The sequence below is a fragment of the Hyphomicrobium sp. genome (assembly GCF_035548195.1).
Taxonomy (GTDB): Bacteria; Pseudomonadota; Alphaproteobacteria; order Rhizobiales; family Hyphomicrobiaceae; genus Hyphomicrobium_B.
In genome coordinates, this window is record NZ_DASZTY010000017.1 from 57,064 (window position 1) to 172,406 (window position 115,343).

General features: G+C 56.4%; 104 protein-coding genes, 2 tRNA genes and 2 pseudogenes (2 of these 108 only partly in view). 57 read left to right on the forward strand and 51 right to left on the reverse strand.

What is annotated here, in order from left to right; all coding sequences use genetic code 11:
* Nucleotides 1–78: the 5' portion of a hypothetical protein gene (locus tag VHB22_RS04820; RefSeq protein WP_325455828.1), read on the reverse strand. Its footprint begins 1,026 nt before the window's first position; only the first 78 of its 1,104 coding nucleotides appear in the window; it begins with the start codon at nucleotides 76–78; its stop codon lies off the left edge, out of view.
* Nucleotides 79–572: 494 nt separating this feature from the next.
* Here VHB22_RS04820 and VHB22_RS04825 point away from each other — a divergent pair, with 494 nt between their 5' ends.
* The 12 genes from VHB22_RS04825 to VHB22_RS04880 all read left to right on the forward strand — a co-directional run bounded on the left by VHB22_RS04825 (nucleotide 573) and on the right by VHB22_RS04880 (nucleotide 12,850).
* On the forward strand, nucleotides 573–842 hold the full coding sequence (locus VHB22_RS04825; RefSeq protein WP_325455829.1) for a hypothetical protein: 270 nt from the start codon (nucleotides 573–575) through the stop codon (nucleotides 840–842).
* A 161-nt stretch (nucleotides 843–1,003) separates the two neighbouring features.
* On the forward strand, nucleotides 1,004–1,897 hold the full coding sequence (locus VHB22_RS04830) for a glutamine amidotransferase family protein (RefSeq protein ID WP_325455830.1): 894 nt from the start codon (nucleotides 1,004–1,006) through the stop codon (nucleotides 1,895–1,897).
* Between the two features lie 21 nt (nucleotides 1,898–1,918).
* The gene (locus VHB22_RS04835) at nucleotides 1,919–2,605 is read left to right on the forward strand and encodes a GXGXG domain-containing protein (RefSeq protein WP_325455831.1); all 687 of its coding nucleotides are present in this window, start codon (nucleotides 1,919–1,921) and stop codon (nucleotides 2,603–2,605) included.
* Nucleotides 2,605–3,942, forward strand: a complete 1,338-nt coding sequence (locus VHB22_RS04840; protein ID WP_325455832.1) for an FMN-binding glutamate synthase family protein — start codon at nucleotides 2,605–2,607, stop codon at nucleotides 3,940–3,942. The genes VHB22_RS04835 and VHB22_RS04840 overlap by 1 nt, the downstream gene beginning before the upstream one ends.
* 45 nt (nucleotides 3,943–3,987) lie before the next feature.
* Entirely contained in the window at nucleotides 3,988–5,322 is a 1,335-nt protein-coding gene (glnT, locus tag VHB22_RS04845; RefSeq protein WP_325455833.1) for a type III glutamate--ammonia ligase, read from the forward strand.
* A gap of 191 nt (nucleotides 5,323–5,513) precedes the next feature.
* Nucleotides 5,514–6,239 (forward strand): type 1 glutamine amidotransferase, encoded by a 726-nt coding sequence (locus tag VHB22_RS04850; RefSeq protein ID WP_325455834.1) that lies wholly within the window; start codon nucleotides 5,514–5,516, stop codon nucleotides 6,237–6,239.
* A 320-nt stretch (nucleotides 6,240–6,559) separates the two neighbouring features.
* Nucleotides 6,560–9,166, forward strand: coding sequence for a TonB-dependent receptor (locus tag VHB22_RS04855; protein ID WP_325455835.1), 2,607 nt, complete (start codon nucleotides 6,560–6,562; stop codon nucleotides 9,164–9,166).
* A 255-nt stretch (nucleotides 9,167–9,421) separates the two neighbouring features.
* Nucleotides 9,422–9,829 (forward strand): EF-hand domain-containing protein, encoded by a 408-nt coding sequence (locus tag VHB22_RS04860; protein ID WP_325455836.1) that lies wholly within the window; start codon nucleotides 9,422–9,424, stop codon nucleotides 9,827–9,829.
* A gap of 181 nt (nucleotides 9,830–10,010) precedes the next feature.
* Nucleotides 10,011–10,394: a hypothetical protein gene (locus VHB22_RS04865; RefSeq protein WP_325455837.1), complete on the forward strand. Its 384-nt coding sequence runs from the start codon at nucleotides 10,011–10,013 to the stop codon at nucleotides 10,392–10,394.
* A 188-nt stretch (nucleotides 10,395–10,582) separates the two neighbouring features.
* Nucleotides 10,583–10,888, forward strand: coding sequence for a hypothetical protein (locus VHB22_RS04870; protein WP_325455838.1), 306 nt, complete (start codon nucleotides 10,583–10,585; stop codon nucleotides 10,886–10,888).
* A 192-nt stretch (nucleotides 10,889–11,080) separates the two neighbouring features.
* On the forward strand, nucleotides 11,081–11,671 hold the full coding sequence (locus tag VHB22_RS04875; protein WP_325455839.1) for an NADPH-dependent FMN reductase: 591 nt from the start codon (nucleotides 11,081–11,083) through the stop codon (nucleotides 11,669–11,671).
* A gap of 81 nt (nucleotides 11,672–11,752) precedes the next feature.
* Nucleotides 11,753–12,850 (forward strand): glycoside hydrolase family 3 N-terminal domain-containing protein, encoded by a 1,098-nt coding sequence (locus tag VHB22_RS04880; protein WP_325455840.1) that lies wholly within the window; start codon nucleotides 11,753–11,755, stop codon nucleotides 12,848–12,850.
* Nucleotides 12,851–12,866: 16 nt separating this feature from the next.
* Here VHB22_RS04880 and VHB22_RS04885 read toward each other — a convergent pair whose 3' ends face one another.
* On the reverse strand, nucleotides 12,867–13,358 hold the full coding sequence (locus VHB22_RS04885) for an NUDIX domain-containing protein (protein WP_325455841.1): 492 nt from the start codon (nucleotides 13,356–13,358) through the stop codon (nucleotides 12,867–12,869).
* A gap of 200 nt (nucleotides 13,359–13,558) precedes the next feature.
* On the opposite strand from VHB22_RS04885, the gene VHB22_RS04890 reads away from it, so the two are divergent.
* The 5 genes from VHB22_RS04890 (at nucleotide 13,559) to VHB22_RS04910 (ending at nucleotide 19,297) form a co-directional block, all read left to right on the forward strand.
* Complete coding sequence (locus tag VHB22_RS04890; RefSeq protein WP_325455842.1) at nucleotides 13,559–13,966, forward strand: Hsp20/alpha crystallin family protein; 408 nt, start codon at nucleotides 13,559–13,561, stop codon at nucleotides 13,964–13,966.
* An 11-nt stretch (nucleotides 13,967–13,977) separates the two neighbouring features.
* Nucleotides 13,978–16,374, forward strand: a complete 2,397-nt coding sequence (lon, locus tag VHB22_RS04895) for an endopeptidase La (RefSeq protein ID WP_325455843.1) — start codon at nucleotides 13,978–13,980, stop codon at nucleotides 16,372–16,374.
* 147 nt (nucleotides 16,375–16,521) lie between these two features.
* Nucleotides 16,522–17,265: a HugZ family protein gene (locus tag VHB22_RS04900; RefSeq protein ID WP_325455844.1), complete on the forward strand. Its 744-nt coding sequence runs from the start codon at nucleotides 16,522–16,524 to the stop codon at nucleotides 17,263–17,265.
* Nucleotides 17,266–17,431: 166 nt separating this feature from the next.
* Nucleotides 17,432–17,650, forward strand: a complete 219-nt coding sequence (locus tag VHB22_RS04905; protein ID WP_325455845.1) for a hypothetical protein — start codon at nucleotides 17,432–17,434, stop codon at nucleotides 17,648–17,650.
* A 279-nt stretch (nucleotides 17,651–17,929) separates the two neighbouring features.
* Nucleotides 17,930–19,297, forward strand: coding sequence for an Nramp family divalent metal transporter (locus VHB22_RS04910; protein WP_325455846.1), 1,368 nt, complete (start codon nucleotides 17,930–17,932; stop codon nucleotides 19,295–19,297).
* Between the two features lie 62 nt (nucleotides 19,298–19,359).
* Here the strand turns inward: VHB22_RS04910 and VHB22_RS04915 are convergent, their stop codons facing one another.
* Nucleotides 19,360–20,676 carry a GGDEF domain-containing protein gene (locus tag VHB22_RS04915; protein ID WP_325455847.1) on the reverse strand — a complete coding sequence of 439 codons (1,317 nt, stop codon included), beginning with the start codon at nucleotides 20,674–20,676 and terminating at the stop codon, nucleotides 19,360–19,362.
* Nucleotides 20,677–20,935: 259 nt separating this feature from the next.
* Here VHB22_RS04915 and VHB22_RS04920 point away from each other — a divergent pair, with 259 nt between their 5' ends.
* On the forward strand, nucleotides 20,936–21,220 hold the full coding sequence (locus VHB22_RS04920; protein WP_325455848.1) for a hypothetical protein: 285 nt from the start codon (nucleotides 20,936–20,938) through the stop codon (nucleotides 21,218–21,220).
* A 23-nt stretch (nucleotides 21,221–21,243) separates the two neighbouring features.
* Here VHB22_RS04920 and VHB22_RS04925 read toward each other — a convergent pair whose 3' ends face one another.
* Nucleotides 21,244–23,211, reverse strand: a complete 1,968-nt coding sequence (locus tag VHB22_RS04925) for a hypothetical protein (RefSeq protein ID WP_414652703.1) — start codon at nucleotides 23,209–23,211, stop codon at nucleotides 21,244–21,246.
* A gap of 137 nt (nucleotides 23,212–23,348) precedes the next feature.
* Entirely contained in the window at nucleotides 23,349–24,461 is a 1,113-nt protein-coding gene (locus VHB22_RS04930) for a DUF2778 domain-containing protein (RefSeq protein WP_325455849.1), read from the reverse strand.
* A 702-nt stretch (nucleotides 24,462–25,163) separates the two neighbouring features.
* Here VHB22_RS04930 and hmpA point away from each other — a divergent pair.
* The 6 genes from hmpA (at nucleotide 25,164) to rfbA (ending at nucleotide 31,751) form a co-directional block, all read left to right on the forward strand.
* Nucleotides 25,164–26,390 carry an NO-inducible flavohemoprotein gene (hmpA, locus tag VHB22_RS04935; protein WP_325455850.1) on the forward strand — a complete coding sequence of 409 codons (1,227 nt, stop codon included), beginning with the start codon at nucleotides 25,164–25,166 and terminating at the stop codon, nucleotides 26,388–26,390.
* 266 nt (nucleotides 26,391–26,656) lie between these two features.
* Complete coding sequence (gene ilvA / locus VHB22_RS04940; RefSeq protein WP_325456141.1) at nucleotides 26,657–28,171, forward strand: threonine ammonia-lyase, biosynthetic; 1,515 nt, start codon at nucleotides 26,657–26,659, stop codon at nucleotides 28,169–28,171.
* A 107-nt stretch (nucleotides 28,172–28,278) separates the two neighbouring features.
* Nucleotides 28,279–28,830 (forward strand): dTDP-4-dehydrorhamnose 3,5-epimerase, encoded by a 552-nt coding sequence (gene rfbC, locus VHB22_RS04945; protein ID WP_325455851.1) that lies wholly within the window; start codon nucleotides 28,279–28,281, stop codon nucleotides 28,828–28,830.
* A gap of 22 nt (nucleotides 28,831–28,852) precedes the next feature.
* Nucleotides 28,853–29,941: a dTDP-glucose 4,6-dehydratase gene (gene rfbB / locus VHB22_RS04950; RefSeq protein ID WP_325455852.1), complete on the forward strand. Its 1,089-nt coding sequence runs from the start codon at nucleotides 28,853–28,855 to the stop codon at nucleotides 29,939–29,941.
* Nucleotides 29,941–30,879, forward strand: coding sequence for a dTDP-4-dehydrorhamnose reductase (gene rfbD / locus VHB22_RS04955; protein ID WP_325455853.1), 939 nt, complete (start codon nucleotides 29,941–29,943; stop codon nucleotides 30,877–30,879). The genes rfbB and rfbD overlap by 1 nt, the downstream gene beginning before the upstream one ends.
* Nucleotides 30,876–31,751 carry a glucose-1-phosphate thymidylyltransferase RfbA gene (rfbA, locus tag VHB22_RS04960; protein ID WP_325455854.1) on the forward strand — a complete coding sequence of 292 codons (876 nt, stop codon included), beginning with the start codon at nucleotides 30,876–30,878 and terminating at the stop codon, nucleotides 31,749–31,751. Before rfbD ends, rfbA begins: the two co-directional genes overlap by 4 nt.
* A 94-nt stretch (nucleotides 31,752–31,845) precedes the next feature.
* Here rfbA and VHB22_RS04965 read toward each other — a convergent pair whose 3' ends face one another.
* Nucleotides 31,846–33,345, reverse strand: coding sequence for an amidohydrolase family protein (locus tag VHB22_RS04965; RefSeq protein WP_325455855.1), 1,500 nt, complete (start codon nucleotides 33,343–33,345; stop codon nucleotides 31,846–31,848).
* Between the two features lie 350 nt (nucleotides 33,346–33,695).
* Between VHB22_RS04965 and VHB22_RS04970 the strand changes: the two genes are divergently transcribed.
* From VHB22_RS04970 to VHB22_RS04980, 3 genes are all read left to right on the forward strand, one after another.
* The gene (locus VHB22_RS04970) at nucleotides 33,696–33,992 is read left to right on the forward strand and encodes a hypothetical protein (RefSeq protein WP_325455856.1); all 297 of its coding nucleotides are present in this window, start codon (nucleotides 33,696–33,698) and stop codon (nucleotides 33,990–33,992) included.
* A gap of 158 nt (nucleotides 33,993–34,150) precedes the next feature.
* Nucleotides 34,151–34,531: an SHOCT domain-containing protein gene (locus VHB22_RS04975; protein ID WP_325455857.1), complete on the forward strand. Its 381-nt coding sequence runs from the start codon at nucleotides 34,151–34,153 to the stop codon at nucleotides 34,529–34,531.
* A gap of 128 nt (nucleotides 34,532–34,659) precedes the next feature.
* Nucleotides 34,660–35,682 (forward strand): AI-2E family transporter, encoded by a 1,023-nt coding sequence (locus VHB22_RS04980; protein ID WP_325455858.1) that lies wholly within the window; start codon nucleotides 34,660–34,662, stop codon nucleotides 35,680–35,682.
* A gap of 23 nt (nucleotides 35,683–35,705) precedes the next feature.
* Here VHB22_RS04980 and VHB22_RS04985 read toward each other — a convergent pair whose 3' ends face one another.
* From VHB22_RS04985 to VHB22_RS05000, 4 genes are read right to left on the reverse strand one after another with little or no spacing between them, the layout of a single operon-like run.
* Entirely contained in the window at nucleotides 35,706–37,448 is a 1,743-nt protein-coding gene (locus VHB22_RS04985) for a metallophosphoesterase family protein (protein ID WP_325455859.1), read from the reverse strand.
* 43 nt (nucleotides 37,449–37,491) lie between these two features.
* A complete protein-coding gene (locus VHB22_RS04990; RefSeq protein WP_325455860.1) occupies nucleotides 37,492–38,943 on the reverse strand; it encodes a GntP family permease in 1,452 nt (483 codons plus the stop codon).
* A 4-nt stretch (nucleotides 38,944–38,947) separates the two neighbouring features.
* On the reverse strand, nucleotides 38,948–40,000 hold the full coding sequence (locus VHB22_RS04995; protein WP_325455861.1) for a patatin-like phospholipase family protein: 1,053 nt from the start codon (nucleotides 39,998–40,000) through the stop codon (nucleotides 38,948–38,950).
* Nucleotides 40,001–40,030: 30 nt separating this feature from the next.
* Nucleotides 40,031–40,597, reverse strand: a complete 567-nt coding sequence (locus tag VHB22_RS05000) for an HdeD family acid-resistance protein (protein ID WP_325455862.1) — start codon at nucleotides 40,595–40,597, stop codon at nucleotides 40,031–40,033.
* 892 nt (nucleotides 40,598–41,489) lie between these two features.
* Here VHB22_RS05000 and VHB22_RS05005 point away from each other — a divergent pair.
* The 13 genes from VHB22_RS05005 (at nucleotide 41,490) to VHB22_RS05065 (ending at nucleotide 53,835) form a co-directional block, all read left to right on the forward strand.
* A complete protein-coding gene (locus tag VHB22_RS05005) occupies nucleotides 41,490–43,604 on the forward strand; it encodes a TonB-dependent siderophore receptor (protein ID WP_325455863.1) in 2,115 nt (704 codons plus the stop codon).
* A gap of 120 nt (nucleotides 43,605–43,724) precedes the next feature.
* Complete coding sequence (locus VHB22_RS05010; protein ID WP_325455864.1) at nucleotides 43,725–44,255, forward strand: hypothetical protein; 531 nt, start codon at nucleotides 43,725–43,727, stop codon at nucleotides 44,253–44,255.
* A gap of 2 nt (nucleotides 44,256–44,257) precedes the next feature.
* Complete coding sequence (locus tag VHB22_RS05015) at nucleotides 44,258–45,814, forward strand: PepSY-associated TM helix domain-containing protein (RefSeq protein WP_325455865.1); 1,557 nt, start codon at nucleotides 44,258–44,260, stop codon at nucleotides 45,812–45,814.
* 152 nt (nucleotides 45,815–45,966) lie between these two features.
* The gene (locus VHB22_RS05020; RefSeq protein WP_325455866.1) at nucleotides 45,967–46,632 is read left to right on the forward strand and encodes a Crp/Fnr family transcriptional regulator; all 666 of its coding nucleotides are present in this window, start codon (nucleotides 45,967–45,969) and stop codon (nucleotides 46,630–46,632) included.
* A 79-nt stretch (nucleotides 46,633–46,711) separates the two neighbouring features.
* Nucleotides 46,712–46,903, forward strand: a complete 192-nt coding sequence (locus VHB22_RS05025) for a DUF2892 domain-containing protein (RefSeq protein WP_325455867.1) — start codon at nucleotides 46,712–46,714, stop codon at nucleotides 46,901–46,903.
* A 14-nt stretch (nucleotides 46,904–46,917) separates the two neighbouring features.
* Entirely contained in the window at nucleotides 46,918–47,076 is a 159-nt protein-coding gene (locus tag VHB22_RS05030) for a hypothetical protein (protein ID WP_325455868.1), read from the forward strand.
* A gap of 11 nt (nucleotides 47,077–47,087) precedes the next feature.
* Nucleotides 47,088–47,513, forward strand: a complete 426-nt coding sequence (locus tag VHB22_RS05035; RefSeq protein ID WP_325455869.1) for a YeeE/YedE family protein — start codon at nucleotides 47,088–47,090, stop codon at nucleotides 47,511–47,513.
* A gap of 1 nt (nucleotide 47,514) precedes the next feature.
* Nucleotides 47,515–47,961, forward strand: coding sequence for a DUF6691 family protein (locus VHB22_RS05040; protein WP_325455870.1), 447 nt, complete (start codon nucleotides 47,515–47,517; stop codon nucleotides 47,959–47,961).
* A gap of 12 nt (nucleotides 47,962–47,973) precedes the next feature.
* Nucleotides 47,974–48,867, forward strand: coding sequence for an MBL fold metallo-hydrolase (locus VHB22_RS05045; protein WP_325455871.1), 894 nt, complete (start codon nucleotides 47,974–47,976; stop codon nucleotides 48,865–48,867).
* A 31-nt stretch (nucleotides 48,868–48,898) separates the two neighbouring features.
* Nucleotides 48,899–50,566, forward strand: a complete 1,668-nt coding sequence (locus tag VHB22_RS05050; protein ID WP_325455872.1) for a TIGR01244 family sulfur transferase — start codon at nucleotides 48,899–48,901, stop codon at nucleotides 50,564–50,566.
* Entirely contained in the window at nucleotides 50,566–51,357 is a 792-nt protein-coding gene (locus VHB22_RS05055; protein ID WP_325456142.1) for a sulfite exporter TauE/SafE family protein, read from the forward strand. Before VHB22_RS05050 ends, VHB22_RS05055 begins: the two co-directional genes overlap by 1 nt.
* 338 nt (nucleotides 51,358–51,695) lie before the next feature.
* Nucleotides 51,696–52,418, forward strand: a complete 723-nt coding sequence (locus VHB22_RS05060; protein ID WP_325455873.1) for a TetR/AcrR family transcriptional regulator — start codon at nucleotides 51,696–51,698, stop codon at nucleotides 52,416–52,418.
* A gap of 373 nt (nucleotides 52,419–52,791) precedes the next feature.
* On the forward strand, nucleotides 52,792–53,835 hold the full coding sequence (locus VHB22_RS05065; RefSeq protein WP_414652704.1) for a calcium:proton antiporter: 1,044 nt from the start codon (nucleotides 52,792–52,794) through the stop codon (nucleotides 53,833–53,835).
* Nucleotides 53,836–53,977: 142 nt separating this feature from the next.
* On the opposite strand, the gene VHB22_RS05070 is transcribed toward VHB22_RS05065, so the two are convergent.
* The 10 genes and pseudogenes from VHB22_RS05070 to VHB22_RS05115 all read right to left on the reverse strand — a co-directional run bounded on the left by VHB22_RS05070 (nucleotide 53,978) and on the right by VHB22_RS05115 (nucleotide 64,800).
* A complete protein-coding gene (locus tag VHB22_RS05070; RefSeq protein WP_325455875.1) occupies nucleotides 53,978–55,021 on the reverse strand; it encodes a hypothetical protein in 1,044 nt (347 codons plus the stop codon).
* Nucleotides 55,022–55,032: 11 nt separating this feature from the next.
* Nucleotides 55,033–55,797 carry a creatininase family protein gene (locus VHB22_RS05075; RefSeq protein WP_325455876.1) on the reverse strand — a complete coding sequence of 255 codons (765 nt, stop codon included), beginning with the start codon at nucleotides 55,795–55,797 and terminating at the stop codon, nucleotides 55,033–55,035.
* Nucleotides 55,798–55,807: 10 nt separating this feature from the next.
* A complete protein-coding gene (gene glnT / locus VHB22_RS05080; RefSeq protein WP_325455877.1) occupies nucleotides 55,808–57,169 on the reverse strand; it encodes a type III glutamate--ammonia ligase in 1,362 nt (453 codons plus the stop codon).
* Between the two features lie 91 nt (nucleotides 57,170–57,260).
* Entirely contained in the window at nucleotides 57,261–58,238 is a 978-nt protein-coding gene (locus VHB22_RS05085; protein WP_325455878.1) for an ABC transporter substrate-binding protein, read from the reverse strand.
* A 68-nt stretch (nucleotides 58,239–58,306) separates the two neighbouring features.
* Nucleotides 58,307–59,137 carry an ABC transporter ATP-binding protein gene (locus VHB22_RS05090; RefSeq protein ID WP_325455879.1) on the reverse strand — a complete coding sequence of 277 codons (831 nt, stop codon included), beginning with the start codon at nucleotides 59,135–59,137 and terminating at the stop codon, nucleotides 58,307–58,309.
* Nucleotides 59,138–59,140: 3 nt separating this feature from the next.
* On the reverse strand, nucleotides 59,141–59,995 hold the full coding sequence (locus VHB22_RS05095) for an ABC transporter permease (protein ID WP_325455880.1): 855 nt from the start codon (nucleotides 59,993–59,995) through the stop codon (nucleotides 59,141–59,143).
* Nucleotides 59,996–60,462: 467 nt separating this feature from the next.
* The gene (locus VHB22_RS05100) at nucleotides 60,463–61,071 is read right to left on the reverse strand and encodes a TetR/AcrR family transcriptional regulator (protein WP_325455881.1); all 609 of its coding nucleotides are present in this window, start codon (nucleotides 61,069–61,071) and stop codon (nucleotides 60,463–60,465) included.
* Nucleotides 61,072–61,576: 505 nt separating this feature from the next.
* Nucleotides 61,577–62,081 (reverse strand): annotated as a pseudogene (locus tag VHB22_RS05105) (amino acid permease); the annotation flags it as partial.
* Nucleotides 62,082–62,120: 39 nt separating this feature from the next.
* Nucleotides 62,121–63,352: pseudogene (locus tag VHB22_RS05110) on the reverse strand (arginine deiminase).
* A gap of 23 nt (nucleotides 63,353–63,375) precedes the next feature.
* A complete protein-coding gene (locus tag VHB22_RS05115) occupies nucleotides 63,376–64,800 on the reverse strand; it encodes a basic amino acid/polyamine antiporter (RefSeq protein ID WP_325455882.1) in 1,425 nt (474 codons plus the stop codon).
* A 654-nt stretch (nucleotides 64,801–65,454) separates the two neighbouring features.
* Between VHB22_RS05115 and VHB22_RS05120 the strand changes: the two genes are divergently transcribed.
* The 6 genes from VHB22_RS05120 to arsH all read left to right on the forward strand — a co-directional run bounded on the left by VHB22_RS05120 (nucleotide 65,455) and on the right by arsH (nucleotide 68,944).
* Nucleotides 65,455–65,757 carry a hypothetical protein gene (locus VHB22_RS05120; protein WP_325455883.1) on the forward strand — a complete coding sequence of 101 codons (303 nt, stop codon included), beginning with the start codon at nucleotides 65,455–65,457 and terminating at the stop codon, nucleotides 65,755–65,757.
* A 462-nt stretch (nucleotides 65,758–66,219) separates the two neighbouring features.
* Nucleotides 66,220–66,567, forward strand: a complete 348-nt coding sequence (locus VHB22_RS05125) for a metalloregulator ArsR/SmtB family transcription factor (RefSeq protein WP_325455884.1) — start codon at nucleotides 66,220–66,222, stop codon at nucleotides 66,565–66,567.
* On the forward strand, nucleotides 66,564–67,088 hold the full coding sequence (locus VHB22_RS05130) for an arsenate reductase ArsC (RefSeq protein ID WP_325455885.1): 525 nt from the start codon (nucleotides 66,564–66,566) through the stop codon (nucleotides 67,086–67,088). Before VHB22_RS05125 ends, VHB22_RS05130 begins: the two co-directional genes overlap by 4 nt.
* A gap of 3 nt (nucleotides 67,089–67,091) precedes the next feature.
* Entirely contained in the window at nucleotides 67,092–67,790 is a 699-nt protein-coding gene (locus tag VHB22_RS05135) for an MIP/aquaporin family protein (RefSeq protein WP_325455886.1), read from the forward strand.
* A gap of 3 nt (nucleotides 67,791–67,793) precedes the next feature.
* A complete protein-coding gene (gene arsC / locus VHB22_RS05140) occupies nucleotides 67,794–68,207 on the forward strand; it encodes an arsenate reductase (glutaredoxin) (RefSeq protein WP_325455887.1) in 414 nt (137 codons plus the stop codon).
* Nucleotides 68,207–68,944, forward strand: a complete 738-nt coding sequence (gene arsH, locus VHB22_RS05145) for an arsenical resistance protein ArsH (protein WP_325455888.1) — start codon at nucleotides 68,207–68,209, stop codon at nucleotides 68,942–68,944. Before arsC ends, arsH begins: the two co-directional genes overlap by 1 nt.
* A 142-nt stretch (nucleotides 68,945–69,086) precedes the next feature.
* Here the strand turns inward: arsH and VHB22_RS05150 are convergent, their stop codons facing one another.
* Nucleotides 69,087–69,281: a hypothetical protein gene (locus VHB22_RS05150; RefSeq protein ID WP_325455889.1), complete on the reverse strand. Its 195-nt coding sequence runs from the start codon at nucleotides 69,279–69,281 to the stop codon at nucleotides 69,087–69,089.
* A gap of 237 nt (nucleotides 69,282–69,518) precedes the next feature.
* On the opposite strand from VHB22_RS05150, the gene VHB22_RS05155 reads away from it, so the two are divergent.
* A complete protein-coding gene (locus tag VHB22_RS05155; protein WP_325455890.1) occupies nucleotides 69,519–69,788 on the forward strand; it encodes a hypothetical protein in 270 nt (89 codons plus the stop codon).
* On the opposite strand, the gene VHB22_RS05160 is transcribed toward VHB22_RS05155, so the two are convergent.
* From VHB22_RS05160 to VHB22_RS05180, 5 genes are all read right to left on the reverse strand, one after another.
* Nucleotides 69,763–70,077, reverse strand: a complete 315-nt coding sequence (locus VHB22_RS05160; protein WP_325455891.1) for a copper-binding protein — start codon at nucleotides 70,075–70,077, stop codon at nucleotides 69,763–69,765. The genes VHB22_RS05155 and VHB22_RS05160 overlap by 26 nt on opposite strands.
* 52 nt (nucleotides 70,078–70,129) lie before the next feature.
* Nucleotides 70,130–70,627, reverse strand: a complete 498-nt coding sequence (locus VHB22_RS05165) for a cupredoxin family protein (protein ID WP_325455892.1) — start codon at nucleotides 70,625–70,627, stop codon at nucleotides 70,130–70,132.
* Nucleotides 70,628–70,654: 27 nt separating this feature from the next.
* On the reverse strand, nucleotides 70,655–72,043 hold the full coding sequence (locus VHB22_RS05170; protein WP_325455893.1) for a copper oxidase: 1,389 nt from the start codon (nucleotides 72,041–72,043) through the stop codon (nucleotides 70,655–70,657).
* A gap of 17 nt (nucleotides 72,044–72,060) precedes the next feature.
* Nucleotides 72,061–73,383: a TolC family protein gene (locus tag VHB22_RS05175; RefSeq protein WP_325455894.1), complete on the reverse strand. Its 1,323-nt coding sequence runs from the start codon at nucleotides 73,381–73,383 to the stop codon at nucleotides 72,061–72,063.
* 150 nt (nucleotides 73,384–73,533) lie between these two features.
* Nucleotides 73,534–73,788, reverse strand: a complete 255-nt coding sequence (locus tag VHB22_RS05180) for a hypothetical protein (RefSeq protein WP_325455895.1) — start codon at nucleotides 73,786–73,788, stop codon at nucleotides 73,534–73,536.
* 750 nt (nucleotides 73,789–74,538) lie between these two features.
* Here VHB22_RS05180 and VHB22_RS05185 point away from each other — a divergent pair.
* Nucleotides 74,539–75,273 (forward strand): glutaredoxin, encoded by a 735-nt coding sequence (locus VHB22_RS05185; protein ID WP_325455896.1) that lies wholly within the window; start codon nucleotides 74,539–74,541, stop codon nucleotides 75,271–75,273.
* Between the two features lie 12 nt (nucleotides 75,274–75,285).
* A complete protein-coding gene (locus VHB22_RS05190) occupies nucleotides 75,286–75,780 on the forward strand; it encodes a DUF305 domain-containing protein (protein ID WP_325455897.1) in 495 nt (164 codons plus the stop codon).
* Between the two features lie 191 nt (nucleotides 75,781–75,971).
* Here the strand turns inward: VHB22_RS05190 and VHB22_RS05195 are convergent, their stop codons facing one another.
* Nucleotides 75,972–76,223, reverse strand: coding sequence for a hypothetical protein (locus VHB22_RS05195; protein WP_325455898.1), 252 nt, complete (start codon nucleotides 76,221–76,223; stop codon nucleotides 75,972–75,974).
* Between the two features lie 282 nt (nucleotides 76,224–76,505).
* Between VHB22_RS05195 and VHB22_RS05200 the strand changes: the two genes are divergently transcribed.
* Nucleotides 76,506–77,069: a cytochrome c gene (locus VHB22_RS05200; protein WP_325455899.1), complete on the forward strand. Its 564-nt coding sequence runs from the start codon at nucleotides 76,506–76,508 to the stop codon at nucleotides 77,067–77,069.
* Between the two features lie 348 nt (nucleotides 77,070–77,417).
* On the opposite strand, the gene VHB22_RS05205 is transcribed toward VHB22_RS05200, so the two are convergent.
* From VHB22_RS05205 to VHB22_RS05220, 4 genes are all read right to left on the reverse strand, one after another.
* Nucleotides 77,418–78,131 carry a GNAT family N-acetyltransferase gene (locus VHB22_RS05205; protein ID WP_325455900.1) on the reverse strand — a complete coding sequence of 238 codons (714 nt, stop codon included), beginning with the start codon at nucleotides 78,129–78,131 and terminating at the stop codon, nucleotides 77,418–77,420.
* A 187-nt stretch (nucleotides 78,132–78,318) separates the two neighbouring features.
* Nucleotides 78,319–81,504, reverse strand: coding sequence for a primase-helicase family protein (locus VHB22_RS05210; RefSeq protein ID WP_325455901.1), 3,186 nt, complete (start codon nucleotides 81,502–81,504; stop codon nucleotides 78,319–78,321).
* 496 nt (nucleotides 81,505–82,000) lie between these two features.
* Nucleotides 82,001–82,435: a transposase gene (locus VHB22_RS05215; RefSeq protein ID WP_325456143.1), complete on the reverse strand. Its 435-nt coding sequence runs from the start codon at nucleotides 82,433–82,435 to the stop codon at nucleotides 82,001–82,003.
* A 113-nt stretch (nucleotides 82,436–82,548) separates the two neighbouring features.
* Nucleotides 82,549–83,544 carry a site-specific integrase gene (locus VHB22_RS05220; RefSeq protein WP_325455902.1) on the reverse strand — a complete coding sequence of 332 codons (996 nt, stop codon included), beginning with the start codon at nucleotides 83,542–83,544 and terminating at the stop codon, nucleotides 82,549–82,551.
* Nucleotides 83,545–84,371: 827 nt separating this feature from the next.
* Here VHB22_RS05220 and VHB22_RS05225 point away from each other — a divergent pair.
* Nucleotides 84,372–86,033, forward strand: a complete 1,662-nt coding sequence (locus tag VHB22_RS05225) for a DUF262 domain-containing HNH endonuclease family protein (RefSeq protein ID WP_325455903.1) — start codon at nucleotides 84,372–84,374, stop codon at nucleotides 86,031–86,033.
* An 80-nt stretch (nucleotides 86,034–86,113) separates the two neighbouring features.
* On the opposite strand, the gene VHB22_RS05230 is transcribed toward VHB22_RS05225, so the two are convergent.
* The 5 genes from VHB22_RS05230 to VHB22_RS05250 form a co-directional block, all read right to left on the reverse strand.
* Complete coding sequence (locus tag VHB22_RS05230; RefSeq protein WP_325455904.1) at nucleotides 86,114–86,986, reverse strand: hypothetical protein; 873 nt, start codon at nucleotides 86,984–86,986, stop codon at nucleotides 86,114–86,116.
* On the reverse strand, nucleotides 86,983–87,648 hold the full coding sequence (locus VHB22_RS05235; RefSeq protein WP_325455905.1) for an OmpA family protein: 666 nt from the start codon (nucleotides 87,646–87,648) through the stop codon (nucleotides 86,983–86,985). Before VHB22_RS05235 ends, VHB22_RS05230 begins: the two co-directional genes overlap by 4 nt.
* Before the next feature lie 99 nt (nucleotides 87,649–87,747).
* On the reverse strand, nucleotides 87,748–88,953 hold the full coding sequence (locus tag VHB22_RS05240) for a hypothetical protein (protein WP_325455906.1): 1,206 nt from the start codon (nucleotides 88,951–88,953) through the stop codon (nucleotides 87,748–87,750).
* A gap of 191 nt (nucleotides 88,954–89,144) precedes the next feature.
* Nucleotides 89,145–89,251, reverse strand: a tRNA-OTHER gene (locus VHB22_RS05245).
* 5 nt (nucleotides 89,252–89,256) lie between these two features.
* Nucleotides 89,257–89,640 (reverse strand): helix-turn-helix domain-containing protein, encoded by a 384-nt coding sequence (locus VHB22_RS05250; protein WP_325455907.1) that lies wholly within the window; start codon nucleotides 89,638–89,640, stop codon nucleotides 89,257–89,259.
* Between the two features lie 245 nt (nucleotides 89,641–89,885).
* On the opposite strand from VHB22_RS05250, the gene VHB22_RS05255 reads away from it, so the two are divergent.
* The gene (locus VHB22_RS05255) at nucleotides 89,886–90,905 is read left to right on the forward strand and encodes a hypothetical protein (RefSeq protein ID WP_325455908.1); all 1,020 of its coding nucleotides are present in this window, start codon (nucleotides 89,886–89,888) and stop codon (nucleotides 90,903–90,905) included.
* Nucleotides 90,906–91,043: 138 nt separating this feature from the next.
* On the opposite strand, the gene VHB22_RS05260 is transcribed toward VHB22_RS05255, so the two are convergent.
* From VHB22_RS05260 to VHB22_RS05285, 6 genes are all read right to left on the reverse strand, one after another.
* The gene (locus VHB22_RS05260; protein ID WP_325455909.1) at nucleotides 91,044–92,645 is read right to left on the reverse strand and encodes a hypothetical protein; all 1,602 of its coding nucleotides are present in this window, start codon (nucleotides 92,643–92,645) and stop codon (nucleotides 91,044–91,046) included.
* 102 nt (nucleotides 92,646–92,747) lie between these two features.
* Complete coding sequence (locus VHB22_RS05265; protein WP_325455910.1) at nucleotides 92,748–94,169, reverse strand: HEPN domain-containing protein; 1,422 nt, start codon at nucleotides 94,167–94,169, stop codon at nucleotides 92,748–92,750.
* Nucleotides 94,170–94,421: 252 nt separating this feature from the next.
* Complete coding sequence (gene mauJ, locus VHB22_RS05270) at nucleotides 94,422–95,738, reverse strand: methylamine utilization protein MauJ (protein WP_325455911.1); 1,317 nt, start codon at nucleotides 95,736–95,738, stop codon at nucleotides 94,422–94,424.
* Nucleotides 95,739–96,024: 286 nt separating this feature from the next.
* Entirely contained in the window at nucleotides 96,025–97,944 is a 1,920-nt protein-coding gene (locus VHB22_RS05275) for a site-specific integrase (protein ID WP_325455912.1), read from the reverse strand.
* Nucleotides 97,945–98,034: 90 nt separating this feature from the next.
* Nucleotides 98,035–98,110, reverse strand: a tRNA-Glu gene (locus VHB22_RS05280).
* Between the two features lie 143 nt (nucleotides 98,111–98,253).
* Complete coding sequence (locus VHB22_RS05285; protein WP_325455913.1) at nucleotides 98,254–98,634, reverse strand: hypothetical protein; 381 nt, start codon at nucleotides 98,632–98,634, stop codon at nucleotides 98,254–98,256.
* 24 nt (nucleotides 98,635–98,658) lie between these two features.
* Here VHB22_RS05285 and VHB22_RS05290 point away from each other — a divergent pair, with 24 nt between their 5' ends.
* The 3 genes from VHB22_RS05290 to VHB22_RS05300 all read left to right on the forward strand — a co-directional run bounded on the left by VHB22_RS05290 (nucleotide 98,659) and on the right by VHB22_RS05300 (nucleotide 101,838).
* Entirely contained in the window at nucleotides 98,659–99,708 is a 1,050-nt protein-coding gene (locus VHB22_RS05290; protein WP_414652712.1) for an RluA family pseudouridine synthase, read from the forward strand.
* A 188-nt stretch (nucleotides 99,709–99,896) separates the two neighbouring features.
* Nucleotides 99,897–100,784: an RNA polymerase sigma factor RpoH gene (gene rpoH / locus VHB22_RS05295; RefSeq protein WP_325455915.1), complete on the forward strand. Its 888-nt coding sequence runs from the start codon at nucleotides 99,897–99,899 to the stop codon at nucleotides 100,782–100,784.
* A 124-nt stretch (nucleotides 100,785–100,908) separates the two neighbouring features.
* Nucleotides 100,909–101,838 (forward strand): diacylglycerol/lipid kinase family protein, encoded by a 930-nt coding sequence (locus tag VHB22_RS05300; protein ID WP_325455916.1) that lies wholly within the window; start codon nucleotides 100,909–100,911, stop codon nucleotides 101,836–101,838.
* 619 nt (nucleotides 101,839–102,457) lie between these two features.
* Here VHB22_RS05300 and VHB22_RS05305 read toward each other — a convergent pair.
* The 6 genes from VHB22_RS05305 to uvrC all read right to left on the reverse strand — a co-directional run bounded on the left by VHB22_RS05305 (nucleotide 102,458) and on the right by uvrC (nucleotide 110,196).
* Nucleotides 102,458–103,753, reverse strand: coding sequence for an N-acetylmuramoyl-L-alanine amidase (locus VHB22_RS05305; protein ID WP_325455917.1), 1,296 nt, complete (start codon nucleotides 103,751–103,753; stop codon nucleotides 102,458–102,460).
* A 162-nt stretch (nucleotides 103,754–103,915) separates the two neighbouring features.
* Complete coding sequence (locus tag VHB22_RS05310; protein ID WP_325455918.1) at nucleotides 103,916–104,386, reverse strand: molybdenum cofactor biosynthesis protein MoaE; 471 nt, start codon at nucleotides 104,384–104,386, stop codon at nucleotides 103,916–103,918.
* Between the two features lie 4 nt (nucleotides 104,387–104,390).
* Complete coding sequence (gene moaD / locus VHB22_RS05315; protein ID WP_325455919.1) at nucleotides 104,391–104,669, reverse strand: molybdopterin converting factor subunit 1; 279 nt, start codon at nucleotides 104,667–104,669, stop codon at nucleotides 104,391–104,393.
* A 4-nt stretch (nucleotides 104,670–104,673) separates the two neighbouring features.
* The gene (gene pgsA / locus VHB22_RS05320; protein ID WP_325455920.1) at nucleotides 104,674–105,261 is read right to left on the reverse strand and encodes a CDP-diacylglycerol--glycerol-3-phosphate 3-phosphatidyltransferase; all 588 of its coding nucleotides are present in this window, start codon (nucleotides 105,259–105,261) and stop codon (nucleotides 104,674–104,676) included.
* Nucleotides 105,262–105,328: 67 nt separating this feature from the next.
* Nucleotides 105,329–108,070 (reverse strand): DUF3772 domain-containing protein, encoded by a 2,742-nt coding sequence (locus VHB22_RS05325; protein ID WP_325455921.1) that lies wholly within the window; start codon nucleotides 108,068–108,070, stop codon nucleotides 105,329–105,331.
* Nucleotides 108,071–108,189: 119 nt separating this feature from the next.
* A complete protein-coding gene (gene uvrC / locus VHB22_RS05330; RefSeq protein WP_325455922.1) occupies nucleotides 108,190–110,196 on the reverse strand; it encodes an excinuclease ABC subunit UvrC in 2,007 nt (668 codons plus the stop codon).
* Nucleotides 110,197–110,328: 132 nt separating this feature from the next.
* Here uvrC and VHB22_RS05335 point away from each other — a divergent pair, with 132 nt between their 5' ends.
* Nucleotides 110,329–111,297, forward strand: coding sequence for a hypothetical protein (locus VHB22_RS05335; RefSeq protein ID WP_325455923.1), 969 nt, complete (start codon nucleotides 110,329–110,331; stop codon nucleotides 111,295–111,297).
* A gap of 15 nt (nucleotides 111,298–111,312) precedes the next feature.
* Here the strand turns inward: VHB22_RS05335 and VHB22_RS05340 are convergent, their stop codons facing one another.
* From VHB22_RS05340 to VHB22_RS05350, 3 genes are all read right to left on the reverse strand, one after another.
* Entirely contained in the window at nucleotides 111,313–112,092 is a 780-nt protein-coding gene (locus VHB22_RS05340; RefSeq protein ID WP_325455924.1) for a glucosaminidase domain-containing protein, read from the reverse strand.
* Nucleotides 112,093–112,122: 30 nt separating this feature from the next.
* Nucleotides 112,123–113,304 carry a glucosaminidase domain-containing protein gene (locus tag VHB22_RS05345; protein WP_325455925.1) on the reverse strand — a complete coding sequence of 394 codons (1,182 nt, stop codon included), beginning with the start codon at nucleotides 113,302–113,304 and terminating at the stop codon, nucleotides 112,123–112,125.
* Nucleotides 113,305–113,677: 373 nt separating this feature from the next.
* A complete protein-coding gene (locus VHB22_RS05350; protein WP_325455926.1) occupies nucleotides 113,678–114,418 on the reverse strand; it encodes an SDR family oxidoreductase in 741 nt (246 codons plus the stop codon).
* A gap of 361 nt (nucleotides 114,419–114,779) precedes the next feature.
* On the opposite strand from VHB22_RS05350, the gene VHB22_RS05355 reads away from it, so the two are divergent.
* On the forward strand, nucleotides 114,780–115,343 hold the 5' portion of the coding sequence (locus VHB22_RS05355; RefSeq protein WP_325455927.1) for a TorF family putative porin. Its footprint extends 204 nt past the window's final position; 564 of the gene's 768 nt are visible here — the first part of the coding sequence; it begins with the start codon at nucleotides 114,780–114,782; its stop codon lies beyond the right edge, outside the window.

Here is a 115,343-nt window from a genome sequence, read left to right on the forward strand (position 1 = left end):
GTCGGAAAGCTTTGTGCGGTAGATCGCTATTTTGTTTTGGGCATCTCTGTCGTTGCCATTCGCTGCCCCTGCCGACATCGCCGAAAGCATCGCGAAGCCCAGAAATGAGGCTCGCCAAGCGACGTTTGTTGACCTGCTCGTCAAAGACATCAAAGCCAAACGGAGTTCCCAAAAATATGTGGAGACATCGATACCGCACTTATGAGCTTCCGATTTCGTTTTTCAAATGGCGGCGCAAGCGAGGTCGCATTTGCGCGCCTCGCCGCTTGGCGCTGGCGACGCTGCGGGACACACGCCGGCACCACTCTGAGTCCGGCAAGTGGACATGCCGTTCTCAGTTTTCGAATTCGAATTGTGGTTGAGACGTTTTCCCGCCCGGCTCAATCCGGACTTTAGAATTCGATGGTTTACAATCTGTCAACGGATGAATTTTGTGATTTTGTCGGGTCTCAGTTGGCGCGCCCTTTGCTTCCGAGTGTTGCGTCAGATGATTTTGGCGTCGACGACTTCTTGCGGTTTGAACGCATCGTCACGTCATTTCACCATTTCCCGTCTGGATCAGGAGCACAGCGATGAGCGACGATCAGCAAGTTATCGCGCAAGCCGACGCCATTCGTGAGATTGCGCGCGATTTGGGCGTTACTTCAGTGGACGTGACGATCTCTTTCATTTCACACCGGACGCTCAGCATTCAATTCCGAGACAATCAGGGGCGCCGTCAGGAACTTTTTGTGCCGCTTCGGGAGCACACGTCCCGTATTCGGAAGACGATGCGCCTCATTGTGGGACCGAAGATGGAGCCAGAGGTGGTGTCTCGACCACATCTGGTCGCGGCTGAATAGACTGGCAAATTTCACGCCTTATAGATAAAGGCTCCTAGTCTCGCTGCCGCGAGTTCGCGGCAAGCTGATTACTCAGAAGAAAAAAACATTCTTATTAGTTGACGAGCGTGCGGCAATCTGGTTACGTCTGGGGCGAACCTCAGAAGTAAAGGCAGGCCGTCATGTGCGGAATTGTTGGTCTTTTCATCAAGAACCCGGCTCTTGAACCCGAACTCGGGAGTCTGGTTTCAAAGATGCTCGGGACAATGTGCGAGCGCGGGCCGGACTCGGCGGGTTTCGCCGTTTACGGAACGCCGAGTAAGGGCAAGGGCAAGATCACCCTGCAGTCGGCTGACCCGGCTGCATTCAAAGGCCTTGCCGAGCGAGTTAAGAAAGAAATTGGCGTTGCGGCTGATCTGAACGTCAAATCCAGCCACGCCGTTCTTACTGTCGCCTCGGATAAACTCGACACTGTTCTCGACTGGCTTCGGACGAATGTTCCGGGGATCCGGATCATGGGGTCGGGCGAAGCGATCGAAATCTACAAAGAAGTCGGATACCCGACGGACGTCGCGAACCGTTTCGAATTGGCTAAGATGTCGGGAAGCCATGCGATTGGCCATACCCGCATGGCGACAGAATCGGCGGTCACGACCCTCGGCGCGCATCCGTTTTCGACAGGCCCCGATCAATGCCTTGTGCATAATGGCTCGCTCTCAAATCACAACAGTCTCCGTCGTGAGCTTGTCCGTGACGGCATCCGTTTCGAGACGGAGAACGATACGGAAGTCGCCGCGGCCTACATCACCTGGAGAATGAAGCAGGGTCTCAACCTCGGAGACGCGCTCCGCGGGACGATCGACGATCTTGACGGCTTCTTCAACTTCGTCGTCGGAACGAAAAACGGGTTCGGTGTCGTTCGCGATCCGATTGCTTGCAAGCCGGCTGTGATGGCGGAAACCGACGACTACGTTGCGTTCGGTTCGGAGTATCGCGCGCTTGTCAATCTGCCCGACATCGAGAAGGCCCACGTTTGGGAGCCCGAACCAGCGACTGTCTATTTCTGGGAGCGCTAAAGCGTTATCGAGGAAACACCAATGAGAACAATTGATCTCTCCAAGAGTTCGTTACGCGAACTCAATGAAGACCTGCATCGTCAAAACTCGGGCGCAAACGAGTCATCTTGGGAAATCTTAAATCCGCGGGGTGCGCATGCTGTCGCGGTCGGCGTAGACGCTCCGATCTCAATCGATGTGAAGGGCAGTGTTGGCTATTATTGCGCCGGCATGAATAAGCAAGCCGCCGTTACCGTGCACGGTTCGGCGGGCCCCGGTGTCGCGGAAAACATGATGTCGGGCAAAGTCGTCATCAAAGGCGATGCCAGTCAATACGCGGGAGCGACCGGGCGCGGCGGCCTTCTGGTGATTGAAGGGAACGCATCATCGCGTTGCGGCATATCGATGAAAGGCATCGACATCGTGGTGAAGGGTAACATCGGCCACATGTCTGCTTTCATGGCGCAGTCCGGACATCTGGTCGTCTGCGGCGATGCGGGCGATGCGCTGGGCGATTCAATCTACGAGGCGAAGCTTTTCGTTCGCGGCAGTGTGAAGAGCCTCGGCGCTGACTGTCTCGAAAAGGAAATGCGGCCCGAACATCACGAAGCGCTCACGAAGCTCTTGAGCGATGCGGGATTGAAAAACGTCAAGTCGAGCGAGTTCAAGCGCTATGGTTCGGCGCGCAAGCTCTACAACTTCAACATCGACAACGCGGATGCATACTGATGACATATCATAACCCATCGACGACTCCGCGGAAGTCGTGGACCTTCGACGACTATACATTGTCCGAAATTCGCCGAGCGGCTGCGACCGGCATCTATGACATTCGCGGCGGTGGATCGAAACGGCATGTGCCGCACTTCGACGATTTGCTATTCCTCGGCGCTTCAATCTCACGTTATCCGCTCGAAGGCTATCGGGAAAAGTGCTCGACGTCCGTTACGCTCGGCACGCGCTTTGCGAAAAAGCCGATTGAACTCAAGATTCCGATCACGATTGCGGGCATGAGTTTCGGCGCGCTTTCCGCCAACGCCAAGGAAGCATTGGGTCGCGGCGCGAGCATTGCTGGGACTTCGACCACCACGGGTGATGGTGGCATGACGCCGGAAGAGCGTGGTCAGTCGAAGACGCTTGTTTATCAATATTTGCCGTCGCGCTACGGCATGAACCCCGACGACCTGCGCAAGGCCGATGCCATCGAAGTTGTGGTCGGTCAGGGTGCAAAGCCCGGCGGCGGCGGTATGCTGCTGGGACAAAAGATTTCGGATCGCGTCGCCGAGATGCGTAATCTGCCTAAGGGCATCGATCAGCGGTCGGCGTGCCGTCATCCTGACTGGACCGGCCCGGACGATCTCGAAATCAAAATACTGGAGCTTCGCGAGATCACGGATTGGCAAAAGCCGATTTACGTAAAGGTCGGCGGTACGCGTCCTTATTACGACACTGCGCTTGCAGTGAAGGCTGGCGCCGATGTCGTCGTTATCGATGGCATGCAGGGCGGCACCGCCGCGACGCAGGAAGTCTTTATTGAGAATGTCGGCTTGCCGACGCTTGCGTGCATCCGCCCTGCAGTGCAGGCGCTGCAGGATCTCGGGATGCACAGGAAGGTGCAGCTCATCATTTCCGGTGGCATCCGGAACGGTGCAGATGCGGCAAAGGCTTTGGCCTTGGGTGCGGATGCTGTCGCGATAGGTACGGCGGCGCTTGCCGCGCTTGGCGACAATGATCCGGCTCTCAATGCCGAATACGCAAAGCTCGGCACAGAAGCGGGCTGCTATGACGATTGGCATGAAGGCCGCGATCCGGCGGGTATTACGACGCAGGATCCGGAGCTTTCAAAGCGTCTCGATCCGGTACGCGCCGGGCGTCGCCTTGCCAATTACCTCAAGGTCATGACGCTCGAAATTCAGACGGTGGCTCGCGCTGCTGGTCACAATAACATTCACAATCTCGAACCCGAGGATCTCTGCGCGCTCACGTTGGAGGCTGCAGCTATGGCGCGGGTGCCGCTTGCAGGAACGAGCTGGATACCGGGAGTCAACGGATCGGGCGGCTTTTAAGCCGCCCTCTCTCTTTCAAAAACAATAAGTTCAGGGAAACGCCCAATGCCTTACGATTCAAACCCCCTCGCGCAAGAGCGCGATCTGGCTGCTGTCGCAAAAGAGCGCGGCATCCGGTACTTCATGATTTCCTACACGGATCTTTTCGGATATCAGCGTGCCAAGCTTGTTCCTGCAGCGGCGATAGCCGACATGCAGAAAGACGGCGCAGGCTTCGCGGGTTTCGCGACTTGGCTCGATCTAACGCCGGCGCATCCGGATCTCTTCGCTGTACCGGATCCCGCGTCGTTTGTTCAGCTTCCTTGGAATCGGGAAGTGGGCTGGGTCGCTGCGGATCTGGTGATGGACGAAAAACCTGTCGACCAGGCGCCGCGCGTGGTCCTGAAGAAGCTCAGGAAGCAAGCTGCCGACAAAGGTCTCTATGTCAAAACCGGCGTCGAGTGCGAGTTTTTTCTTACAAAGCCTTGCGGCACACTGATTTCTGACGACGCCGATCGCGCGGCTAAATCCTGTTACGATCAGCAGGCTCTGATGCGCCGTTATGATGTGATCTCGGAAATTTGCGATCACATGTTGGACCTGGGTTGGGGTCCCTATCAAAACGATCATGAGGATGCCAACGGCCAGTTTGAAATGAACTGGGGCTTCGATGACAGTCTCGTGACGGCGGATCGGCATGCGTTCTTCAAATTCATGGCGCGATCGGTTGCCGAAAAGCACGGTCTGCGCGCGACCTTTATGCCGAAGCCGTTTCTCGGTCTTACGGGTTCAGGATGTCATGCGCACATCTCGGTTTGGGACGAGACGGGCACGTCGAACAAGTTTCACGATCCTCATGATGAGATGGGGCTGTCGAAGGAGGGATATCACTTCCTCGGCGGCATCATGCGTCATGCAGAGGCGCTTTCGGCGATCACGAATCCGACCGTCAATTCATATAAGCGCATCAACGCACCTCGCACCGTTTCGGGCGCAACGTGGGCGCCGAATACCGTTACGTGGACCGGAAACAACCGCACGCACATGGTGCGCGTTCCAGGCAAGGGCCGTTTTGAGCTGAGGCTTCCGGATGGTGCGGCCAATCCTTACCTTCTTCAAGCCGTCATCATCGCGGCGGGACTCAACGGCATCAACAAGTCGGCCGATCCGGGTAAGCGTCTCGATATCGACATGTACCAGCTCGGTCACACGGTCACCGATGCTCCGAAGCTGCCGCTCAACCTTCTCGATGCGCTCAGGAACTTCGATAAGGACCAGGAGCTGAAAGAGATGCTAGGCACTGAATTTGCGGATGCCTACGTCAAGCTGAAAACGAGCGAGTGGAATTCCTACGCATCGCATCTCACACAGTGGGAACGGGATAATACGCTCGACATTTGACGATTTATCAAAAATGACTTGTGCGCAACGATCTCATGCCGGTCGTTGCGGACGCCCCTGGGGCAATGCCTATGGTCTTCTGTTGCTACGGTGCAGTTTCCCATCGTGCCAGCATGAGAGTCGCGTCGGCAATGCCTCGGGGCTTTTGCGCCTGATGGTAGCCTGTTAGTTTTGAGCATGGTGATCGGGTGATGAAGATACTCGTTTTGCAGCACGTCGATGTCGAGCATCCCGGCATTTTTCGGGATTTCTTGAGAGCCGATGGATTGACCTGGGATACCGTCGAAGTCGACGCGGGCGAGCCCATACCAGACGTGACGCGCTATGATCTGATGATCGTCATGGGCGGACCGCAGGACGTGTGGCAGGAGAAAGAGTACCCCTGGCTCGTCGCCGAAAAGGCTGCAATTCGCAAATTTGCCGTCGATCTCGGCCGGCCCTATCTCGGTATTTGTCTCGGACATCAGCTCTTGGCGGCGTCCGTCGGCGGTGAGGTCGCGCCGGGAAAGCCCGAGGTAGGTGTGTTGGAAGTTCGCAAGACAAAAGCGGGTGTTTCCGATCCGATCTTCAACGGTATTAATGATCCCATCAGTGTGCTTCAGTGGCACGGGGCCGAAGTCGTCTCGGTGCCGGCAGGTGCGACGGTCCTTGCGGAATCGGATGCCTGCAAGATTCAGGCTTTTCGATATGGCGAGCGCGCTTACGGCTTCCAGTTTCATGTCGAAATAACTGACCAGACGGTGGCTGACTGGGCAGCCATTCCGGCCTATGCGCGCGCTCTCGAAAAAGCGCTGGGTGACGGCGCCGTGGAGCGTCTCAAGGTCGACGCCGCCGACCAGCTTCCCGCGTACAACCGGAATGCCAAGATTATCTATGACAACTTCAAAACTGCGGTATTCGCACGCGACGTGCGATAGCGGGGACTTGACCATTCCTGAGTCGCGCCTGCGTCGGCTCGTGAAAGCTGCGGTCGCTTACGGCTCTCGGGAATAATTCCTGATATGTCTATGCATTTATTCCTTTCATTTCGGGATTTGTGACTTCGTAGCCACTCAGGCTCGCCGAAATGCTGCGATGGGAAATAATCGGGTCTGGCCGTGGATTGACCCCCTCCCGAAAAGATCATTTTCCTGAGGCGGGGAGCGATTGGAGTCGCGATCGCTAAGAAGTGCTCGATTTCTGAATTTTGTTCAGAGAACAAAGCGCAGCAACGGGCCAAATGGGGGAATGTCGGGAAATGAAGCGTCACCTTCTTGCTTCGGCGGCTGCTGGGGCATTGCTGGCCGTATTCGGCGGATCCGGATTGGTTTTGGCGCAGGATGCAGGGGGCACGGCGCAGCAGGCCAATCCGTCGGGGGCGTCGCAGGGTCAAAGCTTGCCCGAGGTTCAAGTTATTCAGCAACAGAAAAAGGCGAAGCCGAAGCCCGTCAAACAGGCGAAGAAAAAGCCGAAGACGACTCCGCCTGCCGTGGCCGCCGCACCCGCGCCTGTCGCTCCGGCAGCTGTCGAAGAAGACACAGCTGCTAACGGCGGGCCGCTCAATCCTGAAAATTTCGCGCAGCCGCCAGAGCCGAACTTGGTGAAGATGTCGCCGATCGGCAGCGAAATTCCGGTCGAGAAAGTTCCCGGAAGCGTTACGCAGATGACCTCGTCGGACATTAAAAGAGACGGTTCGGTCATCGTTCAGGATGCGCTGCAGTCGCGGGTTCCTGGCTTGATCATCAGCGACCTGCAGGGCAACCAGTTCCAGACGGATATTCAATATCGCGGTTTTGAAGTTTCGCCGGTGAACGGCGTTGCTCAAGGTATGGCCGTTTATCAGAACGGCGTGCGCATCAACGAAGCCTTCGGCGACATCGTCAACTGGGACTTCCTGCCTTCGAACGCGATCAACAACGTTACGGTTATGACCGGAAATCCGGTTTTCGGTCTTAACGCACTCGGCGGCTCGATCTCCATCGACATGAAGGATGGTTTCAATTTCCACGGCGCAGACATCGATACGCGCTTCGGATCATTCGGACGCGCACAGGTTAGCGCCGAGGCCGGTCTGCAAAGCGGCAACTGGGCTGCTTACGGCGCATTCGAAGCAATCAGCGACGGCGGGTTCAGAGATTTTTCCGAGGCTGAAGCTCGTCGCGGCTATTTGGATTTGGGCGTGAAGGGTGACAACGCCGAGTTCCATTTCAACTTCAGCGGCGCTGATAATAACGTCGGCGTCACGGCGGCTGCGCCGGAAGAGCTGCTGGATATGGGCCGCAACCTGACATTCACGTCGCCGCAGACGACGGAAAACATCATGCAGATGTACTCCGTCAACGGTAAGGTTCGGGCGACCGAAGACATCACGCTGTCGGGCGTTGCTTATTACCGGCACTTCAAGCAGAGCCACATCGACGGCAATCTGTTCGACGATCCAGGCCCGTGCGACGATGATCCGGCGACTTTGTGCTCCGGTGACGATACGGTTCGAAATGCTGCAACCGGCGGCACTGTTCCATTTAATCCCACTGCTGTTTACGGGTCGATCGACGCGACGTCTCAGAATGCCGATAGCGAAGGTTTCACGTTCCAGGCTGTCGATAAGGCTCGGCTGTTCGGACACAGGAACCAATTCACTGTCGGGGTCAGCTACGACCACGGGCGCGTGACCTATACAGCCGATAGCGAACTCGGATTTATGCAGCCGAAGTTTGTCGTGGCGGGCCAAGGAACGATCCTTAGCGGCACGGACGATTTCAGTCCGCGCGCGTTGACGGCGACCAACGATTACGCCGGCGTCTACTTTTCCGACACGCTGGATCTAACCGATCAGTTGGCATTGACGGTCGGAGGCCGTTACAATTATGCGGCGATCCAGCTTCGCGATGCGATGGGCAATCATCCGGAACTCGATGGTACGAACCAGTACAACCGATTCAATCCATCGGTCGGTTTGACTTATGCGTTCTCGCCGGGGCTGAACTGGTATGGCGGCTATTCGGAGGCAAACCGGGCGCCGACCCCTGCGGAGCTTGAATGCGCAGATCCCGAAAATCCGTGCCTCATCGAAAGCTTCCTAACGGCCGATCCGCACTTAAAGCAGGTCGTTTCGCACACCTGGGAAACGGGCCTGCGAGGAACGATCAAGAACTGGACGGGTGAGCAGTGGGATTGGAGCGCTGGGCTTTTCCGCACTCTCAATACCGACGATATTCTCGACGCCGCGTCCACCGATATTGGACATGGCTACTTCCAGAATTTTGGCGACACCTTGCGCCAGGGCGTGGAAGCGAGCCTCTCGTATCGTTCGCAGCGCTTGTTTGCCTACGCCAACTACACTTACACGAATGCGACGTTTAACACGGCTGGCATTTTCCCGTCGCCGAACCATCCGGGTGCCGCTACCGCGGAATGCGGCGATGACGATGGAGGCGGAGACGATGATGACGACGGCAAGTGCTATGCCGTTCATCGCGGTGACCGCCTACCGGGGGTACCTGCCCACACGTTCAAGGCCGGTTTCGATTATTGGATGACTTCCAAGTGGAAGATCGGTGCTGACGTTATCGCAGCAAGCAATCAGATCCTCTATGGGGACGAAGCCAATCTCGATCGGCCTCTGCCAGGATATGCCAAAGTCAATCTGCACACGTCGTATGATCTGACCGATCATATTCAGATCTATGGCTTGTTCGAAAACCTTCTGGATAATCAGTATTCTCTGTACGGAACATATTTCAGCGTCGACGATGCGAACGATTTGTCTGACGTGACCCACGTGACGTTCAACGAAGACAATCCGCGAACTGTGGTTCCGGCCATTCCGTTCGCGGCGTATGGCGGCATCAAGGTGAGATTCTAGCGTTTATCACGACACCTCGTCCCGGAAACTTTGAAGCGGCGGAAACCCATCCGCCGCTTTTTTTCTGTTTCGGCTCAATTTTGTCCCGGGAAAAAGTCCTGATTTTATTTCCTAAATCTCACCTTAAGGCGGGAACTTATCGTGATGTATCGTCCGTTTAGTCAACGGATGTGAGGGAATTAATCCCTATATCCTAGAGGCATGATTAGCAAGGATCGCTAGTGCGGCGATCCCAAAATGCGGAGTTTGATGGATATGAAATTCAAATTGCTTGGTGCAGTGGCTGCGGCGACGGTTATCGGATTTGCTTCTTTCGCGCACGTCGGAGCGGTGAAGGCTGCTTCAGCTTCGCTTACGGCGCTCGATCCAGACAATGACGGAACGGTCGATATTCCTGAGGCCAAGGCCGCCGCAGGTAAGCTCTTCATCAAGCTCGATCCGGATAAGGACGGCACGCTCGATGCGAAGGAATTGTCGGGTCGTGTTGACGAAGCGGGCCTGAAGGAGGCTGATCCCGACAACGACGGTACGTTGGACCAAAAGGAATATGACGCCCTGGTCGAAAAGCGCTTCAAGGCCGCTGACCCGGACAACGACGGCACGCTCGACGATAAGGAGCTAGCTTCTGACGCCGGGAAGTCTTTCCTTCTTCTCGTCGAATAAGCACTGAACTGCGCTGCCGGGGACACAGTTGGATTTAAGAGCCACGCGTCCGATTGTGCATCCGGCGGCGCAGCCATTGAAGTGTGGCGATTCTCCCGGCACACTTTCCAAAAATCGTATTTTTTTCGGGAAGGACGTTCAAGCAGCGGCTCGGTTTTTATAGCCAAACAGGAGGCGATCCGTGCAACGGTCAGTTCTTCCTCTCGCATTATGCGCCGCGCTCGCTGCGGTCGTCGGCGGTTCAAACCAAGCAAAGTCGACTGCACCGGAACGCGTTGCCGGGTATTTCTGCGGTGCCAAGGCCGAGCAGATCGCGTATCTCCAAAGGTTGGCTGCGGGTGACAATGAGGAGATTGCAGCGAACGTCGTAAACAAATCGGTCGGCAGACAAACCTGCGCTTACTTCCTTCCGGCGGATGCCATACCCGTAAAGGATCAAACGGTCTTCAATGACGGGCTCGTTTTCAAGGTACAGAGTTTTATTTTTTTGCCGGAGAAGGTCGAGCGCTGGACCGGCACATATTTCGGGTCGCTGGAAAACAAATCCAGCTTTCACGAACTCTGATTTTCGCGTTGCTGTTCTCGTGCGCGGGAACCCGTTCGACTAATCGCATATCAGTGTCCAACGGCGGTTCGACTGTTCGAAGGCCGATCGTTCATTGCCTGTGACAAATCACGCGGAGCGCTGGGAAAACGGCCCATTGCAATGCAGTAGCTGGTCCTTTTCTGTCGAGCAAAAGGGATACGCTCGACATGAAGTTCAAATTTTCTGCGATATTTCCCGCCGCTCTGGCGCTCAACCGACTCGCCCTTCCGGCGGCAGCCGATACGCCGCCGCCAGCGTGGCAGATTCCAACGATCTGCCAGAACGCGAAATCGGACGAAGAGTGTTCGCGGCTCGAGTCATCAAGCCGCAATAGCGTTCTGGACCGTTGGTCGAAGGCGCCGGAAGCGGATCGCACGGCTTGCCTTGCCCACGTTCAGAAAAACGGTGGGCCGAGTTACTGGCGGCTGCTCGATTGTCTCGGGAACCGGGCTTTGCAGACGATGGAGCATTAGCACGCTCCACTTTTACTGCGGAGGCCGCTATTCGGGCGCCGTCGCGGACCTTTCATCGGACAGGCTTTCAGGAACGGCGCATTTTGGGATGCTCCGACACGTGCCATAGTCTGGTTGCGGCGGCGGTTTCCTCGACCGGCCGCTCGTATGCTAGGCTCACTTCCGTAGCGCGAGGTTACGGAACGGCCGAATATGGCTCACAGCATTCTTGTTTTTTACGGATCTTATCGAAGGGACCGCAAGGGCATTCGCCTCGCGAACTTCGTCGTTACGCAATTGAGAGCGCGTGAAGATGAAGCAGAGTTGATCGATGCGCAGGCGATTGGTCTGCCTATGCTCGACCGGATGTATAAGGAGTATGCATCGGGTGCGGCTCCGGCGGTGATGGAAAGCCTGGCAGGAAAGATCCGCGATGCCGACGCATTCGTTTTCGTGACCGGCGAATACAATTGGGGCGTGCAGCCGGGGCTCAAGAACCTGACCGATCATTTTCTTGAAGAATGGTTTTGGCGTCCGGCCGGAGTCGTCAGCTATTCGGCTGGCCGTATTGGTGGTGTCCGATCGGGGTTGGCGTGGCGGGACACGCTTTCAGAAATGGGCATGGTGGTCATTTCGAGCACGTTAGCTGTCGGCCCGATCGAGCAGACGCTCGACGAAAGAGGGGAGCCGATCGGGGAACTCGGCAACGGATTGATGAAGGCATTTCCGCGTTTCGCAGATGATCTGGCGTGGTGGACGGAAGCCGCGAAGGCGCAACGTCAGCATAAAGCTCCGCCTTACTGACTTGAACCATGTTGCAACCGCAGCGCGCGTCGCATAAGGCCAGTGCAGTTGATGGCTGATCGGTTGACAGAGAGACATATGATGTCCGACGCGGACCTCGCGAGTGTGGGTGATCATTTCATTGTCGGCTTACGTCCCACGACGACACTCCATCCCCTGGACCGTGACCTACTCCGCGACCTCAGGCCTGCGGGCGTTATTCTCTATAAAAGCAACTTCCGTCATGATCTGCGCTATGATGATTGGCTCGCGAGCCAGGCCGAGCTTATCGCCGACATTCGCGGCGTAATTGGCCGGGAGCGAATTTTTATCGGGATCGATCACGAAGGCGGCCGCGTGTGCCGGACACCGCCTCCGATAACGCGTTATGGTTACGCGCGCTCGTGGGGCAACGATGCGGGTGCGGTTGGTGCCGCGATGGGTGTCGAACTCGCTTCGCTGGGGGTGAACCTGAGCTTCGCTCCTGTTCTCGATATCGACAGCAACCCGAAAAATCCCGTCATCGGCGCGCGGGCTTTCGATTCGACGCCCAGTGGCGTCAGCACTATGGCGCTCCAATTCGCAAAACAATTGGAGGCTAACGGCGTTCGGGCCTGCGGCAAACACTTTCCTGGACACGGCGATACGCACGTCGACTCGCACTACGAGTTGCCGGTGATCGGGGCGACACTTGACGATTTGCGCCACCGGGAATTGCAGCCATTCGCTGCTGCGGTGGCTGCGGGTTTCGGCATGATCATGACGTCGCATATTCTCTTCCGGGCCATCGACCCCGTGTATCCGGCGACGTTGTCGCGGCAGATTACGCACGGTTTGCTCCGCGAGGACCTTGGCTTCGAGGGCGTCATCGTATCGGATGACATCAGCATGCGTGCCGTCAGCAAATTATTCGACAACGCGGATGCGGCCATTCAGTTCATGGCTGCCGGCAACGATCTGATGATGATTTGTGCGCACTGGGCGGATACCGAACGCGCCCGGCCGCTCGCGCGACGTATTATCGAGGCACGCCGCGCAGGAGACCTCGAATCTCGCGAGCTCGACCGCTCGAAAGAACGGATCGCGGAGATGCTGGAACGTACGCCTCAAAATTCCGTTCGGCGTCTCAGCCAAGATGTGTTCGCGCGTCATGCGCAGGTCGGAGCGCTTTACTCCGACACGACCGCGGAAGTCATTTGAACCGTTTTCCGGTTCGCTATCCTGGCAATCCTGTGCCGCCGCTGTCGCGCCCCGAGAGCACCTTTTCAAGCCGATCAATAAACTGAGCTTGGCTTTTTAGAATTTTCCGCCGCGCGGCTTCGAGCCCGAACCATGTAGCCGCATCGACCTCCGGGAAGGTTTCGGTGCGCCCCGACTTCGGAGGCCATTCCATCTCGAAGGTATTGCTAACCAAGCGTTGAGGATCCCAGTCGTCTTCGACTGCCCAAGCATGCACGAGCTTTCCTCCAGCCTGTCGGAGCGAGCCGAGAGATAAGGCCGTTCCCTGCGGCTCATGACCCGTTTCTTCGAAGAATTCGCGGCGTGCGGTGGCGAGTAGATCTTCGCCATCTTGCACTTCGCCTTTTGGCAGCATCCACGCGCCATCGTCCTTACGCTGCCAGAATGGGCCGCCGGGATGAACAAGAAGAACTTCCACCACTTCTCGGCGATGGAACAGGAGCAGCCCGGCGCTGGTTTTATTTTTCAATCGTTTTCCTTAGCCAACTGGAGTGCGCAAGATATGCGGGCAAATAACAAGCCTGACGTCAACTCTGACGTGCGCCGAGGCTTTTGTTCGGGCCTTGCCTATTGACGGCTGGGACGGCGATGATGACATCATGCCTTGCCAGATCGGCAATTCGTCGTTCTCGCGCCTGTGTTCCAAAATCCTGCTTGCAAGGGAAGACTATGCCGGATCGAAATTCCATGGGTTGGATGCTCTCGGAAGCGATCGAGACGCTGGCTCGCGCGGAACGTATGCACCGTCAATTTTTTCAATTGCGGTCGCTGGGCGTTGCTGGCGAGCCCTCATGGGAACCGCCGATCGATGTGCTGGAGACCGAGCGCGAAGTTCTGGTTCTGGTCGCTTTGCCGGGTGTCGACCCAAGCCAGGTCGATGCCGTGATCGATGATGGAAGTCTTGTCGTGTCGGGAAATCGTATTCTTCCACCCGAATTACGCAATGCTGTCATTCACCGACTGGAGTTGCCCCAGGGCCGCTTCGAGCGCCGTGTGCCGTTGCCGGCCGGTCGATATGCGGTGCGCCAGTTTGCGGCCAATGGATGTCTCGTCTTCAATCTGACGAAGCTGGCGTGAGGTGAGAGATCATGGTGCCCTCAGACGATTCCAGCAGCGTCGCGGCGAACGGCTCAGCTACCGCGAATGGCAACGGACCGGTTGCGAGCCTTCCGTCAGATGCGCTTATTCTTCTTCCCGCGCGACAGCTCGTTCTTTTTCCCGGCCTTGTTATGCCGATTACGATCGGACGGCCGAAGTCGATCGCCGCGATTCAGCAGGCCGTGCGTGAACAGCGCCAGATCGGCATCGTTCTGCAGCGGGAGCCGGGCATCGACGATCCGGGTCCAGATGATCTCTACCGCATCGGGACGCTCGCAAACGTTGTCCGCTATATCACAGCGCCCGACGGCACCCATCACGTAATCGTTCAGGGCGTGCAGCGCATACGCATCTTGGACGTTCTGCCAGGAACCCCTTTTCCGACCGCAAGGGTTGCTCACATTCCCGAACCGGACACGCGTTCGTCCGAGATCGAAGCGCGGTTTCGCAATCTTCAAAATCAGGCGCTTGAGGCGATGGAGTTATTGCCGCAAGCTCCGCAGGAGCTCATCGCGGCGATCCAAGGGGCGACATCGCCTGCCGCGCTGGCCGACCTTGCCGCCGGATACATGGATGTTCCGGTAGCGGAAAAACAGCAGATCCTAGAAACGGTCGATCTGACAGCGCGCATCGAGCGCGTTTCGCAGCTTCTTGCGGAGCGTATCGAAGTGATGCGCCTTACACAGGAGATCGGACGGCAGACAAAAGTCGCATTGGACGAGCGTCAGAAAGAAGCGGTTTTGCGCGAGCAGATGGCTGCCATCCAGCGTCAGCTCGGCGAGAGCGACGGCAAATCAGAGGAAGTCGCGGAACTCACCGAAGCCATTGCAAAAGCTCACATGCCTGCGGAGGTCGAAGCTCAGGCACGGAAGGAGCTCAATCGCTATCAGCGCATGCCCGAGGCTGCGGCCGAGTCCGGAATGATCCGCACGTATCTCGATTGGCTTATCGAGCTTCCTTGGGGGTTGCCAGAAGAAAAGCCGATCGATATCGCGGCTGCGCGAAAAATTCTCGATGAAGATCACTTTGGTCTCGAAAAGATCAAGAACCGGATCGTCGAATATCTTGCGGTTCGGAAGCTCGCACCCAATGGCAAGGCGCCGATTCTTTGTTTTGTCGGTCCGCCGGGCGTCGGCAAGACATCGCTCGGTCAATCCATCGCACGGGCCATGGATCGGCCGTTTGTCCGTGTCAGCTTGGGCGGTGTTCACGACGAAGCAGAGATTCGCGGTCATCGTCGCACGTATGTCGGCGCGTTGCCCGGAAACATCATTCAGGCGATCCGAAAAGCCGGCACGCGCAATTGCGTGATGATGTTCGACGAGATCGACAAGATGGGACGAGGCATTCAGGGCGATCCGTCGGCGGCGATGCTTGAAGTGCTTGATCCAGAACAGAACAATAGCTTTCGTGATAACTACCTTGGTGTGCCATTCGATTTAAGTCGTGTCGTGTTTATCGCGACAGCCAATATGCTGGACACCATTCCCGGGCCCCTCCGGGATCGCATGGAAGTCATCAGTCTCAGCGGTTACACGGAAAGCGATAAGCTCGAAATCGCCCGTCGTTATCTTGTTCGACGTCAACTCGAAGCCAACGGTCTGACGGCTCAGCAGGTTGAGATAGATGACGATACGTTGCGGGCCATCATTCGCGGCTACACGCGCGAAGCGGGCGTGCGAAATCTTGAACGCGAGATCGGGCAGGTGTTTCGGCATGTCGCAGTATCGATCGCGGACGGTAGCGCCACTCACGTCGTAATTTCCGCCGATGACCTTCCGAATGTCCTCGGAGCACCGCGCTTTGAAAACGAAGTTGCGATGCGGACCAGTATTCCCGGCGTTGCGACGGGGCTCGCGTGGACGCCCGTCGGCGGCGATATACTTTTCATCGAAGCGACGCGCGCGCCCGGCAAAGGCGGACTGATCCTCACGGGGCAATTGGGGGAAGTCATGCGTGAAAGCGCGCAGGCCGCAATGACGCTCGTGAAGAACAAAGCTGCTTCTCTTGGTATCGATCCGAAGCTTTTCGAAACGAGTGACATTCACATCCACGTTCCGGCGGGCGCTACGCCGAAGGACGGACCGAGTGCGGGCGTTGCCATGTTCACCGCTTTGGCTTCGCTTCTCACGAACCGCACAGTGAGAAGCGATACGGCGATGACGGGGGAAATTTCGCTCAGGGGGCTTGTGTTGCCCGTCGGCGGCATCAAAGAAAAAGTCGTCGCGGCTGCGGCGGCCGGGATCACCCAGGTTATCCTGCCGGCACGCAACCGACGGGATTTCGAAGACATTCCGAAAGATGCGCGCGATCGATTGAAGTTCGTTTGGGCCGATCGGGTCGATGACGCTATCGATGCCGCGCTAGAAATGGCTGAGACAACGTAGAGCGGCCATCTCCGCACAAAAGTTTACTCAATTCGTAGACAAGTTGGTCGCCGGTACGGTAGATCGCTTGGCGAGCTAAGGGTGGAGATAAGCTTATCCGGCGGCGCAAAAGCGAACCGGACGGAGTTTCTCCTGAAAGGATGTGTCATGGCCAACGACAAAAAGGATGTTCTGCAGCAGGTCGACGATTCGGTGCGGAGGCAAGGCAAAACGCTTATCCGCTCGGCGCGCTATGGATCGTTGGGCACACTCGATCCGGCCGACGGGTCACCTTTCGTCACGCGGGTTAGTCTTGCGACAAGCATGGACGGATCTCCCGTGTTTCTGATTTCCCGGCTTTCGGGGCATTTCAGGAATCTTGAAGCCGATACGCGCTGCTCACTCCTGGTGGGTGAGCCAGGGAAGGGCGATCCGTTGGCGCATCCGCGCCTGACGATCGTCGGAACAGCAGAGTGCATTTCATCGGATGTGGCGCGCGAGCATGTCAAACAGCGCTATCTCAGACGTCATCCGAAAGCGGAACTCTACGCGGATTTTCCGGATTTCGCGTTTTGGAAATTCAAGATCACGCGCGCATCTCTGAACGGCGGGTTCGGCAAAGCCTACGCATTTAAGAGTAGTGACCTTGTTACGTCGCTGGAGGGAGTCGAAAGCCTTGCGGACGCCGAGGCCGGCGCCGTCGCTCATATGAACTCCGATCATTCCGATGCCGTCGATCGCTATGCGGCGAAGGTGGGCGCGAAGCTGAACGGATGGTCCCTTTCGACGCTCGATCCTGAAGGGCTCGATCTTACGCACGGAGATCAGATCGCCCGGTTATGGTTTGATGCACCGCTTGCATCGGCTCAGGATTTGCGTCCCGTTCTCGTGGCGCTTGCGAAAACAGATTGAATGTCTCGCCGCTTGAAAGGCGGTAGGGTATTGGACCGATTTTGCACAGTGGTTAGCGCTTCTTTAGTCAGTCGTGACTTCTAAATGACGCAATGCGCGCTTGCTTCGGATTTGCCACAAACTCTCCATAGTGACGATCGTCACGTCCGACGGGGGAGTAGCACGCATGCCATTCGATGCGCCCACACAAGCTGTGATGAAGAGGGCTTACGAGGAAGCGGTCGATCAGTTATCGGGACAGAGCGTCAGGCTCGATGAAACGACACGTCGCGCGATGGCGAGGGCTATTCTCTGCATGACTCGCTTGGGAGAACGCGACCCCGAGACACTTATGCGGTACGCTGCATTCAAAGCGCGAACGATGCTTATGGGTCTGGATGAGTGACGCCGTGCGTCACCGTTCGCGAGGCAGCCAAAACCAGCATCCCGGTTATATCGCGCGGGCGTCTGTACGGTTCGGCGCTTTTGGTTATCTCATTTAAAGCATTTCTTATCGTCACCACCCTGCGTGGTCGGTGATTGCCGCTGCGCGCATTTTGTAACGGATAGACAAGGCGTGCTTGCCAGGGGCAAATGGATGACATGTCCATCTTGCAATTGCAAATCATTTGCAACTAGGATACCCTGCCTTCTGCCGGACGAAAGTACAGATACGATGAGGCCTATGGATAGCTCAACACGAACATCCAAAGCTGCAAGCGAAGGAGGCTGGCGGTTTTCACGCGTTCGCGAGGCCGAGCCGAGCTTGCCGGAGGTTCATGGCTCCATTCCCGTTACTCGGCGCGGCTCTTGGTTGAGGCAGCTGCTAGCGTTTACCGGCCCGGGCTACATGATATCGGTCGGGTACATGGATCCCGGCAATTGGGCGACCGATATCGCGGGCGGGGCCAGGTTTGGCTACACGCTCCTGTCGGTCATCATGATTTCCAATCTGATGGCAATTCTGCTGCAGGCGCTGTCGGCACGGCTTGGCATCGTCACCGGTCGCGATTTGGCCCAGGCGTGCCGTGCCGCCTATTCTAAACCGGTGAGCATTGCCCTCTGGATTGCCTGCGAGCTGGCTATCATTGCTTGCGATCTTGCCGAAGTCATCGGCACCGCAATCGCGCTAAAACTTCTCTTCGGAATTCCTTTGATTGCCGGAGCGCTGATTGCCGCTCTCGACGCGTTTCTGCTGTTGTTCCTAATGAACAAGGGGTTCCGTTTCCTCGAAGCGTTCATCATCATGTTGCTTGTGGTGATCGGGGTCTGTTTTGCGACGGAGATTGTCCTGTCGGCGCCACCGGTTGCGGCCGTTTTCGGTGGGTTTGTTCCATCCAAGGAGATCGTCAGCAATCCGGAGATGCTTTATCTCGCCATCGGCATCATCGGAGCGACGGTGATGCCGCATAATCTCTACCTGCATTCGTCTATCGTTCAGACGCGCGATTTCGAACAAACAGAGGCAGGAAAGCGTCACGCTATTCGCTGGGCAACCGTTGATAGTACGATCGCGCTGATGCTGGCTCTGTTTGTCAATGCCGCGATTCTCATCGTTGCGGCGGCTGTGTTTCATGCCAATGGCCAGACCGACGTTGCGGAAATAGAGCAGGCGTATGCGTTACTTTCCCCGCTACTCGGCGTCGGAGTTGCTTCGGTGCTGTTTGCGGTCGCCTTGCTGGCATCAGGATTGAATTCGACGGTAACTGCAACGCTTGCCGGACAAATCGTTATGGAAGGGTTTGTTCGGCTGCGGCTTCCGCATTGGGCAAGGCGGCTTGTGACGCGGGCGCTTGCAATCGTTCCGGTGATATTCGTGATGGCGTTTTATGGCGAGGGGGGAACCTCCAGGCTTCTAATATTGAGCCAGGTTATCCTGTCGATGCAATTGCCCTTTGCGGTTATTCCGCTCGTTCAGTTCGTGTCGGACAAAGGCAAGATGGGAACTTTCGCCATCTCGCGCCCGGTCGCTATGCTATCTTGGGCTGTCGCTTCAATTATTGTCGTCCTCAACGTCAAGCTCCTGTTCGATACAATGTTCGGCACAGGCTGACAGGCGTCACCGGATTATTTTTTAGATGCGCTTACGAACGTGACCTACCAGCAGGCGTTAGATCATGCGCGGCGCATCAATCGGCCGCGGCGGGGAAGACGCCTCTCAGGTACAATTCGGTGTTCGACAGCGACGCTGTACAGGTCTGCGCGCTTCGATGCTGCGGTGGTTTCGGATTCTACGGAGATGTCTGCGAACGAGGATGGTGCAATTTGCCTGTTGGGGTAGAGCACCGCGCGGTTCCGTCCTGCTTTTTTTGCCGCGTACAATGCTGTGTCGGCACGACGCATCACTGTCGGCAATTCCGAGTAATCCATTAAATGCGCTATTCCCGCGCTTACGGTGCAGTGAAAACGGCCCGCTCGTGAAACGAAGGCTTGTTCGGCGAACCTTCGCAGGACGGATTCGGCAACGATCGCGGCAATTCTCTCTGGAGCGAATGGGAGCAGAATCGCAAACTCCTCGCCTCCTAGCCGCGCGGCCGAATCTCCATGACAGACGGATTCTTTCAGTATGGTCGCGAATTTTTGCAGCACGGCGTCGCCCATCTCGTGACCGTGCAGGTCGTTCACTTGTTTGAAATAATCGATGTCAAAAACAATTATGCATGCTGATGCGGGAAGCTGCTTTGCCCGGTTGAAAAGCGCTCGTCGGTTGAACAACCCCGTCAATGAATCGGTTTCGGCATCGCGTTGATGGCGCCGTGCGACACGGGTCTGGTTCAGTCCGAGCGACAATGCACCGATGCCTGCGATGGCCGTCAAACAGACAATCAGATTGACGTTTTCCGCCCAGTCCTGGGGCGCGTGATTCATGACCCAGCTACGGTCTGCGACTATTACCGCGGCGCAAAGCAGGAAAGAGACACCAGTCGCCGCGTAGAGGAAGGAAAGCGTGCTTATCAAAAGCGCGGCTTCCGACCGCCAGCGCCAATATTCGTGTGCGGTAGCAAATAAGATGAGGGCCGCAGCGACGTTGAAGGCGATGTAGGACACGCCGTCGTATCCCAAAAACATGGGGACGGCCATGGTCACGGCTCCCGTCAATGTGGCAGCAACCATTTTGAGAAACGGGAGGGCGCCGGTGCGGAACTGGTGCGCGGCACCAAGGAAAAAGACCAATCCCAGTTCGAGCGCAGCGAACGAAGTTGCTCCAGCAATCGGTGAGAAGCGCCTGACGAACTCCTCATAACCGAAGATGCTGAAGACGAGGAAACAGGCGCCGATGGCCCATGTCATCAGCACTTTATCGGCGCGTGAAACGAGCCAGCTGACGAAGAAGGTCAGTGCGAGTCCGGCACTGCAAAAGCTGAGCGCCATCAGAAGGGAATTATAGTCGAGAAGAATCATGCGCGCACAATAGCAAGAAATTCTCGGCACTGATGACCACGAGCTCTTAACGCGAGCTTTAAAATGGCGCTCTGCAGACAGGAGGAGGGGCCAAGCAACGTCGGGGTTCTACGGACCGTGCAATTCCCGAGGTTTTCGGTGCGGATCCACCGATTGGAGTGGTGCGCCAATCGAGACATATCGTGACTTTACGGAGGCATTTATCCGCAAGTGAGCGGACACTGCGTACATGCCACAATTCGGGCGGTCTGGATGCGGTTGTCTCGCCTTTCACTCGGGAAATGTTACGGTGTCAAAATTCGTTTTTTCTATTGTTTTAGGCCTTCAATTATTTTCCACGGCCGCCTTTGCAGACAGCGTGACATGCAACGGTGATTTTCAACGGTTTGGTCATCGATGGGAGGCGACGAAGCTCTGCCAGCGGCGCGCCGTCGTCGCAGCCGCCGCTGCCGATGGCGTAAAAATTGCCCGGAAAAGCGGTTCCGGCGGCGAAACGATAGAAGAATACTGCCGCGAAATCGGTCACGATCGCATGGAGACTGCGGCATACTGTGCGGCGTACAGCCCGGATTGAATATGTGGACAGGGTCGGCTGACCTATCCCCGTGGGGGACGCCGCCGCTCGTGGAACCACGTTCTATACTCGGCCATTTTTCCGCGCTGGACGGTGGGTGCGTGGCGTTTGCACGTTGCGGCTTCGTCACTTTTCGGCGGAGCCCCCCATCGAAGTTCGACGCAATCGTTGACGTTATAGGCCATCTCAAGCTCGGGGGTTCGCTCGACGATGTCCTTTAGTGCCAAGGGCCATTGCGAGCCATCACTGCGCGTATATGAAAATCTACGCGCCTCCAGCTCGGAGCTAAGAAGGCTTTCGAGGGCGGCCTTTACTTCGGCGGGACTTTTTCCCGCCGGCATCGCGTAACGTTCAGGACGACGCGCGACGCGATCGGGGAATTTGCGGACGACATCGATCGCGATGAGGAGACGCAGATCGCGAGACGGCGTGGCGAAATCTTCCCAGGCGCCGGTTGTCTCAAAGATCGATGCACCATTCGGCATCGATACAATCCCGCCCCCGCCGTTCTGATACTTACGCCCATTCTCGACGGACGTGACACGAGTTTTGACTTGTTCTTCCAGTGCCGTGATCGCTTCCTTCATCGCTCGCTCCGGATCGAGCGGCGCGGGCGACATCACGTCGTCCATGCGATCGTAAAAATCGTCGACGCTCAGATGTGATTGCTCGAGCGAGAAGTCGCCGTATTGGGTATTTTTGGAAATCTCGGCATTGGTCAACCGGCGCAGGCTGCCGTTCTTGGCTGCGACAATTGGACGAAAGTGCTTGAAGCCCGGGCCGCCGAGTGCCGGGTTTTGAGCAAAAAGAAAATTACCGCGCCAGAAGCGCTTGCGTGCAACCGTTCCGTCTGGCTGGCCATCGACAGCCAAGAGGACGCCCGCTGCATCCGCAGTCTGAGCAATGCGCTTCACAAGAACCAGGACATGGCCGTAGGGATCAGCGTAGATCGTACCGGGGCGCAATGTGTCTTGCGTGAGCGGCACCGGATAATAATCCGTGTTGTCGTCGTTGCCGGCCGTTCGGCCGGAGCCCGAGTGGACGGCATTCGCGACGGTTGTGCGCAGATAATATCCGAAGCCTTGGACGAGTCCCTTCGACTGAGGGAGAACTCTCACTGCGGAGGCGGGAGCTGCGGGCTTAGTAAATGTCTCCAGGAAGAATCCCGATCCGGCTTTTGCGGCCTTCTGCGCGGGCGGCGCCGGAGGCGTCTCTTGCTTTTCGATGCTCCACCATGACGGACATCTTGGCGCCTTGCCGCCACCGCCGCGCGTGCACTTCGAATAGCCGAACGGTAGTCCCATCTTAAACGCGAAGTAGGCGCGCAAAAAATATGGGAGGTCGGCACAATCGGGCCGGTAGACCAAGCCCTTCTCGTCCTCGCGAAGGCCCAGATGGTTGAAAAGGACATTGCGGGATTTGTCGCGCAGAACTTCGTGCAGGGCAGGCCAAGAAAGTTCTTCATCGAGCGGAGCGTCGAAAAGCTTTTCTATCCATGCCGAATAGAGATCTTCGGTTTTGCGGTTCCACGAATTGCGGATGGGCCAGACGCTTCTTCCCGTTGCGCGGGGAGGAGGTGAGGCGACGGTGTGGACGGCGATTTCTTGCGTTATCGGGTCACAGTTCGTCGATGTGCCGGCGGGCGTGAGCTTGGCATGCCACGTTCCAACTGCGGGTGAGGCGACCTCAGCGAACCAGAAATACGGGGGGCCACCGTGACGTTCATTGGATTTGATCGCAACGGAACCGTCGGGGCCGGTCAGCGTAAGCGCGGCGTCGAGAGGCTTTTCGGCGGTTATCACGACGCGCAGGGGGGCTGCTTTCGACGGCGAGAACGGCGAAGAGAGAATTGCAATATTGGCAGAGTCCGCGCATTCCTTGGCACTGCTTTTCGCATACGCGTCCGTCAGCCAGCCGAAGCTCGCGACTAGAACGCCCAGGATCGGCAATAGCGCCGCGACGCCCGGTGTAGATTGGCGTTGAGGAAACAACCGAAGCTCCCCGTGCTCCCCTCGATGGTCTCAGTTCATGTGAAAGCTTTGTTCAAATCATGGAGAGCGAGGGGATTTCTGGAGCTTGTCGCCGCGCATCTTTCAAGTATCGGAATTGATTGCGAAATTTTTAAAAGTCATTTGAAAAGCGACGTGAGGGAGAACGTCGAAGCGACGACAATCGGCGGGTTTTCGGCGACCTTCGGGTAGGGCTCGTCGATATAAACGTTCACGCCCGTTATGCGGCCTTCCTTTATGAGTGAGGCGACGTAGGCCCAGCCCTTGGGCTCCAGGCCTAAACATGCTTCCGACATTTCGCCCTTCAACCGCTCATGAATGGCGATGTTTCCGCGCGAGAGGATTGCCGCGGTCTGGCGCGGAGTAAATCTGTCCCGGTCCCAAAGTTTTGTCAGATATATTCCGACGACGTTGCGCTTGATCGTAGGGCCCCAGGTAATCCGCTGTCCCTTCGACGTGAATGTATATTCCCCTGGCGGCAACGGGCCGACCGCTCGCGTTGCCAGGCAATCCGGATCGGGGTTGTTCCTGCATACTTCCCTGCCAGAGATCGCCCATGCGATCGTCTGGCCATGCGCTCGTGGATCGGCGGTGATCACAAACAGGCGTCCCGTCGTTATCGTGTAGCCAAGGCGGAAGCTCGGCACGCTCGGAGGCACCTCGTGGACCACGTCTTCGAACGGATTGCAGATCTCGCCGCCGGTCAGCTTTCTCGGAAAGCCTTTATGCTGGATTGTGACATAGTCGACGCCGGGAGCACAGTCCCATTGAGGCAGCACCTTCTTGTTTGCGATGCTGATCGGCGGCGACGCCTTTTGCGGAGTAGCCTTGGGAAGTGCGGCAATCTGCGGCTTCTTCGCAGGCGGATGAGGTTGCGCAGTAGGCGCCGATGGAATTGATTTGGGCAGTTGTCTGATCTGTTCGCACCGCTGTGACAGCTTTGGCGGATGAATCTGCTGCACGGCGAGACGCCGTGCGACGATACTGCTGGCGCCTTTTGCAATGTAAGCTTGAATCAGCGCCTGCTGGACTTCGATCTGCTCCGGCGACAATTCGAAAATGCAGTCTTCGTAGATTTCGTCACCGACCTTGCTGAAGAAATCCGCGATTTGACCTGCAGCTGCGGCCGGATCCTGGCCGGCCTGCTGTGGTTGCACTTGTCCTGCAGCGGGCAGGATCAGAAAACACAGTCCGCATACGCCCCAAGCGGTTCGCAACAGAACGCGGCTCATCGTGGCGGCGGTCCAATCTGCGCCACGGCCGAGCAAAGTCCGGTTCCGATCACTAGCCCTGGAATGGTTCATCTGGGCTACATAAGACATGAGTCTTGGCAAGACCGAGGCTATAGGGCCCATCCCGTTCAATTTGCTTTCACCGCATTCGCTCTTATTTTCAAATACGAGTAAATACGTGCGACTCGGCAACGCGTCATCTTCCATTCTTGTCGGTCAACGCGGGTGCCGGAGTCTGCATCTCTCTGATCGTACCTTGTTCCCGGCGGTGAGAAGCATGCCGGTTCGATCGTTCGGCGGAGGGACATTATGGGTGCCCTATGCAATAGGGGCGTGGAGATTTCCAGGTTGGTATTTGGCAAGTGTTCCGTGCGGCGACTTGCCTTGTCGCATAAGATGTATAATTCCAGCATCTTTATATTCGTACAGCGTCCTACGGACTGAGAAGGTGCCTTATGACCTTTGTTGCTGCGATCAACGAAAACGCGTCGCTCAGAATTTCGGAGAGGCCGTATCGAGGTGTTCGCGTTGCTTTCTGGCACAAGCTTGCTTCGCCAAGGGCGTCGTCGCCGTCTTCACGTCGCTGATGAACTGCCCGTATCCGGCACTCGCGAAATTTCCGGATTCAACTCCGGATCATTGGCGAGTTCCGATTAGGACAGCATCTCTCGACTAACATCTCCGAACGAAAGGAACCGGACAATGCAAAAGCCGCTCTCCGCGGAAGCGATCGCGCGCGTCAAGGCTACCATCCCCGCGTTGGCTGTTCACGGCCCGACCATCACGAAGGTGATGTACGAGCGCATGTTCCGAGATGAACACATCAAGATCCTCTTCAACCAGGCCAATCAAGGCGAGGGCGGCAAGCAGGTGCATGCACTCGCGGGCGCAATCCTGGCGTATGCACAAAATATCGATAATCTCGGTGTGTTGACTCCGGTTGTGGAACGTATCGCACAGAAGCATATCGGTTATGATATTCTTCCGGAGCATTATCCGTTCGTCGCAAAGGCGTTGCTCGGGGCGATTGGGGAAGTCCTGGGGGAAGCTGCGACAGAGGACATTCTCAATGCGTGGGGCGAAGCCTACTGGTATCTTGCCGACATTCTGATAGCGCGTGAAAAGGCTATTCGCGACGAGATCAATCAGCTCGATGGCGGCTGGACGGGTTGGCGAAAGTTTGTCGTTGCGAAGAAGGTTCGTGAAAGCTCCATCATAACGTCGTTTATTCTAAAACCGGCGGATGGTCGCGCCGTAATGCGCCACAAGCCCGGACAATATCTGACGTTCCGATTCACGGCGGCGGAGGGACTTCAGATGAAGCGCAACTATTCGATATCTTCAGCCGCAAACGGTGAATATTATCGAATCTCGGTGAAGCGTGAAGCTAACGGCCAAGGCGGCTCTCGTTACTTGCATGATGTCGTCAACGTCGGTAGCGAGCTTGATGCGACACCGCCGACCGGGGATTTCTTTTTGCCGGACGCGCCAGAGCGGCCCGTTGTCCTTCTCTCGGGTGGCGTGGGTTTGACGCCAATGGTGAGCATGGCCGAGACGATCGTTGCGCGCCATCCAAAACTCGAGACGTATTTTGTGCATGGCACGATGAACAGCCAAACGCATGCCATGGCCGATCACATCAAGACTCTGGCAGAAGCGCATGGGCGGACGTCCATCGCAACCTTTTATAGCGAACCTGGCCGCGGGGATGCACCCGGGAAAACGCATGACGCCGACGGCTTCATTACGATCGATTGGCTTCAGAGAAACACGCCGCTCGATCGTGCCGATCTTTATCTTTGCGGGCCGACGCCGTTTCTCAGAGCCTTCGTAAATGGCCTTGGACGTAAGGGTGTGCCGTCCGAGCGTATCCACTATGAATTCTTTGGTCCGGCTGACGATTTGCAGACACCCGACGAACAAGGATGAATCCCGGTGCGCCGGCTCCCTGAGGGAACGGCAGGCGTTGCCAGGGTGAATTCTCCAAAAAGTTACGCGGATTTCATTGTGATGGGCGCAGTATGGCGCCCATCATTGTCTGCGACATTGTCAGAACTATTTTCTATCCGGCGCAACGCAAATAATGGCGACTGGGCTTGCTCGACGCCCTCGGTCGTGCTGGATCACCGAATGCGGCGCTCGAATCGCTGCGTCGATATCCGGCTCAACCGCTTCCGAACGCCGTCAGGTGCCCTGTGATCGATTACGTTCGTAGAATTCTCGATGCCCGCGTCTATGACGTTGCGGAGCGGACGCCGCTCGATCCGATGGTGCGGCTTAGCAAACGGATTGGCGCTTCCGTCTATCTGAAGCGCGAGGATCTGCAACCTGTTTTCTCTTTCAAAATCCGCGGCGCTTACAATCGCATCGTACAGCTTTCGAACGAGGCGAAGGTCGCTGGCATCATTTGCGCTTCGGCCGGCAATCATGCGCAGGGAGTCGCGCTTTCCGCTCATAAGCTTGGGATCGTCGCGACCATCGTCATGCCGGTGACGACTCCGACCATCAAGATCGAGGCGGTTCGGTATTGGGGCGGTAAGGTCGTCCTGCATGGCGATACCTTCGACGAAGCGTATGAGCATGCGTTGCGAATGGCGCAACGGCAGGGGTTGACGTTCGTTCATCCTTACGACGACCGCGATGTGATCGCGGGACAAGGCACCGTTGGCGTCGAGATTTTGCATCAACACCCCGATCCCATCGAGGCAATCTTCGTTCCGATCGGCGGCGGCGGCCTCGCCGCAGGCATTGCCGCGTATGTCAAATTTCTTCGTCCCGAAACCAAGATCATCGGCGTCGAGCCTGCGGATGCGGCCTGCATGAAAGCTGCGATTTCCGCCGGTCATCGCGTGGTGCTTGATCGTGTCGGGCTATTTGCCGATGGCGTCGCCGTGCGTCAGGCGGGTGAAGAGACATTTCGCCTTTGTCGCGAACTCCTCGACGATGTGCTGGTGGCTGATACGGATGCCATGTGCGCGGCGATCAAAGATATTTTTGAGGACGTGCGTGTCCTTTCGGAGCCTGCCGGTGCTCTGTCGCTCGTGGGGTTGAAGTCCTATGCTTTCGCCAATCCGCATCGCTCCGGTTCGCTCATTGCTATCAACAGCGGCGCAAATTTGAACTTCGATCGTCTGCGCCATGTAGCGGAGCGTGCCGAGGTCGGTGAAGCGCGCGAAATTCTTCTTGCCGTCACCATTCCCGAAGAGCCCGGCAGCTACCGGCGGTTTGTTCAGGTGTTGGGAAACCATATCGTTACGGAATTCAATTACCGCTATGCGGAAGGCAGCCAAGCCCATGTTTTTGTCGGCCTGAAGCTGGCGGATGCCAAGCGCGAGAAGCCGGAGATCATTGCCGAACTTAAAGCGCTGGGTTACGAGGTGATCGATATCAGCCTCGACGAAACCGCCAAGCTTCACATCCGATATATGGTCGGAGGACGGGCGCAGGGGCTCAGCGACGAGCTGATCCTACGGTGTGAGTTCCCGGAAAGACCGGGTGCTTTGCTGAAATTTCTTGATGGCGTCGGCACGGATTGGAACATCACGTTGTTTCACTATCGCAATCACGGCGCGGATTACGGCCGGGTTTTGGTCGGCATGCAGGTACCCGTCAGCGATCGGTCACGTTTCTTCAAGAGGATGGCGTCTCTCGGTTATCCATATGAAGACGAGACGGCGAATGACGCTTATCGGCTGTTCCTCAGAAGCTGAGAAGCGTCTGGCCGCAAATATCAGACGGCATCCGGAAATGACAATTTGCGCGAACAGTGATCTCATGGTCTTGAACGTCCGTGAGCATCGCATGGGGGTCCGTCAGTGTGAAAATTACACAATTCTCCCTACCAGGTGTCGTGCTTGTGGTACCTCGGCGTTACGAAGATTCCCGAGGCTATTTTGCCGAGCTCTATAGTCAGGAGCGGTTTCGCGAGGCCGGTATTCCCGACGTCTTCGTGCAGGATAATTTCTCTTTATCCGAAAAGCCCGGGACCATACGCGGGCTTCATTTTCAGCTGCCTCCCCACGAACAATCGAAATTGGTGAGGGTAAGCCGCGGGCGGATCTTCGACGTCGTGGTCGATCTCAGGCCTTTTTCGCCGACCTACAAGGCTCACGTAAGCGCCGAGCTTTCTAAAGAGAATGAGACTCAGATCTATGTGCCGGCCGGGTTCGCTCACGGTTTCTGTACGCTCGAGCCCGACACGGAAGTCGTCTACAAAGTTTCCGCCGCTTATGCCCCGCAATCCGAAGCGGGCATTTTATGGTCGGATCCGGAGTTGAACATTGCGTGGCCCTTCGCTCCGGATGCGGTGACGATTTCGGAGAAGGATAGGAATTTGCCGCTGCTGAAAGAGGTGGGGCCGGTTTTCTGAGCGCTTGAGGGGAGGGCTCGCGATGCGCGCACTGGTCACGGGAGGTGCCGGTTTTATCGGGTCCGCGCTCGTTCGATATTTGGTTCTCGAACGCGGCTGGGAAGTCCTCAACGTCGATAAGCTGACGTATGCCGCCAATCCGTCTTCGCTCGCGACCGTGACAGAGAAGCGGAATTATCGCTTTATGCAGGCCGACATCTGCGACGCGAGCGCGATGGATCAGGCGTTTTCGACCTTTCAGCCGGACGCCGTTTTTCACCTTGCTGCGGAAAGCCATGTCGACAGATCGATCGCGTCGGCCGCCGACTTCGTAACGACAAACGTTGTGGGAACCTACGTTCTGCTTGAGGCTGCTCGCAAATATTGGGACGGCCAACGGCCGGACGCAATGGCGCGTTTCCGGTTCCTGCACGTCTCGACCGATGAAGTGTACGGTAGCCTGGACGACGGAAAGTTCTTCACGGAGGAAACTCCATACGAGCCGCGTTCGCCCTATTCGGCGACCAAAGCCTCGGCGGATCATCTCGCCAGTGCGTGGCGCGAAACCTATGGTATGCCCATATTGATTAGCAATTGCTCCAACAACTATGGGCCGTACCATTTTCCGGAGAAGCTCATCCCGCTCATTCTATTGAATGCACTGGAATTTAAATCGTTGCCTGTCTACGGCGACGGCCGCAACGTCCGGGATTGGCTCTATGTCGACGATCACGTGCGGGCGCTTGCTCAAATCGTCGAGTTCGGACACGTCGGTGAAACCTACAATATCGGGGGGCGGGCGCCGATGCAGAATATCGACGTCGTCACCAGGATTTGCGACGTACTCGATACGCTTCGCCCCGGTCCGATGCCGCGCCGCGGACTGATCACCTTTGTTCCCGATCGGCCCGGACATGACCGTCGTTACGCGATCGATCCTGGAAAGATCGAGCGCGAACTCGACTGGCGCGCGGAAAAGACGTTCGACGAAGGGATTCAAGCGACTGTTGAATGGTATCTGGAAAACGAGTGGTGGTGGCGGCCGCTGCGCGAGCACGTCTATCCAGGTGCGCGCCTCGGATTGCTTCCGATCAAGAATGATCGTCTAGCACTTCCTGAGTCGGTCCAGTGATGCGGACACGCTTGCGCGTCCTGATCGTCGGAAAGAGCGGTCAGCTTTCGGCGGCACTGGCCGAGGCGTTCTGCCCGGCAGTATTTGATGTCGTTCGCGTCGGCCGGCCTGAGATTGATCTTGCAGCGCCGAGGCCGGTCTTCGCCATCATAAAAGAAATGCGACCGGATATCGTGATCAACGCCGCCGCTTATACGGCGGTCGATCAGGCTGAAGATGAGCCGGAAGCAGCGCAGGCGGTCAATGTCGCTGGTGCCGAGGCTGTCGCAAGGGCGGCGGCGGAGACGGGAGCGGCAATCATCCATTTCTCCACCGACTATGTGTTCGATGGGATGGCGGCAAGGCCCTATGCCGAGGATGATGTGACTTCGCCGGGTAACGTCTATGGGACTACGAAGCGGGATGGTGAGATCGCGGTCGCCAACGCAAATCCGAGGCACGTTATTTTTCGCACCGCCTGGTTGTTTAGTCCATTCGGCAGCAATTTCGTGAAAACGATCCTCAGACTTCGCACGCTGCAAAACGAGATTGGGGTCGTGGATGACCAACGCGGTTGTCCGACCTCTGCAACCGATCTTGCGTGTGCCGTTCGGGATGTCGCTGTAAAGCTAGTCGGTTCTCCCGAAAGCAGTTCGCCCAACATATTTCACGCGGTCAATGGCGGGAGCACGACGTGGTACGGCTTTGCGGAGAAAATCAACGAATTCGCGTCGGCACGAGATAATCGGATCGTCGCCGTTCGGCCAATCGGAAGCAAAGATTATCCGACCCGGGCGCGTCGGCCCGCCTTGTCCGTGCTGTGCGCGGAGAAGCTTTCAGCTCATTACGGTCTCCGGCTCCGCCCGTGGGAAAGCGCGCTTCGAGACTGCATCGATCGGTTAATGCTGCTTACGTCCTATCGGCAAGAAGCCGCACAAATCGAAGGGACCGCAAATTGAGCTGTCGAAAAGGGATCATCCTGGCTGGCGGGAGCGGGACGCGTCTTTATCCGTTGACCCTGGCGATTTCGAAGCAGCTGCTTCCGGTTTACGACAAGCCGATGATTTATTATCCGTTGTCGGCGCTCATGCTGGCCGGCATCAGAGACATTCTGATCATTACAACGCCGCAGGATCAGCATCTTTTTCAGAAGTTGCTGGGAGACGGCACGCAATTCGGAATTCGGCTGAGCTATGCGGTGCAACCAAAACCCGAAGGGCTCGCGCAAGCATTCGTCATCGGACGCGACTTCATCGCCGGAGAAGGATGCGCGCTTGTTCTCGGTGACAACATCTTTCACGGACAAGGATTTGGAGAGATGTTGCGGTCAGCTGCCGCTCGGCCTTCAGGCGCAACGATCTTTGCCTACGAGGTCGCTGATCCGCAACGATATGGCGTCGTCGAATTCGACGCTGAAGGCCGTGCACTCTCTCTGGTCGAAAAACCAAAGGAGCGGAAGTCGGATTGGGCAGTCACGGGCATTTACTTTTATGACGCGCAGGTGGTCGAGCTAGCATCGCGGGTGACGCCGTCTGCGCGCGGCGAGCTAGAAATTACGACTCTCAATGAGATGTATCTATTGAAGGGGGCGCTCCACGTCGAAAAGTTCCGGCGCGGGTTTGCGTGGCTCGATACGGGAACGTTCGACAGCTTGCGTGATGCCAGCGACTACATCGCGACGATCGAGCGACGTCAGGGTCTCAAGGTTTCGTGCCCCGAGGAAATTGCATTGCGCATGGGATTCATTACGGCCGATCAACTGAGGCGCTCGATGGGGCGGCTGGGCGACGGGGCTTATGCCGCATATCTCGAACGGGCGATCATGGGGTAGGGGGCTCAACAGTTCGGCTTCAGCGCATTGCGTTCGCGAAGCGCCGCTTGCTTTGCCCGGTTGCCGCGGCTGGGGGATGTCGCGAGCACGATGCTTATCGATTGCGCGGTTGGCTCCCGGTTCCAATGAGCATGTTTTTATATATCTTCCCGTCCTTCATGATCACTACAAAGTTTTTGTGCGGATCTTTGACGAGATCTAAATTCTCCAATGGATCACCGTCGACCAGAAGCAGATCGGCGAGTGCGCCTTCCTGTACGACCCCAAGTTTGCCGGGATATGGATTTATGAACCCGGAGAGCGCCATCAACTCGCCGTTGTCCGCTGTCGCCATCTTTAGCGCTTCCGCCGGCGTGTACCAGCGCGCCATCATTGCAAGATAGGATCCCTGCCGGCTCGCGGCGCCTGCGTCGAACAGGATATCCGTGCCCCACGCCGTCTTGACGTTATACTTTTTCGCAAGCCTGTATGCGTTTTCCGTCCCGGCAAAAACCTGCAGCGCCTTCTTCTGTGACACGGGGCTCATCCGCGAAAACACATCCGCGTCGTACGTTAGAGGCTGCATGCTCCACCAGATGCCTTTGTCCGCCAGCAACTTTGCGGTGGCGTCATCGATCAGCTGCCCGTGTTCAATGCATTTGACGCCGGCAGAAATCGCTTGCCGGATAGCGCGCGGCGTGTAGGCGTGGACCGTTACGTAAGTTCCCCAGTTGTCTGCGGCCTCCACCGCGGCGCGAAGTTCCGGCACGGTGTATTGCGTCGACTCAATCGGATTATAAGGGGAGCTGACGCCACCACCGCCCATGAGCTTGATCTGGCTCGCGCCTTTTCTCAACTGTTCGCGTGCACGCAGCCTGACTTCATCGGGGCTGTCGGCGATTGCTGCAATGCCTTCACGCTCGGAATAGCTCAGAGGTCCGCCGAGCGTGCGTGGAAGCTCAAAGGAAAATCGAAAGTCTCCATGTCCGGATGTCTGCGAAATGAAGGCACCCGAGGGGTAGATGCGCGGACCGATTGCAATACCTTCGTCGATCGCTCGTTTGAGCCCAAACACGGGGCCGCCCAGGTCGCGCACCGTTGTGAAGCCTCTCATCAAGGTCGCTTCGGCTTGGTGTGCGGCCAGCAGGTGCACATATGAAGGCTGCGCCGTCATAAGTATCGACATTGACGCGGCAGCCATGAATGCGTGCCAGTGCACATCAATGAGGCCCGGCATTAGCACGCGGCTCCCTCCATCAATGACAACGACTTTGGCGTATTTGCCGGTTGCGATTGGTTCGTTTGTGATGCGCCGAATGATGTCGCCTTCGACGAGCAAATTCATAGAGCCCGAAAGCTGAGGGCTTTTGCCGTCGAATATTCGGACGTTTTTGAAAAGCGTTACACGGTCATTTGTCTTATGGGTAGCGACGTCCGCCTCTTCAGTACCTGGAGCCGCAAGTTCGTAATCTTGTGCATCAGCGGGTCCGAAGGATACGATGGGTGCTACACTGGCAAATAGGATAAACAGCGCGGCCCTGAGTTTATCAGAGAAACGTCCGAACGAAGATTTGGAAAGGCGATTCTTGGCGTCCAGTGTAATGTTCGCGATCATGAGACCACTCCTGGATTTCGTTGGACGGGCTTCGGGGAGCGCGATGATGCGCTGCCGGACTACGGGGTCAACGGATATCTGTCGTCACGGCGAAAGATGGCGAACACGATTAATTTAGGCTGGCGATCATCGACACACAGTATCAAGGGATTCTGAACGCCGTCCGGAGGACAGTTTGCAAACTGTCAGAAGTTTGAATTAACTGCAGACATTCGTTTTTCGCGAAGCCGTATCGAAACCTCCGCTACGTTCGCCTAAACAAAAGATGATTTTGATGCGTGCGAGTGCTATTAATTTAAGTAGACGGGGACACTTTGGGAGCGAATTGCCGACAACCAAGGAGTTCCAAAATGAAATTGATTATAGCCACGGTCTTTTCCGCGCTCGTGCTTGGGACAGCATTGGCGCCAGCGCTTGCAGATGATCAGTCGACAAACGATCCTGCTCGCCACAGGATGGGTGATGAAGGCAAGTTGCCTGCAACTAACAGCGCGACCAGTCGCGTTCCGGAAATGGGAGCGGGTACTGGCGAAAGCAGTGGAACATCAGGCACCCATCGAATGGGTGATGAAGGTAAACTGCCAGCGACGGGCAATATGAGTACCAGGGTTCCCGAGCAGGGTGCCGGTACGCAAAATCCGAAATAGCATAAACCCTCTCCCTAATTTCGATGTGAATGACCGGAACAGCGCGATCGGCGATTTTGCCGATTGCGCTTTGAGTAAGCCGTGCATCGCAAGCGACGGTTCCCTCGTCGTCCGTACCCAGACACATTGCCAAACAGTTTATAACGGTGGAGACTTTCATGCTGTTCGATGGTGGGTTCACGTTCGCCAATTTTCTTGTCGATGCATTCGCCGTTTTCATGTTCTTTGTTTGGATTTGGCTTCTCATCGTAATATTCAATGATCTTCTGAGCCGCCACGACGTTTCGGCATTGGGCAAAGTGGCTTGGGTCATTGCCCTCATCGTCTTACCGTACATTGGGATTTTCGCTTATATCCTCACGCAGTCGCCAGGGATGGCTGAACGCAGGGAGGCGCAGATCAGACATGCACAAAGCCAATTTCGACAGGGTGCTGTCTTCAGTCCCGCCGATGAAATTGAAAAGCTCGGTCGGTTGAGGTCGAGCGGCGCAATATCGAATGCGGAATACGATCGACTGCGAGCTCGTTTTGTGCAGTAAGAGAAATGTGGTTGCGGGCGCCCTCTCAAGCGCCAAGGACCTCGCGAACTTGGCATTCGTCGATTACCGTCGGCGGCAAGCTCAGACATTGCAATGTGACCGCTCCTGACTCTTATCGCCGATCGGAAATGAATCGCTCGCTCGTCGCGACGGTTGGTGTCTGTGCCGCTGTTCTTGCGGCCTGGGCGCTTTCTGTCGCGCAATCGGTATTCGCGCCGCTTGCATTCGCCCTTTTCGTTATTGCGGTCGTGTGGCCCTTGCAGCGGCGGTTACAACTGGATCTCCCGCGGCTCGTCGCTCTAGCGATCACAATGGCCGTTACTACCCTCGTAATCGTTGGATTTTTGTCGCTTGTTGCTTGGGCTGCAAATCGTGTCGGCCGTTTCATCGTCAGCGATGCAGCGCACCTTCAGGCGCTCTACGCATCGTTCGCCGTTTGGCTGGAGGAGCATGGTGTTGCTCTTGCTGAACTATGGACGGGCTATTTTAGCGCCGATCGGCTCATTCGCTTCGTCCAGCAGCTCGCGGCGCAACTCCAGACTGCCGTCAGCTTTCTCATCGTCGTTTTCATTTATGTTCTGCTTGGCCTGCTAGAAGTCGGCGACGCTTACAAAATTCTTCGGAACTGGCGGCGCGGACGATTAGGCGAGGTTCTGCTCGTCGGCGGGGCGCGAACGGCATCTAAACTTCGACGGTATATGTTGGTCCGGACGCTGATGAGCGTCATGACCGGCCTTCTCGTATGGGCATTTGCCTGGCTTGCGGGTTTGCCGCTGGCGGCCGAGTGGGGCGTCATTGCATTTGCGCTCAACTTCATCCCGTTCATCGGGCCGTTCATAGCAACCATGTTTCCGACGGTGTTCGCCGTTGCGCAATTTGAGTCGTGGCAGATGGCGCTGGTCGTCTTTGCGTGCCTCAATATCATCCAGTTCGTCGTTGGCAGCTATCTTGAACCGCGCTTTGTCGGAAGCGCGCTCTCGATCTCGCCATTCCTTGTTCTGTTTGCTGTTTTCTTCTGGGCGTTTCTATGGGGTATTCCCGGTGCCTTCATCGGCGTTCCCATCGTCATCGCGGGCCTTACATTTTGCGAACAGGTTCCGTCAGCGCGGTGGGTCGCCGATCTATTTGGTCAACCGAGCGATAGCAGCTGATGGAGGTGCTCCCGCTTCGGAGGTCAACTCGCCGGGTCTCCGTGCAAAACGATGCGTTCCGGCGCGAACAGGCCAAATCTGCCATCCGGTCCTGCGCCGAGATGATGAATGTAGAAATACGTAGCTTTGTCATCCGTCACATCCATGACTGGCGACGGCGCTGACACGACGGTCAGGTCGCCACAACGTCCGATCCAGTCGATATGGCGATGCCCGTGCATAATGATCACTCTGTCGGCCAGGCGCTGCATTCGCCGGACAAACCATGTTCCGTTGACAAGCGCTGTCCCGATCCGCTCGGACAGTGCTTTTGCCGGTTTGGGATATTCGACCGCGTGGTGATGCAGCGCCACGATCCACTTGGCTTCGGGAAACCGCGTGACCATCTTTTCTAGGATCGAGGTCTGTTCCCATGACACGAGGCCAAGCGCATTCGTGAACGAGAAGTGTGTCTGGGCATTGGAATCGAGCAGAATGACGCCGAGATCATCGGGTGTTTTCGGCAGCAACACCATCGGAAAGGCGTCCGGCCAAATCTTGGCGAGCTTCCAGGCTAGGCGGGTTGTACCCTTGTCGGCAAAATCCCTGACCTGATCGATGTGCGTTTGAAGGGCTTCTTCCAACGTCGCCTTGGGCTTGCCCGTCTCCGCGTCGGCAACGTGCACGCGCTTGCCTTGTAAGCCGCATATCGCAGAAAGCGCGCGCATCTCGCGCAGGCGTCTCTTTGGGCTTGTCGGCAAGTCGAAGCGGGCAGGATTGGCGCGATCCACAACGTTGAGATCGTGATTTCCGGGAAGCAAGACAAGTATGTCCGCCAAGCCCGGATACGGCGCCAACGCTTCGATGAACTCCGCCCATTCCGATGAACGACCGGCGTCCGTCATGTCTCCAGTAATCAGAATGACATCGAGCGGATTGCGCGCATGGGCGGCATCGAGCGCCGCGAACGCTTGCTGCAGGCGTTGGTTACCCCTCGGACCGGATCGTCCGCCTTCGATGCGAAAGCCGAACCGTTCACCCACGACGTGGATGTCGGACAAGTGCGCGACTCGCCAGACTTTTCCTTTCGCTGGCGCAGCGGGGAGGTGGGCGATATCGCGTGGCTGGGGCATTAGCGTATCCGCGACGGCCCAGGCCAATCCGGCCATGGCGAGATAGAGAACGACGATGACGACGCTATTGAAGAGTGCTGCGTGGGCGAGGTGGGTGGGCGCCGTCAGATCGGATAGCGAGCCGGTCCAGCGCGTATTCGGCCACGCAAGAGTAGCAATCCACAGCGAAAAGCCGCAGATCAGCATGCCGGATATGGCTGCACATATTGCGCGCGTCCTGTCTCGAACACGTGGCTCGACGTGTGCGGGCAAGAAGCGTTCGGCGAGCTGGCGCAGTGCCTCTCGCGATATCGCATAGATTGGCTGGACCGCGAGGGCGTTCAATGACCAGAAATTTGTCTCGATGATGCGCCACAACGGTCTGCCGCCGTACCACGCTGCCGCAATCAACAAGGCCAATAGGAGTGGAGGCAGCAGGCCCGTCGTTATCGCCGCAACTTTCGATGAAACGGTGCTGAGCCAAATCGATGCGAGCAACGGCGCCGCACCGAGCAGGACTGCGGGAATGATGATGAGAGCTATCCATGCGGCAATCAGCTTTGGAATGCTAATTTCGGCAAGCAAACTTCCGGCGAGCGAGATAAGCGTCCGGTGCTTCGTGCTCGATGTATCGTCCTCTGCATCACCCCAGCGTGGATCGATAATCGGGCGCATAAATTTCTTTCGCTCAAAGGATCATGCGGGATAGCAACATAGTTCAGAACGATCCAAATATCGTGCCTAATATGATCACCGTAGCCAATGCGAGAAGTGCGCTGACGATTGCGACCATCACAATGTCGAAATAGCTTTCGCGATGTGTCGAGCCGCAGACAGCGAGCAGCGAGACGACAGCCCCGTTATGCGGCAGGCTGTCGAGCGTCCCGGAGCCGATCACGGCGACGCGATGCATAAGGGCCGGATCAATTCCGTGCTGAGCCGCGAGATTCATGTACGTCGGGCCGAGCGCATCGAGAGCAATCGTCAATCCGCCCGACGCCGAGCCGGTCAAGGCGGAAAGGACGTTTGTGGCAACCGCAAGCGAGACGAGCGGTCCGCCGCCGATGGATAGCACCCAGTCGCGCACAACTGCGAATGCGGGCAAAGCGGCAACCACCGCGCCAAAACCGACCAAGCTCGCAACGCTGAGCGCCGGCAACACCGAAGCATTGGCCCCCGCGTCCATGCTCTCGCGAAGCGCCGGCAGGCGCGTCCGGTTCGTGACGATGAGCGTTACAATGGCTGTGAAAAGCGCAACGATCACCGACCATACGCCTCCGATGGCCGATAGCGATGTGGCGCCCCACCGAGGTTCCGCCAGGAATGTTGCATCGATCCTTGGCAGGACAAATATCGACACCAGAAAATTGATGCCGACGACGACGAATAGGGGCAGGGCGGCTAACGAAATCGGCGGCAGTGCGGCGCTGCGTCGGCCTTTGCCGATCTCTGCCGGATCGAATTCCCGAGCAACGGTTGCGCGCTCGCGCACGAGTTCGTCGGCGACAGACTTGTCGATGTCAACGTCAAGCGTGCCGGCTCCCTCTCCGGCGGCGCGCGCTGCGCTCTCCGCCCGTTTGAGCCACCACAAACCAAAACCGAGCATGACTGCAGATGCGATGATCCCAAGCCCGGGAGCGGCAAAGGGTGTCGTACCGAAGAACGGCATCGGAATTGCGTTTTGAATGGCAGGTGTTCCCGGCAATGCCGACATCGTGAAAGTGGATGTTCCGAGCACGATCGCCGCGGGCATAAGCCGAAGCGGAATGTCGGCGTCGCGAAACAATGCCCGCGCCATCGGCGCCAAGACAAAAAAGGCAACAAACAAACTTACCCCGCCGTAGGTGACGGCTGCGCCCGCGAGCACGACGGCAAGTATGGCGCGCTTCGTGCCAAGACGCTCCGTCATGAATTGGGATATTGCTGTCACTGACCCGCTGTCTTCCATCAACTTGCCGAAAAGAGCACCGAGCAGGAAAATCGGAAAGAACTGCGCAAGAAAATGGGTGGCGCTGGACATGAACGTTTGCGTCCAGTGTGCGAGCAACGGTTCGCGCGCGAAAGCCGCAGCCAGGAGAGCTGCGGCGGGCGCCAGCAGCAGAATGCTCCATCCCCTGTACGCAAACCATATGAGAAGTCCAAGGCCGACAAGGATCCCAAGAAGGCCCATTGCATCAGATTCCTTGCATCAACGCATCGAAGTCGAAGGAGGATCGCGATCCTATATTCTTTCCATCACGTTCGATGAAAGCCTCGGCGGAACGGCGCCCTTCATCACGCAGCATGCATAGAAATTCCCATTCGGCGTTTAGCTTCGATGAATAGCCAAGAGAAAGCATCTTCTCGCTGGTGATGCGGTGAATGCGCATGTTTGCCCAAAGCTTGCCTTCGCAGTTGCCCGGGTCGGCGACCTGCCTCAACATCGCAATCATGCGCAGTTCTTTCATCAGGACCGAATTGAAGGAGACTTCATTCAGGCGATTAAGGATGTCGCGCGCCGATCTAGGTGTTTCGGAACGTTCGATCGGATTGATTTGCACGAGGATCGTATCCTTAGAACTGCATTCGCGGACGAGCGGCGTGATGGTCGGATTTCCGGAATAGCCGCCATCCCAGTAGCTCTTGCCGTCGATCTCGATGGCCTGGAACAGCGTCGGCAGGCAAGCAGACGCGAGCAGAACCTCGGGTGTAATGTCGGCATTGCGAAACACGCGTCCTCGGCCGGTGTGCACATTGGTTGCGGTGACGAACAATTTGATTGGCGCGCGCGCAAGCCGGCCGAAATCGATATTCTGTGCCAGTATCTCGTGAAGTGGATTGGCGCCTCCGGGGTTCAAGTCGTACGGCGAGAACATTCGCGACATCAGATCCATCGCGACAAATACCGGCGACGTATCGAGCGTCCAACGCCCCAACATGACGTCGAGAGGCGTGCGGCGAAAGGGGCTGAGAAGTGCCGCTTGAGATACGTTGCGCCAATACGTTTCCAATGCGGAACGCGCGCCTTCCGCTCCGCCAGCGGCGTGGCCATCGACCAGAACAGCGGCATTCATAGCGCCCGCCGACGTACCGGAAATGCCGTCGATAGTCAGCCAAGGCTCTTCGAGCAAGCGGTCGAGCACGCCCCACGTGAACGCGCCATGGGAGCCGCCACCTTGCAAGGCGAGATCTACGAGTCGTGCGTCACGTTCGGGAGTTTTCCGAACGCCGGGTTTTGCGGCAGTCATTAGCGCTCACGGGGGAAGCCTGGAACCTTATCAGGTTGGAGCTGTGTGCCGCTCCCGGCGTAGTCGTCCGCCTAGAGAAATCCACCACAAGCCGTGAAGTACGAGATCAATACCGACGACGGCACCTAGAACCCATAGTCCGCTGAGCGGCCACTTCGACAGGATAATGAGCCCGGCAGCGATGCCTACGATTCCTGAAAGGAGCAGCAAGCCTCCGAACCACTCCCAGTATTGAAACGCCTGGACGATGCGAACGACGCCGGAAGCGATGAGGGCCAAGGCGAATACCAATGTAAGGGTTACCGACGCCCGCGCGGGATCCGTCACAAGCATCAATCCGGCGACGATATAGAGAGCGCCAACGAGTAGTCTCAGAAAGAAGCCGCGCCAGTATTGCGCGGAGAAGGCTTGGATTATTTCGGCTGCGCCAACCACGAGCAGCAGAACGCCGATTAGAAAAGCACTGATCACGGTGGCGGCCACCACGTCACCGAGGACGAAGAAGCCGGCAAAAACGAAAATCACGCCGACCAGAATCGCTCCCCACCAACTGGGGTCTGCTTTCGAGTGTGTCTCTGGAATTGGGTTCGCAGTCATGACAGATCTCCTCAATATCTATGAGAGGGAGTCTTCGAATGTTCGGCTGGAGATTGTTGTTCGTATCACTGGCGTGAAGCGACGGTCGCGCTCCTCGCCGACGAGCGGGCGGAGCGTTCAGCCCACACTAGTTTTGGTGTGCATTTGCCAGCGAGTTTTGCGTCGCGGAAAGTTCTTCATAGCATGGACTCCTTGGTGTTCGGCGATGAGCCGCCAAGTGTCCCCCGTCTATCCGCACTATAGAGATGATCTATATCGCCTGTCTCTGAGAATGTGATGGAGCATCATGCGGAGCGAATTTCGTTTGCGATAGGGCGCCGGATTTAAATCGATTTCGTCCGGTAAACGATGTTTCCTGAACCGACCGTTAGTCTTAATGCAGATTCCTTCCACGACGCCGCTTGGGCGCAGAGTCAGCCCTTTCGAGCGAAACGCGCGAGCGCAGTGTTGTTGCCGATTAGACGCACTGCGAGCGGTCTCCGCGAGAGCGCAATAGTAAGAGATTGATACTATACGATATAAGTATACAAAAACCCCCGCTATTGGCGTTCATTTATGTGTTTGATGGACGTTTTGGTCACATGGGGATGGGGGCTTCAAAGTGTACATTGCTTGGCGCATCGGGTGCGCGTGTGGAATTGTGTCGTCGGTCATCGCACTTTCCCCAGCCTTAGCTCAAGATTCGCCGCCGCAAGATACGGCACAATCTCCCGCTGCTCCAATTCCTATGCCGCAGGTGACCATCGCGACGGACAAAGCGCAGCGTGCGAAGAAGGGTCCTTCCAAGAAAAAAGCGGTAGCGTCAAAAAAGTCGACTGCGCCTCCGAAAAGCGCAAGCGCGGCGCCTCCCGAGACAGCCTCGGCGACCGCAACGATGCCGACGCCAAATCCCATGTCAACATTGACGCCGCCAGCTGCTTATGCCGGGGGACAAGTCGCGACGGGGGGCCAGCTTGGCATGCTCGGCAGCCGCAACCTGATGGATACGCCGTTCAGCCAGACTAGTTATACGGCGAAGACCATTCAGGATCAGCAGGCTCGCTCTGTTGCGGACGTGCTGTTGAATGATCCTTCGGTGCGGGCCACGCAAAGTGCGAGTGCTGGGTACGGCCAGGACACGTTCTACATTCGCGGCTTCTATTATGACGTCGGCGAAATGGGATTGAACGGTCTGTACGGCATCGCCCCGATGTTTACGACGCAGCCTAATTATATCGATCGCATCGAGGTTCTGAAGGGACCAAGCGCGCTGTTGAACGGCATGCCGCCAGGCGGGGCCGTCGGGGGCAGCATCAATCTTGTTACCAAGCAGGCTCCCGATGAGCCGATCACTCAGGTCACGACGACGTTTCAATCTCAGGGTCTTGTCGGGACCGAGCTTGATTATGCACGGCGCTATGGCTTGAACAAAGAATTCGGCGTGCGGTTCAACGGCAGTTATGGCGGCGGCAACACCGCCATTGACGATCAGTACAACGAACTGGGCAATGCCGTTCTCAATCTCGATTATCGCGGTGAGCGTCTCCGTCTGTCGGCGGATGTCGGCTACCAAGCGAACGATTTGGATGGCGTCCAACGATTTATCACCGTTGTTCCCTCTGCCTTTGGAACGGTGCCTCCTATACCGCCTTTCCTTCCGATGTTGGACGGAACGGTCCCCCCGGCGCCCAAAGCCGGATCGAACTATGGAAACCTGCCGTGGTCATTCTGGAACACCGACGCGACGTTCGCGACGCTGCGCGGGGAGTACAAACTCACGGATCACATTACGGCTTACGGAGCTTACGGCTGGAGCGACAACAATCTCGACTATCTCTTCGCGTCGCCCGGCCTGCTTAATGGCAACGGGGATTGGGTTTCCTATCCGCTTAAAGGCTATGCACTGACTCAGAATTGGGCCGGTACGGCAGGCATCCGAGCCGACTTCGATACCGGTCCTATCAATCATCTCTTTAACGTCAGCTATTCCAAGACGATGCGCGACAACTCCGCCACGTACCACATGGGAGCCGATACATCGTGTTTGCCGCCGCCACTCAACGCTGTGTATTCAAATTATAGTATCTGCTCGAACCTCTACCATCCGGCCGACGTTCCGAGCCCAACGGCCTTCGGGCCCACGATCCGTACGTTGGCGGAAACCGATCTTTCCAGTGTCGGCGTATCTGATACGATGTCGGCCTTGCATGACCGCATTCAGTTTATGATTGGTGCGCGACGCCAGACGGCCGGTGCGGAAAACACCAATCTGATAACGAACACGATAACGTCCTCAACCGACGCCTCGGTCTGGAGCCCTGCCTATGCGTTGGTGGTAAAGCCGATCCGCAATGTTTCGCTCTATGCGAATTACATTGAGGGTCTGCAAATGGGAACGACAGTTTCCCAACCTTACCTAAATGCCGGTGAGGTGATACCGCCATTCCAGACAACGCAGAAAGAAGCAGGAGTGAAGGTCGATTGGGGAAGCCTTAGCACGACGTTCGCGGCGTTCGAAATCGAGCGGCCGTCGCTCATCGCGGCCAACAATTATCTGACCCTAGACGGCGAGCAGCGCAACCGCGGCCTTGAATTCAATGTTTTTGGCGAACTTACGCCGACGCTGCGTTTGTTGGGCGGCGTTACCTTGATCGATGGACGCCTGGCGAAAACCGCAGGAGGTGTCAACGACGGCCACAAGGCGCAGGGCGTCGCCGATACGAATGTTAACATCGGCGCCGAATGGGATACACCAATCCGCGGGCTGACGCTGACCGGCCGCGCGATTTACACAAGCGATGTTTATATCGATGCTGCGAACCATTATTCTATTCCCGATTGGACGCGCTATGACGTCGGCGCACGCTATACGTTCGATAGTCCTTGGAACGGGAAGCCGACGACGATTCGTCTCGGAATCGAAAATGTCGCCAACTCAAATTATTATGCGGCTTCGTACTCGGGAGACGGTATTGTAACAGTCGGGGCACCGCGCACCTACCTCGTATCGACGACAGTCAACTTCTAATCCGCACTTGGGTCTAACGTTCCGAGTGACGAATAATTACGAAGAGTGCAGGCTTAACGCGGAGATGCAAATATTTTTTCCTCGGCGCTCGTGCTGACAATCCTGTCCGCGCTCATCGTTATGAGCATCGGTCTCGCCTTGTTGCGGGCGAGTTGGTTGAGCAGGCGCAAGCCGCATCTGCCGTTTTTGATTGGCGGCTGGCTGTTTATCGTTGTGAGCTTCTTCATTCTCGGGCGCGAATTGAGCGGCGAATTTGTGGTGGCCTACGGTCTACTCGCGCTTGCAGTTCTCGCCTATGCCGCTGTTGCACTGACGGTCGAAGTTAGGGGGAAAAGAGCAAGCGTAGGGGTGTCTGTCGCGCTCGAACCAGAAGTCCGCCGTACCGATTGGAAACGAGCCACCGCGAAAAGCATGCTCGCTATCGTGCTTGCCGGTATTGCGGCGATCGGTATCGGTGTGGCATTCGCCGTCGCGATGCCGATGGAGGTTCAGGATCGGATTGTCATTGGCGGCGTCCTGGTGCCTGCGCTATGGGGAGGCGGCATGGCGTGGACGCTCGCGGACGCCAAACTCCTGCGAGCCACGATCATTTTGCTTAGTGTTTCAGCCGTAAGCTATGCCGTTGCCTTTTTACCCAAAATTTTGATGTGAGGATGAGCCTGAAACCTATAGCTCACGACGTGGCGAGAAAGCGGAAACGACCGCTGCTGTCGTCTAAATTCGTGCAAGCCATGCTCGCCGGGCACTCGGCGCTCGGTCTTGCGTTTGCCGCTTTGATCTACATCGTGTGCTTGACGGGTACCCTTAGTGTCTTTCTCCCAGAGTTTCATCGCTGGGAACAGCCAAACGCGCCTCTCGTCACCGAGCCCGTCAGCGCGAAAGCGATAACGGAAGCGGCGTGGGCCGCGCACGGGCAGGCGTTAATCGACGATGCCAGTCAGGATATTTTTCTCTCGTTTCCGAGCGCGTACAATCCGCGATTTGTCGTCAACTATTTCAATTCGGCGACGAGAAAAGATGGGGAATGGGTGGCCGACGGCGATGGCCGATTGGTTATGCGCGTCGTCGCGCCGTTTGCCGATTTTCTCGGCGAACTGCATACGCAGCTTCATCTGCCACGGACGTTGGGATTTTTCATTGTCGGCTTGACGGGGGTCGCACTGCTGTCTTCGCTGATTTCGGGGCTGCTCGCACATCCTCGCATTTTCAAGGATGCTTTTGCTCTACGCTGGGGTGGTTCGAATAGATTGCAGCAGGCCGATCTTCACAATCGGTTGGGGGTATGGGGGCTTCCGTTTCATTTCGTTGTGTCGTTGAGCGGAGCGCTTCTCGGCCTTTCGACATTGATCGTCGGCGTTCTCGCGATGGCCGCGTATAATGGCGACTCCGATAAAGCGTTCGCAGCCATCCGGGGACCACAACCGATTGTCACGGGACAACCCGGGCCAATCCCTGAAGTCGGCCCTATGATCGCAGACGTGCTGCGCGAAAAGCCGGATGCGAGGCTGGTGTCTATTCACTTTCAGCGGATAGCGACCTCTGGACAGCTCGTCTACGTGAAGATGCGGACGCCGGGGCACCTCGCGTTCGGAAACACGTACTACTTCGATGGCAATGGCAAACGCATTGGGCAAGGCGGTTTGGAAGATGGAGGCGTCGGACAACAGATTCTTGGCGTGCTGCAGCCGCTCCACTTCGGTTGGTTCGACGGCATCGCCGCGAAGATTTTATATGCAGTTCTTGGTTTGGCGCTAACGATTGTTACTCAAAGCGGCGTTGCGATCTGGCTTGCGCGGCGGCGTGATAAGGGCCGCCCGGCGGAACGATGGGAAAGAATTTGGTCCGGCCTGGTTTGGGGACAGCCGTTGGCATTGGCGATTACGGCGACTGCCGCACTCTTTACGGGGCGAGCGCTGGTTCTCATTTATCTCGCTGTGACGATCGCGGATATTGTGATTGCCGTTTCGGTCAGCAGCGCTTCGCTCGTTAAAAAAATTCTACAGGGCCTGACAGCGGCTACCTTAGCATGTGTTGCGGGGGTTCACTTCTACAAATGGTTCGCTGTCGCAAGCGATCCGGCCTCATACTGGATCGATGCCGGATTGTTGGTAGCGGCCGCGATCTTTTTGGTCCTCACCTTTCGAACTCGGCGCGTAACAGGACCATCATATAGCCTTTCACGGGACGCAGAGACGGCGATCGCAGGCTGATGAAGCAGTCGAAGCCGGCTACTAGCCGACGATGGCCGAATAAGACAAACTCAACCTAAGTAATGGCTTTTCGAGCTGCCTTCGGTTCGATAAGCAATTTAAATTGGCGCGCTTGCCACGCCAGGCAAGCTAAATAGCTCGGACGGGACCTTGTGACAGCACCGGACTGGATATCGGCATTTCCCGGATTGAAGACGCTGGAGCCTAGCGTTGCTGGACCGCTCATCGAGACGAGCAAGGTCGTTCGGCTTCCAGCCGGAACAAAAATTTTTGGACCGGGGCAGGCGCCAGAAGCTTATTTAATGCTCGTCGAAGGCACGGTGCGTGTTCAGCAGGTGTCGGACACCGGGCGCGAGATCGTGCTTTATCGCGTTTCGGCTGGAGAAAGCTGCGCGCTGACGACGGCGTGCCTTATGGGTTATGAGGAATACCAAGCCGAGGGTATCGCAGAAACGGACGTTGAAGCCGTGGCCATTCCCCGTGGGACGTTTGATGATTTGATCGCGCGCTCCGCCGCGTTTCGTAAATTCGTTTTTACTGCCTTCAGTATACGGATCACAAATCTTTTCCGCGTTATTGAGGAGATCGCATTTTCGCGCATGGATGTCAGGCTGGCGCAAAAGCTTGTTGAGCTCGGTGGTGTGAGCGGTCACATCGACTTGACCCATCAACAGCTTGCCGCCGAGCTCGGTACGGCGCGCGAAGTGATCAGTCGGCTGCTCAACGAATTTCAGCGGCGGGGCTGGATAACAACGTCTCGCGGTGCCATTGACCTGGCGCGGCCGGAGGCTCTGCGTCAGCTTGCCGCCGCACCTTAACGTCAGCCTCTGTGACTAGGTCACAGACCACTCTGTTCCGGTCCTGTAAATCTGTTTCCGAAAACCACCGGAGGCAACCATGGCCGCGAACATTGGCACCCTCGACCGCTATGCCCGGGTCGTTTTAGGCATTGTCATTCTTAGCTTGGTTTTTGTCGGACCCAAAACGCTTTGGGGCCTCTTAGGGTTTGTCCCGCTTTTGACGGGACTTGCCGGCTTTTGTCCCGCGTACAGAATCGCCGGCGTCTCTTCATGCCCGGCCAAGAAGTGACGTAGGAGGGGAATATGCTTTCGGCATTTCTTTGGCCCGGCGACCTGGTTTGCAATCTGGCTGGGTTGCCGCACGCCAGCGATCACCGCCAAGTGCTGCGGTCGTTCGTCAATATGATGGTTTGGGCCGCCGTGATGATCGCAGTCGTGCTCTATTTCGATCCGGTAGCTTAGAGGTCTCTGCAATGATGAACTTCACGCCGGTTTCCGCTGCTCTGGGTGGCGTGCTGATTGGCTTGTCCGCGGTATTGATGATGGCAACGATGGGACGCATCGCTGGAGTCAGTGGTTTTGTCTCGCGCCTTCTGCCGCCGTACGAGGATTTAGATTGGCCAATCCGCGCGGCGTTCGTCGCGGGCTTGATCGCGGCCCCCTGGCTCTATCGATGGAGCGGTATGCACGTCGAGATCAACCAGCCGGCGAGCATAATGGCTCTCGTTATTGCCGGTGTGCTTGTCGGCTTCGGTGCCGTTTATGGCAGCGGATGCACCAGCGGGCACGGAGTTTGCGGCATTGCGCGAGTCTCGCCGCGTTCAATCATCGCGACGTCAGTATTCATGGTGAGCGGCATGGCGACAGTATTTGTCATTCGTCATGTGATCGGAGGCTGACATGGCCGTTGCCACGACGTTCATCGCCGGTTTGTTGTTTGGACTTGGCCTCGTCGTTTCGGGCCTCGCCAATCCGGAAAAGGTTCAAGCCTTCCTCGACGTCGCCGGTCACTGGGACGCAAGTCTCGCCGTCACGATGGCAGTTGCCGTGGCGATTACCGCCGCCGGTTATCGCGCCGCCTTTGTTCGAGGCAAACCCTGGCTCTCGGCCGGTTTTCAAATGCCGAGGTCGAAAGCAATCGATGCTCCGCTTATCGGCGGCGCCGTGATTTTCGGCATTGGGTGGGGGCTTTCCGGGTTTTGTCCCGGTCCCGCGATCGTTGCTGCCGCGCTCGGACTTACGCCTGCGGTCGTTTTTGTCGGGGCGATGCTCGTCGGCATGATGATCGCACGCTTATTTGCCAGTCGATCCTCTACAGCGGCCAAGTCCGCTGCCAACACCGCTTAAGGAGAGAAGATCATGTCCAGCATTCCGCACGCCGTTGATCTTACCTTGAAACCTGAGGTCACGCCTTTCTTCGACAAAGAGACGAACACCTTCAGCTACGTCGTCAAGGATCCTAAATCGAAATCGTGTGCCGTCATCGATAGCGTGATGGACATCGACTACGCGGCGGGCCGCATATCTTATGAATCGGCCGACAAGATCATCGCTTATATCAAAGAACACGATCTCAAGGTCGAATGGCTGATCGAAACGCATGCACACGCCGACCATCTCTCCGGCGCTCCATATATCCAGCAGAAGCTTGGCGGAAAGCTGGGCATCGGCGAAAACATCAAGGTTGTGCAAGAGGTATTCGGCAAGATCTTCAACGAAGGCACCGAATTTCAGCGGGATGGAAGCCAGTTTGATCGCCTCTTCAAGGACGGCGACACATATAAAATTGGTGGTATGACCGCGTTTGCAATGCTGACGCCAGGGCACACGCCCGCCTGCATGACGCATGTCATCGGTGACGCAGCATTCGTCGGCGACACGTTGTTTATGCCGGACGGAGGAACGGCCCGCGCCGATTTTCCGGGCGGTGATGCCCGCGTTTTGTATCGCTCGATTAACAGGGTTCTGGAACTGCCCCCCGAGACGCGGCTCTTCATGTGCCACGACTACGCGCCTGGCGGCCGCGAGATAAAATGGGAAACGTCCGTCGCGGAACAACGCGCTCACAACATTCACGTCCGCGAAGGGATCACCGAGGACGAGTTCGTCCAGATGCGCGAGCAGCGCGACGCGACGTTGAGTTTGCCGCGCCTCATCATTCCATCTATTCAGGTCAACATTCGCGGCGGCAACCTTCCCGAGCCGGACGAGAAAGGCAAACGGCATCTCAAGGTTCCGATCAACGAGCTTTAAACGTACCGCGCCCTGACTCGGAGTTTAAAAAATGCAAGTGAAGCCACTCACGCTTGATCTTTCCGTGTCGCCGCAAATCGCGGCATCGGATGTGGATCGTCTCGCCTCTCAGGGATTTAAGTCGATTATCTGCAACCGTCCTGATGGCGAAGGCGTAGGTCAGCCGTCGTTCGCAGAAATTGCGAAAGTCGCTGCGGCATCGGGTTTAGAAGCGAGATACCTGCCAGTGACCCCTGGCAAATTCTCAGACGAAGACGCCGATCGCTTTAGAGAGGCTTTGAGCGAGCTTCCGAAACCGATTGTTGCCTATTGCCGTAGTGGGACGCGGTCTGCGACGCTGTGGTCGCTTGCGGAAGCAAGCCGTCGCACGCCGCACGATATTGTGGAGCGCGCCAAGTCAGCGGGCTACGATGTTGCGGATGTGATTGGATATAAGGGGGCGAGCCAGGACGCTCCCGCACTGAGGCCTGCAGCAAGCCACGATATTGTCATCGTCGGAGGCGGAGCTGCTGGCGCTGCCGTGGCGGCCAGTCTGCTGCGACGCAGGCGCGATCTCGATATTGCGATCATTGAACCATCGGAGAGGCATTACTACCAGCCCGGGTGGACGATGGTCGGCGGCGGTATATTCAAGGCGGTCGACACGGAAAAACAAATGGGTGCGGTGTTGCCCCGCCGAGTCACTTGGATTAAGGCGGCCGTAACAGGCTTCGAGCCCGATATCAACTCTGTGATCATCGATGCCGGCCGCACTGTACGCTATAATCATTTGGTCGTTTGCCCGGGCATAAAGCTGAACTGGGCTGGAATAGAAGGTCTGAATGGAACGCTAGGTAAGAACGGAGTGACCTCGAACTACCGTTACGATCTCGCTCCGTATACCTGGGAATTGGTGCGTTCGCTGAAAGCGGGCCGCGCGCTGTTCACACAACCACCGATGCCGATCAAATGCGCGGGCGCACCCCAAAAGGCGATGTATCTATCCGCTGATCATTGGCTGAGGGAGAACGTGCTCTCCAACATCGACATTCAATTCTATAATGCGGGCAACGTTCTGTTCGGCGTACCCGACTACGTTCCCGCGCTGATGGGGTACGTCAAACGCTATCACGTCGGGTTAAATTTCTCGCATAATCTCGTCGCGATCGACGGCTCGTCGAAGACGGCTTACTTCAAGAAAACACTATCCGACGGAACGTCCACAACCGTCGAAGACCGATTCGATATGATTCACGTGACGCCGCCCCAGCAGGCGCCCGATGTCGTCCGGGACAGTCCGCTCGCTGACGCGGGAGGATGGATTGACGTTGATCCCGGCACGCTGCGTCATAAACGCTATTCGAATATTTTCGGACTAGGCGATGCAACGAACACTCCAAACGCCAAGACGGCAGCGGCGGCCCGCAAGCAAGCACCGGTCGTCGCGGAAAATCTGCTGTTCGATAAATCCCTGCGTTCATCTCAATGCGTGTATGATGGCTACGGCTCGTGCCCTCTCACAGTCGAGCGTGGAAAGATTGTGCTTGCTGAGTTTATCTATGGCGGCAAAGTCGCGCCTTCGTTTCCGTCTTTTGTAATCGACGGCACCAAACCTTCGCGGGCCGCTTGGATTTTGAAAGAGCGTATCTTACCGCCGATCTATTGGAAGGCGATGCTCAAAGGCCGTGAGTGGATGGCCAAACCAAGCGCCATGGCCTGATGATCATGCAGGATATTTTGGCGACGGGGTCGGGGGCCCTCGTTGGGCTCGTGCTTGGTCTGATTGGCGGCGGAGGATCAATTCTCGCGGTCCCGCTTCTTGTCTACGTTGTTGGCGTCAGGTCGCCGCATGTTGCTATTGGAACTAGTGCCATAGCGGTCGCGCTGAGCGCGCTGATCAATCTTGTCGGTCATGCGCGCGCCGGCAATGTCAAATGGCGATGCGCGCTCGTTTTCGCTGCGGCGGGTATAGCCGGTGCGTATTTCGGGTCGACATTCGGCAAATCATTCGATGGCCAAAAGCTTTTGGCGCTCTTTGGACTTCTCATGCTTGTGGTTGCCGCCCTCATGTTCTTCAAAAGCGGCGCAGATGGGGACATTCACGTTCGTTTAACTCGCGCCACGGCACCGGCGCTTGGACCACCGTTGCTCGCTTATGGCGCGGCAGTCGGCGCGTTGTCTGGATTTTTTGGAATCGGCGGCGGGTTCCTCGTTGTCCCCGGACTCATTGCGGCAACTGGAATGACAATGTTGCACGCGATTGGATCATCGCTGGTGTCGGTCACCGCGTTCGGCTTGACGACAGCTGCGAACTACGCGCTTTCCGGTCTCGTAGACTGGCGGCTCGTGACGTATTTTATCGCGGGCGGTGTCGTCGGCGGATTGCTCGGGCGTGCGGCCGGAAGGCGGCTTTCGACGCACAAGCAGCGCCTTTCGCAACTCTTTGCAACGATCGTCGCGGTTGTCGGACTTTATGTCGTGGTTCAAGCCTTGCCGGCCTTTGTTAGCTGATCAGCAACTCGGGATGTGCGCTTTGAAGTTCGTACGAGCGATCCCGTCCGGGAAAAAAATAAAAAATGGATTGCGCCGCGGCGGCGATAACCTCGGGATGGCCGATCTCCGCTGCCTGAAATCAAATGGATTGCGATCGTTTCCCAATTGCTTTGAACGGCAACATTTTAGAGCGATGCGGCGGGATCTTTAGCGATTGCGCTACCAAGGGGATGGCGCAGGCATGCCCGATTGTGGTTGCCGATGATTAGCCGACGCGCGTCAAAGTGCCTAGCAGCCATATATTAATTAACTGATTAATTTCAGCGGCGGTCGGCTGATGGCACGACGGCAATAACATGCAGATTGAACTTCCGATGAAGAAGATACGAACCTTAAGGCGCGCAAAGCCGAAGCTCGGGAGACGATCCGCGGAGGAATCGGGGCCGAGTCGCGAGGAACTCGCTCGTATTGCCCTGCAGCTTTTTGCGGAACGGCATTTTGCGTCCGTGTCCATCAGAGATATTGGGCGGGCGGCTAATGTCAATAGCTCGATGATTTACTATCATTACAACGATAAGCAGGAGCTGTTCCGGGCTGCCATCGAAACCGCTATCGATGCGGCCTTCGCGCTTTTCGCGGCGCACTGTAATCGTGGAGCTAATGAGAATCCGGTCGATGCGATCGATAAATGGTTTGACGTGCACGTAGAGCTGAGCAGTCGACTACGAAACGTCATCAAAATCAGTCTCGATTGCAGAGGGGTCGTCGGCGCTCCGGATGCGGATGAACCGATCAAGCGCTTCTACCAGCACGAAAACGAGATTTTGCAGAATCTCATAAGAGAGGGGATGCGCCAGGGCCTTTTCAGGAAGGTCGATCCGCGCGTCGTCGCGACGATGATTTCGACGATGCTCGACGGGGTTATGGCGCGGTCTTTTATTTTCGAGGACTTTAATATCGTTGCTACCGTGCAAGAATTCAAAAGGACGCTTTGGGAACATCTCGGTTATCGGACTGCCCAATCGCGAATGACCCGTGCGGCTCGCGTCGGGGCGACCAGCAAATGTGTCCGGCATTAACGCGAGTTAGATGGCGGAAACCATCGAAGCCGGAAGGTCATCAGCGTCGGCAGCGCGGCGCCTTATCATGAGGGTCGTTACGGCGCGTTTTTGGTATTGTCGGCGCTGAACGTCTTCATGCGTTACGAGCGCAAATGAGAATTGACCAACTCAGTGAAATCCTTATCAGTGATGCACTCGACGGGACGGCCCGTCGCAAACGCGTTCTAGGGGACGGCCCCATATTTGAGGGTGTGCAGTGGTCCCGGCCGATTTTCCTCTTTCGTCCTCCCAGCCGCGTCCGACAATTCGTCAGCTTTTGCCGAATGTCACCCTTTTCAGATTCGCGGCGGTATGGATTACCGTTGTCGCATTTGAGAGCGGACATAATCTTTTGCCGGCATTTCTGAGTGTGCCAACAGCCCGCTTCGCCGTACTATTTTTGATAATTCTTTTGGCGGTGTTCGGCGTGGTGCGTGAAGCAGATCACTTGGCGCATCTGCTTCGAGAGCCCTTCAGCACATTGGTCCTAACATTTACGGTGGTTTCAATCGAAGTCATCCTGATCGCGGCGGCGATGAGGTCGACCGCAGCGGCAACGATCGCAAGAGACTCAATTGTTGCGGTCACGATGATTATACTCAACCTGGTAATGGGCGTATGCATGCTCCTGGGTGGCATTCGCTTTGGGGAGCAGAACTATAAGTCGCAAGGCGCCGTCGCGTACCTGTCGATGATCGTTTTGTTGACCTGCATGGGATTGCTGCTGCCCAACGTATTGAGCCTGCAGGATGGGAGCTTGATGCCTGCACAAGCTGGAACGATCGCGCTGGTAGCCGCGGCTGGCTACTGCGGATTTCTTGCGATGCAGCTCACAAAATATCGACACTTTTTTGTTCAGCCCGAAGCGACTGGAATTCCTGCTGCCTACGCGTCCGGCGAAATCGATGCGCGCGAAATGGCTGGGGTCAGACTGTCGGACTGGCGCGCGGTTCTTATCCGTTCACTTGTCGTCGTCGGGCTCATGCTACCGATTGTTCTCTTGGCGGAACAGCTAGGCGTCCTGATCGAAACGGCAGTTGAACGAGCTGGCCTGCCGACGGCAATGAGCGGACTGATCATCGCTATCATTATATTTTTGCCCGAATCCATAACGGCGACGAAGGCTGCTCTCGATAACAAAATGCAGAGGACGATGAACCTTTGCCTTGGAGCGTATCTTTCAACCGTTGGTCTTACCGTCCCCGCCATTCTTGCAATCGGTCTTTATGCGGGTAAGGCGGTAGTGCTGAATCTAAGCGCGTGCGATACGCTTTTGATCGCTCTGACGCTCGCATTGATAAGCATCTCGTTTCTTGGATCGCGGACGTCATCAATTCAGGGAATGGCTCATGTCATGCTTTTTCTGACGTACTTTGGACTGATGTTTGCGTCTTGAATCGGTCGAGTTCTCCGCTTCCGACGGTGGGCTTCGCGCCGTATGTGTCGTCAGCGATCCGCATTTCATCGTGTGCTTAGAGCTTCGTCATGACGAAGCGATGCATCATAGAAGCTAAGTAAATTTACAAGAGCCGATAGATTTAACTCTGATTGGTGGCTACGAGAGCAGCCGCCGAACGGATGACCGCTGCGCGTTTATCGTAATCAGGTACGATCTCATATTCTGCGCAGCGTGCCATGTCCTCTTCAAATTCATCCCATTGCATCGCAAGGAGCTGTTCGCTTGAAAGACTGGCAAACATCGATCTGCGATGCATTTGAACGACCGGATTGCAAGCGCCGCCCGCCAATGATCCGGCTAGGGCCCCGCTATCGCTTGCGAGGAATTGAAGAAAGTCAACCGCCGCCGCCTTCGACTGAGAGCCTTGCGTGATGGCATTGATCTCTACGAAGGCAATTCCGCCCTTTCCGGCTATCGGTCCCTTTGACGGTGTAATTGCGCGAACCTCGGAGCGTCCTGCTAGTCGTGCTGACGATGCTGTGTAAATTCCGCCGCTCACATAAAAATCGATTTCTTGGTCCACGAGTGCTTTGTTCAGAAATTCGTGATCGCACGTCACGATGCGTGCGGACCGAAGGATGCGATGGGCCGCCTGCGCAAACGTTGTCATTTCGGAACTGTCAAAGCTTCTGAATGGATTGAGGCCGGCGGCTAACGCAAAGTGCATCACGTTGAAATCCTCGTATGTGAGAATTCCGAACCGCTTAGAGAAATCGGCGTTCAGCGCGAGGCTAAATCCCTGTTCCTCGGCTAGGGATGGCGAAATCCTTTTCTCGTTGATGACTATGTTGAAGGGACCGCACCGTTGAGGAATGCCAATGAGCTCGCCTTGGCGACTTTCAGCCGGACTTCTGAAGCGAGAAAAAATGCCGGTCAGATCGACTTCTACGCGTAACGCGTCCGGAAGCGTATGAAGCAGGCCTTCCGGATGCAGTACGTCCCGCGCAAACGGTGTATTGATGTTGATAATGTCCCAAGCTTGCTCAGAACGTATTCGCTGCGCCGCCTCACTGTCGGAAAGATGATTTTCTCCGGTGATTTCGAGGCCGGTATTTCTGCGAAGACTGGCTGCGAATGTGCCGTTCGCATAGCCTTCCCAGCCGAGATATCGCAAAGTTGGCATGAGCAATCCAGCTAGTCGTACACGACGTCAAAATAGGAGTGCTCAAGCGGCGGTTCTTCCGTCTTTCCTCGTTCGACGAGGCTCGAAAGATCCTCGACCATCCATTCAAAAAGTTCGCGCCCGCCTTCTACGCGTGCCTGGCTAGGGAGCCCGGTTACGCCGTTCAGGCTTGTCCGATTCACTGGATGGGCGAAGACGAGGTCCTGCGTCCGGTCAGGATCATCGGACTTCTTCACGAGCGCGTCGCGCACAATTTCCGGGGCCACTGCAAGCATAAGTGCGGTTTCGGCGGCATTCGCATGCCAATCCTGCGCGTCAGCGAAATGTGAAGCGCGCACGCGTTCGCTCATGGTGGCGGTGTTTATCACGACGGCCATCATGTCGTCGTGTTCGGAACGCAGCATTTCGAGAGCGCAACGCAGAGGTGCCGCGTTGGTGACGTGGCTGTTGATGATAAACAGCTTACGGACACCGCTATGATAGGCCCAGTCGCCAATTTCCTTCACAATCGTTATCATTGTGATCGGCTGCAGCGCGATCGTTCCCGGCCATCGTCTGCTGTGCCCGAGCGAACAGCCGTAGGGGAGCGTTGGAAGCATCGGAACGCCGGTGTTCGCGGCGACTCTTCCGCAGAGCTTGTCTGCAAGGACGAAGTCCATCCCCGTTCCCATGTGCGGCCCGTGCTGCTCCGTTGCGCCAACTGGGAGTATCGCCGCGCGGTTGGCATTTGCGAGATCGCGCGGCAGTTCGGTCCACGTCCGTTGTGCCCAAAGCATTAGAGCACCATCAAAAGAACTTCAGGTAACGAGAGCGTTCCCAATCGGAGACGTGATTGAGATATTGCATCCACTCATCGCGCTTGAAGTCGACCCACGCCTTTTTCATTGCCGGACCAAATGTGGCCTCACTCAACGGATCAGCGTCGAAAGCGTCGACTGCTTCTTCAAGCGTGCGTGGTAAGCGTACGACGCCCATTTTCTGGAGTTCGTCTTCGCTCTTCAGGTACATGTTTTCGGTGTGAGGATCGCCTGGATCGAGTTGTTTTTCGATGCCTTCGAGGCCAGCGGCCAGAACCATCGCGGTGCCGAGATAGGGATTGCAAGCACTATCCGTGGCGCGCAACTCGACGCGACCGCCGCCCATAGGAATGCGGACGGTGTTGGTGCGATTATTGTTGCCATAGCACGCCCAAACCGGCGCCCATGTAAATCCGGACATCGATCCTTTGATGACGAGCCTTTTGTAACTGTTCACCGTCGGCGCGACCACGGCGCAGATTGCGGGTAGATGTTTCATGATTCCGGCGAGGAATTGGTAGCCGAGTTTCGAAAGTCCGCACCCGCGAGGATCGGAAGAATCGCTGAAAAGGTTTTTGCCGCTTTTCTTATTGAAGAGCGACATGTTGAAGTGCGCACCGCTGCCGGCGCGATCTCCATATGGCTTTGGCATGAATGTAGCAAAGCCGCCGTGTTTGCGCGCAATTTCGTGAGCCATGAGGCGGAAGAAAACGAATTTGTCGGCAGTGGAGAGAGCGTCGAAATAGCGGAAGTCAATTTCGAACTGCCCGATGCCGTCTTCGTGGTCGAAACTATATACGTCCCAACCGAGGCTATTCATGGCATCTACGAGGTCTCCCACCCAACCGAGGTTATCAAGCGTTCTAGATACGTCGTAGGCGGGCTTTTCCAGATTCTTGCGATCGGAAAGTGGTTTGAAACCGAGGATTGGGTCGTCCTGCAAAACAAAGAATTCCGCTTCCATGCCCAAGTTCATGCCGTAGCCCATGCCGTCGGCCTTGGCTAACGCGCGCTTGAGAATATTTCGGCTACATGGCTCAAACGGCTTTCCTTTGCACCATAGATCGCTCGCGAACCAAGCAACGCTTTTGTTCCAAGGCAATACGATGCAGGAGTTTGGATCGGGATGAGCCGAAACCTCTTCGTCACTGACATCCTGCGGAATGCCGTCGAGGGCTGCGCCAGTGCAGAGTTCGGACCCGCCGAGCATGCGTTCGAGATGTGCGACCGGAACGGTCTTGCCTTTCGAAACGCCATGCATGTCGACGTAGCTGGCGAACAGATATTTTACTCCGTCCGTATTGAGACGTTCTTCCAAAGCGCTAGAGGCACTTTTAACTATGGCGTCCACGTTGATTTCTCCCATGAGTGTCCGAGCTTGACCTAAGGCAGCGCCCGAACCGAAGCGCACCTTGGCGGCTTTCATCTTATTTTTATGTCTGCTATTTCGTTGCGACGAGTTCGCCGATGAGCGTTGCATCGAACGTATCTTCAATCTTCGGCGCAGCCTTTATCTGTTTGCGCTTGATCAACACGTCGGCAATCATCTTGCCGGTCGTGAAAAGTGACTTCGGATCATCGTGTGGAGTGAAATATCCGGCCATCTCAGGGACTGGGATATTGTAGACGCCTTTGGCCTGAGTTTTCACATCGTCGAGCGTCGTTGAGAAATATTTGGCTACGATCTTGTATGACTCTTCGGGATGGGTCTTCATGTAGGCCATTCCGTCGATGTAGCCTTTGATAACTGCCTCTACCGTCTTCTTGTTCTGTTTGATGTAGTCGGTGGAAAAATAGAGGACGTCGGTGATAATTCCCGGGGCTGAGGCGGATGTGTAAATTGCGTGGTATCCGCCGTTGACGTCGAGTTTGAGAATTTTGCTGACGTTGGGTTCGTAGGTCGCGCCGGCAGCAGCGCCGCCTAATACCGCACCTGGAACGTTCTCCGGTGTCGCATCCAGACCTTCGATATCGGCTTCTGTCAGGCCTGCCTGCTGAAGCGCATAAGCGACGAGCAGATTATCGCATGTCGCGAAGGGATATGCGACTTTCTTTCCTTTGAGATCTGCAACGGATTTGATCGATTTCAGCGCGACGATCGCATCCGCGCCGTTCGAATAATCAATCGGCATTACGACGTGGAACGATCCGCCATTTGCGACGAGGTTGATAACCTGATCATAGGTATACATCGCGCCTTGGATGCCGCCGCTCTGCAAAGCAGCCGGTATGAGTGCTGGGTCTTCGAAGTCCTTTAATGCGACTTTGATGCCGTATTTATCGTAGAGATTTTTTTCAACAGCGACATAGAAAGGCGCATAGCCGATCCACGCTACGGTCGCGAGCTTGACCGTTTCTTCCGCGCGGGAAGGAGTTTGTTGGAACAGACAGAGGCTCGCGAAGGCAAGCAAGAAGGTCAACACAGTGTCTCGAGTTTTGGTCCACAGCGTGCACATGATTTGGTACTCCTACCAGGTTCAGTTCAGCTTCATGCTTCAACCAAGTTATTTTCCATTGCCGACTTATCGAGTGAAAGACCGACCGTCTCTCGAACCCGGTCCATCACCATCCGTTTGAGAGCGACAAACCTTGGATCGACACGCATCATGACGTTGCGATCCCGGTCCATGGGAACGTCGTAGATCGTGTCAATTCGACCGGGGTGCGGAGACATCAAAACGACGCGAGAGCCGAGATAGAGTGCCTCCTCGACATCGTGCGTGACGAATACAATCGTGGTTCCTTCTTGAGCGACAACGCTCAATACAAGGTCCTGCATTACCTCTCGAGTTTGCGCATCGAGAGCACCAAAAGGTTCGTCCATCAAAATGATCGACGGTTTTGACATCAGTGCGCGCGCGATCGCCACGCGCTGGCGCATGCCGCCCGAAAGCTGTGAAGGATAGGAATCTTGTACCGCGCTCAACCCAACGAGAGAGATGAGCCGAAGCGCACGCTCATGTTCCGCTCCGCGCTGTCTCGCCAGCTTGTCGTGATTATTTGCGGCCAGCCTCCGGCTGAACAAAACGTTCCGCTTAACGGTCATCCATGGAAAAAGACTGTAATCCTGAAACACCATGGCGCGATCCACGCCGGGGCCGCACACTGCTTTGCTGCCAACATGTACCGACCCGCTGTCACTTGTTTCGAGGCCGGCGATTATTCTGAGGAGGGTGGATTTCCCGCAACCGGATGCACCAACGATCGTCAGAAATTCACCAGGAGCAATTGAAAGAGAGATATCATCCAGCACCAGCGTACTTCCGCGTTTGGTGGAGAAGCGCTTGGACAGATGACTAATGTCTATCGCCTTTGTCATCTTCTAGTGCCTCCTCAGATAGGGGAAGAGTACATGGTGCAAGGCTCGCAGAATCTGATCTTGAAGAAGCCCAAGAATTCCTATGACGATCAAGCCGGCAAAGATCTTGTCCGTTTGCAGAAACCGTTGGGCCTTGAGGACCGCGTAGCCCAACCCCGAATTCGCAGCCACGATTTCCGCCACTACCAGATAGGTCCAAGCCCATCCCAGCGTGATACGGCACGTGGTGAGTAGCGCCGGAGCTGCGGAAGGGAAGATGACTTTGCTGACTATTTCCCATCGCGTGCCGCCCATCGTTTGTGCTGCTTCGATTTGCTGGAGCGGAACCCGGCGCACGTCATCGCCGAACATCAGAACCATCTGGAAAAAGGTGCCGATGAAGATGATGGATACTTTGGAAAGCTCGCCTACTCCGCACCACAACATCATCAAGGGAACGAACGCGACGGCGGGCATATAGCGTATGAAATCCATCGCCGGCTCAAGAAAGGCTTCCGCCGGTTTGAATGTGCCGGCCATGAGACCTAGTGGAAGAGCGAAAACTAGTGCTGCCAAAAAGCCGAGACTAACGCGCTGGACACTGATCAACAGATCGCCGGAGAAACCCTCGTTTACGATCCAGGAGTAGAAGCGTTGGATGACATCCCAAGGGCCAGGCATAAAGATTTTTGGGACGATGGCCGCTTCATTGACGATTGCCCATATGAGGATCGGCGTGAGGACCCCGGCTAAGGCATAGAGTGTGTATTGTCTTCCCGTTAGCGACCCGCGGATCGCCCATTTGCGATTGTTTTTTTGCTTAGTCGCGACTTTTTCCGGAACGGCTTTCGTCGACATTCCGGGTGTTTGCGCATCCATTGTTGTCGTCCGTGTTTCGAAATTTCGTTGCGATAGTCACGGTTCGGAATGTCGAGGCCTCTGGGTGTCGTGATAATTAAACGCTTAATTAGTTTTGACGCAAGCGCCTAGCTGCAAAAAATTCACACAATCTTTCTCTCGCGCCGCACAATTTTTGTGCGAACGTTGATCTCTTTGCGATGCATGTTTGCTATGAGCGACGAAGATCTCACGAAATTCGCGGGACCATTGCGAATGTCGTTAGCTCTGGTCTTTTTTGGTGATGGCCACCGCCGCGTTACGATTTGAATGATAGGCGCTTCCATGCTGGAAATCGCAAATTTTAACGGCCAACTTTTTGGAAGTTTGTGAGGTGTTTGGGGTTTCGCTGATCATCAGCCCAGTGAACGGTTTCTCTCAACCTGAATCCAAAGCCTGTCTTGCGACGTCGATCATCGCAATCCCATGCGCTGATTTTGGTTTGCGAGTTAAGCCCCGTTGTGGGCCTTAGGTCGTACCTGAAGGCCCAGTTGTTCGAAAATGGTTCGCCGTAGGTCTTCGACTGCGACGCTCAGCTTGAAATTGCTCAGGATGACGGAGCGGACCATGCAGCCATCGAGAAAGGTCGAAATGAACTGAGCCATGCGATCGCTGTCGATTCGATTGAAGAGGCGAGCTTCGACTCCTCGCCGAATGATGCGGGACAACATTTTTCGCTCCTCCGCGTAAAAGCGTGCAATCGTGGCCTCGATAGCGTCATCACCTTCGTGAGCGCTTTTGAAATCGAGCGCAATCTTAACGAAGCGATGGATTTCTGAATAGTTTTTCACATGATTATCGAGCCACGAAGCGATCATCTGCGCAGGATCGCAGTTTTCTTTCTCGAGCGCCTCGATATTTTCGAAGCTTTTCGCAACGATGAATTCGATCGCAGCTCTCAGCAGGGCTGTCTTGTTTTCGAAGTAATAGTAGACGAGGGCGGGGTTGACCCCCAAGCTTTGAGCGATGTCTTTGACCGTGACCGTGGCGAAGTTTCGTTCAGCAAAGAGCTCCAATGCGGTCAGAAGAAATTCCTCGTGTCGGTCGTGTCTTTTCACTTCCGAAGCCGATTTGTCGTCGCGGGTGGAGCTGCGCCGATCTCTGCTTCCGTGGCGTGGAGACTGTCTCTCATCCAAGTGATCTTGTGACATTGTGCTAACACCGCTGATGACCGAACCGTCGGCGCTCTTTCTCGGGTTGATTGCTGGGCCGGATCCAGGCTTGCTTCATGGCTGTGAACGCGGCAATTATACAGAAAATTAATTAAGCGGATAGTTAAAAGGACGCGATTGGACAGGGAAGCCCAGCACGAGAATTTTCCTGCTCGTTGTGAAGGGATGCTCCTACGAATTCGGACGCTATTCCAGTTCTGTTTTTTTATTTGTGGAACGAACGTGGATAGTCTGCGCTCCGCGTCTGCGGGTGCACGAGGCAACGCGTTGTTAGATTAACTGGAATGGGATCCGAGCGCTGGCCGCAAAGGGATCAATAGCTGTTTTGCTATGCATCAAGGCGGTGTGCAATATTGCGCTGCGTGATGAAATCAATCGCCCAAAGATGAGTGATCCAGAGAAGTGTGGGTTGCGCTGCGTTGCTCTTGGATAAGAGCGCCGCCGCTTCCTTGATGCCCCGCAAGATCAAAATGTGTACGCCCCATAGCAGCGCCGAAGCAGACAGGATCGCCACGGGCGTCGTGCCATCGCCGAAGGCCGGAAAAAACTGTCCTAAGGTGGCCTTTATCAAGACGAGACAAGCGACGTCGGCAAGACAACACCCTATCCAGTAACCCATGGCTGACGCGAAGCCGACATAGTTGCCGAAGCCCGCTTTGGCATAGGCGTAAATTCCGGCATCCTATTCGGGTTTTCTTCGCGAGAGTGTTTGAAAGACGAAAGCCAGCATCAGCATGGCCGACGCCTGCAGTGCTCCAGGCAATCAATGCGCCCAAACCACCCGTCGCTCGACCGAACGCAGCCGGCAGAGCGAAAATTCCTGAGCCGACCATCGACCCGACGACAAGCGCAATAAGCGCACGAAGGGAGAGATTTTGCTCGGACGAGGATGTCATGGTTGCAATTGTTGATCCGGCATCAGCGAACGCCGGCGCCTAGAAGTCGATTGGGTCTCGGGCGATAGGGCAAGTCATGCAGTGGCCGCCGCCGCGCCCGCGCCCAAGTTCGGAGCCGTCAATGGTAATGACCTCGATGCCCGCCTTGCGCAGCAACGTGTTGGCATAGGTGTTGCGATCATAGGCGAAGACGACACCCGGCGAAGCGCAGACAAGGTTGGCGCCCGAATCCCACTGTGTCCGTTCGCGCATATAATCGTTACCACCGGTCTCGACGACTCGCATCGAGGGGAGTCCGAGTGCCTCCTTCACCGTGTCGACGAGGCCTTTGTCCTTCGAGAGTTCGACTCCGCCTTTGCCGTTCGGCCGATACGAGAAGCACTCAATGCCGTTGACGATGTCGGGATAGAGCAGCACGCAGTCTCGGTCGGCGAAGGTAAACACTGTATCGAGATGCATCGCGGCGCGCAGCTTCGGCATGGCCGCGATGATGACGCGTTCGGCGCCGCCTTTTTCGAACAGCGCTTGCGCAACTTGGCTGATTGCTTGGCGCGAGGTGCGCTCACTCATGCCGATCAGCACATTTCCCTTGCCAATCGGCATTACGTCGCCACCTTCGAGCGTCGCAAGTCCCAGTCCTTGGTCGGATCGCCCCACCATACGTTCACTTGTCCGGCGAAGTCGGGATGGAACTTGTAAATGGACGAGGTGAGAATCGTCTCCTCATGTCGCGCCGGCCAGTACAACGGGTTGAGTGTCACTCCGGCATAGATCCAGCACGTCGTATCGCGCGTATAGAGTGTGTTCGGTAACGGCGGCAGCAGATATTCGTTGACGCCGGCGGCGTCCCGAATGAGTTCGAGAGTCGGGCCGCCAATGGTCTCGGGGAACTCGTAGGTCGACAGGCCGCCAATCAACGTCTCAGCCAGATCTCGGTTGGACAGACCAAGGTAGGAGCGCACCTCCTCGACAAAGCCGAGGCCGATTTGGTTCGGTACCACTTGGTTGTCGAGGATCCAGGCCTTGGCTTCTGGAACGGCGAGCGTTTCGGCAAGCAGATTATGCATTTCCAAGACTTCGATGCCGCGATCTCGCATTTTGTTGATAAAGTCGAAATGATCTCGCTTGGCGGTATCGACCCACAGCACGTCATCGAACAACAGCGCGTCGCAATTGGACGGCGTCAGGCGTTGGTGAGCACGTCCCGGCGCGCAGACCAAAACCTTGTGCAGCTGGCCGACCTCGGAATACACGCCAAACTTCGTTTCCATGTGAGGCTCCTTGGCGCCCTCTGTCAGGGGGTGATAAGCCCTGTTACGAGTCCGTAGGCGCCCACCGCTCCGCCGAGCACGGTGACACCGAAGATGATCAGCTCCGTGGGCGTGAATAGATGCGCGCCCTGCTCCCGCCTTGCCCAGAAGTATAGAATAGTCCCAGGCACGAAGAGCACCGTCACTAGAAGGACGTACTTCAGGCCGGCGGCAACGAACATGACCAGCGTATAGAGTACGGCGAGCGACGCGATGAGTTGATCGCGGCCTCGCTCGCTTGGCGATGTTTCATAGCCTTTTCCGCTGCGCGCCAGCATCACGCCATACCCCGCGACCAATAGGTAAGGCAGAAGGGCAGTGACACTTGTCATGTCGAGCATGAAGTTGAAGGCGTCCCTAGACCAATAGGTCGATATGACGAACAGCGAAACGACGATGTTAGTGAGCCACAGCGCGTTCGCGGGCACACGGTTGGAGTTTTGTGCCGCGAACAATCGCGGCATGTCCTGCGATTTGGCCACGGCGAACAAGACTTCCGCACAAATCAACGACCAAGCGAGATAAGCGCCAAGCACTGAGATCAGCACGCCGATGGATATGAATACAGCGCCCCAATGCCCAACCACCAGCTCAAGCGCTCCCGCAAGCGAAGGGTTTTGCACTCCCGCAATATCGGTGCGGGTGGCCGTCGCATACGGAAGCAGCGTGACCGCCACCATGAGGCCGGTGACCGCAACGAAGCCCAAGATGGTGGCGGTACCTACGTCCGCGCGCGTCTTGGCAAAGCGGGAATAGACGCTGGCGCCCTCGATGCCGAGAAATACGAACACCGTGATCAACATGGTGTCGCGCACCTGCGCCAGCAGACTCTTCTCCGGCATGCCGACGCCGCCGAAGAAGTTTTCGGAAAACTTCCCATAGTTAAAGAATAAGATGAAGGCCATTATCGCCACCAAGATCGGTACCACCTTAGCGATCGTAACGACTGTGTTGATAAAAGCGGCCTGCTCGACCCCACGCAGGATCATGAAGTGAAACGCCCATACGCCAATGAGTGAGACGATGATGGCCGTCGCTGAAGTGCCGTCGCCGAAAATGGCGGGAAAGAATCGCCCTAACGTGGAACTGATTAATAACCAGTAGAACACGTTACCGAGGCAGCTGCCGAGCCAGTAGCCGAATGCCGACAGAAATCCCATGTAGTCGCCGAATCCGGCTTTGGCGTAAGCAAATACGCCGGAATCGATATCTGGCCGCTTTTCGGCCAATGCTTGGAAGACGCGCGCCAGCATGTACATGCCTGTGCCGGCGATTGCCCAAGCGATGAGCGCACCAAAAGGGCCAGTCGCGGTGGCGAAACGTCCCGGAAGGTTAAAAATGCCGGCGCCGACCATGGATCCGACGACCATGCCAGTGAGAGAGAAAAGAGAAAGCTTTTGGGTTTGCATAGAGTCGGGTGCCATCGCCTCTCCCTTACTTCGGGCAGGCCATTAATTAATTGTCCCAATGTAATTGGGCGTTTCCGAAAAGAGGTGGGATTTGATTGCGAGGTAATTCAAATCAGGCAATTCAATTTCAATAAGGTAGTCCGAACGTGACCGTTAGATTACGCATCGTCAAATAATTTCGATGCTGCTTTGCGGAAAACGAAGCGCCGCAGAAGACCCGAAAAATTTATTATTATTATTCATGCGGGTGCGATGACGCTGTCCCTCACTGCCCTTACGGGTTCAACGATCTTCTATAGTCGTTTTCCGGCCTATCGCTGCGAGTGACTGTGTTGCCGGAAACGACGGTATTCAGAACCAAGCGAGCGCACGGGAATGTCGCGCCCAACATAAGTGCTCCAGAGAAGGACGTCGTCGTCATTCTTTAGCGCGTAATCAAATCTCTTAGCGACATCCTCACTCGCATAAATAGATGCGTACTGGGGCAGCCTCAGATCAATAAGGAGTTCGGGGCGAGATGCGCTGCATATCGATATGCACGAAGTCCATAACCGAGAACACGATCGCGAGCGTCAGCGAGATAGAGAATGCAATGACCAAGCCCCGGCGTACTCCACATCGCTCGGCTTCTGACATTGGTCGACGGGAGGTATGATGGCAGCCGAGGACCCGAGCCTCAGAGAGCGTCTTGTCGGTCTCAAGGTGCGCCGCGACGAACTTGCTCAGGAACTGGCCGACTTGCAAAAGCGCATGGCGGCCGACGAGCCGGCGATTACGCCCAAGAAGATCGCGGCCTTCGCGGCCCTACGGAAAGATAAGCTGAGAAACGGTCTCGGCTGGCCTCAAACAAGCCTATGCGCGGCGGCTGCTGCGAGAGGTGAGCGTCCGCGACAAAGAAATCCGAATTTCCGGCTCAAAAGCGGTCCTGGCGCGCGCCGCATCGAGAGGCCTCGATAAAACCGCGCCGGTAGTTCTCTCTTTCGTTCAGGAATGGCGCCCCGTAGGGGACGGGGAATAAAGCATTGATTTTAAACGATAATATCGACTGCTACTGCTTCTCCGAGTAGCAGCTATTTGAAGCAATTTCCAGCTTAAAATAGCGCTCAATAAAATTTTGCCGCTCTACTCAGGCAGAGAGAGAAGAACGAAGGAAAACTGCGTTGTCCCAACAGGCTAGGTCAGGAGCGCGCAACGGCGGCTCTGGCTGCTATCTAGGAATAAGCAGACATAGGTGACGATCGAGGCGCGGAAGCCGATCAGTCGACCGACAACTCCGCTGGCCACTGAGCAGGCCGGCACTGAACCGGTTTGCTCGCCCGCGTTCCGGCTCTTCTGACACCTCGGTACTGGCGAAATCACCTGACCTCCGAATTAAATCTCTCGGCTTGCACACTTCAAGAATCCTTGTAGTGTGTGCTGATGAACAGCAGAGACGCCGTCACCCGACTTGCCGCGCTGGCGCATGACCAGCGCCTCGCCATCTTCCGCTTGCTGGTGAAGGAAGGCCCGAACGGGCTACCCGCTGGCGAGATCGCCGACGCCGTTGGCGCCACGCCGACGGGCGCTTCTTTCCATCTCAAGGAGTTGGACCGCGCCGGGCTGATCCACGCCACGCGCGTCGGGCGATACATCCGCTACGCCGTGCATTTCGAGGGGATGCGGCAGTTCCTGAGCTTCCTCACCGAAGACTGCTGCCAGGGGAACCCGGAGCTTTGCGGTCCAACAATAAAAAAAGCGCGCAAGCTGTGTAAGGGAGAAACAAAATGAACGGAGACGGTCCGTATAACGTGCTCTTTCTTTGCACGGGCAATTCCGCCCGCTCCATCATGGGCGAAGCCATTATCAACCGCGTCGGCGCGGGCAAATTCAAAGGCTATAGTGCCGGCAGTATGCCCAAGGGCGAAGTTCATCCGCTTACCCTCAACCTGCTGAATAGACTGAACTACGACACCAGCGCCATGCGCTCGAAGTCCTGGGAGGAGTTCACTGCGCCCGGTGCGCCAGAGTTGGATTTCGTGTTCACAGTTTGCGACAACGCCGCCAACGAGGTGTGCCCCATTTGGCCAGGACTGCCGATGACCGCGCATTGGGGAGTTCCTGACCCCGTCGAGGTCCAGGGCACCGATGTTGAGAAGACGCTGGCCTTCGCAGATACCTACCGCATGCTCAACAATCGCATCGGCATCTTCACCAGCCTGCCGCTATTTTCGCTCGACGAGCTAAGCCTGCAGAAGCAGCTCGATGACATAGGCCGTTCCAAGGCCGACAGCGCCCGCGAGAAAGCGTAACCCGTGTCACCCTATTCTGCTGCTCAAAGCGTCGCGGCCGAGTTCCTCGGCACGGCGCTGCTGCTCGCCACCGTCGTCGGTTCCGGCATTATGGGCGCCAAGCTCTCGGCCGGAAACGAAGCATTGGCGCTGATGGCGAACACGCTTCCAACCGGCGCCATCTTGGTAGTCTTGATCACGGTGTTTGGGCCTGTTTCCGGTGCACATTTCAATCCGGCAGTTTCAGGTGTATTTTGGCTGCGGGGTGAGATCAGCTCCCGGCCGACTCTGTTTTACGTTCTAGCGCAGGTCTGCGGCGGCCTTGTCGGTGTCGCCGCCGCGCACGCAATGTTCGACCTACCTCTGGTGCAGTTGGCCACCAAGATGAGAACGGGCACCGGCCAGTGGTTTGCGGAAGGCGTTGCCACCTTCGGCCTGTTGCTCACCATCCTCGGCACGCTGCAGGCCCGGCCCAAGGCTGTCGCTGTTAATGTCGGGCTTTACATCGGCGCGGCGTACTGGTTCACAGCGTCCACTTCTTTCGCCAATCCAGCCGTCACCATCGCCCGCGCCTTCTCGGACACGTTCGCCGGCATCCGCCTTGCGGATGTCGTTCCCTTCATCATCGCGCAGTTGGCGGGGGCGCTGATCGCCACGCTGATGGCGGCCTGGTTGTTTCGGCCTGCGCCTCAAACGCTGACGAAAAGAGTTCCGGCGGAGTAAACCATGACCATAACCATCTACCACAACCCTGCCTGTGGCACCTCGCGCAACACGCTGGCGATGATCCGGCAAAGCGGCGAGCAGCCGCAGATCATCGAGTACCTGAAGACGCCGCCCTCGCGCGAAACGCTGGTGGACCTCATGAGGCGCATAGGAATCGGTCCGCGCGATTTGCTCCGGCAAAAGGGCACGCCTTATGCGGAACTTGATCTCGGCAATCCTAAGTGGACCGACGACCAACTGATTGATTTCATGATGGAGCACCCCATCCTCATCAATCGGCCGATCGTGGCGCCGCCGCTAGGTGTGAAGCTGTGCCGCCCCTCGGAGGCGGTGCTGGACATTCTGCCCAACGCCGACATTGCCGCCTTCACCAAGGAAGACGGCGAAGTGGTGCCGGGAAGGAAGAAAGCCTAATGGGCAAGAACGGCACGACCGACCTTCACAACGTCGCGCACGAGCATCTGCAGATCCCCGCCGGCGACAAGCTGGCGGCAACGGCCGAGCACAAGCCGCGCATCCTTCTTCTTTACGGCTCCTTGCGCGCCCGCTCGTACAGTCGGTTTCTCGTCATGGAAGCCGCCCGGCTGCTGGAACACTTCGGCGCTGAAACCAAAATCTATGACCCGCACGGCTTGCCGTTGCCGGATGACGCGCCGGAAACTCATCCCAAGGTACAGGAGCTGCGCGAACTCGCGGCGTGGTCGGAGGGCCAAGTCTGGTGCTCGCCGGAGCGCCACGGCGCGATGAGCGGGGTAATGAAGTCGCTGATCGACTGGATTCCCTTGTACACCGGCGCGATCCGCCCGACCCAGGGCAAGACGCTAGCGATAATGCAGGTGAGCGGCGGCTCGCAGTCCTTCAACGCCGTGAACCAGATGCGCGTGCTCGGCCGCTGGATGAGGATGATCACGATTCCCAACCAGTCTTCGGTGGCGAAAGCCTTCAACGAATTCGACGAGGACGGCAGCATGAAGCCGTCGGCCTACTACGACCGCGTGGTGGACGTGATGGAAGAGCTGGTGAAGTTTACGCTGCTGACCCGCGACCGAGCGGACTACCTCGTGGACCGCTACAGCGAACGGAAAGAAAGCGCCGACGAGCTTTCCGGGCGCGTGAACCTCAAATCGTCCGTCGGCGACACGCCACGCTAACTCGCCGATTGCCCCGACTTTGGTAGCTGCCGGCTAGCTACCATAGTTCGTGAACACTCCGTCCCAATAACGGCCATCGCATGATGCTTGATCGGCGACGCAGAACGCGCTGCCGACCACGTCTGCTTACGGGAGCAATGCGTCACATGTCGATCTTCTCGGCGATCTCGCGCGTTGTCGACCTATCAACGAGCTCTTCAGCGAGGAAGCGCTGGACGGCATGAGCCAGCACATGATCTGTCAATGAAAATAGCTTGAGGTCTCGCGGATATGGCAGGAGGAAGGCGCTTTTGGAACGCCCGTTGTGTTCCTCGTCGCGATTTACTGAGAGGCGCAAGGCTCCCTCATGCAGTCAGCTCATCTGTCCCCATACGTCCTGGCGGCCTACACATATCAACACGGATGTCGCCGCTTTTTGTAAGACTTATCGCTCAAAGCACCGTCCGGACCGCCCTCGTGGTGTAAGCGGCCCTGTAGCCGATCGAGTTCCATGTGTTTTTTGGACCAGGGATCAGCCGTATAGCACCGGACGAATCTCCCGACATTATGGCAATGCCGATACAGGCGGTTGTCGATGGGGACTGCGCCGTGCGCTGATTGGTTGGAGAACGGCGCGAACACGCCGACGGGGACCGCGACCGCAGGGGAAATTTTCGTCATCATCGCGATGATTGCCGAAGCACTCACCACCAATATCTCTTTCTGTGTCATTGCCTACTCCTTGCAAACTTACCGCTTAAAAATCGCGTTGAAATTTCCGATGCTTGCCGAAATTGGCAGTCCATATTGTGGAACGGCGGACATTTCCGGTTTGTTTCCTATTTTTTCTTTTCAATTTTCATGACGGTAAGCTGGCCGTTGACCTTGTCGACGCTGAATTTGATCTTCTCGCCGGGCTTAACGGTTTTGAGCATCGCAGGGTCACTAGCTTTGAACACCATGGTCATGGCGCCCATATCGAGATTGGTGATGGCGTCATGCTTGATGGTCATCTTGCCGGCGGACTCATCCACCTTCTTCACCTGTCCGTTGATCATCGGCAGACTCTTGGATTCTTCCGCTGACGCGAAGCCATTGACCGACACCAGACATGCCAGCGCGGCGAGAAGAAGTGCGGGTTTAAATCGTTTCATCGCTGTTACTCCGTGTTTGATTGATGACGTGCATTCTCAGCCCTCTGTCGCGTCACTTGACGACGACTTTTCCGTGCATTCCCGCTTCGTAGTGGCCGGGAATGAGACAGGCGAATTCGAATGACCCCAGCTTTGAGAATTTCCAGAGAATTTCCTTTTGCTGGCCCGGTTCGATGCTCTGAGCGTTCGGATCGTCGTGCTCCATCTCCGGATTTTTCTGCATCTCGATCTTATGGCGGGCGTTGTGATCGAATGAATCGAGGAAGAACTCGTGTTTCAGCGTGCCGACGTTCTTAACGATGAACTTGATCTGCTCGCCCTTCTTCACATCGATCTCTGCGGGCTCGTAAGACATCGTCCCATTGGCCTCGGACATGGTGACTTCAACCGTGCGAGATGGCTTCATCGAATTTCCAGGTTCGCCAGCGGCGTAATCGTCATCGTCGCCGCCATGGGCGAAAGCCCGTGAGTTGTCTGTTGCGCTAAACGCGATCGCCAAGGCGCAGACGAGCACCAGGGCGGACGCGCTAAACTTTGAAGGGAGACGCATGAATCGTTTTCTCCTCATCTATTGATGTCAGTGTTTCATCGGTCCCGTCGGCTTCACGACGCGGACTTCGATTTCGCTATTTGTCGTTGCATTGTTCGGCGGCGCTTCGGCAGCCTTGCCCGCTTCGCCCGTCCATTCGTGCGCGACGGTGCCTTCCGGAAACTTGTACCAGCCGGGATCCTTGTAATCGTGGCGGTCAAGACCGTCGCGTATCTTCATGACGGTAAACATGCCGCCCATTTCGATGGGTCCAAACTGCCCGAAGCCGGTCATCATCGGCAGCGTGTTATCGGGCAATGGCATCTCCATTTCGGCCATGCCGGCTCCGCCCGCTTCTCCCATTGGCATGTAGCCTCCGGGGACGACCTTCGAGATCTTTGGCTGCACACTTTTGAGATCGACGCCGATGTAGGTCTTCACATCGTGACCCATAGCGTTCATGGCGTGGTGCGTCTTGTGGCAGTGGAACGCCCAATCGCCCGGATTGTTGGCAACGACATCAAACGCGCGAACTGCGCCAACGGGAACATCGATCGTCGTCTCCGGCCATTGCGCGCTTTCCGGCACCCATCCTCCGTCGGTGCAGGTGACCGAGAAATGATGACCGTGCAGATGAATTGGGTGATTGGTCATCGTCAGATTGCCCATGCGCACACGCACGCGGTCACCAAGGCGGACGGGCAGCGTGTCGATGCCAGGGAACACGCGGCTATTCCAAGTCCACATATTGAAATCGAGCATTTCGTTGACCCTCGGCAGATAGCTACCAGGGTCGATACGATAAGCGCTCATGATAAAAACGAAGTCGCGATCAACGGGGCGGAAGTTGCGATCTTTGGGATGCACGATGAACATGCCCATCAAACCCATCGCCATTTGCACCATCTCGTCGGAATGCGGGTGGTACATGAACGTGCCGCTGGCGTTCAGCTCGAACTCGTAGACGAAGGTTTTGCCTGGAGGGATGTGAGGTTGCGTGACGCCCCCAACTCCATCCATACCGTTCGGTATCCGCATGCCGTGCCAATGCACCGTCGTATGTTCAGGGAGCTTGTTAGTGACGAAGATGCGAACCTTGTCGCCTTCAACAGCCTCGATCGTCGGCCCGGGCGCCTGCCCATTGTATCCCCACAGATGAGCTTTCATTCCGGGTGCGAATTCGCGCACCACCGGCTCGGCGACAAGATGAAATTCCTTCCAGTCACCGTTCTGCTTCCAAGGCAAAGTCCACCCATTCAGGGTGACAACCGGGTTATATTCCGGGCCGCTCGACGGATGGAGCGGCGGCTGCATCGATGGCGATGCCTGCGAGGGAGCCTCAGGAATGGATGCGGCGGCGGCGCGGCCAGACACCTGCGTCACGCCCGCGAGCGCAAGCCCGGAGGTTGCTAGAAAGTTGCGACGCGAAACAGTCATGGGCTGAGGTTCCTTTGCTAATCGTTTTGTGCTGCGGCTTGTTGCGTCTGGCCGATGCCACCGGGGGTAAGCCCGCCTCCCCCGATCGTTGCAGCGCGCAGGTTCACATCGGCGACCCAGAAGTCGCGCTTCGCCTCGATGGCTTGCACATTGGCGGCAATCCGGTCCCGCGCGTCGGTCAGGAGACCAAACAAGTCAGAAAGCATGCCGTTGTAGTTGAGGAGCGTCTGCTCGGAGATCGTCTCGCGCAATGGCAGGATGGTCTTCTCGTAGTAGCGTGCAATGTCGTAGGCACCCCGGTACGCTTGATAGGCTTGGCGCGCATCCGCTCGTACGTTGATTGCTTTGTCGATGAGGCTGTTGACGGCGCGGAGATAGATTTCTTCGGCGCGTTTGGTTTTGGCTTCGCCGAAATCGTAGATTGGGATTTGGAAGCTCAGGTCATAGCCAGCGCGCGGCGTTCGTTCACCGTTTTGGATTTCGTTTCGGCTGATGCCGCTGGCTTCGAGGCCATCGATAAAGCGTGTCGCATGCGTAAGGCCGTACTCCTTCGCAACGACCCTTAATTCCATCCGCGCGGTCTGGAGATCGATGCGCGACAGGACAGCCTCTGTCTCCACGTCGCCCGACGTGCGGGGCTTTGCAGGAAGCGGCCGGAGTTTGCCGGGTAGCCGATACGTGAGCTCGGCCCCCCAAAGACCAAGCATGCGGTTAAGCTTTTCGCGTTCACTCCGTTGCTTCAGACGGGCGACCGCGAGTTGCCCGCTAACTTCTGCATAAAAGGCATGTTCCCGGGCCTGATCGAGCTTCGGCAAGGCGCCCGTTTGTCCGAGCTTCTTTGCGAGTTCTGATACGGCCTCGGCTGCAGTGCGCGATTCCTCAAGAAACTTCACCGTCTGTCCGGCTGCAACGGCTCTGTAGAAGGCGCGGCGTGCTTCGGCTGCCGTGATGAGGGTTGCTTCGATCGCATGCGCTTGCGCAATTTTAAATTTATCTTGCGCAATCTCGCGACGGCGCGGCAGCGTGAGAAGGGCGAGGATGTTCTGCGTAATCTGCCGTTCGATCTCGAGTTCAGCGCCGGTGAGATGGACCAGCGAAAAAGACGGCGCAGGCGGAAGACTTGCCTCGATCATCTCGGCCTCGGAGACGCCAAGATCGTTGTAAGCTGCCTGAAGTGCACGATTGTTCAGCAGCGCGATCTGCACGGCGGCACCGGCCGTGAGCGGCTTAGCCAAGAGCGACCTCACGCGCGCCTTCGTGGATGCGGCGTCCGCCTCGTTTCTAATTTTTTCTGCCGGCGTACCAAGAACACTACCGGTCTGATCCGCGACGAGAGACATCCCGCCATCCTTAGAAAACTCCGCGCACCCGCCGAGCATCAGCGCGGCTGCCGCGATTATCAGGCCGGGCCCAGCGCCCCCGCGCCGAACCGTGCGTTCCACCTTCCCCCGAGTCATGTCGTCCCTCTCTTGCGCAGTACCCGACGCCCCTCAGTGCGCGTCGTGCCCCTGCGAATTGGATTTGGATTGAGGTTGTTTCGGCGCGACCCGACGATTGACGGCGCCCCAGGGCATCGGTTCAACAGGCTCATAGCGCTTTGCGCCCGCATTCACTGGCACGTACGACTGTTCACGCACGGCGATCGGCTGGTCGGGCATCGGCCCGCTTACCGGCCAACCTGGAGACTCGTCGCCCCACGCAGCGAACGCAGGTAGCAACGCAATCGCGAATATTCGCAAGTACATGTCCAACCCCATAATGCGAGGCTTCGGTCATCGCCGACTACGAGTTTGGACACACGCCAAACCCTACGCGGGGATCCAGATGATACGGAACAGGCGTGCGCTGTCGCGGAGCGAACATTCCACGCCAAGCCCAATCACTGGGCCGGCATCCAATTTTTGGACGCAATTAGCCTCTGGGAGGTCTTTCAAGACCGAACTTACGATCGAGTGCTTTGACTGCAGGGTCATAAGCCAGGCCAATCCGCCGCACGGGGGCATTGGCGGAAAGCTGCAGAATTTTATGCAAAGCAGCCGACGGCGAACCACACTGCGAACTGCAGTGAGACATTCCCTGGCAACAGCAAGCTCCCGCGCAGTTTCGCTCTGCGGGCAGCGCTCCGCCAATCTCAAAGTATTCGGGCACGGCGAGGTCGCCCCTAGGCGCACTCTGATCCTGAGAGTGGACTGCCACCCTGACCGCGTCACCATCTACCCGTCCGCCATGGGCATTGGCCACGCTAGGCGCGCCTAGCATGAGCAGGGCCAGAAGAACGACGATCGGGAACCAGTGTTTCAAGGTAAAATTGCGCCGTTAATGGTGCCGAATGCACGACTCGGAAACAGCGCGAGGATAAGGGGTTCGATCGTCCCCTGCAACCACTTGGGCGCCTCGCGTCTCTCTTTCAGCTGTTTTAGTGCTCCGATTGCAATCTGCCCTCGGAGCATTTTCAACGGTTCGGGCGTTGTCTGCAAAAGGAGTAGGCCGCCCCGATGTCCGAAAAGTCCGCATCTTTGTACCGCATGGCGACCGACGAGCATACTTGCCCCTTTGGGCTCAAGTCGCTCGATTTGCTAGAGCGCGAGGGATACGCGGTTGAAGATCACAAACTGACTTCAAGAGAAGAGACCGACGCCTTCAAGAGGCAATACCACGTCTCCACAACGCCGCAAGCATTCATCGGCGGTGAGCGGATCGGCGGCTACGACGCACTTCGAAAATATTTCGGTAAACCGCCCGTCAGCTCTGAAGCGGTGACCTATCAACCGGTGATCGCGGTCTTCGGGACAGCCGCCCTGATGGCGATTGCCGCGAATTGGTCGGCGCACGGTGCACTCCTGACCGTGCAGGCAGCTGAATGGTTCATCTCCTTCAGCATGTGCATTCTCGCCATATTAAAGCTGCGCGATCTTGAGTCTTTTTCGAACATGTTTCTCGGCTACGATCTGCTCGCGCAGCGCGTCATGCGCTACGCCTACGTCTATCCATTTGCCGAAGCTCTGGCCGGCATCTTGATGATCGCTGGCGCGTTAAAGTGGATCGCGATCCCTGTTGCGCTGTTCATCGGCGGCATTGGCGCGATTTCCGTTCATAAGGCCGTGTACATCGACAGACGAGACCTCAAATGCGCCTGTGTCGGCGGCGACAGCAATGTGCCGCTCGGCTTCGTCTCGCTCACCGAAAATCTGATGATGGTCGCGATGGCCGTGTGGATGATGTTCAAATGAGGATGTTAGATGATGCCCTATAGCCGGTTCTTCGCGATGGTCGCGGTCTCTGCCCTCGTGATGTTTGGACTGATGTATCTCAATACGTATGCGCTCGATCACGTATTCTACAGCCAGACGCGTATGTGGATGGCGGTTGTGATGGGGGCCGCTATGGCGATCATCATGCTAGGCTTCATGTCGGCAATGTACAAAAATGCGCGCATAAACGCGGCGATAGTCGTGTGTAGCTTTTTAGTTTTCGGAGTTTCACTTTGGCTCGTCCGTAGCCAGCAGACGGTCGACGACGTCAGCTACATGAGGGCGATGATCCCCCACCACTCCATCGCCATCATGACAAGTGAACGCGCGCATATCCACGATCCACGCGTCCGCAAACTCGCTGACGGCATAATCGATGCGCAGGTGCGAGAGATCGGTGAGATGAAAAAGCTGATTGCGGACCTCGATAAGCATCCTTCTCCCCCAGGGGCACCGGACCTGCCGCCCGCCCGCAAGGACGAATAATCTGGCGATCGCTTCGCAGCTTTTAACGTCGAAAGACTTTGGCGTTGCGACCGAGTGAATCTTATTCAATTGGACTTATTCACTAGAGCCGAATTCGACGCTTGCCGTTCCCTGGACCCGGGACACCAGTTAGAGTCGATGACTTCGAGTGATGGGGCAGCTGCTCCTGGCGAACGACCGCCCGCTCGTGCTCACATGCCCATGGCTTTGTGCGCTTCTTCCATGTGCTTGACGCAACCAGACATATCTTTCTTCTTCATGGCAGCTTTTGATTGACTGAGATGCATTTCCGCTGACTTCTGCATCTTGGCGTCTGTCATTTTGGCGACTTGCGCATCCATTTTCATCATGTGCTCATTGGTGCACCACGCCTCTTTATCCTGCGCATAGGCCGGCCCCAAAGGCATCAGGGCAAGAAAACCTACTGCCAACAGAGTTCTCATGGCGTTCCTCCTTCACGTTCGATCAAAAATTTCAGCCCGCCCTGCCAACGCATCAGCTCGCTGTTAGTTACGAACGTGCGTTCCTTTTTGCCGACGGCCCAAAGCTGGCCTTGTCGTCGGGCGCGCTCCACATGGCACAACGCGTGAAAATTATTAGATTTTATTGAATTCGGTACGAAACGACCAGCGAGGCCTATCGGTTTACCGGATCTGGAATGGCGGAAGCAAAACAGGAGGTCGTGGAGAAGATTAGCCGGCCTCTATAGGAACGCCGGAGACGTGATGAAGTTCGTGGTCGGTGGTGCGATCTCCATAGTGTTGCTGCTGGTCGGGGCGTCGATTTTCGCCCTCGCTGGGGGATATAACGTTGCAGCGACTGATGCACACAATGCTTTGACGCATTGGTTTCTAACGATGACAACTCGGCGCTCCGTTGCCGTCCGGGCTGCGTCGGTGACTGCGCCTGCTCAATTCACGCACCAGCAAGTTGCTGACGGCTTTTCGGAATTCGATGAAATGTGCGTCAATTGCCACGGCGCGCCAGGCCGAGAACGAGGCGAAGTTGGGAAAGGGCTTAACCCGCGCCCACCTGATCTCGCGAAAGCCTCCAAGGAGTGGACGGCTGCGGAACTCTTCTGGATTGTGAAGCACGGCATCAAAATGACGGGAATGCCGGCGTTTGGAGCGACGCATTCCGACGAGCGGCTGTGGACCTTGGTTGCTTTTCTGAAAGAGCTTCCGCAACTTAGTTCGGAAAAATACGTCGAAATGAAACGCATGTCGGCGGCGCACGGCGACGGACATGACGATCATGATCACGTCCACGAAGAAATGCCTGCGAAGTGAGTGCTTGGCTGACGCAGATAGCCTATCTGCTTTTGATGTTTACTAGGAGACCAGCAGCGTCCGCTCATCGGCGTATAGCGCGGGCACGCGAATTTCACTTCGACAGTCATGCGCTCGCGCCGCGGATGTCCGCTTTCTCGGCTTTGCGGACGACACCGGTGGATGCGAAATTATCCCGCAAAAGCCCAGCATCGGACTCCAATGCGGCGTGGCCACGAGCTCAGCGCCTTTACCACTTGTTTGCCGGTCGAATGAATTGAAGCAGGCTGCCATCTCGTAAGGTTCGAGGAGCCGCGCAGGAATGTCGAAGCCGCCGTCCTAAAACGTCGAGGGATTGACAATGTCGATTTAGAAGGAATTTCCAGAACGCTCTCGCCTCATGCCAGCGCGTTCGGCCTTTTCATGTTTAGCCTTGCAAAAGCACTGGTCCACGCCAGCGACTGTGATTTTAGTCACCAAATCCGAGCCTCGAGGCTCGTCCATTGTGAGCCCGATGACGCGATACGGAAGCAGTATTGTGCCGTCAGACTGTCGGCCTCCATTTAGGTCGTGAGTAGTGATGGGCTGATGAACATCCGCGCCGTAAAGCGCGCATTCTGGATAGAAACCTATTGTGACTTTTACGCGCGGCAGATCGGCTGGAATTTTAAAGTCGCGCCAGACCAACCGCTTGATGGTGATCTGATAGGGCCTGTTGGGATCCTGATATTGCTCGAATCCCATTTTTTCCCAGAAAGTCAGCGACTCTCGTGGTGAACATTCTCCAAAGAGGACATTAACGTCGTCTCGAATAGACCGCTCGAGGGACGCCGCGAATAACGCCGTGCCGAGACCGTGCCCTCTAAAGTTGCTCCGAACGCAGGCAATGTCAGCGCCGTAATCTCCTACCTGAAACGCCACCGCTTCGCCGCCGCGGCGAATGACCCAAAGCTCACCGCTTTTGAACGCACGTTCTATCCAATGTTTATTGCACCAAAGCTTATTTCCATCGTCTTCATATTCCCTTTTGAGCCATTGAAGGATGGCGTCCAGATCATCCTGCGCCGCATTTTCTACGCTCATCGCCTCTATCCTCTCTGGTAGCGTTCGGAAATTTCTGTCGGTCACCTTGGCAGGGAGAGCGACCTTCAAAAAAGCGTGAGGCTCTTCCAACTTTTGACTCTATAAATTTGAACTCACGCTGGCGCACGGAGCGCACGCAGCAAATTCGCCACCCTTTGCTTGCCAAGGTGATCTGCTCTCAAAGAGATCATCGGGTAACGACGGGCTGCTGTGGTTGAAGTGCCGCGTACGCAGTGATCTTTGGCGCGCTAACGGATGAGGACATTGCCAAGCGAAATTCCTCATTCGTGATCAGTCGAGATTGGAAGGCGTGGACGAGCGCGTCGGCACGGCTGGGCAGGTAACGGACGGTAGGGGCCTTGTTGCCCTTCCCCTTCGATGGACGCTTATTGTGAGTGGGGCCATAATACTGCTCCATCGTGCCAATGATGGACTTCATGCTTGGCATATGCGGTAACTTCGCCGCCGCCCGTTTCCGAAAATAGTCGGCCACGGCGTCTACGATTTGGAACGACTCGATCGCGAGTGGCTCTTCGAGCTTCCAAATGCAATCAGGCAGGTTCGAAAAGTCAGAACCAGTCGAATGGGATTCTAGGTCGAGATGCGCACGCGAGTCTGCAGCGGAAAAATTACCCCGCAATAGAAACGCGACGACGAATGCCTCGGTTGGTTCGCGGGATTCACTGCGCTGGGCCACTTCATGGTCTGTGAGGACCTTTTTCGAAATAACCAGCGATTCTCGATCTTCAAGTTTTCGAAACTCGTGATTGAGAGACTCGTAGATGAAACGTGCGGCACCGCCATTGTTCCATTGCGCGACGAGGGCCTCGAACTGGTTGCTACCAGCCCAAGCGGGCACAGAATTGAGAACGGTATAACGTCGATCGCCATGTTCGATATCCATGAAATGGCGTTGGTTCGATATGATGATCATGCGCGCATAGTTATCAATGGTAATCGGAGCTTTGTGCTTGGGATTGACGAGTACGTCACGTCCAGTCACGAGTTCCTTCAGTCGTGCGAATGCTTTTTTGTCGCCGGCAAATGCCGCCTCCTCAAGGGCAACAAGAAGTTTGCCAGAGAGCGCCTCGTTGTAGTCGCCTAGAACCATGTTCTGATTGGTGACTCGGAGAAGCATGTCGCCATAGATCGGCGCCATCAATTGCTCTGTGACAATGCTTTTGCCGTCACCGTGCGTGCCGCGAATGGCGAGAGAAGTTCCGATCTTGTCACCTGGAAACCGCAGCGGATGCATGAAAAACTCAGTCACCCATTGGAACAGCGATTCATCGCCTTGGACCCAGACGTCACGAAGAAGTTTGTAAAAACGATCGCAACTGCCGGATGGATCAGGCTCGATGAGAAATCCCGAAAAAAGATTGTATTGATTGGGGCTGACGTTTTGGCCGGCGGAAGACGATGGTTTGAAGACCAGGCCTTGCGTATAAAATTGAGCATCCGGTGGCGGGAGTCGAAGCCACTCTTCCGCGTGATACACAATTTTCAAGCCTTCTGGAGTCACCACCTCTGAATAGTCATTTTTGTAGATTTTCTTGAAATCCTCATGTGCAACGAGAGCCTTGCCGATGGCGGGCTCTTGCAAATTGAGAACGTAGGATTTCCCGGAGAGCACGACGGCGTATTGCGACGAGTAATCAAATCGTGCCGTCAGTGCACTCGCCTCGATCGCAGAAAGAACGCCCGCCAACGAGTATTCTTGTTCCAGAAGCAAACCTATGGCTTTCAAATCTTTCTTGAGATCGCTGAGACCCGCCTGATATTTCAATTTCAGCGATTTCAAGGTCTCGGTCACTTCGACATGCGAAATCTTGCCGGCGGCGAGAGCTTTCGCCAAGGCGCGGAGTTCCGCGCTCAAGGTCCCTGAAGGCGGCGATTCCGAACAAGTGATCAGGTCCGCTACCGTGAAATTCCCGCGACGAATGTGGTCCGCAAGATCTTTCGCAGAGACGCCAGGACCCACTTGAGTTCCAGATTTCGCAAGAGCATTCAGGCGGTCAAAATCCAGATGCGCCAAGCGAGTTTCAACAAAGCGCGCGGTGTCGATGCCAACACCATTGGCGTCGAGAACACGTGTCATCTCGCGCTTCTTCTCACGTGTCTTCTTTTCATCACGGCTCGCGCGATTGGAAATCGGACCGCCGCCGATCGTTTGATCCTCAAGATCAGAAACTGAAAGCTGGCCCGCTTCCAGATAGGCCAACATGTGCCCTAGTCGGTCTAAATCCGAGCACCCGCCAGTCGCTCCAGAACAATAGAGTGTAAATCCCGTTTCCCCATCGCCATTCTGCGCAAACGTTTGTTCGACGCCTCCCGAGTGATTGGCTTGATGGCATTCGATGTAGACGCCGCCCGAGTGCCTCGCCCCTCTGACCAGGCCTTTGCGCTCGAGCGCCGCTTCGATGTCGAATGAGCGGGCATAGTGAAGCGCCCAAGCTTTAAGATTGAAACCCCGGAAGATATAGGAAGATTTCGGTGCGCTATCTTGCGGCGAAGTCCCGGAACGTTTGCGGTCAGTGGTCTGAAAAGCACTCAATAACGCGGCTTCGAAAATCGGATGAAGATCGAATGCAGATCCGTGAACATGAATAGGTAGTGGAAGAGTGATCATTGTATCGGCTGGATGAGCCGGCATAAAATATCGACGTGACGGATCCTTGCAGGCCTCATCGAACGGCGTCCCAATCGTTTGCAAGGCGGATTGATAAGCTGCGTTCCACGCTTCGAGAACGTTCGCGTGAGCCGCAGTAGCCGAAATGTGGTCTGCGAACGTGATCGGCGTTGCGAGTGGACGGATCGCGCGATGCTTGTCGATCGGCGGAGTCTTGAGGACGTAGACGAATCCCTTTTCCGTTTGGCTCATGCCATCCTGGAGAATAGCGGCATCGGCATGTGTTGCTCGCAATTTGCCCGTCGCTTTGAGATAGAGCCGAGCCGTATCCTCACAAATTTCGGGATTTTGACCATTGTCCTTTGCCCACTTCAGGAAGTCGTCGTGCAAAATCTCAATGGTCGTCGCACCGTTGCGGAATGAAGGATATATGACGGCTTCGTGACCCAAGCGCTCGGCAAGGGCCCTGCTTTCCTGCATTGTCCAGCCGTCATCGTGGTCGCTGATCAGAAGCGAGATTCCCTGAACCGTCTTTTTCGTGCACAGAGAACCCACCAAGGGCCCGGCTGTCATGGCGCGTGCATCAAGTTTATTGGCGACGCGCTCCCAGCTCTCGTGAGCCATCAGCATGTCGGCTAAGGCGTTCCACGGCGCTTGCACGTTCCTGAAATTCGGATTTTTGGCCCGCAGATTTGGCGTTTGAGCAAATTCAATCTCGAGTGCGTCGGGGACAAAATCAGACATCGGCCGAACTCCAGCGATGTTCCGAACGCATGATCTCATTCGGAGGGAGGTCGGTGAGCGTCACGATGAGAGACGCCGGAGGATGAGTGGTGAGATCTGTTTTGGTGTGGCGGTCCATATCGTCATTACCTTTCTCAATTGACCTGAACAGTCAGGTGTCAACCGATGAGGCAACGGACATGCCAAAGTGCGCGAAGCCGAAAAACTGGCGCGTTTCGACTGCGGGCCAGTTGTGGGCCAGTCGAAATCGTACCGTCTTCGGACGCGCAGCTGTATCGTAACGAGACGGTGCTCGTTTTCGAGAAACTGGCTTATGGCGCAAATAGCGCCGATTTTATTGGGGTAAGGGCTCGTTCATCTTGCTTTTTAAGGTTAGCAACTCCGTGATTGCTCATTTCCTGCGAGTGTAAAAGCAATTTGGATGCCAGTTCGAGTCGCGCGCTCTGCGGGGTCTGAGTTTCGCGACTTCGCCGAAAGAACGGACGGACGGACAGTCTCAGGCCGATTTGCGACGGAGCCGTTCGGCGCGGTCTGCGGTGGCCTTGAACTCGATCCTGCGCTCTATCGTCAACTCGATCTCAGTAGTTTTTTCAGCGACCCGTTGCCAGATACCTAAATGAGCCCACCGACCAAAGCGGCGGCGCACGGCATCGGAGTAGGAACCTTTCTTCGGGTGGTCCGTCCAGCGGCCGCCGCGATGGATGACTGCGAGGACCGCATTAACAAACGTCCGATTGTCCATCGTATTGGACTGCGATGGCTCATCTGGGAAAAATGTTGCAAGAAGCCGCCATTCGTCGTCTTGGAGCGGTCGATAGTCTTGGCGGCATGCGTCGTTCGCATTGATCGCGACGGATTGCGCGATGCTTTCCGGCGTGACACCCAGTGACGCCATCGTTTCGATAATCAAATTGAAGTTTGTGTTTTCCATTTCGCTCACGAGCAATTGCCCAATACCGCAGCCATCTTCTCCGGCTATGTAGATGGCAATTAAAGATAGAAATACAACTTTCAGTCGTGAGTAGGGGAGTGCCGCCGGAGGTCCTAAAAGTATCGGCTGGCATTCTGCTCAAACGCATCGGCAACCCGGATATACGAACGCAAGACTTCCACCGACTTATGCCGGCTTGTTCGCTGAATGATGTGTTCGGGTACATGGGCGTTCTCGGCGGCGGTGATGAACCCCGCGCGCAGCGAATGCGGGGAGTACTTGGTGGGCTCAATACCAACGGCTGCGAGGCGCTTGGCTAGGATGTGGCGCACACTCGTCGCATCGAGGCCCCGGTTGAGGATCCGGCCGGATTTGCTGATGGCGCGGAACGCTGGCCCCGATGTAATCCCAGAAGCGGCGAGATAGCGCTCGAGCGCCGCGACAGGGCAAAGATCGTCGTTCCGTCGTGGGATCGCGACCTCCTCGGTCCTGAGCGATGCCTTGGTCGCTGACAACTTAAGAAGGAGCCCGCGATCCGTAATCGTAAACGTCGAGCGCCCGTCAAGCTCAAGAGACACGATTTCTGAGCGACGCAATGCCCCGAAAAACCCGATCAGAATAAGCGCGTTGTCGCGCAGCGAACGGAGATCATCACCGTCGAGGAAAGTGATCAGGCGCTTCAACGTCGGCAGATCGAGGGCTTCTGCACGGTCAACGGCCTTCGCTGTGCGCCGAGAGATGCCGCGCAGCGTGTCGGCGATCAGTGGATGCTTTCGGTCAACGACGGTTCCGCGCGTTCTGCAATCGCGCTGGATTGCTGATAATGCAAGATTGATGCTTGAGAGCGACTTGCCTTCTCTGGCAAGCGCAGCGAGGTAGGCTGCGATGGCGTCGGGTGTCGGTGCAAAAGGGGTTACGCGATGCACGCTCGCCCATTCGCTCCACTTTTGGGCAGCCTCGCCATAGACGCGTTGCGTGCTATTGGAACGGGCGGCATCGGTGAAGTGCTGGGCTTTCTGCAACGCCAACCCGAGCGCACCATTAGGTGCCTCATCAGCCAACTCTGTATCAGCCTGAGACGAGAACGCATCTGACATCTTGTTACTCACGAAAACCTCTATTTTCATGAGTAATCAGATGGTGCTGATACGCACTCTTGCTAGATCATCCGCTGACGGAATTGTCTCAATTGGTGAATCGAAACTCAATGCGAAAAGCGATTTGCTGATGCTGCTATCGGTGCTGCCTCATGGGTTGTGAGACCGATCTCGTCGCTCAGCCAGATGCGAGAGTCGAGCAGGCATCACATGCGACGCGAGATGATATTCACCCATTGTCTCATTGCCAACAAAGCCGATCGTTGACCGTTACGAGTGTGGTCGTCCCCGTGAGTGCTGGGTCGGGGCACACCGGCATGCCGACCTGCGACTTCGTTGAGAAGTCAAAATTGTTGATTTGATTTCGAACTGCCGACGCGAACGACAAGTTCGAAGCGAACGCTCGTGCAACCCTCATCACGTCGTCCCCCACGAGGATCGCACCCCCGGGGTACTTGCCACCCCCGGGTATGGGACCCAAGCCGGAGGGACGGGGGAGGGGGCCAAAATTGCCCGCTCTGGTTCCTCCATATCGGGGCGGACGGTCGGTTTATCCCGATTACGGAGACGCGCATCGGCAACTCGAGAACCTCGTAGAAGATCTTGCGCGCCGTCGGCCTGGTTGATTTTTCCCCAAGGCGGATAACTCATATTGCCGAGGCTTTGAGAGCGAAAAGGTCCGATGTTCGAAAGACTTCTCATTGAAACAGCCTCTCCACCATCCGCATTCATCCAGAGGATGAACTCAGGTTATTGCGGCGACGGTAATTACGGCTTCGAAATCCAGAAAGGGCGAGTTATAGCTAAATTTCCTTGTGTTATCGCGTCGGGGGGCGGTTGTGACAATACGTATGGAGTGTCAGACGCTGCCCGTAGGTGAGTTACTCTCTGGATCACGCACCTACGGAATGCCAATTTTTCAAAGACCGTATTCCTGGACCTCGGAAGAGGCGGGGCAACTCTACGACGATATCGAAACGGCGTTTCACAATTCCGACGGAGGCGCTGGAACGGGTGGCTACTATTTTCTCGGGCAACTAATTGTCTCGCAGTCTAACCCGAATGCGCCCTTTGAAGTCATCGATGGTCAGCAACGGCTGATAACATTGTCGGCGCTGCTTGCGGTGTTGCGCGATCTTCTTCCGCAAACCGATTTTCGCAATCATCTTCAAGATCACCTCGTTCGCCCAGAAAACGCTGCGCGGGGGTTGCCAAGAGCGGTCCGAGTGACGCTGCGCGACATCGATAGCGACGAATACATTCGCTGGATCGCCACATCAAACGGTACGCAGTCCTTGGTGGCGTCTGGAGATACGGATGCAACGCAGCGCCTCGCCGACGTCATAGCAGGTTTGAAAGACGCCATCGGAAGTCCGCAATCAAAGTTTGTAGCCGATCTTGCGAGCTACATCTTGAACCGTTGCTACGTTGTGCTTGTGATCACGTCTAGCGCGATGGATGGCTACGAGCTCTTCCGCAGCATAAACGCGAGAGGTCAATCGCTGACCGATCTCGACATTATTCGCGGCGAAATCATCAACCGTTATCATAGTTCGACACTCGCAGCCGCGTGGAACCAAATCGAGGATCGGATCGGAATCGAGCAGCTATCGACGTATGTGAAGTCGATCCTGTCTCTCGTCCATCCCGAAACACGCGGCATGGCACTGCGCGACGGCTTTCGCGCCGTCCTTGCGCATCCTTCAAAATCATTTGTATTTACCGATACACTGAAGAAATTCGTCGAAATCTTCGAGCAACTGGAAAGCGGTGACCTAGAGCTCGCACAAGGGAGCGAAGAACTTAGTCGGATAATTACTTGCGTCCAGGCGCTGCCGTTCGATGACTGGGTGCCCGCCGCCTTGCTCTGGCTTGCTCAAAGCCCTTCGCAGCGTGACACAATAGAGTTCTTCAAATATCTGGACGCGCTGGGACTGGGATTGCTCGTCCTTGGCGCCACGACAAACACCATAACCGAGCGTATGCGCAAAGTCATCGAGCGCATCCTCTCGCAAGATTGTCTCAGTAAGGCAGATAGCGCTTTATTTCTGACGCGCCCGGAGAGAGCGAAAATTCGTGAGAAGCTGAGTAGCCCCATCGGCAACAAATCGCGTTTTGTGCGGCCGTTGCTTCTCCGCTTGAATGCGGAGATGCTCGACAAAACAATCCCAACTTACTTCCCGCGAAACGTAACACTCGAACACATCCTTCCACAGAAGCCCGGGCCGCGGAGTCAGTGGCGGGCGAAGTTCCCCGACCAAAAGCGTCGCGTTGAACTTAGTCAGATGCTCGGCAACTTCGCAATTCTCTCAACGAAGGTAAATCCGAAAGCCAGCAACTTCGATTTTCACAAGAAGCGCGAGATCATGTTCGGATCAAGCGACAGTAACGTATTTCCACTGACGGCTCAGCTCGTTCGTTATAGCGATTGGACACCCGAAGCTATCATGAAACGTCAGACTGAATTGACGGATCTCGCTCGGGAAATTTTGAGGTTATAGAGGTGCAACCTCTGTATTACCGCAACAAAAGATGGCGTGTCTCCAAAGGGCGCTGCAACCCAAAACGGGTCGGCGCCGTTCTACGCGCGAAATTCGCCTCTTGCTCTCAGTGCCAAAAATTCCCGGTATCTCGGGTCGCTTTTCATGTGTGAATGATGTGGCCGGGATGCGTGGCAAGCCATGCAGAGAACCTCGAGGTTTTCTCGCCTATTATCCCAACGTGCGCCATTCTTATGATGCGTTTGTAAGAATTTGCGATGCTCGGCCTTAAGCATTTTTACTCTGCAATCGGAACACTCCCAATCCGACTGGCGACGGAGCGTAGAGCTGATGTCCGAGAAGTCTGGAGTGTAGACGTTCAGCGGCGCATCGTGAGCGGTGTATTTCGGTTTTTGCATATGAAGGGATTTAGGAAAGAGCTCGAAGAAGCGGCTTGGACTAAATTTTCTCACAAACGCGAGACGCACCGACGTTGCGTCAGAGGAATTCCAGCCAGGGAACCTCGTTCTATCCAAGCAGCGTTGACAGACGTTGAGCTTTTTGCGCTCCGCTCTTACACTGCGACCCGTAAGAAAGTTTAGCATGAATTCGCCGGTCGTTTCGGTGGCGATTACATATCTACTTGAACGACCAGCCGATGCCATCTCTTGGAGGGTTGCGCAGTTCGCCAAGTGATAGCGGGGAAGATCATCACTCCAACTTTTGCTGTAATGGCTCACATCACGGATATATAAAAGTACCCGACTATTTTTGTATGCGAGGGTCTGGTCATCTAGAATTCGAAGCTGATCGAGTGAAACCTCGATGCCTTCTCCGCTTTCCAAGAGAGCCCGCTCTTCCGAAGTTATATACGTCGACGAAGAAGCGAACGAACCATAGTGATCGGGGTTGATACCCATTTTCAATTTCAGCTGATTGAGTGCAGCTGATTTCTTGAAATTAGGTAATTTCACTTTTGTCGGCCCGCTCGCAAAATTTCACCAATGCGCTCTTCGGCATTTGTACGAACTCTGAACTCGACGCGCTGAGACGCTTTTCTGTTCTCGGTGCCGTCTGCATTCAACCGTAGCCTTGACGATGACAATCCATTTGCGGTCGTTTTTGCAATGACCCAACGGCGCTCCGAATCGATTTTGGGAAGTTGGATGACATACTCAAGGGTGCTTCGCGTGCGATCTTGAGACAGCTTCATGTTATTGAAGTACGCCTGCGCAGGAGTTGTCTGAGTGTTCCACACACTAGACGTATGTCCTTCGATGCGGATCTCTTCGATTGAGGAACGGTATTTCTTGCTCGATAGTATTGCTACATATCTCGGGAAAAACGTAGCTAAGATGTCTTTGAAATTTTGCTTGAGTGCCCACTGCCCGTCATCAAAAAGAATAGATGGTTCTTCAAATCTCACTGCGAGGTCAGGAGTGACAACTGCATGCCACTTCGGCAGATCGTCCTTAAACGTGTACCTTAGATCGTTATATAGCTGCTCCCGGACCTCATCATAAAGCTCTGCAGCCTTTCTCATTTGCGCGGCTTGCTGTTCCGCGATCGATTTCAGCTGTTCGAGTTTTTTAGCGTTTGCCTCGACTTCCAGCATGAACAAGACGGCGATCAGCATGAACATCATCATTAGGCCAGTCATGAGGTCACTGAGCGGAATCCAGTGCTCTTCGTTGGCTGAATGACTTTGCGGTGTGTTTAGGAAAGACAATGACATTTATTCGGCCGGTGTCATGTGCACGAGCTGTCTTAGTCGGGTCGTGAGGGGCGTATAATCTTCGACAAAGCGTTCGGACAAAGCGGTCAACTGCGAACCTAAACTTGACAAGCATTCCTCTAGCGCCTCGCCAAGCTTGCTTTCGAGGTCTTTTACCTGCTGCTCAGTTGCGGCGGTTATTCTGCTCAACCCCTTTGTCACTTCTTCTAGGGATGAGCGCGTCAATTCTGAATTGCGAGTTAGGGTTTCCCCTACTGTTCGCTGATGCCTGCTCATCGTGTCGGCGAGTGTTTCGGTTAGTTCGATCACCTTTTTCTCAACGCTCGGAAGACTTCCCGACGCTTCGCGGAGTAGCTGTGCCAATGACTGAGAAACCGACATCAGGTGCTGCTTATTTTCTTCGAGCGTCCTGATCAGTACATTCAAATCCTGAGCAGATTGCGAGAATGTGCTTGCCTCTTGCACTATTCGAGAATAATCGGCGGTTGCCTTTTGGGTCAGTCCTATTATGGTATCGAGTTTGTCGGAGCTGCTTTCTACGTACCCCTGATATTGCTGCTGCCACACCAACAGTTTCCCAACGGCCGAGTTCAACTCTTTGAAATTCTCGCCGAACTGCTCCGATATTTTTTGATTGAAATCTTGAATGACATTGCGCAACGCTTCGACGAGCGCTCTGGAACCCATATCTGAAAGCTTGCTCAGCGCCTCGATTTGCGCCTTCTTCAGTTCGTCCAGTCTATCATTCGTATCTTGGCGCGACAATTTCAGCTGAGAAATGAGCGAACCATCTTCACTGCCAACCAATCCCCGATGGATCTCAACTAGCTGCTTATGGATATCAGCGGCGGTAACGTCGTTCGGAGCGAGCGACATTCCTTTGTGCGGCACGCCGAAGACTTGTTCTCGAAGCTTGATTGTCAAGGCGCAGAATACGCCAACGACTGATGCCCAAAAGGCTGTTTTTAGCCCCGATAGAAGGGCGGGCACGCTCGCTTGGATGTTCGCGGCATCAAAATGTGCGAGACCGAGCGCTATTCCCAAGAAGGTCGCGAAGATACCCGTCGTTGTGAGTATTGTTGGTCCATTGGCTACGACGCTCGGCGTGAAATTGATGTGAAACCAAATTGTAGTTAGTGCGATGGCCGCAATAAAAATTTGTGTTTCTAAAGACAGGCTTATCCAAATTGCCTCAAGGTTGAACATTTCCCCCTTCACCTCGCGCGACTCAAAAAGCGTTTGAGTTTATAGCGTCGCCGTTATTCACGGCGTGAGGTCAAGTTCGTGCCGACCGTTTTCCACCCTTCTGGTCGCAGTGGACGGTTAAAAGGACCTAGTCAAATTCAACGAAGAACGCGCTGGGGCGCCTGGAACGTGAGGTATACAGCATAAAGGGGCTTCGGCGGCGGGAGTTGAACCCGCATCTTCCGGCTGATAGTGATCTTGTCGGCAAACACGATCCTAACTCAGATGGCCGGTGCTCTATCCATTAAGCTACGCCGAGACCTCTCACGATGGCGGCTGCACCTCGCGTGTTGCCGCCATTCGTTTTTTTGCCTCTCGCTCTGGCAATAGCGCTTCAGCCTGAAGCCCTATCGCGGCCACAAGCAGCGAGAGGTCGTAAAGGTTTGTCTCGCGGTGATTTGCTTCTGACCGCCTCGGAACCCGGCGCAACAAGCCCTTTCGCTCCAAGCTTTTGAAATTTCTCGCGACCGTGCGCTCGCTGACGCCGATGGCGCTCGATATGCGCTCCGTCGATGGAAACGGCATAGCGTCCGCAAACCACCAGTGCATGAGCAGGTGAACGATGACGTTGAACTCGATAGGTGACAAGCGCAGCTCGTGCTGCCGCCGAATGAGGGCGTTTGGCAGCACGGTGAAACCGGCTTGCATTGTGGTCGCGCCCCACCGCTGCCCGATGGGCCCTAAAGGCGGGGTTAGATCAATTGTGGCGGGAGCACTCTCGGTCATTGCTTCACAAATTCAATTTTCGATTTGAAACGGTATATTTGAAGATTTCGTATTATTCATCCTGACAAAAGCGTCATTGGAGGAAGCGCGACAATATGGCGCATATGGCATCGCTTCGGGCGTAAAGCGGTTACCGTGTGTTCGCGGGATAGGGGGAGCGGGAGAGCGTGGCTAAAACTTGGAAGGATTACATCCTGCGTTCGGGCGCACCGCTGGAATACGAAGTCGCGCGGGCCATGTCGAAATCCGGCTTTGAGGTGTCAGCTGACCTAAGTTATCTGCGGCGAGAGCTAGATGGCAGCAAGGAACATTCGGTCGATATATTCGCTAGTTTCTGGGGAGAGCCAGCGACGTTTGCGGCGCACCTGCTGGTAGAGTGCAAGTATCGTTCGCCTGAGAAATCGCTTCTTTTGCTACAGGACCCTAACGTAGACATCGCCGTGTCTAACCTTGGCGGCACCGTTGTTTGCGTGGATCACTTCGTGCCTTTTTATCTCGGCACAAACGCGTTCCTTGAAATGGAAGCCGACTGTCCTCTGGTCTATAAGGGCGTCGAGATTCACGAAAAAGACAACGCTGTGGATGTGGAATTCCGACGTGCCATCCAGCAACTTCGATTTGGCATGCCAGCCGCTTTGCATCGAGCTGTTGAGTCCAGCATTTTCAATACAGAGGCCTCTGTCGACGATACGCACGCCATCTTCTTGGCTCCGGTCTTGGTAACAAACGCGCCTTTGCTGGTGTTGAAAGAAGAAGTCGACATCAAGACGATTGAGAACGCGGAGGACCTTTCGGAGATAGCTGAAAGAACGGGTATGGCCGTTCTCTTCTCGCAACATGGGCCGGAATACGTGCAGCACTTCCACGGCGCCATGCAGCAACTTGTCATTGGAGATTTTGCTGATTCATTCATTCGCCTTCTGGAAAAAAGTATCAGGAAAAAGAGAAAGAAGATCCGTTGCCACGAAAGCCCGGCTCAAATCCTGAGGGATATGAGGGGCGACGACCAGGCGTGGTGTTACGAAACGGGGGATCAGTTCTACATCGTCAATCTAGACTACCTTCCGACGTTTCTCTCGTTGTTCCTAAGTGGTTGTCGGATGGCATATAAATTCAGGGGCAAGCGGGCGGGCAAAGAAGTAGTCGATCCAGACAAATTGTTTTCAATGGATGGAAAAGATGTTTGACGGCCCACATTCGACCGCTCCGGCTTTCGTATAGCTCTAAGGATTCGCTGCTTCCCGCGCTGTGCAACGCTCTTTCCATTGGCAGGTTGGCTCCTTGGGGCTCATGGCAGAGAAGGATCCGGGCATCCGCAGCCGCGACTAGTCGGCAGGAGGATCGATTATAAAAGTGGGTGGTTGGGCTAGGCGTTTCGAGTAGCTGGTGATCATGCAGCCACATTTGGTTTTGGCTTCGACCCTTTGCTCGAAGGTCCGCACATCATCGAGCGCGGCCAGAACGCGAATTTCTCGTAATGGACCATACACGATATCTATCTTGGTCGTTGCACCAATTCGCTTGACTTTGCCCGTCGAGGATATTGCGTAGGCAACGAACTTTTCGCCGAGGGGAAAGACGTGGATGAAGTTGAAATCGATCGAGCCAGGTAGGGTTGGCGCATCGGGCAACGCTTCGAAGTTAACGCCTCCGCTCGGGCATGTTCCGCGTATAAAACCAAGGCACTGATGCACATCCGGTCGGCTCGTTTCGAGTTCTTGCCATGGTATGACAATGTCGTTGGGCCCGACCTGTTGCAAGACTTCACATAAGCGATCAGCAACTTCGGCAGCGTAACGGTGTTGGTCGCCCTTGAGGGCGGGTGGGGGCTCGGCGATCGTGTATTCGATGAGTTCGCCTTCCTCTATCAAAAGCCTGATGGAAAAAGGCGGGTTGGCTAAACGATACATTAGGCGATGATAGTCACGCCAGAGGTGGGGATGGTGGGCTTTTTTCCATTCGACCGTCGTGTCCTTGATCGTGAATGAGCCCTTGTCCTGATGTTTGAAGATTAGGTCGAAAAGGGTGTGCCGGAATAAGAACCACATTTCATCAAGTGCCAAATCCGGAAGCCCTGGCGCCCTTATTTCTCCGCCAACGACGATTGGTGGGCCGGACTGCGGGGAATCGACGATGAGTTGACTAGCTTTCGGATTGCTCGGCGTGATGGTCATCTGCCCATCACCGACCTTGTGCATGTCGACGACAGGCAGTGCGATACCGTATCTCGTCTCAAAATACTTGAAAGACGAAACGCTAAGAGGACGCAGCCCTAGGAAGCCTTCGATCAGCTCGTCGTGGCTGTTGGCGTTGATGGTCACCTTGCCCGTGTGGGCATCGGGACCATAGCCCGCTTCCTGAAGCGCTTTGAGTTTGCGGGCAACGTAGGTGTGTAGCGCGTAAGCACCGCTGGTGGCTTTTTCGACGGCGAGGCGAAAGGCTTCACCGGTCGGTGCGAGCTCTTGCGCATCGGAGAAGTTAAAGTCGATGGTCTTGTGGTTGAGGGGCGCGTCGTTGCCGTGGAGTTCGAATTCGGCACGTAGACGTGCCAAGATCCGATCGAAGGCTTCATCGAAGATGTGAAAGAGATAGGCGGTTTCCGGCGCGTTCTCCGCGTTATAGCGTAGGGCGTATACAAAGGCGGGCTTTGGCTCATTGACGAGGCGCCCCGCGTTGGGCAGGCTCAAACGGATGGCATTTGCGTGATAGGTGGACTTTATTTGCACATAGCACGAGAGTAATGGCGGCCTTTGATCGAAGGATGAAAGTAAGGGTGGCGCGCCGGCCTGCCATTCGACAATTCGATCCCATCCCATGAGATCCATATCTGGCGCGTGCGAAATCAGTTTTGCAGGAATGCAGATGGCATCGAAATGCCTTTCTCCTGCTGCTCCAAGGGCCAAGTTATCGAGCGGTTCGCAAGCCATGGGGCGAGTGCTCCCGTGATAATTCGAGTTACGCCGAGGCCTTTCTGCAGTGCGCCATGAGGCTTGCCACGTCGCGTCGGCGAAGGATGGGTTGTTTGCTGGCTAAGGCGTAGGCCGATGTATTTCCCTCTTTACCCATAGGTACTCATCACACCCTTGCAGCATTTCTTTGATCTTCGTGTCTGTAAGGCCAAGCTCGGAAAGTAGAGCGATTTCCAAAAAAAACCTGCACTTCAGCGTGAGAATGAGCGCGTGGCGCGAGATGAAGAAATTGCGGTCGACGACTTTGCTGTCGCCGTAGTGGGTAAGATAGTTTCGGATATCCTTCAGAAACTTCATGTCCCCTTCTCTGTCCGGAAACAGTTGAGAAAGGCTTGTGGGGCTTCGGTCGTAGAGCGCTAAGAGACGCTGCACGAGCGTCATTTGACCAAAAAAGCCTAAGCTCTTGGAAAGTTCTGATCGAAGTTCGGGCTTGAGTTCTTCAGGCAAAGCTTTGCGCAACGTGTCGAGTGTCTTTTGCCAGATGTCCTTCGAAGGAAATGGGGATTCCTCGGGATATAACTCGCGGTGGAGCACCTCGAGGCACTGAAGGTAAGAAAGGAGCTTGGTGGAATAGAAGGCGTCAACTTGATAATCGACTCCCGCAAAGAGTTGAATGGCTTTGTCCGCTTTTTCGTACAGGGAGTTCCAATTCGCGAGGACGCTCTCGAGGTGAGAGCCGAGCGTTGAACGAAAGAAAAGCACATCGCGCCGTAGCACGCGAGGATTGGCATCAGGGTTTGAACCAGGGGTAAATAAGATGTGGCGAAAATCGCCCGTTGGATCGCCTGGCATCTGTAGACGAATTTGCGTGATGTAGGAAGCACGGCGCAACGCCAATCCGAGAAAGGTCTGCCAGACAAGCGTTTCGCCCATCACCTGCTCGATTGAAATTGGATGATCGAACAACAGCTCAATGAAATCGCGCTCGGCCAGCGAAACTCGCTTTAGATCCTTGAACAACATCGGTCCGCTAAATGAAGTCGAAAATCCCAAACGCTTGCCGCGAGGGAGTTCGATTTCAATGGACGGTTTCGGCCGATAGGACAATTCTGCTGCGAATTCGGTTGGTGTAGGCGACATAGCTTCGCCACCAAAGCCGGAGCTATCGCACCAGTTTGCCAGACCGGAAAGTTGAAGCTGTATTCCATAGATATTTGGATCGGTCTCGGGTCCATAATTTCCGCCAAAAAGAACGTGGTTCGTTACGCACGAGAGCAGATCGTAGTCTGGTCTATCAAGATATCGTTGTTTGCCAACGATAATGACGTTGTAAAGCGTGACGGCGTAACCGTAGTGGTTCGTGAGAGAGCCATGTAGCACCGGCAGTTGAAAACCAGGATCGCTTAGGCTCCCTTCGATCTGTTGGAGGTCGAGTTCGCCGTGATAGCCGGATTTAAATTCTAGCGTGCCAAGCCATTTTTTCGTTGGCTCTCGTGGCAACCAAAATTCGCCTTTGAGCACTTTCCCGATAACTTCGTCCACCCTATCCCTCCACTTCTTCCCGTAGCGCCTTGGCCGAAATCTTTTCATGTGAGGAATTAGTATCTGACTCGAGATGCAAGGCTTTCCATCTCGCCGAGCCGGATCGTAGGGCTTCTTGAATACTCAGTAACAACCGGAACTCGCTTGGTCGGTATTGTCGTCTCGAAATTCGTTTCCGACGATGATGGCCAGCTTGATCCGGCCTTGGACGCGAGCTGAGCGCAGCTACAAATCACGTACATCTGCGAGACCTCAGCCGCTCTCGTCGGCCGGTCCCAATATTTCACCGAAAAGATCCTGCCAATCTCCTTGTTGCTTCGACTTCACCGCTCGTTCGATGAGGGACATGTCCGTCGCAAGCACAAGCGCGTGGATAAAGCCGCCCTTCTCTTGAACGTGATGCCGTATGCGCTGGATCATCTCCTGATGATCGCCCTTTCGATGGCTAAGCATAATTAGTCGGTCATATTGCTCACTCGTCATTCGAACGACAAAGGGCGCGGCGCTCTGAGGAGGGCCGGGAGGCGTGATCGCCACGGTCATTCCTTTAAAGTCGAGATTAAAGTGGCCGTCTTTATCGACCGGTACGATCGTCTGCACATGGGCAATCGCATTGGCTTTGTAGTGTATATAGGTCGATGGCATGCCCATCACCAGCGTTCCGTTAAAGAACTCCTTGGGGAATTGCAGCACAAGCGCCTTCCATAGGATTCGCCCCAAAATATCGACGATGCTTTCGTGCGGCGTGGGTAGACTGCTTTCAATCTCCCTCAGCGTCGTCCCGTGCATGAGGCTGTTTCGCGTCTTGTCGAGCAAGTTCATCGTGGCATCGTCGCACTCAGCAGCTTTCATCACTGCTCGAATGGCCTGCTTTGCGTAAGGCCGATGCTCGGGATGCTTTTGGCAGTTTTCGCAATAGAGTGGCGACTGACAGTGAGGGCATTTGTCGTGGACCTTCTCCGGCGGTTTTTGGAATTCGGCTACGATCTCGAGCGCAAACCAAAAGTAAGCGAACTGGTCATCCGGAGAAACCGCGTCAATTCCCAACCTGTACCAGCGAAGTGCGCGTCGAATGGCTGGCGGCACGTCATGCTCGAGCAGGCGCTCGATGGAACGTGCGTTGTCTTTTTGCAGGAAAGGTTGCGGGTCGTCGTATTCGACTCCTTCGCCCCACATGAGAATATTTCTCATGTCTCCCTTGGCGGGAACTTCGGCATCCACGATCTGCCGAAATCGATGCATTCTAAAAGCGGAGCCCGTGGTGAAGGCCAGCATATTCAGACACGTCGCCAAAAGGTCCTCGGCGATTTCTTTTGAGTCATTTAAGCTGGGCGCTTCAAAATAGATATGAAATGAGAGCAAGAAGGGCGTCGTAAAATCGGAGCGCGGAATGTTCTTGATCCGCGCCTTGAATGCTCCTCGTGGGTCAGTGATCGTCAACACGAGATCATCGGTCATCACCGAGATCTGAGACCTTACTTCCACATTCGCGACACAACGCATTTCCCGCTCCGCAATGCTGTGGCTCATAGCCATGTTGGAGCAGAACAACCGCCAGCCGCCAAACACTTTGGATGGGGAAGTCACAAGATATTGCCGGGGTCTCTAAAGAAATCTTCGATCGAGCATCCCAGGTGATATGAACCTTGCACAACTGATGAAGCTTTACGCGGATGATCTCACCGCTCGTGAAAAAAACCAGCAAATTCGGAAAAGAGGTTTTGCGCCGCTCGGAACTACGCTCAAAGATTGGCTCGGACGGCCGTTCAAATGCAAAGCGGACGTGCGGAAATTGACATTCCAGAATGCCCGGCCAAATTCGTGCTAAAATCACTTGGGTGTCTCATAACCCATCCTACGAAAGGTTTGTCGGTAATCGCACGCCATCGTAGACGATCTTCTGAAGCGCTTCATTCAATGTCGAAAGATAATAGCCGCTTCCGTATTCTGCCGAAACGCCATTCTCCCCATGTCCCTGAATGGCGTCGCGTACTTCTTTCAATACATGCGCGTTGCGCAGCGCATCTTCGACATTATGCCGTAGGCTGTGAAACCTTACCCCGCGCCGCTTGACACCAACTGATTCTCGAAACCGCTTGAAGTATTTCGAAAATTGTTTTGACCAAGAGCCGTCATCCTTGGCCTTTTCATATTCTGGGAAGAGACGCGTGGATCCCGATGCGCGTCGAAATTTAAGGAACTCTTCAAAGCCGAGATCGAAGAGCATTTTATGTATCGGGATGGCGCGCTGACTTGAAGAGGTCTTAAGCGACTTCTCTTCGTCAGCATCAACCGCTTCTTCGTCGGCAGGATCAATGCCGATAGGGGTGACATCGAAGTAGTGGATCCCCTCTTTCTCTTTGACGTCGGTCGTTTGCAACTGAATGATCTCACCCAGACGCATCCCCGAGAAGAGGCCGATGAGCGGGACCCAGAACTTCGCCGATCGTCGAAGGACGGTTTGGCCGGGCTGCTTCCAGTATGTTTCAGACTGACACCCAACATAAATAGGAGCAGCAAACATCCGATTTAGCTCGTCGATGGTCCAAGGATGTACCTTCTTCCCCTGACGTCTGTTTTTGCGAAGTTTAATGCCCTGATCGCCAACGGGATTTGAAACGCCGACGGTTCGCGTCTTCGCCCACGCGAAAAACAACGACACAGAACCAATTTTGTCGTTGATTGTAGGCGGACTCAGAAGCTCAACATCCTGCCCCTTGTTGCGAAGTTTCGTCGCTTTCTTCGCTGCGTCGATTAAGGAAAGCCCCTTGAACAGCCCTTGCTGCCTGTAGAGAGGAAGTGCGGACTCAACGTCTTTAAATTTTACGCCATCCTCCTGCCCATAGGCATTGATCGGCTTGTCGCCGCAAATCTCTAGAAATTCTCGCAGCTCAGAACGTTTGCGCAGCTCAGTTTTTATCGGCCAGTCACGTTCGCGCGACGTTATTTCGATATACTTTTCAACGAGTACAGATGCGAGTTCTGCGGGTTGCGCAGGAGACTTCTGCTCGCTCGCGTGCGACGTGGGTACTTGCGCGGCTACGATCCCATCAAATGTCGCCTCGTCGCCCGTAGTAAGATCTTCGAGCGCCTTGATTTCGATTTGCATGAGTTTGCGGAGCAATCGATTTCGATCGCCGTCACAAAGGCCGATCTGGTGAACGCTCAGAAGGTTGTCAGCGCTAGGTTCAAGATCGCGCGTGTCGCCAAGCTGATAAAGGCGCGTGAGAGCCCGATGCTTCTCCTTTCGCACGCTGTAGACGCAATAAAGAAAGACTTCTTCAAGAACCGGCTCCTCCATGAGAAGCGCATAATAACTATAGGATTGGCCCTTGTGCTTTTGCCAGTCGTTGGTGGGGTGCTTGATGATGTCTCCACGCCAGAACGCATCTTCCTCTGTGCTGGCTTTGAGCCACAGACTGCCGCGCCAAGCGAAATCATTCTCGTAGATATTGAGATAATGATCGTCGGCTAACCTCCGGAGAAGTGCCGGGGTCAGAGGCGTGACAGGCAAATCTGATGCGCTGCGCGCGACCGCAGTGGCTGCGATGGGCCGATTATCATCTTGGCGCCACTGCTCCAATTTAAGTTCTATATCAGCGTGCGTGGCGGCGTAGGCTCTTTCAGCCCTCTTTCGATCAGGGGTTCGCAGCGATTTCCAGATTTGCTTGGACCGACCAGGCGCGTGCAATTCCGGCGGGACGTCGCGCTTGTAATACCAGTTTTGGGAACCGGAGCGACGAGTGAGGAAGGAATATCTGGCCATATCCGACATGCTCGATTCGTAGCAGTAAATCGTAGCAGTCGAGTAAAGAAAGCCCTTGTTTCTCAATGGCTTCTATAAAATCAATGGCTTAGCTTGAATTGGCGCCCCGTAGGGGACTCGAACCCCTGTTGCCCACGTGAGAGGCGGGTGTCCTGGGCCACTAGACGAACGGGGCCGGCGCAAGCTCCGACGTGTAGTCGGTTGGCGGTCGGCGATCAAGTCTGAATGCGGCGGTATTCTTTTAGTCGGGTGCGGCACCGTTGCGGACGAGGAGCGGGCGCACCGTCCCTGCCGGGCCTCGCGTTCAAGCGAAGTGGTTCAGTTCTTTGGGATTGCTTCGACCGGTTTCACTTCGACGACGCGGCGTCCGGTCCCGAGATCGAGGATCGTGATGCCAGTCCCGTCGGGGCCTTCGTGCTGAAGGGCCAGCCGGTTCCCGGACAGTGAGATTGATACAACCTTAGAGCCTTTCGGAATCTCAAGCGTCACCGTTCCGGCGGCGCGCCAGGCAGCGCTAATGCTCGGAATCGTGCGGTTGCCGCTCGTCCCGGTGGCGAGACCGGTCACCTTTATGATAACCGCGCCGAGGCCGATCAGGATCAGTGCTCCCAATGTGGCGACGACGATCTTGAGGTTGCGCTGCAGGCGGTGTTCGCGCATCACATCGGGAGAAGTCGGCTCGGGCTCATCGTGGGTCATTGATCGTGCTTCTTTCCAGTGATTATTGTGTCAAATATCGTGAAATCATCCGATACGATCGAGCTGACTGCTGGGGCCGATGATACAGGCCAGCGGATCGATCGTTGGCTTGCGAACAAGATCGAAGACCTCAGCCGGGCGCGCATCCAGGCGCTGATCCGCGACGGGCACGTGAGCGGCGAGGAGACGATACGAGAGGCCCGCACCCCGGTCAAACCAGGCGTAACCTATAAGGTTACGCTACCGCGGCCCGACGATTCGGATATTGCAGGTGAAAGCCTTCCGCTTTCGATCGTTTACGAAGACAGCGATTTAATCGTCATCGACAAGCCGGCCGGGCTGGTCGTGCATCCGGCCGCGGGGCACGCGTCAGGGACGCTGGTCAATGCGCTCATCGCCCATTGCGGCGACAGTCTCTCCGACATCGGCGGCGTCCGGCGTCCGGGCATCGTGCATCGGCTCGACAAGGATACGTCGGGATTGCTGGTCGTTGCGAAGACCGATGCGGCGCATCAGGGGCTTTCTGAGCAATTCAAAAGTCACGGCCGCGACGGCCGCCTGCATCGCAGTTATCTGGCGTTTGCGTGGGGACACCTGCCGCGGCCTAAGGGCTTGATCGATGCGCGGCTCGGCCGGAGCCACACTAACCGCACGAAAATTGCCGTGATGCGGGGCGAGGCCGGGCGGTCAGCCACAACACACTATGAGGTTTTGGATGTATTCCCGGGTGCGCGTCCGACCGGGGACGTTTCTCTCGTCCGGCTCGCTCTCGAAACGGGACGTACGCACCAGATCCGCGTGCATCTGGCGCATATCGGGCATCCGATTCTCGGGGATGCCGTCTATGGCAGCGGCTTCAAAACGCGGATCGCTTCGCTGAACGCGGCGGCACAGGATGTCGCCGCCCAGATCGGACGGCAGGCCCTCCATGCCGAAACATTGCAGTTCGTTCATCCGGTAACGGGAAAAAAACTGAGCTTTAACAGCGCCTTACCGGAAGACCTTCAAAATCTCGCCGCGGCGTTGCGTCCGCATCCTAAAGCGGCGGAAAAAGCCAACAAGAAACGTTTGTAAGTTGCTCGGCAGTCAGAGCTTAAGCCGATCACGTCAGGGTCAATCTGTCGTGACGGGAACTCCTGATGAAATCCGAGATTTTACTACTATGTAACGTGTGGCGTAGGGGGCGCGAAGTCTAGACTCCCCACGACATGAAGGGAGCGGCGGACCGTACCGGTAGACGGGTGAAGGTCCGCAGAGGGCTTATGGCTATTAAAGGTCTTCCCACACCGGCCGGCGGTTCGCTCGGCCTGTCGCGGTATTTGGAAGAAATTCGCAAGTTTCCGATGCTCGCGCCGGATGAAGAATACATGCTCGCCAAGCGCTGGCAGGAGCATGAGGATTCAGATGCTGCCGAAAAGCTCGTCACGTCGCATCTGCGGCTCGTGGCGCGTATTGCCATGGGTTATCGTGGTTATGGGCTTCCTATCGGTGAGGTCATCTCCGAAGGCAACGTCGGATTGATGCAGGCGGTGAAGCGCTTCGATCCCGAAAAAGGTTTCCGTCTTGCGACATACGCGATGTGGTGGATACGTGCGTCTATTCAAGAGTACATTCTGCGCTCGTGGAGCCTTGTCAAAATGGGAACCACGGCGGCTCAGAAGAAGCTCTTCTTCAATCTGAGGCGCGCGAAGAGCCAATTGCAGGCGCTCGACGACGGAGATCTGAGGCCGGACCAGGTCAAGACGATCGCGACGAAGCTCGGCGTTCCGGAAGATGACGTCGTCAGTATGAACCGCCGCCTTGGTGGGGACGCGTCGCTCAATGCGCCGATACGTGCCGAATCCGAGTCCGGTGAATGGCAGGATTGGTTGGTTGACGATACGCCAACGCAGGAAGACCGGCTGGTCGAAGATGAAGAGCTTCAACGGCGGAAATCGTACCTGTCTTCGGCGATGTCGGTGCTGAACGATCGGGAGCGCCGTGTGTTCGAGCAACGGCGCCTGGTCGAAGATCCGGCGACGCTGGAACAGCTATCCGAGGAGTTTGGCGTCAGTCGAGAGCGCATCCGCCAGATCGAGGTGCGCGCGTTCGAAAAGGTGCAAAAGGCGGTGACGTCCACCGCTCGCCGGGCCGAGGCGCCGGCCGCATAACGCCCAGAGAGGTCGCAGACGCGTTTGTTTGTTGACGTGTCGTTGACGGACGCTTACCGACATATCTACTTCTCAAACATGGCGGCGCCATATGGTGCCGCCATAATCATATTTGACGCCTCCAATGCGCCGCCGGTTCGCACTCGTTTTCAACTCGACAGCAGGCGTTGCAATTCCGCGCCTGCTCGACGGTGTGCTCGCGACGTTGCGCGCCCGCGGCGCTGATGTTTTTCAGCTTGCAGCGCGTAATGCAGCTGAGGCGGCCGAACGCGTTGCGGATGCGGCACGGGCGGGACGCTGCGAGGCTGTTATTGCGGCGGGCGGGGACGGTACGTTTCGTGCGGCGGCAACGGGCGCGGCGGAGGTCGGGCTTCCGGTGGGTCTTGTGCCGTTGGGAACGGGCAACGTATTGGCACACGAAATAGGCCTGCCGCGCCGTGCCCATGCCGTCGCTGAGATTTTGCTGTCGGGAAGCGAGATCGAAGTCACCGGCGGGGTGATCAATGGTGCGCCGTTCTTTCTTATGGTGGGCGCGGGGTTCGACGCACGTGTCGTTTCGCGGTTGAATTATCGGACCAAGCGCGCGCTGGGGCGCACCGCCTATACTTACCCCGTGCTCAAGACGCTTGCGGAAGGTCCGCGTTTTTTCGATGTCGATCTCGATGGACGAGCGTTCGAGGCGAGCTGGCTGATTTTGACGTTCGCAAGCCGTTATGGCGGCTCGTTCGTCCTGACGAGGGAGACATCGATTGGCGGCGATCGTTTGATCGCTGTTGTTATTGAAGCGCGGTCGCGGTTCGCTCTCGCGGCGCACGCGTTAGCATTGGGCAGGGGAACGCTTGGCGATCCTTCGGCCTGTCCGCCAGGCGTTCACGTCGTTCCGATAAAAGCGGCGCGTATTGGGCGTCAGGTTTCAGTACCCCTCGAAGTCGACGGAGACGACGCCGCTATGTCGCCGGCTGAGGTCAGCGCCGATGGTCCGCGCGTCCGCCTGATCGTGCCGGACCACTATGTTGCTGAGCTTACGAATCGTCATGCGAATCGCTTATCCTGACTTCCGTGAGGCGTTGCAGGGCTTGTCCTTGCAATACTGTGCGAGCGTCAGAGCGAGACTCAAGGGTCTATGCCCTTCTCTTCTCTGGACCGGTTCCAGATAGACCGGCCGACGGCTTCGAGCGGCGCGTGGCAGCGATGGACAGGGCTGCCCGAGGGAGCGCTGCTCTGGCCCAGGCTCAACGACCTTACGTTCCTGTCCAACCCCTCCCGCACCTTCGATGTCGACGACCAGACGTTCGCGCGCCGTTCAGCGAGCCCGTGTGCTGAACGATTGCGTGCGTTTATCCGACCACGAAGACCTCGCCTTCAGGGGCGAGGCTGCGGATATCTGGAAGATGGAGTGCCTCATGCAGAAGCGCTATCGCCGGCCAGCCGATTTTCTCCGGTCCAACGCGAGGCTTGCCTCACGCGATTTGTCGAGGAAACCGCGCTGGTTGTTTCTGCTCTGGCGTCAACACCTCAAACACCCTCCAAGTAGGAGGTGACTGGGCATTGCCGGGGACGGTGCGACGATCCTCGGCCACGCTGAAATATAAAGGCCGGCCTGAGCGCCGGCCTTTTTATATGGTGCGTCGGACTCTGCTTGCGCGGAACCGGCCGGACGCGCCGTAAAGTCGTTACATCGGGAGGTGCGCGATCTCGTGCGAAAAGTAATTGTCTATTGCTGAGACGATGGATTGGGCGACTTTCTCGCGCCAGTCGTCCGATTTCAAGTTGTGCGCGTCCTGCTGGTTCGTAACGTAGGCAAGCTCAATTAGCACCGATGGAAATTGCGCTGTTTTCAGGACACGGAATGCAGCTTGCTGATCGGGTTCGTTCCGCATCGGCGTGCTCTCACCCATATTCTCGATCACCGTTTTCGCAAACATGCCGGTGCGCTGATGCGTCAATTCGAGATCGCGCTCGGCGAGATCGGTGAGAATGCTGCGTACCGCACCCACGTCGTCGCTGACTTTCTTGACCGTATCGATTTCCTCGGGGGAAAGGACATGCTCGGCGGCGTTATCCTTCGCCGAGCGTTCCAAATTTTTCGCGACGCGATCACGTAGCGTGTAGATCGTTGCGCCGCGTGCGCGCGAACCGCCATCGGAATAATCGGCGTGAATAGCGATAAACAGATTTGCGTGGTGGCGTTCGGCAAATTTCGTCCGGTCGTCGAGCGGAATGAACGTATCGTCGTCTCGAGTCATCAAAACTTTGTAGCGTCCGGTCTTCTTTAGCAAATCGCGCAGCACAAGGCTAAAGGCGAGCACGACGTTCTTTTCGACGGTTCCGCGTTTGACGGCACCAGAGTCGTAGCCGCCATGGCCGGGGTCGAGAACGATCACGGGCCTGAACGTCCGGGCGGCGCGTTCGGCGGGGTTTTCGGCAGGGCGCGGAAGCGGGGGCTGGATGCCACCTGCGCCAAGGGCCGCCGGGCGCGTCGCGAAACCGACAATGCCGGCATTGCTCAGGACTGCCGCTGCCGGGCGTATGATGATCGCGAGACGATAATGGCCGTTCTTATCCTGCTCGATATTCGAGCTTTCGACGATAACCGGCTGCGTCACGCCGATGACGATGCGCGTTTTTCCAGGTGCCGCGAGTCCGGCGCGCACTGCCCTGACCAAACCTGTCGGGGTTTTCTCATCGATAGTTGGGAGCTGGATGCCTATGTCGGGCAGCTCGATAACGACGCGGTTCGGATGCGAGATCGAAAATACCTGATATTTGACGTCACGCTGGAGGCCGACGACGAACCGGGTTCTGAGGACCTTATGCGATTTGGCCGGCTCCGCCGTCGGGTTGGCGATGGCAACCTGGGATTCGCCAATTTGGGCAGCGGAGGATGCTGCTTGTGCGTGGCTTCCGAGCGCGCCGAATGCGGCTGCCGCAACGAGGCAGCGCAATGCTCGATTTGCCAAACTTCCCATTCCAAGTTCCCCCGTGGCGCCCCCCTTCAGTCCCCAGGCACCACAATCGTCTGTATGCCCTCGGAAGATGGCGTTTTGGCGGTCGAGCGGTATGCCAAAGTTATCGGATGACGCGGGTTAATCTGTCGTTAAGCGTCATCTGATTTTCCGAATTTGAGGATGCTATCGTTCTGTCTGCTTGTGGTGCCACGCCGCGGCAGCGCCAGCGTCACTTTCGCGGGCATCGACCCAGTGTGCCTCGCCGTTCGTGAGCGCTTCCTTCTTCCAGAAGGGCGCCCGCGTCTTGAGGTAGTCCATCAGGAATTCGGAAGCGGCAATAGCATCCTGGCGATGCGGTGCGCATGCAATGACGAGGACGATGTTGTCGCCCGGTTTCAACGTTCCAACACGATGCACGATCAAGGACGCTGACAGCTTGAAACGCTTTCGAGCTTCGGTTTCGATGCGTTCGAGTTCGGCTTCCGTCATGCCGGGGTAGTGTTCGAGCGTCATCGATGCGAGATCTTGGCCGCTCGCATGGTCGCGGACTTTGCCGACAAAGATCGCTATTCCGCCGATGCCCGTGTCCTGCGCCGTCAGACGCGCCATTTCCTCAGAGACATCGAAATCGGACGTGTCGACGCGGACGGCCATCGCATTAGCCTCCCGTCACGGGCGGGAAGAAGGCAATCTCGCGAACGCCTGCGAGGGGCGCGCCGGACTTAGCGTGGGCGTGATCGAGGGCGACGCGGATTGTTTCGGTTTTCGTGAAAGCTATGTCGAATGGATGTCCGCGGGTCGCTTGCCAACGCAGAAGATCGGAGACAGTCGTAACTTCGGGCGGGAGCACCATGCGCTCCTCGCTGGTGCCAGTTTTCTCGCGTAACCAAGCGAAATAACGCAGCGTGACTTCGGGACCTTTGGCGTCTTTGGTCATGGCCTCAACGGCTCATCGCGTGGCGAATGCCGGCCTTGAGATAATCATATCCCGTCACGAGCGTTAACAATGCTGCAATCCACAACAGTGTTACACCGATGTTTGTCGTGCCGGAAAAGACGCCCTCGGCGGCGGGGCCTGCCAGAAGCATCGCAAGCGCGATGAACTGAACGGCGGTCTTCCATTTGGCAAGCTGGGTCACGTGAACCTTAACGTTCAGTTCCGCCAAGAACTCGCGGAGGCCTGAAACCAGGATTTCACGTGATAAAATGATGATTGCTGCCCAGATCGACCAACCGCCGATGGTGCGGGCGTGAACGAGCATCAGCAGGGTCACACCGACCAGCAACTTATCGGCAATCGGATCGAGCATGCGCCCGAGCGTCGATTGTTGTTCCCAAATGCGGGCCAGATATCCATCTAGCCAATCGGTCAAACAAGCCGCGACAAAGATCGCGAAAGCCAGCCAGCGCGAGGCTTCGCTCGTTCCGAAGAAGAGGACCGCTGCGAGTACGGGCACAGCCGCAATCCGGCCGTAGGTCAGGATATTTGGCAGGCTCGTAGGAAGTGACCGGTGCGCGACGTGATCCATGATTTTGGGTAGCCGTAGGGGCAAGGCGTCGTCAATGGGGTACGATCAAAGTGCAGCAAAGTCGCAGCTATGATGCTTCGGAAACGGCTGGATGTGCCGCAAATCCTTCCGAACCGCCGATATGGGCACGCCTAAGTGTTTCGTAGATGGCCACTCGCAAGTCGGACTGCACCTTGAGGCTGTGGGTGATGTCGGGAAGAAGTACGCGCAGTGAGAAATCCGTGGTTGTCGGCGTATAGCCTTCGAAAACGGCGATCGGTGCCGGTTCGCGCAGTACGCTTGGGTGGCGGTTGGCGCAGTCCGATAACACGGCAAGAACGCGGCGCGGATCGGTGTCGGGGCCGGAGCTGAATTTCATCACGACGCGGCCGAGCGCGTTTCTGTGCGTCCAATTCAGAACCCGGCCGGTGATCAACTCGGAATTCGGAACTATCAGGCTGGCGCGGTCGAACGTCTCGATCTCGGTCGAACGTACGGAAATGCGCCTGACGGTGCCTTGTTCGCCCCCTACGACGACCATGTCGCCGACCTTGATCGGGCGTTCGATGAGCAGGATCAGTCCGGAAACGAAGTTATTGACGATCGACTGCAGTCCGAAACCGATGCCGACCGATAGAGCACCGGCGACGATCGCCAGATTAGTGATGTCGAAGCCGGCGTAGGAAATTGCGGCGATGGCACCGAGGCCCGTTCCTGCGTATCCGACAGCGGTGTCGATTGAGTTGGCAATGCCGGGATCCATGCGCGGGGCGATGAGGACGTTCTCCCGCAATCGCCGTTGCACGAGCCGTGTGATGAAGACCACGGCGACGAAAATCGCGATCCCGACAAGAATGCGGACCAGCGAGATGCGGATATTGCCGATCTGGAAACCAAAGAAGAGGTGTTTCAGCCAGTCGCGTATGTCGGGCCCGGAAAAACCCCACTGCAGCATTAAAACGGGAACGGCAGCTAAAAGCACACAGAGCGTCAGAATGCTTTCTGTCAGCCAGCCGAGCTGCTTGCGGCGGGACTCGTCGAAACCCATTTGCTGTTCGAGCAAAACACTGATGTGCCCGCGCGATGTCGTGTTGCCACGCGTGAACGCGCGGATGGCAAGGTAGAGAAGGGCCGCGACGATGCCGACGACGCCGGTCATCACGAGTTGTTGGGCGAGAAAGCGCCCGAGCGCCACGTAGCCGACAAGACAGCATCCGATAATCCCCAAGGCCGCGATCCACAGCGGTATTTTGAGCCAAAGCGGACGATGCCGACTTACCGGTTTCAGACCACGCGCTTCGCTCGCTTCGAATGGGGTCAGCAAGAGCCCGATCAGGACGAATGCGAATGCCAAGCTTGTTACGAGCGATTGAACGACGCTCAATGCCAATGGGAAATAAAATACCTTGGCAAACGCCGATAGGAAGAGATCAACGCAGTAGATGAAAGCCAATATTTTTAAGAGGCGGGAGATGCGGCGCGAACTGCGGTTCGATAGCAGAACGAGTCGGCGTTCCGGCCGGTTCGGCGCAAATACCGCAGAAATTAGCGATGCGACAGCTATGAAGATAAGGCTGCTTCGGAAAAGCGCGCCTCCAATCGGAGCGATCGTGGGATCGTACAGAAGCTCGAAATAATCGAGCCCGCCGAAAAGCAGAAAGGTCGCCGCGATGCCCGGAATTGCCCGCACCGGTGCAATCCATGAGGCCGATGCGGCCCGCTCGAAGAACGTCGGCGGCGTGGCGTTCGCATTCGGACGATATCGCGTGATCGCGAGCGAGAGGATCTTCAGAAACAGGTAAAGTCCCAATGTCGCTGCGACCAGCAGCGCGACCTTGGTTTTTTGTTTGTTGACGGACGATATCCAATCGTTGGCGTTGTATTTCAGGCGCCATTCGACGTTTGGCGCTGCGCGGACGAAATCCGACCAGAATTCTGGCAATAGCGGGCTCGACATTCGCTGTGTTAGGCTCTTCACGAACAGGGAAAGCCTTAAGTTGGTGATCTTGTCGATCGCCTGACGGGCGCGCCACCACGTGACGCGAAGAGTTTTCGTCGCTTCATCAAGTTCTGCCGATTGCAGCGCGAGGCGCTCGCGTTCGGCGACGACCGTTGCGGATTCCGGAGGCGCGTCTTTTGCGGGCGCCGGACCGAGCTTGCTGAGTTGGCGTTCGATTTCTTCGCGTCGCGGGCGGACCACGTCGGCTGTTTTCGTAGCCTTTGCAATGACGGCATCTATCTGGTCGCGCAGGTCCGTAAGGCTGTCGTCGCCTGGTTTGATTTTGGCCAGCGATTTTTCGGCGCTGTCCATGGCACTGACCATCTGTTTGATAGCATCATTGACTTCTGGCGACAGAACGGGCGCAGGCTTGGCGGCGGGCGCTGCGGGAGGTGCGTTGGCGGCTGGTGGTGCTGGTGGTGCGGTCGCCGGTTGCGGAGCTGCGGGGGCCGGGCTCGGCTGTGCGGGCGCAGCCTGAGCGGCGCTGGGTTGAGCCGCACCGGGTTGCTGTGCAGGAGCGGATGGCGCTTGAGCGGGTTGCGCAGACGCGGGAGGAGCGGGTGGGGCCGCGGCAGGCTGCGGTGCTGTCGCTTGTGACGTCGCCGGTGCCGCTTGTGCGGAGGGCTGTTGTGCAGGCGCAGGCTGGGGATCGGGAACCGGCGGCGCTGCGCTCGGGGCAGGGGCGGTTGCAGTCGACGATTTAGGGTTTTGCGCTTGCGCCGCCGCGGGCGTTGTCGTCGAACTCCAGGCGCCGGATGCAGCCGGTTTGGATTCCGCATGAGAGGCGGCCAATGTGAACGCGACGGCAATCGCAAAGACGTATTTCAGCATCGGCGAAATGCGAGCTCCCCAGCGGCGTGAATTGAAAGAAGCGCATGGCGCGCAAGTGCCGCCAAAATAGGGCAACGCCTGTTGTGCTGGCCAGTGGCTTTTGCCCGCACGCAACGAACCTAGGCAGATCGCTCGTGGAAAAAATCGTAGATTTTCCTCGCCATATCTGCCGAGATCCCATTGACTGCCTTCAAGTCCTCGACGCCTGCGCGTGAAACGGCCTTTGCCGAGCCGAAATGCTTCAGAAGCGCGCGTTTGCGCGTCGGCCCCACGCCTTCGATCTCGTCAAGCGGATTGACCCCGAGCGATTTCGCGCGCTTGGCCCGGTGGGTGCCGATTGCGAAGCGATGGGCTTCGTCACGCAGGCGTTGCACGAAATATAGCACCGGGTCCTTGCTCTCCAGCATAATGGATTGCTCGCGTCCGGGGATGTGAAAGTGCTCGCGCCCGGCGTCGCGATCCGGCCCCTTGGCGACTCCGATCAACTGAATGTCGTGCAGTCCGAAGCCGGCTAATACTTCGCGGGCGATAGAAAGCTGGCCGAGGCCGCCATCGATCAAGACGAGGTCGGGCCTGTCGGGAAAGGCGCGCTCTTCCTCGCGATCCTGATCGGGCTCCGTCGGGGGCGTAGCCTGGGAGCCGCCCGTAGAATCAATTTCGGCGGCGATTTCCGAAACCTCGGTTTCGATCTCGGTCAAGACGTCGGCATCGGCGATGCGCTTGAAACGGCGGGTCAGGACTTCGCGCATCATCGCGTAGTCATCACCCGGCGTGATGTCCGGAGATTTGATATTGAATTTGCGATACTGACCTTTGACGAAGCCTTCCGGGCCCGCAACGATCATCGCGCCAACGGCATTCGTCCCCGCAATGTGGCTATTATCGAAGACTTCGATGCGTCGCGGCGGCGCTGATAAGCCGAAGCGGTCGGCAACACCTTCCAGTAAGCGGACTTGCGTCGAACTTTCCGCGAGCTTGCGGCCGAGGGCTTCGCGGGCATTGGTCAGCGCATGCTCGACGAGGCTTGATTTCGCGCCACGCGCCGGGACGTGTATTTCGACTTTCCGACCTGCTTTCGTCGACAGGGCTTCGGCGAGCAGGCCGCGGTTCGGCAGGTCATGGGAAATGAGGATGAGGCGCGGCACCGGCTTGTCGTCGTAGAACTGTGCGATGAAGCTATCGAGCACTTCCGGCGCTTCGAGTGAACGATCCGCTTTGGGGAAATAGGCGCGATTCCCCCAGTTTTGGCTCGTGCGGATGAAGAACACCTGGACGCAAGTCTGGCCGCCGTCTTGATGGGCAGCAAAGATGTCTGCTTCCTCGATGCCGTCGGGATTGATCGATTGATCGGCCGTGACGTGCGCGAGCGCCCAAAGCCGATTGCGGTATTTGGCAGCCGTTTCGAATTCGAGTTTCTCCGCCGCGTCCTGCATCAGCCGTTGATACATCTCGCGCACCGTCTGGCTTTCGCCATTCAGGAAGCGTTCGGCTTCGTCGACGAGGCCCTTGTAATCGGGGAGGGCGATTTCGCCCGTGCAAGGCGCCGAGCAGCGTTTGATCTGAAAGAGCAGGCAGGGCCGCGTCCGGCTCTCATAGACGCTGTCGGAACACGAGCGTAACAGGAACGCGCGTTGCAACATGTTGACCGTGCGATTGACGGCGCCCGCCGATGCAAATGGTCCGAAGTACTCGCCTTTCCGATTCCGGGCGCCGCGATGTTTCATGATGGCGGGCGCCGGATGATCGCGGGCGATGAGAATATAAGGGAATGACTTGTCGTCGCGCATCAGTACGTTGAAGCGCGGGCGGAAGCGTTTAATCAGATTGGCTTCGAGCAGCAGCGCCTCGGCTTCGGTATTGACGGTAACGAACTCCATCGATGCCGTGGCGAGGATCATGCGCGCGATGCGGTTCGTGTGACCGCTGAGCCTCGCGTAATTGGATACACGCGCCTTCAGGGACCGTGCTTTGCCGACGTATATTACGTCGCCGGCGACGTCGAGCATGCGGTAGACGCCCGGCGATTGCGGCAGCATTTTCAGATACCCGGCTACGACGTCCGCGCCGGTTTTGGGCGGCGTTTCGGGCGTTTTTTCGGGGCCGGTCTGGAGGTGGTTGTTAGTCATGGCGCACCTAAGATTGTGCTGACTTCCAGGTCAAGCAAGCCTGGCGCCGCGCGCCACAAAATCACCACCTCCGCGGGATGGTCTCGGGCCGATCAGCACATTGGAACGAGGGCAGATTTTGTTGGGGGTACCATGCGCTCGATTATCGCCATTTTGAGCTTCGCGCTCATCTTGTTCCTGCCCGGATCAGTCTTTGCAAAGCGGATCAAGGAAAGGCCGGTGAAGCCGTTCGCGAACAGTGCGGAATTGCTCAAGTGGATCAACGACTATCGCCATCACCCCGAGCCGCAGCGTGTGCCCGATGCGGTTAAGGCGGTGTCTGCGTTCGGGCTGATGAAGGATCCCGACCAATCGGGGATTTACATCGGATTTACTGCAGGGGCTATCGGAGCCAATCCGGATATTGCCGAGAAGCTTGTGACAAAGATGTTTCCTCTGCGTCCCGAAGACCAGGTGATTATTATCAAGGGCATCGCGTATTCCGGCCTGCCGAAGTGGCGACTGCTCATGAAAAAATTCGTCGAGCGGATGCCGGCGCGTAAGGATCTGATCGAAAAGTTTCTCTATGGCGATAAGCCAATCTTGACGGCGCTTTCCATTGAGAAGGATCCGACCGTCATTGATCTCAACTGGGGCTATTATTTCGCCACCGGCTGGGAAGCTCCGATCCGGCGCATAGTGGCTTCGCTCGCCTTGTCGCTCGACAAAGACAAGGTCGATACGTTGACGACCGGTGCAATGGCCAAGTGGACGCTTGCGCAGAATGCGTCGCGCGACAATGACCTTCTTATGATGCTCAAGAAAATTTCGAACGATAGCGATCCGAAAATCCGCAAACCGCTGGCGGAAGTGATCGATGCATCCGAAACGCTCGAACTTTCCCAACTTCGTAAGGATGCTCTCGCTTCAATCGAAGAGCTTAAAGCGAAAGGTTCGGAGAAGCTTCGGAACTACAATTGGTGGGGACAGGCGGGCCAGACTGTTCTGGCACTCGGCTGCGTCGCCGCCGGTGCGCTCGGTCAGGTCGAATTCGGCATTCCCTGCGTCGTCGGCGGAGCCGCTTCGACGGCCGCTCTCAACTACTTCAAGCCGACGCAGTAAACGACGGCTTGATAGTCAGCCGCTTTCTTTGGGATCGATTACGGCCGGCGGCGGCAGAGGGCCGCCTAAGCCCGCGGGCTGTGCCGGAAAATTTCGCCAGCGGCTAGCGGGTTGCGGCGCTGGTGGTACGATGTCTTGCGCGGCTTGTGTTTCCTGACCCGAGCAATAGTGTTCTTGGAACAAGCCAGCGATGAAATCGATCGATTTGCCGTAGTGCCGGTCGGTCGCCCAGCGGCGCGACAGGTCCCCAAAGGTAACGGGTCGGCCAAGCCGGTGCGATTGTTTGATGATGTCGTCCTGATTCTCGCGCGTGCGCCGCGCTATCGGCTGCGCAAGGTGCTCGCCGGAATAGGCGACGAGATGCTGAATCTGGGCATGAACGCCAGTCGCCACGTCTGGAAAACGCTCTCCCGGTGCGCCATGTCCCGTCGCGCCGATCCCTGCAAAGTTATTTTGCTTTTCGCTGACATCACCGCGCCGGCCGTTGCCCCGCCGGTATTTCAGGAAGTTGGTCTCGATTGCCATCTGGAAAAAAGCGTAGTCCCAACGCACGTGCCAGCCTTCGCCATAGAGCTTGTAAAAGCGGGCGATGTTGCGAAAGCGCGGATCAAGATGCGGGTTGCGCTCGGCAATGAACGACATCAGCCGATCCGGCGTCACGCACGCCGGAACCTGGTTCGTCGGACTGGTTCGGATCGGGGGTGCAGCCTCAGCCGGAACCGGCAGCGAGAACAATACTGCCGAGGTCAGCGTCACGGTGAGGATCCCGGAATGGCGGAGATGTGCTCGCGCCATTCGCGGGCGACCCTGCGGAGTCGACCTCACTCAACCATCCGGGCAAAGTTCGAAGGCTTTGTCGAGCGCCCGCGAAGGATTGGAGAACTGTCCGATTGTCTGACCACCCTTGGCGTAAGCTGCGATGTAGGCCTCCGCTTCACGCTTTTCCGAGCCTTCGTTGACATCGAGAACGGTATAGTTCTCCTGATGATCGGCGCGGGCCTTGATGATGACGGAGTGGCTTCCGCCGTAGCTCGCCGTCCAAACCTTGCACGTTGGCTTGGATGGAGAGAGCGTCATCGTCGACTTGGCGGTGATGCCGGGTAGAACCGATGACTTCGTACCTGCACCGAGAGCAGCAGTCTGTATCTTCTTCGCTTTTTTCTCGGCATGGCTCGGCGCGGAGTCAGCAGGACCACGCGTATCGGCGGTGTTAGAAACGCCTTCGGATGGAGCGGCGTTCAAGATCTTCACCGGCTGAGTTTGTTCCGGCTGAGGTTCACCGACGGCAACGGACGGCGCTTCGTCGGCCGGCGGGATCAACGATTCAGCGCCAAGGCTCGAACGGACGAATGATCCTGATTTGCGCGCTTCCTCGACGGCGCGGCGAGCGAGATCGGCGCCGGAAAGTTTTGTCGTCGGAGCGTCAGAGGCGTCATCGGCAAGGGCCACTTTCGGGTCCGTTGCGGTGTTGGACTGCGCCGGAGCAGCGCCGGGCCGCGCGAGCGCGAGCAATTCGGGATTGGGGTCCGGGCTTCGGCAAGGGCTTCCGTAGAAGGCTTCGGCAAGGCCCGCGATTTCGCGTGCATAACGGCGCGATGTCGGCGCCCACTGTCTGGCAAGCTGCTCGTAATTGATCGGCCCCTTGATGGACTTCTGCCAGGCCGTCAAAATTCCCCATTCCTGAACCTTGCGCGTGCGTTCCGCGACCGGATTGTCGAGATGTACGCCGGCATAGAGCAAGAGGTGCTGGAGATGGGCTTTGACGCCTGTCGCCACGTCGGGAAAGCTTTCTCCGGGAACGTGCCTGCCGGTCGCGCCAAGGCCAGCGAAATTGTTTTGGCTCGCCGAGACGTCGCCCTTGAACGATAGATTGCCCGTTTCGAGCATCATCTGGAAGAAGGCGATGTCCCATCGCATCTTCAACTCGTCGCCGATGCGCATGTAGTCGGCCGCGATCGTCGAGAAGCGCTCGTCGATGTTGCGATTGCGGCTGTCCAGGAAGGCCATCAATCGGCCTGGCGTTGCGCACGCTGGCACTCTGTTGGTCTTGCTGACTAGAACTTGTGGTAAGCCTGCCGCCGAGGCCGGCAGAGACGCGACGGCCAACGGTACGGCCGCAGCGATGGCGAACGCGAATTGCGCTCGAACGCGGCAAATCATGGATCCACCCATAACGACGCGGCACCCCTCGAAGAGCACCCAACAAAAACCAATTAAGGTTCGTAGGCGCTTAACGTTAAAAAAGTGTTGAGACCCCCCGTGAGTCTGGGACGAGGTTTGCCGATCAATGGGGCCGTAATTAGGGCCGAAGGCGGTCAGATTACGGCGAAGCCGCGTCTCGCCGTTACAACCTCGGTTTCGTTTTGCGTATCGTTTTGGATCAGGTCAGATGCTGGCCGCCGTCGAGCGCAATCATTTGACCGGTGAGCGACGGCGTCGCGAGGATGAACCGGACCGCCCGCGCTATTTCCTCTGCCGATGGCCCGCGCTTCAACAAGGTCGATTGCTTCTCGCGCTCGAAATCGTCGTCGGTCTGGTGAATGCTACGGAGGACAGGTCCCGGTCCGATGGCATTGACCCGAATGCGCGGCGCTAGCGCTTGAGCGAGGGTTCTCGTTGCTGTCCAGAGACCTGCTTTCGAGATCGTGTACGAGAAAAACTCCGGCGTCAGGTTCCAAACGCGCTGGTCGATGATGTTGATGATGTTGCCTTCAATGCCTTCGGGAAGACGTTTGGCCATGGCTTCGGATAGAAACACCGGCGCCTTCAGGTTGATGCACAAGTGCAGGTCCCAGGTCTCTTCGTCCAGATTGCCGATGCTATCGGGAAGGAACTCGGATGCGTTGTTGATGAGTGTGGTAAGCGGCCCGAGCTTATCTTCGACGCTGGCGACGAGATGGTTGAGGGCGTGCCGGCTGGCTAGGTCGGCTTGAAAAGTTTGGGCCCGTCCGCCCCGCTCTTCTATCTCCTTCACGAGCGCTTCGGCTTCGACTGATGACCGACGATAGTGAACGGCGACGGCTCGGCCCGTTGCGGCGAGGTCAATGGCGACTGCTCGCCCGATGCGACGGGCAGCTCCCGTGATCAGAGCGGTGCCGGCTGGCTTAGATGCTGGGCTCATGCGTGCGAGTTAGCAGAATCGACGTGCAAAATCATGCTGACTGCGGTGTCGCGCCGTGGCCTCTGCAACTTTGGCGCTCGATTAATTCCACAACGATGGTGGATTTTTGTGATGCCTGCATATGTTCAGGGCGAGGTGCGGTGCACAACTTGCCTATTTTCAGGGCAAATTCGGGCGGTGTCGGCCAATTATCACGTCATCGTTGCCAACGAGTGACAGCCCGCGATCAAGTCCGGGTTCTGCATTCCTAAACACTTGTGCGCACACGTCGGAATGGCTTTTCTGCGTCGAGAGCGGTGAGAATCGAGGGGTCCGCAAGGGCGGGTGCTGCGAACCGCACATCTGGGACGGGGGTTGCCTTATGACGAATATCAAAAGTTTCTTGGGTGCAGCTGGGGTTGCTGCCCTTGCTACGCTGGCCATGTCTACAGCCGCGCTCGCCGATGACGATGGAGATCGTAAATTCGGTTATTCGATCACTCTTTCGGGTGTCAGCGATTATCTCTTCCGCGGCGTATCGCTCACGGATAACAAGCCGGCGTTCCAGCCGTTCGTCGAGTTTACATATGGTATCGCTTACCTCGATTTCTGGGGATCGAACGTAGACAACGGCATAGGCGATCCATTTGAAATGGATATCTATGCGGGTATCCGTCCGACCACAGGGCCGATCAGCTGGGATATCGGTGCGCTGTATTACACCAACCCCGACAATTCTGCGGGCTGGGGTGCAACGGACTACTTCGAATTCAAGGTCGGCGCGTCGGTGTCGCCGGTCAAGAACCTGACTTTAGGCGTCACCGGCTATATTACGCCTGACCAGAGAAACTACGTTCTGACTGAAACGATCGAAGGTTTGGTCAGCTACGAGCTGCCACAATTCGCGATGTTCACGCCAACGGTCAGCGGCGGCGTCGGTTATACC

Bases quoted from the DNA above. Each gene is read 5' to 3' on its own strand.
- VHB22_RS05335 (WP_325455923.1), top strand. From the start codon at position 110,329: ATGCGCTCGATTATCGCCATTTTGAGCTTCGCGCTCATCTTGTTCCTG.
- VHB22_RS05185 (WP_325455896.1), top strand. From the start codon at position 74,539: ATGTCCGAAAAGTCCGCATCTTTGTACCGCATGGCGACCGACGAGCAT.
- VHB22_RS04840 (WP_325455832.1), top strand. From the start codon at position 2,605: ATGACATATCATAACCCATCGACGACTCCGCGGAAGTCGTGGACCTTC.
- VHB22_RS05325 (WP_325455921.1), bottom strand. From the start codon at position 108,070: ATGCTGAAATACGTCTTTGCGATTGCCGTCGCGTTCACATTGGCCGCC.
- VHB22_RS05090 (WP_325455879.1), bottom strand. From the start codon at position 59,137: ATGACAAAGGCGATAGACATTAGTCATCTGTCCAAGCGCTTCTCCACC.
- VHB22_RS05340 (WP_325455924.1), bottom strand. From the start codon at position 112,092: ATGGCGCGAGCACATCTCCGCCATTCCGGGATCCTCACCGTGACGCTG.
- VHB22_RS05210 (WP_325455901.1), bottom strand. From the start codon at position 81,504: ATGTCTGATTTTGTCCCCGACGCACTCGAGATTGAATTTGCTCAAACG.
- VHB22_RS05060 (WP_325455873.1), top strand. From the start codon at position 51,696: ATGCAGATTGAACTTCCGATGAAGAAGATACGAACCTTAAGGCGCGCA.
- VHB22_RS04850 (WP_325455834.1), top strand. From the start codon at position 5,514: ATGAAGATACTCGTTTTGCAGCACGTCGATGTCGAGCATCCCGGCATT.
- VHB22_RS05305 (WP_325455917.1), bottom strand. From the start codon at position 103,753: ATGGGAAGTTTGGCAAATCGAGCATTGCGCTGCCTCGTTGCGGCAGCC.
- VHB22_RS04980 (WP_325455858.1), top strand. From the start codon at position 34,660: ATGAATCGCTCGCTCGTCGCGACGGTTGGTGTCTGTGCCGCTGTTCTT.
- VHB22_RS05160 (WP_325455891.1), bottom strand. From the start codon at position 70,077: ATGAAACGATTTAAACCCGCACTTCTTCTCGCCGCGCTGGCATGTCTG.
- arsC (WP_325455887.1), top strand. From the start codon at position 67,794: ATGACCATAACCATCTACCACAACCCTGCCTGTGGCACCTCGCGCAAC.
- rfbD (WP_325455853.1), top strand. From the start codon at position 29,941: ATGCGGACACGCTTGCGCGTCCTGATCGTCGGAAAGAGCGGTCAGCTT.
- VHB22_RS05040 (WP_325455870.1), top strand. From the start codon at position 47,515: ATGGCCGTTGCCACGACGTTCATCGCCGGTTTGTTGTTTGGACTTGGC.
- arsH (WP_325455888.1), top strand. From the start codon at position 68,207: ATGGGCAAGAACGGCACGACCGACCTTCACAACGTCGCGCACGAGCAT.
- rfbB (WP_325455852.1), top strand. From the start codon at position 28,853: ATGCGCGCACTGGTCACGGGAGGTGCCGGTTTTATCGGGTCCGCGCTC.
- VHB22_RS04875 (WP_325455839.1), top strand. From the start codon at position 11,081: ATGGCTCACAGCATTCTTGTTTTTTACGGATCTTATCGAAGGGACCGC.
- uvrC (WP_325455922.1), bottom strand. From the start codon at position 110,196: ATGACTAACAACCACCTCCAGACCGGCCCCGAAAAAACGCCCGAAACG.
- VHB22_RS05035 (WP_325455869.1), top strand. From the start codon at position 47,088: ATGATGAACTTCACGCCGGTTTCCGCTGCTCTGGGTGGCGTGCTGATT.
- VHB22_RS05205 (WP_325455900.1), bottom strand. From the start codon at position 78,131: ATGAGCGTAGAAAATGCGGCGCAGGATGATCTGGACGCCATCCTTCAA.
- VHB22_RS04880 (WP_325455840.1), top strand. From the start codon at position 11,753: ATGTCCGACGCGGACCTCGCGAGTGTGGGTGATCATTTCATTGTCGGC.
- VHB22_RS05240 (WP_325455906.1), bottom strand. From the start codon at position 88,953: ATGTTCAACCTTGAGGCAATTTGGATAAGCCTGTCTTTAGAAACACAA.
- VHB22_RS04910 (WP_325455846.1), top strand. From the start codon at position 17,930: ATGGATAGCTCAACACGAACATCCAAAGCTGCAAGCGAAGGAGGCTGG.
- VHB22_RS04830 (WP_325455830.1), top strand. From the start codon at position 1,004: ATGTGCGGAATTGTTGGTCTTTTCATCAAGAACCCGGCTCTTGAACCC.
- VHB22_RS05015 (WP_325455865.1), top strand. From the start codon at position 44,258: ATGAGCCTGAAACCTATAGCTCACGACGTGGCGAGAAAGCGGAAACGA.
- VHB22_RS04930 (WP_325455849.1), bottom strand. From the start codon at position 24,461: ATGAGCCGCGTTCTGTTGCGAACCGCTTGGGGCGTATGCGGACTGTGT.
- VHB22_RS04985 (WP_325455859.1), bottom strand. From the start codon at position 37,448: ATGCGCCCGATTATCGATCCACGCTGGGGTGATGCAGAGGACGATACA.
- VHB22_RS05050 (WP_325455872.1), top strand. From the start codon at position 48,899: ATGCAAGTGAAGCCACTCACGCTTGATCTTTCCGTGTCGCCGCAAATC.
- VHB22_RS05190 (WP_325455897.1), top strand. From the start codon at position 75,286: ATGCCCTATAGCCGGTTCTTCGCGATGGTCGCGGTCTCTGCCCTCGTG.
- VHB22_RS05300 (WP_325455916.1), top strand. From the start codon at position 100,909: ATGCGCCGCCGGTTCGCACTCGTTTTCAACTCGACAGCAGGCGTTGCA.
- VHB22_RS04890 (WP_325455842.1), top strand. From the start codon at position 13,559: ATGCCGGATCGAAATTCCATGGGTTGGATGCTCTCGGAAGCGATCGAG.
- pgsA (WP_325455920.1), bottom strand. From the start codon at position 105,261: ATGGATCACGTCGCGCACCGGTCACTTCCTACGAGCCTGCCAAATATC.
- VHB22_RS05115 (WP_325455882.1), bottom strand. From the start codon at position 64,800: ATGCAAACCCAAAAGCTTTCTCTTTTCTCTCTCACTGGCATGGTCGTC.
- VHB22_RS04995 (WP_325455861.1), bottom strand. From the start codon at position 40,000: ATGACTGCCGCAAAACCCGGCGTTCGGAAAACTCCCGAACGTGACGCA.
- VHB22_RS05045 (WP_325455871.1), top strand. From the start codon at position 47,974: ATGTCCAGCATTCCGCACGCCGTTGATCTTACCTTGAAACCTGAGGTC.
- VHB22_RS05025 (WP_325455867.1), top strand. From the start codon at position 46,712: ATGGCCGCGAACATTGGCACCCTCGACCGCTATGCCCGGGTCGTTTTA.
- VHB22_RS04835 (WP_325455831.1), top strand. From the start codon at position 1,919: ATGAGAACAATTGATCTCTCCAAGAGTTCGTTACGCGAACTCAATGAA.
- VHB22_RS04900 (WP_325455844.1), top strand. From the start codon at position 16,522: ATGGCCAACGACAAAAAGGATGTTCTGCAGCAGGTCGACGATTCGGTG.
- VHB22_RS04905 (WP_325455845.1), top strand. From the start codon at position 17,432: ATGCCATTCGATGCGCCCACACAAGCTGTGATGAAGAGGGCTTACGAG.
- VHB22_RS05130 (WP_325455885.1), top strand. From the start codon at position 66,564: ATGAACGGAGACGGTCCGTATAACGTGCTCTTTCTTTGCACGGGCAAT.
- VHB22_RS05075 (WP_325455876.1), bottom strand. From the start codon at position 55,797: ATGCTTTGGGCACAACGGACGTGGACCGAACTGCCGCGCGATCTCGCA.
- VHB22_RS05170 (WP_325455893.1), bottom strand. From the start codon at position 72,043: ATGACTGTTTCGCGTCGCAACTTTCTAGCAACCTCCGGGCTTGCGCTC.
- VHB22_RS05180 (WP_325455895.1), bottom strand. From the start codon at position 73,788: ATGTACTTGCGAATATTCGCGATTGCGTTGCTACCTGCGTTCGCTGCG.
- VHB22_RS05010 (WP_325455864.1), top strand. From the start codon at position 43,725: ATGAGCATCGGTCTCGCCTTGTTGCGGGCGAGTTGGTTGAGCAGGCGC.
- VHB22_RS05350 (WP_325455926.1), bottom strand. From the start codon at position 114,418: ATGAGCCCAGCATCTAAGCCAGCCGGCACCGCTCTGATCACGGGAGCT.
- VHB22_RS04965 (WP_325455855.1), bottom strand. From the start codon at position 33,345: ATGATCGCGAACATTACACTGGACGCCAAGAATCGCCTTTCCAAATCT.
- VHB22_RS05070 (WP_325455875.1), bottom strand. From the start codon at position 55,021: ATGCCAACTTTGCGATATCTCGGCTGGGAAGGCTATGCGAACGGCACA.
- VHB22_RS04970 (WP_325455856.1), top strand. From the start codon at position 33,696: ATGAAATTGATTATAGCCACGGTCTTTTCCGCGCTCGTGCTTGGGACA.
- VHB22_RS05120 (WP_325455883.1), top strand. From the start codon at position 65,455: ATGGCAGCCGAGGACCCGAGCCTCAGAGAGCGTCTTGTCGGTCTCAAG.
- VHB22_RS05095 (WP_325455880.1), bottom strand. From the start codon at position 59,995: ATGGATGCGCAAACACCCGGAATGTCGACGAAAGCCGTTCCGGAAAAA.
- VHB22_RS04975 (WP_325455857.1), top strand. From the start codon at position 34,151: ATGCTGTTCGATGGTGGGTTCACGTTCGCCAATTTTCTTGTCGATGCA.
- VHB22_RS05200 (WP_325455899.1), top strand. From the start codon at position 76,506: ATGAAGTTCGTGGTCGGTGGTGCGATCTCCATAGTGTTGCTGCTGGTC.
- VHB22_RS05195 (WP_325455898.1), bottom strand. From the start codon at position 76,223: ATGAGAACTCTGTTGGCAGTAGGTTTTCTTGCCCTGATGCCTTTGGGG.
- VHB22_RS05310 (WP_325455918.1), bottom strand. From the start codon at position 104,386: ATGGCCGTCCGCGTCGACACGTCCGATTTCGATGTCTCTGAGGAAATG.
- VHB22_RS05125 (WP_325455884.1), top strand. From the start codon at position 66,220: ATGAACAGCAGAGACGCCGTCACCCGACTTGCCGCGCTGGCGCATGAC.
- rpoH (WP_325455915.1), top strand. From the start codon at position 99,897: ATGGCTATTAAAGGTCTTCCCACACCGGCCGGCGGTTCGCTCGGCCTG.
- VHB22_RS04870 (WP_325455838.1), top strand. From the start codon at position 10,583: ATGAAGTTCAAATTTTCTGCGATATTTCCCGCCGCTCTGGCGCTCAAC.
- VHB22_RS05260 (WP_325455909.1), bottom strand. From the start codon at position 92,645: ATGGCTTGCGAACCGCTCGATAACTTGGCCCTTGGAGCAGCAGGAGAA.
- VHB22_RS04855 (WP_325455835.1), top strand. From the start codon at position 6,560: ATGAAGCGTCACCTTCTTGCTTCGGCGGCTGCTGGGGCATTGCTGGCC.
- VHB22_RS05215 (WP_325456143.1), bottom strand. From the start codon at position 82,435: ATGGAAAACACAAACTTCAATTTGATTATCGAAACGATGGCGTCACTG.
- VHB22_RS05055 (WP_325456142.1), top strand. From the start codon at position 50,566: ATGATCATGCAGGATATTTTGGCGACGGGGTCGGGGGCCCTCGTTGGG.
- VHB22_RS05250 (WP_325455907.1), bottom strand. From the start codon at position 89,640: ATGCAAGCCGGTTTCACCGTGCTGCCAAACGCCCTCATTCGGCGGCAG.
- VHB22_RS05235 (WP_325455905.1), bottom strand. From the start codon at position 87,648: ATGCTGATCGCCGTCTTGTTCATGCTGGAAGTCGAGGCAAACGCTAAA.
- VHB22_RS05030 (WP_325455868.1), top strand. From the start codon at position 46,918: ATGCTTTCGGCATTTCTTTGGCCCGGCGACCTGGTTTGCAATCTGGCT.
- hmpA (WP_325455850.1), top strand. From the start codon at position 25,164: ATGCAAAAGCCGCTCTCCGCGGAAGCGATCGCGCGCGTCAAGGCTACC.
- VHB22_RS05345 (WP_325455925.1), bottom strand. From the start codon at position 113,304: ATGGCCTTCCTGGACAGCCGCAATCGCAACATCGACGAGCGCTTCTCG.
- VHB22_RS04990 (WP_325455860.1), bottom strand. From the start codon at position 38,943: ATGGGCCTTCTTGGGATCCTTGTCGGCCTTGGACTTCTCATATGGTTT.
- VHB22_RS05155 (WP_325455890.1), top strand. From the start codon at position 69,519: ATGGGGACTGCGCCGTGCGCTGATTGGTTGGAGAACGGCGCGAACACG.
- VHB22_RS04860 (WP_325455836.1), top strand. From the start codon at position 9,422: ATGAAATTCAAATTGCTTGGTGCAGTGGCTGCGGCGACGGTTATCGGA.
- VHB22_RS04825 (WP_325455829.1), top strand. From the start codon at position 573: ATGAGCGACGATCAGCAAGTTATCGCGCAAGCCGACGCCATTCGTGAG.
- VHB22_RS05285 (WP_325455913.1), bottom strand. From the start codon at position 98,634: ATGACCCACGATGAGCCCGAGCCGACTTCTCCCGATGTGATGCGCGAA.
- VHB22_RS05275 (WP_325455912.1), bottom strand. From the start codon at position 97,944: ATGTCGGATATGGCCAGATATTCCTTCCTCACTCGTCGCTCCGGTTCC.
- moaD (WP_325455919.1), bottom strand. From the start codon at position 104,669: ATGACCAAAGACGCCAAAGGTCCCGAAGTCACGCTGCGTTATTTCGCT.
- lon (WP_325455843.1), top strand. From the start codon at position 13,978: ATGGTGCCCTCAGACGATTCCAGCAGCGTCGCGGCGAACGGCTCAGCT.
- VHB22_RS05000 (WP_325455862.1), bottom strand. From the start codon at position 40,597: ATGACTGCGAACCCAATTCCAGAGACACACTCGAAAGCAGACCCCAGT.
- VHB22_RS05005 (WP_325455863.1), top strand. From the start codon at position 41,490: ATGTCAACATTGACGCCGCCAGCTGCTTATGCCGGGGGACAAGTCGCG.
- VHB22_RS05165 (WP_325455892.1), bottom strand. From the start codon at position 70,627: ATGCGTCTCCCTTCAAAGTTTAGCGCGTCCGCCCTGGTGCTCGTCTGC.
- VHB22_RS05175 (WP_325455894.1), bottom strand. From the start codon at position 73,383: ATGTCTCTCGTCGCGGATCAGACCGGTAGTGTTCTTGGTACGCCGGCA.
- glnT (WP_325455833.1), top strand. From the start codon at position 3,988: ATGCCTTACGATTCAAACCCCCTCGCGCAAGAGCGCGATCTGGCTGCT.